Here is a 115,343-nt window from a genome sequence, read left to right on the forward strand (position 1 = left end):
ACGAGTTTCAATTAAGGTAAATTGAACGCTTTGTTTTATCAAACCTAACCATACCGGCATATTAAAACTCAATGGATTGCCACGCTTCATAATAATTTTAGCCACGTTACCACTTGCTGCTACTGAGTGGCTTATAAACAACATTTTTTCCAGACGAATATTTTGTTCTAATTCATCTAAATTTCTATCTAAATATAAACCAGGTGTCTCATACGGGTCACTTGTTTTTTTATGATACAATCTGTTTAACAATTCAATACTTCCCGGAACTGTGCTCATCGTTAAAAAATGCCTTAAATCGTATCCTTCTACATACATCCATCTTGCGATATCTGCAAAAGTACGGTCATTCTCTCCTAAACTGCCAAATTGTAACAATTGAGTAAAGCCCCAACCCGGTACAGGCAAACCCATTTTTGTACATGCATCTGATAGTAAATGACCTAGCCATAAAAGTGGAGCAAATATTTTATCGTTTAGAGAAGCTTTACCTAAGTGGCTCATATCTACTGAATGAATAATCCCTTTACTATCTATAAAAGTTAAACTGTCATTCCAAATATCTAAGGTACCAAACAAAAGACCAAAAAAAGGATCATGGCCTAAACTCATCATTCTATGAGTTTTAGGATAAAAGCCATTAACATCTCCTTGATAATTATTGAACCTTTTGCTTGTGCTGGCATCGTAATTTACTTTAAAGGTTTTTTCTAATTTAGTAATAATATTCTTGAAATCTCCACCTTCACCTCCTATCTTTTTTATTTCGCTTGTTAGTGCACTTCCTTTTTGATGATATTTACCTAGATAATTGATATCTTTCGGCAATTTAACTAAAAACATATCAACTAAAACTCCTACCAAACCAATAGCAAAGGCTACAAAGTAATCAGTTTTGGTCAAAGGAGATAACAAATTTGCATTTGTATTAATTTCCTTTTCAATTTCTCTATGCGTTTGTTCTGAAAAATTTAAAAAATATTGTTTATCATAATTAATATCGTTTTTTGGAAGTTGTGAAAAGCTAGAGCTTTCACTTTCTTGACCTGTTAGTGACTCTAACTCTTTTTGCAATTGTTGCAGTTCTAAACTATTAGTCTTCGACTTTATATTATTTTGTCTCAAACGATTTTGAGAATTTGCTAAGTCATTTTGGATTTCACCAAAGTCATTATCGAAATCAAAAATTTTCTTTTTTGTCATTTAATATACTCTCCCTTATTAAACAAATTCATCTAAATTATGTTCTGAACGTTTGAGAGTAGTTTTTAAATATTGAATTGATTTCGATAAATTTTTAATTTGTTTTTTATTTTCTTTTTCGTTCATTTCTAAATCTGTAAGCTCTTCATTTAATTTTTTAATGACTTTTTTCTGTTCGCCAATCATTTCTTGGGCAAATCTAACATCATGTTGTTCAGATAAAATAATTTCTTTCATAATAACTTCCAATTTTGCTCCTTCACGCAGAGCTAAGCTTGAAGAATCCTTTAACATTCCTCCTAAAGCCATACCGCTTAATGAACCAAAAATACTTCCTCCCCCGACTATAACTGTCATACCGCCAGCCATACCCATTCCGCCAGCAGCTACTGCACCACCACCAATTGCGGCCAACCCTGCATTTGTAGCCGCCGCCCCTGCCAAACCGGCTGGGGCGGCCAGCCCAGCAATAAAGGGGGTTGCAAGACCAGCGGTTAAAGCTATTAATAGTGCTCCTCCTCCAGCCCCTGCCAGCATTTTTGTACCCACTTTAGAAATAGAACGCACTGATTTTTTAAATGTTTTATTTGTATTTTCAATAAATTCTTCGTCGATGTCTAATAAGCGTGCATAACGCACAACATTGTAATTGAGTATTTTTTTATCGTATTTTACTCTTTCATGTGTTTTAAATTTTATTTCATCGACAGGAAAGTACGGAACAAACAAATTCAGTTCCAACAATATTAAATACAAAGGTGTTCGAAGATTCTCACAATTTTTAACAGCGATCTCGCATTCTTCTATTAATTGTTTTTCTTCCTCAACAAGGGTCCATTCATGATATTCCTCTCCATTTAATACATCTTCGACACCTTTAACCCAACTTTGCAGCCATTCTTCTTTTTTTTCTTTAATGGTATTATTTTTTTCAAATTCAATATCAGACATTACTAAAGACCTTTGTAAACTAAAAAGTAATCGGGTTTGCCTTTTATCTAAACCAAATTTTTCCAAGACACTCATAAAAATCCCCCTAGTATGTTTTTATAACTAACAATATTTTCTAATAATATAGTACTATATGCGAGACTATAAAACTATATTTTTTTAAAAATATGACAAATCCGATTCAGTTAATTTTTACTGAATCGGATTTGTCATTAACAGAGATGCAAATTAATAAAAAGTCCCTTCTCAAATAATTATGACTTAGTAGGTTCACTTCCCCGCACCCGCGGCGACCGGTACGCCATAAGCGCAATCGCCATGGCGACCACTACGAGGGCGCTTCCGGCCCAGGAGGTAGCCGCGACGACGGACTGTTCCACGACGATGCCGCCGAGAATAGAACCGATCGCAATGCCGACCTGGAGCGCCGAAGTGTTCACGCTCTGCTGGATATCCGACGTTTCCGGCGCGACGGCAATCAAATAGCTCTGCTGCGCCGGGGCGATCGACCAGCTGAGAATGCCCCAGATGATGACCGCTATGATAAAGAGGGCCATCGAGTTCGTTGCAAACGGCAGGATGAATAAGATGACCGCAAACGATGCGATGAACGTGAGTGACATTTTTTTGGAGCCGAACTGGTCGGTCAGCCAGCCGCCGACGCCCCCGCCGGAGACCGCAGCAGCACCAAATATGAAGAACATGGCGCTGATCCAGAACGAGTTCAGTCCCATCGTCTCCTGCATGAATGGGTTAAAGTAGCCGTACAGCGTATAGTGGCCCGCGAGTACGAGCAGCGTCACGCTGTGGATACCGACGATCTTGATATCCTTGAGCGAGCGGATCTGCTGGCCGACCGTGACCACCTGTTCCGGCTGCATGCGCGGCAGGAAGCGGACCATGAGTGCGCCGATGAATACGGTCAGCACCGCGATCATGACAAAAATGATGCGCCAGCCGAACGCGTCCCCGATAAGCACGCCGAGCGGCACCCCGAGCACGAGCGCCGAGCTCACGCCCATCGTGACGAGGCCGATGCTGCGGGAGCGGTACTTCGCTTCCACGAGCTTCGGCGCCATCGTGAGCGCGAGCACGATAATGAGCGCGGCGCTGGCCGCCGTGACGAACCGGGCGGCCATCAGCACCGCGAATGTCGGAGCAAAGCTTGCGCCGACATTCGCGATGGCAAACACCGCAAGCGCCCACATGTAGACGGTTTTGCGCTCCACGTTGGACGTAAACGAAAGCAATAGCGGTCCCGCCACCGCAAAAACGAGGGCAAAAATTGTAATCAGCTGCCCGGCAATCGCAATAGAAACCCCTAAATCCTCCGAAATGAGCGGCAGAATGCCGCTGATAATCAGTTCGACCATGCCGACGATAAACGCCGACACCGCCAATAAGTATACACGTGAATTCATAAAGCAATGACCTTCGAAAGACTGTTGTGTCTTCCGTCCCTTTCTATCCTAAAATCTTCTATTTCATTCTAACACGAACCTGACACCGGAAACGATATTCTGCCTGCACGAAAAAAGGCAGCACCCAAACGGGCCCTGCCTTCTCTCCTGTTATATCAGCTGCACATTTGGTGTCGTTTTTTCGTGATTCTGGTACTGCCTGGCCATAATGCCTTCCGGGGTAATCTCCCAATCGGTGATTGTAAGCACCAATTCGTGCCGAAAACCGGTCAAACGGCAGGAGGCCAGCTCCTCTATGTGTACCGGGCGCCCCTGCAGTTCTTCCAGCAGCTCATACGTTTCCGGTTTCCACATCATATATTCGTCGTAAAAGAAGGGAATGAGTAATCCTTCTTTTCGTTCCTTCGCCTGTTCGAAGTTTACAATTGCACTATCACGAAAAAGAGAGCCGATGTCTTCCCAGCGATCCGAGCGGACCTGGGCTGCAATGAATGTGTTTCTCATAATGACAACTCCTTTCCTCTCCCTATTCCCAAAAGAAAGGAAAGTTATACATGAATGGTGAATGTTTTCATGAGAAGCACCCAAATTCACTGCGGCTGAAACAGTTCCACGAGCAACACCGTGTCAGGATTAAAGTACTTAGTATTGAACATGGTGATTACCCACGCAAAAAGACAGCCTTCTGCATGGCTGCCTTTTCACTGGATAGAATGCGCATGTATTCTACTGTCCCTACAGGACGTCTTTAGAATATCTTACTACTCGCTTTGTATTCACAGCTCAAAACGTATTAATTCATTTCATTCCCCGCGCAGTCGCAGCTTAAAGTAAAAAGGTTCGGTGCGCAATTGGTACGACTCCGATACGTCCGGTCCGCAGCTCGCAGATCCAAGCCCGTGCTGCTGGTGATCTACCTGCACCGTCACATAGTCAGCTTTTACCAGTTCATAACGGTGACGGGCCTGTTCAATAGTTTCCCGGTTATACTCCTGAATGGTAAAGTCAAAACGCTCGCCTCGCGCTTCAGCCGTTAACGAAACGGCCCCACCTTTCATTGTCACTTCGCGCACATTGTGGCGGTTTCCGTTTTCCTGCGGGAAAATGTACGGGATCATCAATTCCGGCACCGGAAGCGACCACTGGCCGCGCCGCACGGACTGCCGGCTGTCGCGGTAGGCTTCTCCCGGCCCGAGACCTAGCCAGTCCACCTGCTGCATGGATTTTGGCACGGTCCATTCGATGCCGACCCGCGGCAGGGTTTCCGGATAGTGGCCATGCGGTACAACAGAAACATCTATGTCCACCGTTCCCGAGGGTGCAACCACATACGTCCACTCGACCTCCATCCCCCACGCAAGTCCCGGAGGCGCCACGCTTTCCTGAACGTTCACGTGCACCATTTCGCCGTGTTCAGCCACTTCGACTTTTTTCGTCCGGGTAAGCAGGTAATGGAGCCCGAAGGACTTCCACATTTCTTCCGACGGCACAGCTTTCCATTCCGGCTGTGCCCAGCGGTCGTTATCGATCGGTGCCCGCCACAGATTCAGCTTCGGCCCGTGCTCGATCAAAGGCTCCCCGTTATGGGTCCATGCGTTCATTCTGCCGGTCTGTCTGCAGAAAGCAAGGTGCGTTATTTCCCCGGAAATAATCCACTCGGCCGGGGTTTCGGTCACTGCAAGCAAAGCTCCGCCGCTTTCATCCGCTACGTCTCCCGGAAGCACCGCCTCCTGCAGGACATGCTCACTCCAGGCGACTTCGTGACCGGCCGGCGCCCAAAGCGCATCTTCCCTCAACGAGCAATCCACGGAGAGAACCACTTCTTCGTTAGCTTCTGCCTCCACCGTTTCATACGGAATGCTGATCGGCTGCGACGAACGTGCCGGCACCTCGATACCGCGCAGCTCGCCTGCCTGAACGGTCGTACCGTCGATTTTCACCTGCCAGTGGACCGCCAGATGGTCCGTGCCGAGAAAATCGTACTCGTTCACAATCCGGTACTCCCCGTCGCTATCCGCTTCCACCCAGATCGGCTGGATGATTTTTTTGTATTCCCGAAGCGCCGGGGACGGTGTCCGGTCTGGCATCAACAGACCGTCAATGACAAAGTTGCCATCGTGCGGATACTCCCCGAAGTCGCCGCCGTAAGCGAAGTACTTCCTGCCCTCGTCGGTGGTGCTTAAAATGCCCTGGTCAATCCATTCCCATACGAATCCGCCCTGCAGGCGGTCATGGCGGCGAATTGTTTCCCAGTATTCCTTCAGTCCGCCCGGGCCGTTGCCCATCGCGTGCGCGTATTCGCACAGAATATGCGGTTTCTCGTACTCCGTGTGTGCCCCGAGCCGGTCCATCACCTCGACGCTTGTATACATGGTCGTAAACATGTCGGACGCGGTCGGATCGTGGTCGGGCTGGTTCCGGACCTTCGCTTCGTCCATCAGCTGGCGTGTTTCGCCTTCATAGTGCACGAGCCGCCCCGGGTCGCGCTCCTTCGCCCAGTCGGCCATCGCCTGATGGTTCGGACCGAAGCCGGACTCGTTGCCGAGCGACCATATAATGATCGACGGGTGGTTTTTGTCGCGTTCGACCATCCGCACCATCCGGTCCATATACGCCTCTTTCCACTCCGGGTCCCGGCTGAGCTGACTCCAGTCGTTAATCACGTCAAAGCCGTGGCACTCCAGGTCTGCTTCGTCGATCACATACAAACCGTAGCGGTTACACAGATCATAAAAGGCCGGCGCGTTCGGGTAATGCGCGGTGCGCACAGCGTTAATATTGTTCTGCTTCATTAACAGCACGTCTTCCTCCATGCGCGCTCTGCTGACCGCACGTCCGGTTTCCGGATCGTGATCGTGACGGTTCACGCCCTTCAGCGTAATCGGTACGCCGTTGACGAGAAATACGCCGCCCTTCAGTTCGACAGACCGGAAGCCAACGTCGTGAACAACCCGGTCCACCTCTTCCCCGCTGTCGTTTCGCACCACCAGCACGAGCTGATACAGATAAGGCGATTCTGCCGACCACTTTTCCGGATTCGCTACGTGCATGTCCACGCTCGCTCCCGAGCTGTCCGCCGGCAGTTGGCCGGCCCCGATCTCCTCCGCTCCGTCATACAGATAGGCATCTACCGTGTAAGCCCCGTTTCCGCGATTTGTCTGCACGTCTACCCGGCAGACCGCATCCCGGTAATCGTCATCGAGCAACGTCTGCACAAAAAAGTCATTTACGTACACGGGCGGTTTGACCTGCACGGATACGTCGCGGAAAATACCGCTCATCCACCACATGTCCTGGTCTTCAATGTAGCTGCCGTCTGACCACTGGTACACACGCACCGCGATATGATTGGTACCGGCATGAACAAGCTCCGAAACATCAAATTCTCCAGGTACCCGGCTGCCCTGGCTGTAGCCAGCTAACTGGCCGTTCACCCAGACGTGAAATGCGCTGTCGACGCCTTCAAAGGCCAGCAGCACCGTGTGATCCCCCGGTACCTCCGCCAGCTCAAAGGTCCGACGGTAGCTTCCGGTTGGATTTTCGGACGGAATGTGTGGCGGATCCACCGGAAACGGATAAATCACGTTCGTGTAATGCGGACGACCGTAACCGTGCAGCTGCCAGTGCGACGGAACGGCAAGCGTATCCCAGGACGCGTCGGAGAAATCCGGCTCGTAAAACGCCTCCGGCGCCTCCTCCGGAGACGGCGCGTAATGAAATTTCCAGTCGCCGTTTAACAGCGTGACGCCGCGTGCGCCTCCAGTGTCGGTCTGTGATACGAACGATGCCCGTGCCGCCCGGCGGCTCCGCTGCAGGGTGGTTAAGTCTTTCCAATCTTTTTGCATAACAATGCCTCCTACTTGGACTGTTTAATAATTGTAATACCGCGCGGTGGGAGTGTGAGGGTTTCATGAACCGTTTCCCCGCTCACCAGGTTCGTTCCGGTCAGTTTCTTAGACGTCAGGCTCTCCTTTCGTTCGCTGAAATTGGAAACGAACAGGTATTGATGGCTGTTGTTTTCGCGTTTTTGTACGGTCATACCGTGCGGAAGCGGGGTGTCTGCCAATCGCTCCACCCCGCTTTCCCGAAGAACGGAGGCGTAAAAGTCGTCGTAAAACGATTCCCCGGCGCGGGCGGCTATATAATACGCCTGCCCGCTGCCGTAACGGTTGCGAGTGAGCGCCGGCCGGCATAAAAATCATCCCGGTACGAAGCCAGCACCTCCGCGCCTTCCGTATGAATCAGATCGCACAGCTCCGTAAGCGTATATTCACCCCCGAGCCCCGGCACGTCCACCCGTTTGACCATGGTGTTTTCTTCGCCGTCGCCGAGACTGTCGATTTCTTCGGACCAGATGCCGAGCACCTCGCGGAGGGGACCCGGGAATCCTCCCAGAAAGCACAGGTCGTGTTCATCCACAATTCCGGACCAGTACGTGGTAATCAGCGTACCGCCGTTTTTCACAAATTCGGTAATTTTCTCGCCAACACCCTCGCGCACCATATACAGCATCGGGGCAACAAGCACCTTGTACGGCGACAGATCCTTGTCCATATCAATCATATCCACCGGCACACCCTGCTTCCAGAACGCTTTGTAGTGGTCTTTAACAGTTGCTTCGTAATGAACGCCACTGTTTCGCGGCCCCTGGGCATCCTTGACCGCCCAGCGGTTTTCGGTGTCAAAAATGACCGCCACTTCCGGCTGCACCGTGGTGCCCGCGAGCTCTCCGGCAGCTTCGAGCGCCTGGCCAAGCGCGGCTACTTCCCGGAACACCCTCGTCTCTTCGTGTCCGGCGTGGTCCACAACGGCGCCGTGAAACTTTTCGCTCGATCCGCGGCTTTTCCGCCACTGAAAATACTGCACCGAGTTGGAGCCGTGTGCCACCGCCTGCAGGGACGACAGCATATGAACCCCCGGCTTTTTCAGCTTGCTGAGCGGCTGCCAGTTGGTGGTGCTCGGCGTACTTTCCATCAGGAAGAACGGCTGGCCGTCCTTCATGGACCGGAACCAGTCATGGTTCATGCCGACCCAGGCAGCCAGGTCCGTGTCATCTTCGCGATAGTGCCACGTCGGGTACGAATCCCAGGAAATAAAGTCGACGACCTTGGCAAACTTGGCATAATCCAGCTCGTCGAAGGCTTCCATGAAATTGGCTGTCGCCGGCAGCTTCGGGTTGGCTTCGCGGAACGGGCGGAGCTCGTGCTCGTAAAAATCAATCGTCTGGTCGTTGACAAACCGTTTCCAGTCCAGGTTCAGCCCGTGCACCATCGTTTCGCCGTGCGGAGCCGGGGATTCAATCTGTTCCCAAAAGGAATACGTGTGGCTCCAGAACGTCGTCCACCAGTCATGGTTCAGCTGCTGGAGCGTGCCGTATTTATTTTTCAGCCACTTACGGAATGCTGCCTGGCAGAGCGGACAGTGACACTCGCCGCCGTATTCGTTCGAAATATGTAGCCGATCACTGCGGGGTGATGGGCGTAGCGTTCGGCCAGGCGGGTGTTCATTTGCTCCGTCTTCTCCCGGTAAACCGGCGACGTATAGCAGTGGTTGTAACGCAACCCGTGCAGATTGCGCTGCCGGCGCTCGTTTACGCGGAGCACCTCCGGGTACTTTTCGGACATCCATGCCGGCCGGGCACCGCTTGGCGAGGCGAGAAAGGCGTAGATGCCGCTCGCCTGGAACTGATCCAGAATCCGGTCTAGCCATTCGAACGTAAATGTGCCCTCCTCCGGCTCCAGGCTCGACCAGGAAAAAATCCCGACGGACATAACGTTGCATTTGGCTTCCTTCATGAGCCGGATATCATCTTCAAGCTTGTCGGAATAATCGAGCCACTGCTCGGGGTTGTAGTCAGCCCCGTGCAGAAGCGTTCCCGGAGTCGGGAACATGGACTGATAGTCGCGTTCCAATATATATCTTCCTTTCACCGCTAGCGTGTATTTTGTGTTTTCCTGGAAAAGCTATCCTTTCACAGAAACACCCAGAATCCCGGCAATAAACTGGTTCTCCCGAACTTTTAGTGAAGGAAAATGTGAGCGTATGTAAGATAAAAGATTATTTTTTCGCTATACCTTCAGCCAAATATAGAGCACTTTTTGACGCAAAGGATCGACGTTGGCTCCATCACACATTTGGCGTTTAATCACCTTAATACGGTTCACACACCCTTCCACTATCCTATTACTTCAATGGAAACGATAGGCATTGGTGACGGCGTTTCAGTCCGAATAAAAGTAGATGTTGACGTTTTGAATTTCGGGAATAGAGCTTTGAAGCCTGCTGTACCCAGGCTTCAAAGGACGCCAAGTCGGTTCGATGCTGAAAGGTCTCCACCATAGATTCCACTTCCCGAAGGGAGGGTATTGATCCTCTAATACCTTGATGGCAACTGCTCCCTGCGATGAAAGGGCTGATGGGGCCAAAGATACGTATGGAGACGATTTCGCGACAAAGGTAACACATGTGGGAGGCGGGGAGGCGTTCTCTGTCGGATTAGCGTGTAAATGAGTGAGAACATCCTTTAAGGTCGAAAAGGATCTTCGGTAGCCTTGGGCTTGAATGACAGTGAAAATATAGGGGAAGATAGATACACCTTTCTTGACTAACGGAAGGACGATCGATCGATACGGTTCCACGCTATAGGAGCTTTGGTGTTCGTGGCCCATAGGCGTCCGGAGGGAACAGTATTTCCGGACCGTCTTTCGATCTAGGGAAAAATTCCGGCTGATGCGAGAGAGCGAAATGCCTTGTCAATGCTGAGCCTGAACTTATTGAATTACGTGCCATTTTTGCTCTTCCTTTTCGGTCCATGGGCGCGAGACTAGATCACTTGTTGTTGACGCTGAGGAAACGAACGAGACCGAAATTTTCCACCTTTCTCAGAAAAACTCGTTTCAACCAGTGATCGATCGGGTCAATGTTTGACCGGCCGATAGGACCATAGAGGGATGCGACTTCGCCGTAATTAAAAGAAAAACCCAACGCGGCCTCGATTTGGTGGACTAGGTGGTCCGCAGGCACTAACTAATCCAACTGAATGGTCACTTTCCATTAACGAGCTTCTTTCGTATTCCGCCTCATCATGCACCATAACCCCTTTCCAGGCTACTTCTTTTTATCATAGCATAAAAAAACTGTCGACACGCTCTCAAATTAGAGCCATTGTCGACAGCGGAGGAAGAAGCCCGTTTAGTGAGGCAAGATCGAAGCCGTTCGGTTTTCCGAGCATAAGGACAATACTAGGTCGGATGCCGTTCTATAAAAATAAGCTAGGTACAGGACAAAAGAATTTCCGACACCGAAGGTGAAGGAGATCCGCACGCTCACCAATCGGGGTATCGATTAACGTACTCCAATCATGACTGTTAATACGTTCCGGTACATGGCCACAAGACAGGCAAATACCGTAAGGAAACGGATTTTTGAGATAGAAATTCATCTGGATCGACGATATAACAGCTTGTAAACAGTCGCGCCCGGGATACAAACCGAACACGTTCATCAAACTGTCCCCTTCCCCCCTCGTGATACCATTCCTATTCCCTTAACTACCTTCACTAAAAGGTCGGGAGGACCCAAGATTGGCCAGTCTTGATACTTATCTCTCTTGTAGAAAAACAAATTATAAAGAGTTGTTAGTGTTAATTATTAAGAAGTTTTGCGCTCGCCCTCTCGCGTCTTGGCCCGAGATTGCTTTCCAGAAGTAGTTTTTGGTTGATTCAACTCTTTCTCTGACATCAACGGAACGACTCCAAGAATAGGTAATTGAAGTTCTTTTTCAATATCTTCTTCATTTTTAATTGTTTTATCTAAGAATTCAAGTAAAAATGCAATACCTATTCCTACTATGAACCCAATCACCAATGCTATAACTAAGTTTAAAGTAGGTTGTGGAAAAACCGGGTTTTCACTATCTTCAATTTGTGCTTCTGAGAGTATGCTAACATTATCTACATCCATAATATTTGAAATTTCTTGTTCAAAAATTTGGCTTAATGTGTTTACTACAGAAACAGCTTTTTGAGGATCTTCATCTTCTACAGTGACAGTAACTACTTGTGATTCTTCTTCGGCTGAGACATTAATTTGAGAACGAAGATCGCTTACCGTTCCTTGATAATTTGTTTCTTCCATTACAGAGTTTAATATAGCTGGGCTTACCATAATAACGTTATATGTATTAATGAGCTCTCGGCTTGACTGCAAATCGGTCGCTGATAACTCTTCGTTTTCTGTTTGTGATTGGTTAACTAAAATTTGAGAAGAAGCTTCATATTGGGGTGTTAAAATGAAAAATGTTACAAATGCACTGATAAGCAAAGCACCAATTGTTGTTCCAATAATGACATTAAATCTTTTTTTGATTGTTTGAAATACTTCTTTGAAATTTATTGTTTCTTCCATAGTTTCCTCCACTTAATTATTATTGATTGATACTAAGAAATTCATTCTTTGAAAATTTAGTTCTAAAGAGTAAAAGCTTTATATAGATATTTAAACTAATTTGTGAAGTGATAACAAAACCAATTGTACATACATCTTTTTCTATTTTCCTAACTTAACATTAAAATAAGTCTCATACCATATTTATATTTTTTCAACATTTATGTTTCAATTTCTAATTGCTCTTTATAGTTCTATATTTATTAACTTATTTTTTCATCTTCTCTTTTGGCTAAAACTATCGAATAAACAATCAAGTAAACACTTAATAATGCACCCACGACAGAAAAAAGCACTACAGCAATCATATCATTTTCAAAAATCACAAAACCAATTACTAAAGCTATTACTCTTAAAATCACAGAAGCAATCTCATGCAGTAAATGAAACCTCTGGGCTTTTAATGCTGGAAGTGATTTTACACTAGGTCTATTTATAAACGAAAAAAATGAAGCAATAGCTATCCAACGTGCGTATTCACCTGCTTTATACCAGTCGTTCCCAAAAATAAAATCAAATAGTGGTGGTCCAAAAGCAATTATAATACCAAAAGGGATAATACCTACTAATATTAGTGCCATAGTAGCTTTCAGCATTAATGGTGTTATTTTTTCATTGCTAAAGCTCGCTTTAGTGATTCTTGGATAAAAAACGTCCCCAACAGATTTAGCAATTAATTGTGAAGGCATTTTAAGTACAGTATTACCGATAGAATAAAAACCTGCGGCGGCAGGACCAAAGAAAGTGCTGAGCATTATTATCGGTAAACTTTTCGAAGCTGCATTTATAACTTCTTGAGGAGCACGATATTTTGGAAAATCATTATATTCTTTAGCGACCAAGAACAATTTTTCTTTTTTTATTTTAAATTCGTTCAGTGGGATAAATAATGATTTGTTCAACGAATAATAAGTCATCATTAAAGATTTAATTAAATTACCTAAAGCTGCTAAAGTCACTAAAACTGCAGAAACAGGTGTAATCAAACCAATCACTATCATAGATCCGTATAGTAGTATAGAATGGTTGAATTTTACTTTTGCAGACGTTTTGAAGTTATTGATTCTAATTAGCCATTGCTCAGACACTTGCAACATAGCTCCAAAAACTATTATTAAAGGTATAAAAAATAAATAAGGAGCTATTTGTCTTATATTAAATGTGTTAATTAAAAACTCTTGAAAGAAAGTTATTAACACAAAAGACAATCCACCCAAAAGAATTGACAAAATCAATGATAATTTTATAATCTCTTTAGCCTCAAATTTGTTTTTCGCTAAAACAATAGCTATAGGGTAAGTCAAGGCTGCAGCTGGAGTCACGATAGTGATCATTGCTAGAAAAACTCCAAGCAGGCCGAATGCTTCTGGACCGTAAATTCTAGTAATTAAAGGTGAAGAGGCTACTACTATAACCTGAGCTCCTGCAGTTCCTGAAGCTAATATAATTACATTTCTAACAAAAGAGCCGTTTGTAAGTACTTTAATTTTCTTTAACATGTCATACTCCTGAACTCATAAGTTATCATTTAGATGATTGTTTAATATAAGAAACAAGTTTCTCACTCATATTTTTATTAAATATATTGATTGTTAACAGATCAAATGAAGAGTTAAATTTTTGAGAGTTATTATTAAAAAAATGTAAATTCGGTTGTTCTTCCATAATTTTTAGATATTGCTTGTATTCCGCACTGCCATTAGCATAATTTCCCTCTTTAACAATTTGCGTATATTTGTAACTATCTTCTGGTAAAAATTTATAATGTAATATACCAGATATAATAGGTTTATTAAAATTATCATAATAGGGAATTGTATAGTGCACGCCAAACACTTCTTCTTTTTTTAGATAATACAAAGGATTTTTCGTTAATAATGGGGCAAAACTGTGTGATGAATCACTAAATAATCTAGCTCTAGACCCTCCATGAATTCTCTCACCTTTATAGCTAGGTAAAATATAGTAATTGTCTTTATCAAAAAAACAATTATATTTTTTTATATCATATTTAGTAATATCAATTTCTTTAGGCTTATTATTATTTAGTTGTTCTTTAGAATACATATCTATCATAAAAGACTGTAAAAAATTCATTTTTTCTCTCTCAGCAAACTTTATTAAATTATGAATTTTCCCTTCTTCCATACCTGGATAAACGAATAATTCATCCGAATCTAATATAATGTACCACCTATTGTAACCATATTTATCTGTAACTTGACGAAACCAAGCATTTTTAGCAGTAGCGCTAAACTTATCTTCAACCCTATAAACGTCTACTCCTTGGTTTATTAGCCATTCATAAGTTCCATCATCCGACATGTTATCTATATAAACAAAATTTACTATCCCCAATTCTCTATGATGGTCTAACTGCATTTTTATTCTTCTAATATCATTTTTAACAGCACAAATCAAAATTGGTTCATCATAAGGAAGATTAGATTTTATTCTTTGTTGTATACACTTCACATTTTGTCGTGCATAAGTGTCAAGATATTCTTTATGCTTTTTGGAATCTGTTTGTCTAAAACAATATCTCCATAATGCTTTCTTTGAATTTTTGTATAAAATAGGTTGTTCTTTTTTAATATAATTTAAGGTTTTTTTAGTTTTTCTAACATTTTTAATTACATTAGAAATATTTACTATAGAGAGATACATGATAATAATTTTTTCTCTTGTTCGTGGTGGTATTAATTTAAAAGTTTTAATAATTATTATTTTCAAATTGCTTTTCATTTTAAACCTCTTTTGCAAAATATTTGCATCATTTTTGATAATTAATGAAAATTCACCATTATTAATAAGCTATTGTGAATATATCAAGGTGTTAAACGCAACATTTCACCTATTATTCTGTTCCATTTTTTTGGATAAAAACTTCCGTAACCACTTTCTGGAAAAAATGTTAACTCTCCAAAAATTATTTCTCCTTTGATATAATAAAAATCCACTCTAACAAATATAAAAGGTGAGGATAATTTATTTGCTAAGTTGACCATTTCCTCAAATTTTTCAGGTTTATCATAATTTTTTTTAGCATTGGGTAAAGGTCTTAAGCCAGTAAACGGCATATGATTCCAATTAATATCATAAAAGTCAATACTCTCTTCATTCCCCCTGCCTCTAATCACTTGACAATATTTTGTATTTCCATTAAAACAAAAGAATTTGTAATCAGTAAGTGCTGCTTTTTCCTCTTCATCTTCGATATACTTTTCACATATTATTTTTGGTTTAATATCTTTATACACCCATTCGCGGTTCAACCAATAATAATTTGTTTTCAACCACTGCTTCATTTTTTTTTGTTCATTTTTCCAATTTAACTTATACTTATTTTTACAAACAATATTAAAGCCAGACCCATGGGTCCCTTTCAACACAAAAGACTTAGGTAATTCTTCAAAACTTATCTCTTCTACACTTTCATAAATAGCGTATACATCATTAAGATATTTTTTGCCTATCTTAGCTTCTACAAAACTTCTAACTTCAAGCTTATCTGCACATTTTACAGCCAAGGGCTCTCGTTTATATAACTTAAGCCATTGCAATTTATCATTAAACTCTACTGGATGATCTAAATTAACTTTCCTTCCCACTCTTTTTTTAAATTGTTTCTTAATAAATTTTTCATCTGAATAAAAATTACTGGAAATAAAATATTTATATTTTCTATAAATGAGTAATAATTTTTTATTTTTTTTAAAGATTTTTTTAAAAGACATTTTATTTGACTACTCCTACAATTTAATTAAATAACCATATTATAATACTGACTTAAAAAATTCTATATCCTTCTTTTAATAATTGAATAAATATATCGACGTTATTTAAAATTTAAATTGTTTTTGAATTTATAATTTTTGTTTTAAATATTATTAAAAATATTAGAAGGGACATGAAAGTAAAACTGCTGTTAATAAAAAATGTATCTTGAAAGAAAGAAATAACTATAGAAAACATAAACATACTATAAATTGCACTCCAAAAGCCTATTTTCTTTTCTAGTGTTGCCTTGTATTTTAAAAATGCCATTAAGAGCCCTATGAAAAACATAACAAAAGGAACAAACCAAACACCAAAGTCCAAAATTTGTTCATGAAAAAGAGTGTATACATTAGTACTAAAACCATTTTCAGCCTTTACAAATTCTTTTGTTACTTCATCTGCCCCACTAGTGTAATCAATACCAAATATTTTATTCAGTATATTATAGACTGGTGCTAATACTGCTTGGCCAAAGTACTCACTTGTATTGGAGTACAGGGGCCAAGTAATATCAAAAGCTGGTAAAGGGGAGGCTATATAAATTGCAATACTATTGAACGGATCGTTTTCATCAATTTTATCCACTCCATACTTACCATATAAATAAAAAATAGATATAAATAACAAAAAGATCCCAAACAAATTAAAAGAAAATTTCTTTTGGCTTTTGAATGTTAAAAACTTTCCATTTTTTCTTTCGTTAATTAAATAAATAATAGAGAATTGTACTAATATGGCTAAAAATCTCATTCTTCCTGTAGTTAACAGTTGTATACCAAAAGTTATTGTAAGTATGAGCAAATACATAAATAACCTAGTTTTACTTTTGTTTTTTTCTCGCAAAGAAAAGATGAGAACACTGACTCCAATTACTTCTAACGCTCGAAATAAAAATTGTTGAGTATTAGTTGAACTGGATTCGTCATATTGAAGAACTCTATAATCCATTAAAAAGCTTTCAGAAAAAAATGCTGTAATTCCTCCAATCAAAGTGGAAATATCATATAATAAATAACTTGACATTAATATAACTAAAGTAAAGAGAAGAAAAACACGATTTTTTTTGAGTTTTAATTGCTGTTCATCAGAAGAATTTACATTAAAATTGTTTAATGCTTTGAAATAATTTTTTCCTTTAAGAACTCGAAAGAACACAAATCCAAGATCAAAAGCTAGAAAGCCTGATAAAAATATACATATAGTTTCAAATGACAAAGATACTCCCCATCTGTTTTGATAAAAAAGTAAAACAGTAGCACTCATGAGCCACACAATTTTAAATATAATAGTAGGGTGAAAAAAATCTCTTGTTAGTTGCAAATTAATTAGTAATAGTGATAATAATACTAGTAAAAATATAGTTACCATTCTTAACCTCTTTTTCTATTTAAGAATACGTTAGAAAGTTATAAGGTTTGATTTTTAAGTTTTTGGAAAAATTCTTGTCTTCTCCTTTCAATAATTCCTTCTTCGTATTCTTTAGATGTATTAAAATTAATTTTTGCTTGTTCAATTAATTCGTTTTTTGAAGTTTTTAATAAAATTGAACATATTTCGTTTATATTTTTATTTGTATTGCTGAAAATAAAATTATTGTCTATCAGTTCTGGAATACCTGCGGTGTTCGCACCTAACGCAGGCAGGGCTCTACTCATCGCTTCAATTAAAGCTCTGGGTAAGCCTTCTTGTCGACTAGGTTGAGCGTAAATATCAATTTTATCTAACCATTCAAAAACTTCTTGATGTTTCATGGGACCTAAAAATACTACCTGGTTCAAAACATCGTTTTCCTTAGCAATTTTTTCTAAGTACTGTTGATCTCCTGCACCAACTAACTGATACTCATATTTAGTATATCCTTGCTTTTTCAGTTCTCCTAAAGCCTTTATAATATATTCTTGGCCTTTATATTTAACATCTACAGCTGCTGTAGTTCCTAATATCATTTTATCAGTCGTTCTTTCGATTTTTGAAATTCTTTCTTGTAGAACTTCATCACTAATACTATGTAATGCTACATTTGAACAACTTATATTATCCCCTTTCGTTGGGTAACGTTTTTGAAGGAAATTATTAGTTACATAAACCACAAGCTGAGCATTTTTCACATGTTTTTTTTGTTTCAAAAAATTTATCGGAGCTAATATTTTCCCTTTAATGTTATAGTTCCATAAACTATCCCATCCGCAAGCCACTACCTCTACTAAATACGGTTTATTATATTTTTTTGCATATTTTATTGCAGTGTAACCATACTCTGATGGCAGTCTGGCAATTAAGCAATCATGGCTTTGGACTGCTTTTTTTATTCTATAATTTTTTTGTATTCTTTTAATAGGATTAATAAAGCTTTTCAAGGAAGCCGTATGATCTGTCACTTCTATACTGTTTATTTTATCCTTATCAAAAATTTCGAAGTACTTTTGAGCTTCTGCTTTTGTGTATAAATTACGGTCCTTTCTAACTATTACACTTAATTCATCAGCAATTGAATGGTATCTATTCCATATCTTTTTATTGTAGCTACTGTGGGTATACGAATTGCCGACTTTATCACTTTTCAACCTTATATTATGCACGAATAAGAGTTTCAAAAGCAGCCCCTCTTTCTTTCATTGTTCGTCATATTTTAGTCGTTTAATTTAAAATACAACTTTTTCTTTAGGTAATTCAAATTCTCTACCCATAATAAAGTCGAATTCATCTGGTTCAAATACCGTGTACCCGCTGGCATTGTAAAAAGTTAGTTCTCCAAAAACGATCTTCCCCTGGATATTATAAAGATCCACTCTGACATGAGGAAAATCCTCAGACAATATTTCAGCTATTTTTATCATCTCGTCGAAATTTGTAGGTTTCTCTATAGAACTGGTAATTTCCTTGTATTCTGACCTTTTATAAGGAAGTTTTTCAAAATCAGGCGTAAAAAAACTGCATTCGCCCTGACTATGGTCGTCCACATAATTAATCATAGTATATAAATACTTTACTTCACCATTAAAACAGAAAAATTTATAATCCGGTATATCATTATTTTCGTCTCTTTCAAGTAGTTTCTCTATTATAATTCGTGAAGAAACATTATAATAGCACCACTCTCTTCCGTATTTTGGCGGTTTCGAATTCAACCAAGCATTTAATTTTTCTCTTACTTCGCTTATATTTAATTGGTCTTTATCTTCAACCAAAATATTTGCTCCAGATCCATTAGTATGTTTAATCACAAATGACTTAGGTAAAGTATCAAAGTTAATATCTTCTGCTTTTTCGTAAACCCCATAAAGAGGATTTAAAATTTCTTTTAAACCTTTACTTTCTACATATTTCCTAACCTCATATTTGTCAGAACACATGGTCATTAATGGATCTCTGTAATTTAATTTGTATTGTTGTAATTTTTCTGTATATCTTTCAGGGTTATTTAAATTCAATTTTCTTCCTGTTTTAATCCGGTATTGTAATTTTATCATTTGTTTATCTGGCAAGAAATCTAACATTTTTAGTATTTTCAACCTGAATTTTTGGTTTTTAAAAATTTTTTTGTAGTTCACTATTTCTCTCCTATTCTTCGTTAATCACATTAAGATATTCATTTACCACAATTTCTCTATCAAATTCCTGTTCTACTTTTTTTCTTCCAGCTAGCCCCATCTGTTGTTTAGAGGCATAGCTTAATTGTAAAAATAACTCGATTTTTTCAATAAGGTCTTTTACGTTTTGTTGTTCAACTATATAACCGGTCACTCCGTCCTCGACTATCTCTCTGCACCCGCTTCTATCTGTGGTAATAATTGGTCTGGCACATGCTGAGCTTTCAAGTAATACATTAGACATGCCCTCAGGATAAAAGGTAGGATGTATCGTACAATGGCTTTCTTTCAAAATTTCTTCTACATTATGAACCATTCCATGATATCTTATTATTTCTTTATCCTGAAGAGCATTCAGAGTATCTTCATAATTTTCTTCGCAAAAACCACAAACATGAAAATTGGTTTGAGGATATTTATTTTTAATGAACTCTGCTGCTTTTAAATATTCTTCTACTCCTTTTTCTTTCATAATTCTCGATATGAAAACAAATTGAATTTTTTCATCTTGAGGATACTTTAAAATAGAATAACGATTTAAATTTACTCCAGAGCCTGGGATTAATTTATGCCTGTCAACAGCAATATTATTTTTTATGAATAGTTGTTGGTTTTCAGTGTTTTGGAAAAAAACACGTTTAACCCTTTTAAAGGCTAATTTATACAAACTCATCGAAATTTTTTGTTTGAGTCCTTTTTTTTCTACCGCTGTTCCTAAGCCTGTAATATTAGCAATATAAGGTATCTTTAATATTCTACTTGCGATACCGCCATAAATGTTAGGCTTAATTGTAAAAGAAAGAACTGTATCTGGTTTTATTTCTTTTAATAATCTGAAGTAATACGTTAACAATTTTATTTCACTTACTATGTTCATTCCATGGCGGTCAATTTCAACATCTATATATTTACATCCTAAATCAATTAATTTATCTATTTTACTTCCATAGGGACAAGAGACATAAACTTCATGCCCCTCTTCTAAAAGTCTCTCTACTATCTCTAAACGGAAATTATAAATAACCACATCGTGATTAACTAGTATAAGAATTTTTTTCATTTTCATTACTTTCCATCTCCGTAGCCATTATAGTTTCCTTGAAATTTTTAACTCTATACTCATATTTATATTCACTCATTCTTTTATCATAAATTAAAGTACCAAAAACTTTATTAAAGATTTCTAACCTATGCACTAACATTTTAAATAAGGGATTAAAAAGCTTTGTGAATTTTATTTTCTTTTTATGTACTTCAGAAATGTTCTTAACCATCTCACTTGTTTTAGTGTATTCTTTATTTTGAGGGAAAAAGAATCCATTTTCTTCATTTAAAATTATAAGTCTTAAAAACTCACAAAGATTATCTATATGTAACATACTGCGTTTATTTTCAATATCAGGAAATAACGGAAACAATTTAGCAATTTTAGAAAGCTTGGGATAGTTCCCTTTAGAGCCTTTTCCATAAATCATTGGCGGACGAATAACCGCAACTTTAAATCTATCGTTTCCTAAGGGAATAATGCCTTGTTCAGCCTGTAACTTACTCTCTCCATAAAAATCTTTAGGCTGCGGAATAGTTTCACTATCAATTACTCCATCATTCAAAACACTGTTTCTATAAACAATAATACTACTCATAAATATAAACTGCCTCACGCCTTCTCTTTTGGCCTTTTTAGCAGTCTCAATAGTTAAGTCGCGATTCACTTTATAATATAATTCTTCTTGCTTCGGATCTGAAGATACATGAGCAATACCTGCTAGGTGCAAAATTGCATCGTACTTAGAGAAATCTGCATTTTTCCAGGAATCATCCCGCAAACTAATTGTTTCTACTATATACTCACTAGAATATTGTTTTAACCATTCAATTAAGCTATTTCCTATATAGCTATTACTCCCCGTAATTAACAGCTTTTTCATTTACACGTACTCCTTTTATGAATCAGCTTTTCCTTCTTTAATACCATCACTTTTAAGAACTCCAAGAAATGTTTTAATTAGTATTTTAAGATCAAAGGTTAAACTTCGCTTACTTGCGTATTCGCCGTCTAGTCGAGCCTTAACGCCTATGGGTAGTTCATCTCTTCCATTCACTTGGGCCCAGCCTGTAAGGCCGGGCTCTATAGCGTTTGCTTTATACTTGTCACGTTCTTCAATTAAATCGTATTGGTTCCAAAGAGCTGGCCTTGGACCAACCAGGCTCATATCACTCTTTAAAATATTAAACAACTGAGGAAGTTCATCCAGGCTGGTTTTTCTTAAAAATACACCCATATTCGTAATATAGCTTTCTGGATTTTCCAGCATATGTGTTGGTGTATCTCTAGGAGTATCAATTTTCATCGTTCTAAACTTTAAAATATAAAAAGGAACTTTGTCTTTACCAATACGCTTTTGCTTGAATAATATTGGTCCATTAGAATCCAATTTAATCAGTAAAGACAGCACTACAATTAAAGGCATTAATGCAATTGTAGCTATTAAGGTTAGATCAAAGTCTATTATCTTTTTTAGTATCGAATATTTTTTCATAATAACATCCTTTACTTTTTCTTCATAAAGTATTTCCAATCATTTTAGTTGTTTGCGTTTATTTTTTTATTGACTGCTGAAAAGTGCTCTCGTTCTTCACTCTCTCCTCTTGCAATTTCAAGCACATGCTTCGTTATTTCACTCTTCTCGAGAATTTCACATTTTTTAGTGAAATTAACTACTTCATCAATATTTATTTCACTCGATTTGCCTACGTAAATTTTTGGGTATATTTGGTCTTCATGAACTTCATCCTTACTAAGAAGCTCTTCATACATTTTTTCACCTGGTCGTATACCGCTAAATTTAATACCAATTTCGTCCACTGTATAACCAGAGAGTTTAATCAAATTTTTCGCAAGATCCACTATTTTCACTGGCTCTCCCATATCAAGCACAAAAATTTCTCCACCTTTTGCAAGTGCTCCAGCTTGGATAACCAATCTTGAAGCCTCAGGAATAGTCATGAAATAGCGAATCATCTCAGGGTCTGTAACTGTCACTGGCCCTCCATTTTGTATCTGTTTTTTAAATAAAGGAATAACACTTCCGCGACTACCAAGCACATTTCCAAAGCGTACGGCTACAAACTTTGTTCTGCTAACAGTATCCATATGCTGTACAATCATTTCGGCCAAACGTTTTGTGGCTCCCATTACACTTGTTGGATTCACTGCCTTATCAGAGGAAACCATTACAAATGTGTTGACACCAGCGCGATCAGAAGCTTCTGCTGTGTTTTTTGTTCCTATTGTATTATTTTTAACAGCTTCTTCAGGATTACGTTCCATAAGTGGCACGTGTTTATGAGCAGCTGCGTGAAAGACAACATGAGGTTTGCTGCTTTCAAAAATTTGTAACATTTTATTTTTATCTTGAATATCAGCGATTTCTGTTGAAATGCTCAATTCGGGCAAACTGTTTCTAAGTTCTATTTCAATCGAATAAATACTATTCTCTCCGTGTCCAAGCAGTATGATCTCTTCCGGGGAAAAGCGAGCTATCTGTCGACAGATTTCCGAACCGATAGAACCCCCGGCTCCTGTAACCAAAACTCGTTTGTTAGAAATAGAATCGGCTATACCTTCTACATCCAACTTAACCGGTTCACGCCCCAACAAATCCTCTACATCTACATCTTTAAACTGTGTAACCTCAACTTTACCTAGCATAATATCTTCCATACGAGGCAGCGTCTGAGTTCTTACTTTTGTTTCAGCACACACATTAACAATTTGGTTTAATTCTTCACTTTCTAGCGATGGAACAGCAATAATAATATGTTCGATTGAGAATTGCTCTACTGCTTTTTTTACATCTTTTATTCCTCCATAAACTGGGAGATCCATAATCTCCAATCCCTGTTTTGAAGGATTGTCATCTAAAAAAACGACTGGAAGAAGCCCTGAACTAGTTTCCTGCTTTAACTGTCTGGCCACCATAACCCCTGCTGCTCCAGCACCTACAATCAATGTTTTATTTCCATCTTTATTATTTGAAATGTAAGTATCCCGATATAAGCGCCAAGCCATTCTGGAACCGCCAATTAAAATTATATGTGCCATCCATGTCATAATTAATGTGCGTACATAAAACTCTTGAAAGACTAATACTTGCATTAATCCCGTAGTTAATACGGATATGGTTACAGCGTATACTATCGATTTAATCTCGTTCGCACTTGCATATTCCCAAGCTTTTTTGTACAACTTAAAGTAATAAGCGCAGATGTGATGCACTATTAATAAGAAGAGCGAACTTGTTACTAAGACATTATCCACCGGACGTATATCAGCCGCCAATATAAAATTGCAGATGAATATAGAAAAAATAACAATAGCTGAATCTAAAAATATTAAAGCCAGCAGCCTTTGTTTTAACCCCATGCTCTTCTCTACTCCTTCGTGTAAATAATAAATAATTTTATATGTATTAAATGAATAGATTCATTACAAGCCTTAACCTTTTCGAATTAACCTGCTAAATTATTATACATTAATTATTCCATTATGTAATTTAAGTACATAATTTATAAAAATCAAAAGTATATTTTAAACCTCAACACAAAGCTATTTTCCTCCTAACTGGCAGTGAATTCAACAGATAAATTCAATTTTTTAGGAAAAAATCCTAAACTATTGTTTTGTACTGCTTGTCTAAATTCGTGCTATCCTCATGGTTCGTAACATAATTTTCCTTTGTGCATTCCACATGTGCATTTCACAAACATATTCATTTGTTATATGATAGATATGTTTTCTTGACCATTGAAACAATGAAGGGCTAAGTACACTAATTAAAAATCAACAAACAGTAATGGGGGTATATAATATGATATTAGTTACAGGAAGTAACGGCTTTGTAGGCATGCATACAGCAAAACGTCTCTTGGAAGAAGGGTATGAAGTTGTCGGGGTCGATAACAATAACGATTACTATGACGTGAATTTAAAGTATAGCAGACAGGAGCGGCTGGAAAAACACGACGAATTTCACTTTCATGAATTGGACCTGGCCGATGCAACTGCTCTTCAGGAAATTTTTCATACATATACGATTACGGCCGTCATCAACCTGGCAGCGCAGGCAGGCGTCCGCTACAGCCTGGAACGTCCGGATAAGTACATTCAATCCAATATTGTCGGCTTCTCGAACATTTTAGAGATGTGCCGTCACCACCAGGTAGAACATCTGATTTACGCTTCTTCCAGTTCGGTGTACGGGGCAAACAAAAAAATGCCTTTCTCGCCGGAGGACGGCGTGAATCATCCAGTCAGCCTGTACGCGGCGACGAAAAAGTCCAACGAGCTGCTTGCACACACATACAGTCATCTGTATGACCTGCCGACGACGGGCCTGCGTTTCTTCACCGTGTACGGAACGTTCGGACGCCCGGATATGGCGTATTTCAAATTTGCCAATAAAATCGTGAATGACGAGCCAATCCAGGTGTACAACAACGGCGATATGATGCGGGACTTTACCTATATCGATGATATCGTGGAGGGCATTGTTCGCTTGATCCCGGCAGCACCGAAAGGCGATAGCGCATGGGACGCGGAGAATCCTGACCCGTCAACGAGCTATGCGCCTTACCAGGTATTTAATATAGGCAACAACCAGCCGGTTGCTTTGATGGAATTTATCGAAACGCTGGAAAAACATCTCGGCATGGAAGCCCGGAAGGAATACCTGCCGATGCAGCCAGGAGACGTGCAGGCGACCTACGCGAATATTGACAGTCTGCAAAAGGCTGTCGGATTTAAGCCGGTTACTTCGCTTGATCAGGGCATTGGAAAATTCGTGGAATGGTATAAGGAATATTATCCGGAATATTTCTCCGTCCAATCAACTTCTAAAAATAATTCCAAACATTAAACCCAAAAAACCAGCCTGCCGACGATTGTCAGCAGGCTGGTCTTTATATTCTATGTATTTCTTTAGGCGAAAAAAACCTATGACACCTGCGGCTTGACGTTAGTAGTTCCGAGACCAAAACGGTGAACCATAACCAGCGTCTGCTCCATCGTATGTTTAGTGTCCGGAGTCACGAAGGTGACTTTTATACTCTCGCCGAGCAGCACCTGCTTGCCCGCATCCTGGGAATCTTTTTTTACCTCGACAATATATTCCAGTCCATACGACGGCTGTTCTTCTGAAGCCATATACACGTTCTGCCATTCGATTTCTTCAAGCAACTCCTGCATTTGCTCCCACTGCACGTAATTGCGGATGAGCCGGTTCATGCCCTCGTACATATAATGGTCTTTATTCACATGGTAATAGCGGCGGTTCTGTACTGGGCGGCCGGTAATCAGATCCATCTCGCTCAGCCGTTTTAGTTCCACGCGTATGGCGTTGGCTGAATCGTTGAACTCGCGGACAATTCTTCGTAAATATGTTTCTTCCTCGTATAAAAAAACTTCACGAGTAACCGTAATCTTGTTTTCGATGTAACTAATTGATGCAGCAACAATTTTCCTCCTCCGGCGGTGATAATTTCAACAGGCATCTTCAAATGAGCGGAAAAATATTTGAATCCGGTTTTTAGTTCCTGTTTATTGCATCGGCTGTTTTGACAGGTTTCTGAAGGTATTTTGAAAAGTAATTTACCGGGAGCGCAAAAAACTGGCTGCTTTCCTTCTAAAGAACTTTTCATAAAAGCAGCCGGCACCTAATTTAGAAGTCGGCAGCCACGCTTTTCTGCTTCTGCCTGTATAACTGCATCAAAATAACTGTCATCGTGAGCGCCCGGGCCGCCATGCCCAGAATCAGCGCCCAGCCTGCTCCTTCTATGCCAAATCCCGGTACAAGATATAAGGAAAACCCTGCCGTTACGGCAAAAGAGACGGCGTAGATAATCACCTGGTGCTTAAACATGCGGGTCGCAATGAGCGCAATGTTTAAAAAACCGCCCGAATACCAGAAGAACGCTGCAAAGGAAGTCAGGATGAAAATATGATGGTAGGCTGCAAAGCTTTCCCCGTAAATGATCGACAGCAGAACGTCTCCCCCGATCACTACTACCAGCACAAAAGCTGCGCCCAAAAGTGCCGAAACAATCAGCAGGAGGCGGAGAAGCTTTACGTACTGCCCCGTGTCTGCACTCCAGTAAGTACGAAGACGCGGCAGACAGGCCTGCGACAATGCACCGATAAACATCTGGCCGGCCATAATAATATAAACAATCGAAGCGTAGTAGCCAAGCTGCTCGAGCCCGTTCACCTGCTCGATGATGACCCGCTGAATATTAATGTTCAGTACATCCAGCGCCCCGGCGATCCCAAGCGGAAAGCCGAGTAAAAGAAAATGACGGAACATGGACAGCTTTTCCCGGCTGATACGCAGAGCTGCCGGACGAAAGTGGTGGACTTTTTTTACATTTTTCATATCCACCAGCCATAGGGTTACTATGTTTGCCGCAGCCATGGTACATAAGGCAAGCAGCAGATTTTCCGTGCTCATTAAAACAATGAAAAAGCTGAGCACGTTCACGGTACCTCTGGCAATTTTAGAAAACGCGATATACTGCATGTTTTCTTTTTTCTGAAACAGCCCGTGGCAGATGTCACTCTGGGCTTCGAGGGCTTTCACTATACTCATGACGGCAATGATCCATACGAGACTGGCCTCGTAGTTCATCACCACCGCAGCTGCTGCCACAAACACAAATGCCGCTGTGGATGTGACCATGCGGAACAAATGATAATCTTCAAACGTGTATTCGCTCTCCTGGTCCGTCACCTGCACGGACCGTAGATTTAAATTAAAAAACAAAAAGAAAGGCGCAGCCAGGCCGAGGGCAAGCGTGTAAAGGCCGGCGAGCTCGACGCTGCTGAAATGAATGATTAATGCGATTAAAGCCCACTGCGAGATGCCGTAAAAGGCGTCGGCAAACACCACCCACGTAAAGTTTACCTTCAGGGACTTCGGCGCGGCTGTTGCTTTACCGGCCCTGGAATGATCTGCCTGCATCCTCTCTCTCCTTTCTACCCCGCGTCCGGATACTCGCCGCTCCGCGGGCTCATTTTCTCCTGGTCCGCCTGAATCGTCTGGATAAATTCCACGTAATCATTACCGGTTTCTTTGACTGCCGGCAGGGGACGACGGATGTCCGATTCCTGAATCTCCCGGAAGCTCTTCATCATGCTGCCGGTGCTCCGGGGGTCAAACAGTAACGTTTTCCCTTTATTGTGGTGTTCCCGGCCGTAAGGAAGATCGGCCAAAAGTACCGGCAGACCCGACTGCCTTGCTTCTACGATCGGCAGGCCGAACGTTTCCATTAGAGACGGAAACACCAGGGCGTCCATGGAGGTGTAAAGTGTATGCATCGCTTCGTAATTAACTTTTCCGAGGTAATGAATACCCGGCTCATCGCTGCCTTCTACTGTTAAAAACAGATCCACCGGATGCTCCGCCTGCTGGTTGTACTCCTGCACTGCTTCGATGAGCCGGGCGTTGTTTTTGTATTTTTCCTGATTGGTGACGTATACAAGCCTCGTCCCCCGGCTCTGGGCTATTGATTGGTCCTGGCGGGCACTCAGCGGTGCCTGATGCTTTGTCATATCGACTGGTTTAGGACGCATCACGTGAATCGGCGGATGCCCATCGTACCGTTTTTGCACCGCTTCCTTCATCCAATCAGTCTGCACGAAAATCCCGTTCATTCGCGGCATTGCTCTTTTGACGACCTGAGGCATGAGCAGCTTGTATTTGAGCAGGTTTTTCCACTCAAGCTCTCCCGGGCGCACGTCGGAAAAAGGGATCGGCTGATGCATTAAGCAGTACTGCGGCTTGTCAATGCCGCCGAGCGGTGTATTCTGCAGCGATAAAAAGACGTCGTGGTCTTTCATTTCCCTGCGAAGCACCCGGCGTTCAAACCACCACTGATGAGCCGGACTCTTTTTGGGCGTCTGAGTGACACGAACATCAATCCAGCTGCGCTCATATTCGAGCAGCTCCACGCGGGAGACATACGCCGTAATACGGATATCGTTTTTACTGAAATAATCCCCTGCGCCGGCCAAGTCCTCCAGACAGGCAGCAATGACGCTGAATCCCCCGCGGTCGCTTAACGCTGTGGCATTAATAAGAATTTTCATCATTTCAGCCCCTTATACTTTTTGTTTAACCTTTTCACCGGCATCTGACTTAACTTCTCCGCGAAGAGGAATGACAGGCACCGGCTGCGGGGTCATTTCATTATCCGCTTTCTCCATAAATTCTTTGTCGGCCGGAATATTAACCGCGCCCAGTATTGGCAGGCCGAGCACCGCTTCAAGATCCTCTTCAGTTTTGATTTTGTTATTCATCACTTCAAGCAGCAGCACAATCCCGAGGCCTCCGAGCACACCGCTTAGCAACGCAGCGCCCATATAAAGAAACGGCTGCGGCGAGACCGCCTCCCCGACGTCTTTCATTTCCGCTTCGGATAATACACTGACGTTATCCACGTTCATAATAGAAGGTACTTCCTGTTCAAACGTCTCTGTAACCGTATTTACAATTGCCACGGCAGCTTCAGGGTCCGCGTCCCGGACAGTCACTGTCGCAATCTGGGATTCATTTTCTGCAGCAACGGTCAGCTGGCTTTGAATGGCTTCTTCGGTACGTTCGACGCTTAAATTCTGTACGGCCTGTTCAATAATCGCCGGGCTTGTGATCAGCGTATTGTAAGTGTTCACCAGCTCCCGGCTGGACTGCCAGTCCTCGGAGGCCGGCGCCTCGCTCCCGCCCATGTCCGGGGTGACCAGTATCTGGGTGGATGCTTCGTATTCGGGTTCAGCGATGAACCATGTGTACACCGCCCCGGCAGTTAAAGCAGCAAGCACCACTAGCCCAAGCAGCTTTATTCGCTTTTGTACAATTTGAATCAAATCCTGAATGCCGAATGAATCCTTCATAGTGCCCCCCTTTTTTGGAGCCCGCTGCATGGTGCCTGCAGCCCGGGCAGTGGTTTCTTCCTGCGTCTGTATCCATTCCATCCGGGTCACTCTCCATGCCAGCAGAAACCACAGCAGTGGCTCTACAAGCAGGTAGGACGAGGATGAGTAGCTGTAGACGATCAGCGACAGCGCCAGCAAGTTCGCGAAAATAAGTGAATGATCGGCATGCTTTACAGTAGTCGTAACCAGGCGCCAGATCAGTCCTGCCACAACCGCTGCCCCGAACAGCCCGTACCGGAACAGAACCGCCCCGTGCAGAAAATGCACGTTATGCACCTCGGTCATGCCAAGCAGGGCCGCACTGGTGACCGACGGATCCAGCGACCCCGACATATCGATCGTGCCGCCCGCCCCGTAGCCGAACAGCCAGAACAGCGGATTGCTGCCGAGCGTTTCTACAATAACTTCCACTTCATACAGCCGCTGGCCGATGGTGACGTCTTCTCCGAGACTCATACCGGACGAGCCGCCCATCCCCAACATCACTTCAATCCGCCGGCCGAGAGCGGTAGCGTAAAAATCGATGCCGAGCATAGCCAGCACGCTTTCTCCGGCAAGCGCTGCCACCAGCCCAACCAGGCTGAACGCAAAGACGAAATGGAGTATCGGCTTCCAGCGGTTTTTGATCAAAAGCACCACTAAAAGCACCAGCACCATTACGATCACCGTCAGGAGAAGAGAACGATTGGAGCTGATCAGTAAAAACACGAGCGGCCCGATCTGCAGCAGGAGCGCCCCTGTATGCACGGTGTACAGCGCGTACAAAAATAAACCGACAAACACGATCAGAAGGGTCACCGGCACCCAGCTGCTTAAAAAATACAGCCCGAGCAGAAGAACAGCCAGTCCCGCAGAGGCTGGAACCAGGTACCGTTCATTCATGTGAAGATGAATACCGCCAAACCGCGTTAACAAATAGATGGCAAGACCCACCACTAAATATGCCGTATCAGACAGAATGTACGTCCACGTATTGGCGTTGGCAATGCCGATAATGGCACTGTAGCCGATCAACATGCTCCCGAGAACCACGACGGCCATATCCCCCTGCCTGACTTCCGCCTGCTGGTTCATCATATACAATGGCAGCCAGATGAATGTGATACCGAGGACGAGAAGCAGAATGAACATGCCGCGAATATAGGGAGTATGTGAAAATCCACCCATGCCGAGGACTTGTTTAAAAATAACGGCACCTGCAATATTTGTGATAAAGTAAACGCCCCACAAATAGTACAGCCACATTTTTCCCGTGCGATTATGAATGAACAAAGACTCCCGCCCTCCCCTATCTCCGGCTTTTTTACTTATGACGCGCCGGAAGCAGCACCAGCTATTCGCTACACCTGCTGAAACACCGCTTTGTACTTATCAATCGACTGCCGGCGCGTCAGGTGCTGTTCCAGGTAAAGCCTTCCCTTCCGGCCGATCGTCTCTCTTTCTTCCTGCGACAAATCGTAATAGCTGTAGATGGCATCGATGATTTCCTCGTACTGCCCGGGCTCTATCACTACCCCAGCCCCGGAACGCTCGATGATGACTGCCGCTTCGCTCCCGTTTTCGAGCACGCCGAGTACAGGTTTACCGACGGCAAGCACCCCGTAGATTTTACTCGGGACCGACACCCCTTTAATGCCCTTTTGGTTTACAACCAGATGCACATCCGCCGCATTCAAGGAATATTTGATGCGCTCTTTCGGCTCGTAGGGAAAGAAATATACGTTTTTTACGTGACTCGCTGCCACGTAGTCCTGCATCTCTTTCTTTTTCGCTCCCTCGCCGACAAACGCAAACACAATGTCCGGATGGTCGCGGAACGCTTCTGTGATGCGGATAATGTTTTCCAGATCGTAAAACAATCCCAGATTCCCGGAATACATCACCACAAATTTGCCCTCCAGCCGCTTTTCCTGCAAAAAGGCAGCCACGCCCGCATCCGTACGCGGTTTTGGAACCAGATCCTCTTCATCCACCCAGTTGTGGATCACTTCGTAGTCCGGCGTGCCTGCAGTGAACCGTTTCTGCAGAGTCGCTGCCATATCGCTTCCAACCACAATATTCAAATCGGCATAGCGGCAGTTTAATTTGTCCACGGCGGCAGCAATTTTCGTTACTACCGGACTCGGCGAATAGGAGACCGCCTCGGCCTGCTCCGGGTTAAAATCCTGGATATTGTATATATGCCTGGACCGTTTCATCCTTTTTCCAATCGTTCCGATTAATCCTCCGAGAATTGGCGGCTGGGAGACAGTATAAATAACGTCTACATCAGATTCCTTTGTTAATACGCGCAGCGCTTTAAAAAAATAAGCCGCCATATACTTGACCCGGCTGACTTTGGATTGCTTATTCATTTTAGGCAGCTTCATTCGGATCACTTTGACGGCACCGTTCCATTCAAGACGGTCCGGCAGAGCTTCCTGCAGCTCGTCTGCGTAATGCGGATGCGAGGTGATGACGGTAATATGGAAGTCCTTCTGCAGCTCAAAACAGAGGTCTCCCATCAGCTGGCCGAGTGATGCTACATCGGGCGAAAAGTAATTAACGACAAATACAATTTTTTTCATATACCTGCTCCCTGTGCCTGTTTTAGTGGTTTTTCTCCGGCGGTCCCAACGTCTGGAAAACGGCTTTTCAAAAATGCGGCCGGGTTCCCTCCGTGGATTTCATTGGCCGGTATATTTTTGGTTACGTTGCTGCGGGCAGCAGCCACCGCGTACTCTCCCAGGGTGACCCCCGGATGAATAAATGCTCCAGCCGCCGCCCAGGAGCCCGTCTCAAGCGTGATCGGTGCTGTGATTAAATCAAAGGAAACTTTTTGTAAATGGTGGGACCCTGTGCATAAATAGGTTTTTTGCGACACGACGCAGTGATCTCCGATCGTAATCTGATCGAGACTGTAAAACACTGCTTCGTCCCCCACCCAGGAATGCCCGCCAATCGTTACCTTCCACGGATACGTAAACCTGGCGCTCGGGCGGATTTTTGCCCCTTTTCCCACCTGCATGCCAAAAGCACGAAGGAGCCGTCTGCGAAAGCCATACATCGGATGGAGCGAAAAACGGAACAGGGTGCCCTGCACCAGCCACCAGAGCAGGATGAACCACCCCGGACGCCCACGGTCGTAATCTGATTGGTCATAACGGTCAAGCTGAACCTTCATGTGCTGCTCCCTCCTCTTTTAGCTCTCCGGGAAACACGTGCTTTAACTTTTGTTCCCAGCCCAGATGTTCTTCGGCATAGCTCCGGATGCGTGCCGGCGTGTTCCGGCTGCGGTACTGCCGGTATTCCAAAAACAGCTGCTCAATGTCCACCGGGCTGTCATCTGCCGGAGTTCGGAACACAAAAGGCAGATGCTCCGGAAAATCACTGTCCTCGGAGGAAATCATAAACGGAATTCCCCGGGCGCAGTATTCTCTGTTTTTCAAGGAAGAATCCCCGAAAAAATTACGCCGGTGGTTTCCGAGAATCCCTATTCCCACGTCCGTTTTTTCCATCATCTGATCGAGCCTGCTGCCGGTGAGCGTACCGTGAAAAATCACACGGTCTGCCACCCCCTGGTCGGCTGCCAGCCGTTCCAACTCTTCTTTCACCGGACCATCGCCAATAATATGAAATTCCGGGTTCACATACGCCGGGCACGCTTTCATTCCGCGGATGACCCGGTCATACGCATGCCACGGGGCTAAATTCGCGACACCGGCCAGTACGAAGGCGGACGAACGTCGGTTTTTATCTTTTTGCACAAGTGGAGAAGCGGCGAGATCAATTCCGTTTTTGATGCCTGCAACTTTCGGGTCCGTCACCGGGGCAATAGAAACAGCGACAATTTTTTGCACGAAAGGATAGACCCCGAAACGAAACGCCGCCTGATCCGCTATATACATACTATAGGCTTTCCAGTTCTGTTTGGATGGGATTTCCACCGGATAATCCGGAATTTCATAGTACGTCTTCCGGCTCCTGCGCCTGCATTTATACAGCCATATGGACAATTGCGGTGTCACTGGCTTCATTCTCCGGATATAGACCTCCTGCACATCGAGAGCCTCAGCCATCGATTCAGCAAACTGTAAATATTCCTTCATCCGAAAATAGCTGGAAGCTTTTCGTTTCCATGCCGGTGTTTCTACAAAAACAGCTTTTGGTGAATAACGTTTTTCCTGTACCAGCTCCTGCCCGTTCGCCGTATCATAGCAGACGACCCGGTCCTTCCGGGAAAGCAGCAGATATGCGTGCCGCCCCAGGTTGTTCATCGCCCTGCACTGGGCCTGGACTTTTTTTATAAATCCTACAGCGTCTGAATCTTCACGAAGAAAAGCAACGTATAATAATTTTCTTTCCACACCAGCGCCTCCTCCGCTTATCATATTGCTCCGGAATGCCTTTTTAATACGCTCCCTGTTTTCGTAAAACTGCTCCTGCCGTTTTGAACAGAATGAAGATATCAGTGGAGAGACGCTGACGGCGGATGTATTCAAGCTCCAGGTCCATTCGTTCCGGATACGTCAGGTCGCTTCTGCCGCTCACCTGCCACAGACCGGTCATGCCAGGTTTGACTGATAAAAACAGCTGCTTGTTTTCAGCATATTCTTCCAGCTCCTCTGCAATAATCGGCCGGGGACCGACCAGACTCATGTCCCCTTTTAACACATTCAGAAGCTGCGGCAGTTCGTCCAGACTCGTTTCACGTAAAAACCGGCCGGTCTTTGTAATCCTAGGATCCTGCTCCGACGGCAGCTTGTAGCCATTTTGTACAAATTCGGCATACAGCTTTTGGTCGCGCCGAAGCACCTCTTCAGCGTTGACCACCATGGTCCGGAATTTATAAATATAGAACGGCTTTCCCCCCGCCCCGATTCGTTTTTGTTTATATAAAATACTTCCTTTTTGTTTCTCCTGCATATTCATGAAACCGATTATTAAAAATAGTGGAGATAACAGGACAAGCAGCATTAAGGATAGTACCGCATCCATCACGCGTTTGGCCTGTGCCTGATCCACCGCCTTCTTCTCATCTTTAATCGGCATCGTTGATCTCTGCATTTTTTTCCCTCCTCTTATTTGTTTCAGAAGCACCCGAACCCGGCTGCTTCTGAACGAAAACTAAACAGTAGATCTTAAGAAGTTTCACGGTACAGGCCCGGCGTTTGCTGGCGGCTGCCGTAATGGTTCAAATCGCTCTCCACCATCATTTCCACCAGCTCCCGGAATCCGACTTCAAGCTCCCATCCGAGCTTTTCCTTCGCCTTCGTGCAGTCGCCGAGCAGAAGGTCCACCTCGGCCGGCCGCACAAATTTCGGGTCGGTCACGACGTAGTCTCGCCAGTCGAGGCCGACGTATTGAAAGGCAATGTCCACCAGCTCTTCGACCGTGTGCGTTTCGCCAGTGGAGATCACGTAGTCATCCGGCTCGTCGCTCTGCAGCATGAGCCACATTGCTTTCACGTAGTCGCCGGCATAGCCCCAGTCGCGCTTGGCGTCGAGATTGCCCATCCGGAGCTCGCTCTGCAGCCCGAGCTTGATGCGGGCAGCGGCGTCGGTCACCTTCCGGGTCACAAATTCCATGCCGCGCCGCGGGGACTCGTGGTTGAATAAAATACCAGCGCAGGCAAACATATCAAAGCTTTCCCGGTAGTTGACGGTAATCCAGTGGCCGTACGTTTTGGCCACCCCGTACGGGCTGCGCGGCCAGAACGGCGTCGTTTCCGTCTGCGGCGTTTCAAGCACCTTGCCGAACATCTCGGAGCTTGAAGCCTGGTAAAAACGGGCGTCCGGCTTGGCGATGCGGACCGCTTCAAGCATGTTAACCACGCCGACGGCGGTAATCTGGCTGGTCGCGATCGGCTGCGGCCACGAGGTGGCTACAAACGACTGGGCCGCCAGATTGTACACCTCGTCCGGCTGTGCCTGCTGCACAGCATTGATGAGAGACGACAAGTCGGTCAGGTCGCCGTCGATCCATTCAATCTGGTCCTTTACGTGTTCGATGTTTTCAAAGTTCGGGGTGCTCGTTCGGCGCCGGAGGCCATAGACCTTGTAGTCTTTGCCCAGCAGAAATTCCGCCAGGTATGAGCCGTCCTGGCCGGTCACGCCGGTAATAAGTGCTGATTTTGTCATAGAGAAGCAGCTCCTTTGTTTGGTTGTGCCGCGTGGCTGGTATACCAGTCGTACGTCGTCTGCAGTCCTTCATTAAGCGTTGTTTTCGCCTGCCAGCCAAGGCTGTGCAGCCTGGTGACGTCGGTGCGTTTCCGGAATGTGCCGTCGGGCTTACTTGTATTAAACACAAACTCGCCGTCGAAGCCGGTGACGGCTTTGAGTGCTTCGGCGAGCTCCCGGATCGAAAGGTCCCGGCCGGTGCCGATATTCACCATGTCCGTGCCGTCGTACTCGTTCATCAAAAAGACGCACGCGTCGGCGAGGTCGTCCGCGTACATAAACTCCCGGCGCGGCTCGCCCGTCCCCCAGATTTCAACGTTGGCATCACCGTTTACTTTCGCTTCGTGGCACTTTCGCATCAGAGCCGGGAGTACGTGCGACGTTTCCAGGTCGAAATTGTCGTTTTTCCCGTACAGGTTTGTCGGCATCGCGGCAATAAAGCGGGTGCCGTACTGGCGGTTATAGGACTCGCACATCTTCAGGCCGGCAATCTTTGCGATCGCGTACGGTTCGTTTGTCGCCTCAAGCGCCCCGGTCAGGAGCGCCTCCTCTTTAATCGGCTGCGGGGCGTGTTTTGGATAAATGCACGTACTGCCTAAAAACAACAGCTTTTTCACGTTGTACTTGTAGGCCGCATCGATCACATTTGTCTGAATAAATAAGTTATCCCGGATAAAATCCGCCGGATACTCATTATTCGCAGTAATCCCGCCAACTTTCGCGGCTGCTAAAAACACGTAATCTATCGAAGAGGATTGAAAAAAAGCGTCTACCTCGGTTTGGTTTCGTAAGTCGAGCTCGCTGCTCGTCCGGTACACCAGGTTCGTATAGCCCTCGCTCTGCAGCTTCCGCAGAATCGCGGAGCCTGCAAGCCCCCGGTGCCCGGCCACATATATACACGCATGTTTTTCCACTCAGGATCCTCTTTTCCAATAAGATTTTGGCGTTTTGTAATACCTGCATCTATTCAAAACAGATGACTGAAGTCTGAATGCCAATGGTCTGTCTTTCCATCTGCAGCAGCGTTGTATGCGCAGCTGCCGCAGTTAAACCGGAGGCATTGAACCTCTCCTCACGCAGCGCTGTTGACGATGAACGTCTAAGGCTTTAAAAAAGCCCTTAGCACTGCCGAGTGCCTCCGCGTGATACCGGTGCAGGAGACATGACCGAAAAATTTTAAAGAAAGCTATTTAATGAACTTGGCGGCGGAGCCGTTGTGGGCGCGGAGCACGTCCTCCCATGTGTCATGGACCCGGACGGTGTCTTCGTCGCTGATGTCCATGCCGGTCTGCACCTCCACAATTTCCAGGTCCACGGTGGCCCGGATCGCGTGCTTTGTTCCGGCCGGCAGGTGGACTACATCTCCCGCTTTGATGCGGTACATATGGTTATCGACCGCAATTTCGCCTTCCCCGCGTACGACTGTCCATACTTCATCGCGGTTATGGTGGTAGTGAAGCGTCGAGTTTTTACCGGACTCCAGCAGTATCCGCTTCGTAATCATCATCTGGCCGTCCGGATATTTGGCGTAGTCAAGCACCCGCGACCATCCCCACAGCCGCTCCTCGTACATCTGCGGATAGCGGAAATCCTTAATGAGCTCTTTAATCTGTGAGCTCGACTCTTTGTTAGCGACGATAATTCCGTCAGGACTCGACACAATCACCATATTGCTGGCATCGATGACTGCAACCGGGATGTCGAGTTCGTTGACGAGGTGCGTATTGACCGAGCTTTCGGAAATGATGCCTTTCCCGGTCTGGCTGGAGGCAATTTCCTCGGTGAGCGTATTCCACGTGCCAAGATCCTTCCAGTCGCCATCATATTTTAAAACGGTGATCTTTTCCGCCTTCTCCACGACCCGGTAGTCAAAGCTGATTTTGGGGATCGTATGGTACTGGCTTCTAAGCAGCTCGTACTCAAACGGCAGCTGCTCCTCCTTGAGAATCTGAAGCAGGTAACCCATCGTAAAGCTGAATACGCCGCAGTTCCACAGCGCCCGTCTGTCGATGAGCTGCTTTGCGGTTGCTTCGTCCGGCTTTTCCGTAAAGGCTTTGACGGTAAAGGCCTCGGTGCCCTTCTTCCGATCTTCTGGGACGATGTAGCCGTACTTGGTGGATGGATATACCGGCTGGACCCCCATCAGGGCCATGTCGCTCGTGCCCTCCTGGATCAGCCGCTCCAATAGTTCAAAATTTTCAAAAAAAGTTGTGTCTACGAAGGCGTCGACCGGCAGCATTACAATTACCTCCTCCGGAGACGCTTTTTCCACGGAAAACAGGTAGCTCGCCGCAAGTGCCACAGCGGCGAATGTATCCCGGCGCTCCGGCTCCATGACGAGCGGCACGTTTTCCCCGAGCTGGCGTTTAATCAGATCCTTCTGTGATTCCGAGGTGGCAATCACCGCCGAGGAGGCAAGACCGCATGCTTCAAGCTGCCTCCACACCCGCTGGACCATCGACTCCTTTTGGCCGTCCGGCCCGTCGAGCACCTTTAGAAACTGTTTGGATCTCGTATCGTTGGACAATGGCCACAGCCGTTTTCCCGAACCTCCGGATAACAGGACTAAGCGCATCTGCATTCCTCCTTGTTTCCTGAAATTTTGGACAGAATTTCCTTACATTCGTTTAAAAAAAGTGCGTTTCTTGTGCAGGGGCTCGGGCGGGTCGACAAACGCCGGCGAACCGACCAGCAGACGCTTGGTATTTTCCTGCAGCTCCCGGGCCTTTTTCAGGCCGAGGACTGCAGCGGTCTGCTCGTAGGCAGGCTTTAAACGGAAAGGCACGCTGTCTGCCTGCGAAGCGATAAAATGAGCCAGGTTTTTCCGTAAGAGTTTCAGGGCGAACCGCTGCTTTTTGCGGCCGTGCTGCCCGGCAACTGCCTCCGCACTCACCTGCGAAAGTGCCCCGTGGGAAACAAAATAATACAACGGATCGTCTGTTTCGGCAGACCCGTAAAGCCGTTCCGGATGCGTCATGATTGGAATATAGCCTTCGAGCTGCATGGAGTAAAACAGCGTTTTAATCTGTGCGAAGGTATCACCGGTCTGCATTTCCACGAGTACGTAATTGGTGTCTTCAAGCGGCAGCAGCTGCCCGGATAAAAGGTCACCTGTCACCTCCTTATGCAGCGTAATTTCATGTCCGCTTTTTACATGCAGCGGAATGCTTTCGGCCCGGAGCTGCATATTAAAGTCAAGCACGGCTTGTTTGACGGTCAGGCCGTCGTTTTCATAGACGCCGGGCCGGTAATGCGGCGTGGCAAAAACCGTCTGGATATTGTTTGCGACTGCTTCTTTCGCGATGGCAATGCTTTCGTTTACCGCCTCCGGCCCGTGATCAAGCCCCGGCAGAATGTGTGTGTGTATGTCGATCATCCGGCGTTCCCCCAGGTTGTTGTTTCGAGTCGTTCCTTGCGGGGATCGCCTTTACGCCCGGCCGGCGCGGTCCCTCTCGGTTCCCCATTGGTACAGGGCCTGCAGCCCTTTGGCAATTGACACTTCCGGGTACCAGCCGTACCGGTTGATTTTCGACGTATCGAGCGTTTTTCTCCGCAGGCCTCCGGAGCCGGAACCTGTGAAAAATACGGCGCCTCTGTAGCCGGTAATCCGCTTGATCAGCATGACGAGCTCCTTCGCGCTGACCTCCCGCTCGGTACCGATATTGACCGGCCCCTTTTCGTTGTAGTGATTCATCACAAACACGCATCCGGACGCCAGATCTTCGCCGTAGATGAGCTCCTGGAAGGCGGGTTCTTTTTCCGGAATCTCCACCTTCGCCTGCCACTGGTCGCGGGCCTGAATGCACCTCTGCATCGCATCGGCCACCATCCCGCTCCGTCTGTTCATATCCTCCACTGCGTACATCCGCGGCGCCACCGAGATGTGAAAATTCGTATTGGACGCCCGGTTGTAGGCCCGGCAGAGAGCGATGCCCTCCCGGGTCACCTGCGTCTGTTCCGCGTATACCTCGTCGATGATGCCCCGCTGCAGAAATGTCTCCTTCAGCGGCTGCGGGGTGTATTTGGGATACACATGAATATCGCCGAGATACAGCAGCTTTTTCACGTTGTAGCGGGCGGAGGCTTCGAGCACATTTGCCTGCTGCCAGCGCCTCGCCTGCAGCCCCACTGTTGTATTTGATTCCGCGTATTCATAGCCGTCGGTCATGAAAACATATTCAATATTTTCCTCCGCAAAAAATGTATTCACTGCCTGAATGCTTTCCATTCCCGTGTCGACGCCGGTGCGCACGACCACGTTTTCGTATCCCTGCTTTAATAGGTAGTGATAAATGGCGCTGCCTGCCCGCTCCTGATGATTAGTTACGTAAATCTTCGCCTGTTTATCCAACCTGGCGGCCTCCTTTTATGATACTTTTTCTTTTTGTCTGCCTACGCTGATCAGCACCTGCTCAATATGGTTCAGCATCGAAGTCGTCGCGAATGTCACCGTCGTTCCCTCTCCGAGATAAAACTGCTTGCCCCAGTGCGGAGAGTTTTCCTCCACTTCAATCACATATTCCACCGGCGAGCTTCGTTTTGGATCAGGCGTAATATAGATGGTCTTCCACTCGATGCCCTTCAGCTTCTCGTGCAGCTCGTCCCAGTATAAGTACTGTTTAATGAGCGACTCCATCTGTCTGTGCAGGTAGTAATTTTTATTGATTTTGTAGTAGCGGCGGTTTTTCACCCAGCGGTCGGTAATTAAATTCATGTCATACAGCCGGCGCAGCTCGAGGCGGATCGCATTTGTTGACTCCTTGCATTCGCGCACGAGTTCACGCAGGTACGTTTCTTCCTCTGTCAGATAAAACTTCATTACGAGCCGCAGCCTTGTTTTGGATGTTACTAATTGATGCAAAACCATCTCCCCCTTCAGTCCCCTCGTCAATACAGATTGTGTGTTTCGCCGGTACTGTTACAGCGTTAGTGCCGGCGGTGTAACCCTTCCCCCTTCCAGCAGCAGATGCGTATTTTTCTGCATCCGCTCCCATTCATCCAGCCGGTTCATCCTGATAAATTGCTGGGGCATTTGATCCAGGCAGAACGGCTGGTCATGTGCACTGCAGGCGTTCGATGCCACAAAATGCACGAGCCGCTTTTTCAGAAAATACTTGGCCCAGCGCCTGTCGCTTCTTCCGTCGCGGCCAAGAAGCGCTCCGGCACTGATCTGCACGGCTGCTCCTTCATTCACGAGCGTCTCGATCCCCCCATGCCTTTTCTGAAACATCTGCAGCCGCTCCGGCGATGAAAGAATGGGAATGAAACCGTGATTGTACAGTTTTTTGAGCATCTGCCGGACGTATAAAAAGCTGTGGGTCTCATTCATATGAACGAGTACATAATTGGTATGCTCCAGCGGAAGTACCCGCTTTTTTACCAAATCGGTTTCCATTCCGTCGTACAGGGTGATTTCCTGTCCAGAGCGGACGCGGACCGGAATCCGGACTTTCAGGAGCTGAAAATTCAGAAATTTCACCGCCTCTGTCACGAAAACGGCCCCAAAATCATACGACGGATACCGGTATCCCGGCGTTGCGTAAATAATGCTGACACCGGCCGCCGCTGCCTGCTTCGCCATCTCCAGGCTTTCTTTCATCGTTTTTGGTCCGTGATCAAAGCCGGGGAGGATATGGGCATGCATCTCAATCATGTACTCACCTCTTTCATTTCGAGTAAGTCAAATGGCCTACGTGATATTTTTTAGAATATTTTGCCTGTTGCCGTTTCTTTTATATTAATAGTCCAGTATAATTATTAATAGTAATTACCTAGTCATTAATAATCACACAAATGTTAATAGTCATATGACCTTTTCTAGGAAGATGGGACCCCGCACGGGATTGCCCCGGCGAAAGGGAGTGGACCTGAATGAACCGCCGCCAGCGAATCTTCATGTATACAATCCAATTCATAGCCATCATCGCAGCCGGACTGTTCGTGTACATGGAGTCGCCGGACGAGCGGTGGCTTGCCGCAGGCCTCTGCTGGGTATTTGGTATTATCCAGGTGACCCGGCTCGTGCTTCTATCCATACCGCTTGCCCGTTTTTCCTCTGTAATGGTCATCAGCCTTCAGTTCATCATTGCCTGGGTGGTCCAGGCAATTGCCGGAGGATTTGTGCCCCAGACGCTCTTTTTCGTCTTAATTGCCGAGCTCGGGTACAGGGCGCCTAGGCGCTTCAGCTTTCCGTTTATGCTTCTTTGTTTCGGAGGATTTGCAAGTGCCACGGCATTTCACGAAGGATTTCCGGCTCCTGCCGCTCTCACCTTTGTCCTGCCCCGCTTTATCGAATATGTGCTGTTCTGGGGATTCAGCTATCTGGCCCAACGCTCCACCCTGCAGCGCAATGAACTGCAGCGGGCCTACGACCGGCTCCGGCTGTACCACCGGGAAATGGAGGATAAATCCATCATGCAGGAGCGGCTGAAGCTCTCCCGCGACATTCATGACAGCGCCGGCCATTATTTAACCACCTCCATGATGGCGCTCGAAACAGCCAAACGGCTGCTTGAAAAAGGAGAAGTCGAAAAAGCCCGCGCCCAGCTTCAGACGTCCAAGCACCAGGTGCAGGAAACCATGAAAGAAATACGGAAAACGGCGCACTCCATGGCACATACCGACGGCTTCATCGACCTGTCGGCCGCGCTTGAGACACTTCTCGTCTCCACCCGCGACACCTCGGATGTGCGGATCGAGTGGCAGTTTGACGAGCCGCTGCCCCCGCTCCGGGCGGAGCAGGAAATGCTGTTGTACCGGATGCTCCAGGAGGGGCTTACCAACGGCCTCCGTCACGGTGGGTGCACGTTTTTTTCCTATACACTGTCCACCCAGGTACCAGGCCAGCTGATTGCCCGGCTCGAGGATAACGGCCGGACCGTCACGAAGAACGTCAGCTACGGATTCGGCCTGCGCGGGCTCTCCGCCCGGGCCGAGGAGCTTGGCGGCCTGCTCCGTTTCGAAGCACTTGCGGAAGACCGAAACGGCATGGCGCTCGAGCTGCGCCTGCCGGTGAAGGACCGGAGCCCTTACACCCCGTCATAATAAGGAACTGACTATTTATACGTGTAAATCTCAGCATAAGTATAAGAAGGAGGATCTGCAGATGGATACCGTTCGGATAGGGATTGTCGATGATCATGCCATTGTCCGGGACGGACTGGCGATGATCATGGAGCTTGAGGAGGATTTGGAAGTGGTCGGCATTGCGAGAAACGGGGCGGAAGCAGAAATGATGCTTACGAACGAGCTTCCGGACGTGGTGATGCTTGATGTGTACTTAGAAGGCAATAACGGCATTGAGTGGCTGCCGGACTTTCAGCTGACATCGCCGCAGACGAAGTTTATTATGCTCAGCTCCTATGTGGACGCTGAAAACGTCATCCAGGCGCTTGCGAACGGCGCGAAGGGGTTTCTCCTGAAGGACTGGGAAAGCGATGAGCTCGTCCGCTGCGTGCGCCAGGTGGCTCACGGCCAGATGGTGCTTCCGACATCGGTATCGGAGACGCTGAGCGACCAGCTCGCCGCCCGCAACCGCACGGACGGTGCCCCGCATTTTCAGGAAACCGAGGACACGACCGGGCTTTCCCTGCAGGACCGGCGGATTATGGACCTGCTGCTCGCCGGCTACTCCAACCAGGAAATCGCAGATACGCTGTTTTTAACGCTCGGCACCGTCAAAAATTACCTGACCGCCATCTACCGGAAAATCGGCGTCCGCAACCGCCGCGAAGCAATTGCCTATTTCCAGCGGCGGCACAAAGAAACCGGCTCCTGAATTGCAGGAGCCGGTTCGTTTTGTTTATCCATAATAGTAGTAATAGCTTTGATCCATGCCTTTTTTCTGGTTCAGAATACAGCCGAGGATCGGCACACCGCTCACTTCCAACAGTTCCTTGGCCTTTCGGGCGGCATCGTTTTCAGTGGATCCGGCTTTAACGACGAGAATGCTTCCGTCACAGTGGCGGGAAATAACCTGAACATCTGTCACCGCCAAAACCGGAGGCGCGTCAAACAAAATCACGTCGTATTGCTCGCGGGCGAGCTCCACCAGGTGCGCCATCGAACGGCTCCCGAGTATTTCAGACGGGTTCGGCGGAATCGGGCCGCTCGGCAGAATATCGAGATTCGGCACTTCCGTTTCCTGGACGTACGACGCGTATTCTCCATGATTTGTTAAAGCATTAATCATTCCGTGGGTGTTCATGCGGCGGAATGTGTAGTGCACGGTCGGCTTACGCAGGTCGGCATCGATAAGAAGCACTTTCTTTTCCTGCTGGGCCATCGTTACCGCCAGATTCGCCACCGTAGTGGATTTCCCCTCTCCCGGGCCTGCCGAGGTAACAACTATTGCCTGCATTTCTTTATCCACCGAGGAATATTGAATATTAGTACGAATCGTGCGGTATTGCTCGGAAACCGGTGATTTACTGTTCAGCCAGGTAATGAGTTTCCGCTGATTCGTGTTCGTCTCTTGCTTCTTTTTTCGTGCCAAACGCACACACTCCTTTTGATTTCTGTCCATTGCTCATTATATCGGCCGGGTGCTTCATTCATTATAGGCGTAGTATAGCATATTCAAACAGGCTCCGGCCCTTTTTCCCAAAAAGTAGGACCTTTTTATGACCCGTTTTCCGTCCAATGCTGCCAGATGCCGTCCGTCCAGGCGGTATGCCCCTGTTCGGTCGGCACCGGCGTATCTTCGCCGACGTAGTCAGTCAGTTCTTCATCATCCACTGCCGGCCAGGCACTCCAGTGGTTCAGGTAGGTGACCCCGGCCTCATCGGCATAGCCCTCCACGGCGTCGAGCTGTTCTAAGTAATACTGCGCTTCGTACCACGGCTGCGGCGCACTAATATAATACGCACTGTCGTTTTCCTGCACCGCTTCCGTAATTTCACGGGTGGCATAGATGGTATCGTCGCTGCTGACCGTTCCGTTATCACTCACCGCAAACGGCACAAAGATAAACAAATCGGCCCCGGCTCCGGCCATTTCCTCCGGCCCGCCATCGTTCAGCACTTCAAGTGACGTGCTGTCATCATATGTAATCGTTTCTACTTCCGTGCTAATTCCGTCCCAGTTCTCCTCTATCCGATCGGCCAGCTGCTGGGGAAAGCTGTTGTCGCCTTCTGAGGTCACCGCATCGGATCCGGCCACAACAAGCCGCAGTGGTTCCCCGGATTGCTCAGCTTCTTCAAGCTGATTCTGCAGGCCGGCATTGAGCCCTTCAGCATTGATGCCGCTCTCCGATCCACCGCCCCTGGAAGAATCATCACTGCCGCCGTTCTGCTGCCCGCTGCCACTGGCTGCTCCCCCGGCATTGTCGATGCGGTCCTGATAGTACAGCCATCCTACAATCAGTACCACAGCCGTGATCAGGACGAGAATAAATAACCCAATTGATCGTTTCATGAGATCTCCCCCTGCTCATTATTCCATTCTTAAGTATCACGAAAATCTTTCAGATTGTAAAGACGAAATCCGAAAATTCCCATTAAAAAGAACTGGTTCCGACCCGTTTTCCAGTTCTTTTTTGCTCCTCTGTTCAGCTCCATTTGTTTGTGTCTACGCCGTATTGCCGCTTCAGCTGTTCGTTCATCGGACGGAAATGCTCCTGCAGATAAATCCGGTCTTCCTCGCTCATTTTCTCTACCGGCTCTTTGCTTACAATGAACGTTTTCTTCAGCCGCTCCCGCAGTCTCTGCGGTATCCATTTGACATTGATGAAGCGGTATTTACGGAGAAGTCCATTCAATTTGGCTCCGAACCCGGTCGTATTGTAGCTTTTATTCATGTATACGTCCGTACTCATCTCAACATCGCTATCGAGTCCCAGAAACTCGAGGCACTCCCGGGCAGCCGCTTCCGGTTCTTCTTTCAGGTCTTCAAACAACAAGAGAAGCAGCGATTCCCTTGGAAACACCTCCAGCCAGCGGCTGATCTGTTTGTAGTAATCACTCGTAAAAATATGATGAAACTCCTTGTTGCGAATCAGGGCGCTGAAGCTCTGGGTTGTTCTGCCGTAACGTTTGCTGTGCAGGTACCCGGAATACGTCCGCTCCACCGGATCCCGCATAATATAGATCAGCTTTGCGTCCGGATTCAGCTCATACAGCCGCTCCGGTATGCTTTTATCCTCATATTCATACTTGGGGCTTGCAAGCGTATACGACGTCGAAGCGTCGAGCAGCACCTCTGCCTCCGGATCGATAAACCGCTCCTTATACCACTCCAGCCCCCGGCTGTATTGATTGGACAAATAATCCGGCTCTTTCGGTTCTGCAAGACTGAGGTCCGGATGCTGGCCGAGCAGATTCGCGAGTGTCGTCGTTCCTGCCTTCTGCGCACCAATTAAAAATGCGGATGGAGGAAATCCCATAATGTAAGCCTCCCTGGATGTGTTACATAAAGTGAGCATTTCACTTATGCACGCAAATAAATTGTTAGCATTTTCCCCTCATATTATTATACATGCCTTGTTCACCTAACTACAATCGATTACAGGAAATTCACCTTCAGTCTGGAATCGCAAAACAGCAAGGGAAGGCGGATTGATTTCTCCTTTCCTTTTAGTCTATACTTTTAATTTAAGCGGTTAAATCACTATTCATCACAGGAGATGAACTTACTTATGCCAAATATTATTATTACCGGGGCCCAGCTGTATAACAAAGGCTCGGAAGCGATGATCTATACGGTCACAAGCGAACTGAAAAACAAGTATCCCGACCACCATATTCTTCTTTTGACCAACATTGAACACGACGAAAAGGACGTCCGCGAATTTCCCTATGAGTTAATTACACTCTCGTTCTACGACCGCCTCGTGCTTTATTTTCACTTAACGCCGCTGTACGAGCTCATGTACCGTGTAACGAAAAAACGCTCGATCCGAAAGCGGATGGACAAGCTGCGCAGGGCTTTTCTTGAAGCCGATCAGCTGTATGACATCAGCGGCTTCGGGCTTTCCAATCAGTTTACATTGCGCCATCAGGGGAGCTACCTGCTGAACCTGCTGCTTGCCAAAAAGTATAATGTGCGCGCGGCACTTCTGCCGCAGTCATTCGGTCCGTTCACCTATTCAAAAACGCTGAAGCCCTTCATGCATTATCTGCTCCGAAAAGCACTCTCCTATCCGGAAAAAGTGTTTGCAAGAGAAAGCGAAAGCCTTCAGCATATTTCCGCCTTCCGTCCGGACGGTGTCACGCCGGCCATGGACCTGGTGCTCACCAATAAAGCGCCGGAAGCCAAACATGAGGTGAACCGGGAAGCGGTCGCCCTTGTTCCAAACAAGAAGCTGCTCAATTACCAGCCGAAAGAGGACGTCATTGCTTACTTTTCCAACATTATCGGCTTTCTCGAAAGCAAGCAGGAAAATATTTCTCTTTTGTACCATTCCCGGGAGGACAAAGAGCTGTGCGAGGAAATTCTCGAGTCTCTTTCCGACCAGAGCAGGGCCGAACAAATTCCGGTCGTGGAGGTCACGTCCGAAAACGCCGAGGAAGAGCTGCACAATAAGAAATTTATTGTCGCCTCCCGCTACCACTCCATTATTCACGCCTACCGCTCATCCACCCCGGCGCTTGTGATTGGCTGGGCAGCCAAATATAAGGCGCTGCTGGAATACTTTAATCAGGAACGCTACCACGTAGACATCTCCAGTCTGCAGGCTGAAAAGGTCATGCAGCAGCTGGACGTTTTATACAATCAGTGGGAACAGGAATCAGCCGCGATTGAGAAAAAACTAAAAACCCTCGACCAGCAGGACTACCTGCTCTAGAACGCAACAGGCTCCGGGGCCATGAGCTCCGGAGCCATTTCTCTGTTTAAAAATAAACCGTATGCACGATGCCGACAGTCATCACCATCGCAATGACCGTGAGCGGCAGGCCGACTTTAATATAGTCGGAGAATTTGTAGCCGCCGGGCCCGTACACAATCAGATTCGTCTGGTACCCGATTGGGGTGACAAAGCTTGCCGAAGCGGCGATCGCAATAGTGACGGCAAATCCCATCGGATCGGCATTCAGGCTTTCGGCAATGCTCAGGCCGATCGGAATCATCAGCACCGCCGCCGCGCTGTTTGTAATCAGCTCAGTAAACAGGTTGGTCAGGGCATAAATGAAAAACAGAATAACGATGATGCCAAGCGGCTCCCCGAAAGCAAGTAGCCCCTTCGCTATCCAGGCGGCAAGCCCTGTTTCGTTCATGGCCGATCCTACCCCGAAGGCACTCGCAATCAGCAGCAGCACCTGAAACTGCACGTAGCGTTTCGCTTCTTCGGGTGTAATAATACGTGCCACTAAAAAAATGAGTACCGCAAGCGCCATTGCCTGAAACATGCTGAGCCACCCGATCGTGACGATCGCAATCATTGCAAGCAGCACCCCGAGCGAGAACCAGCCCTTCGCGGGGCGCTCCCTGATGGACCCCGGGGTCTCTAGGGCCGAGACGACGTAAAAATCATTGGAGCGCTTGTATTTCTGCAGAAAATCCGAACCGGCGAGCAGCAGAAGCGAATCCCCGGGACGCAGGCGGATGTCCCCGATTTTGCTCTGGATCCGTTCGTTGTTACGGTGCACCGCGACTACGCCTGCATCGTAGGACGAACGAAACTGCGCCTGTTTAATTGTCTTGGCCTGAAGCGAGGACTGGTGGGAGACGACCGCCTCTACCAACTGGTTCGAACCATTCTGCAGGTCATCAAGCGTCAGCTCGGTACCGGTTTTCAGCGTAAGCCCCGCTGTCCGCTGCAGATCGGCCATTTTTTCCAGCACCCCGGTGAAAATCAGACGGTCACCCGCCTGTACAATGGTATTGGAGCTTACCGGTGATATCCGCTCATCCCGACGGATAATTTCGATCAAAAACATCCCCTGCAGATCCCGAAGCCCTGCCTCCTGAACGGTCTTCCGCACGTATGGAAACGCCGGCTCGACCTTCATTTCACACAAGTACTCCTTGGCCTCCTCCTCCATCCGTTTCTGCGTTCCTTCATAGGCAGGCAATATCCGGTAGCCGACTGTAAACAGATAAATCAGACCGACGATCGTCAGCGGCAGGCCGACAATCGCCAGCTGAAACATGCCAAACCCCGCCATATCGTAATCCAGAAGCATCCCGTGCACCACCAGGTTAGTCGATGTACCGATCAGCGTAATCGTTCCGCCCATAATCGTCGCATACGACAGGGGGATTAAAAATTTGGAGGGTGCGTAGCCCCGGTCTTCGCACCATTTTTTGATAATTGGGGTAAACGCTACTACAATCGGGGTGTTATTTAAAAACGCCGACATGCCGGATATTGGCACAAAGGTGCGTACCATTGATGATACCGGTCCGCGGCTCTTTTGCAGCCAGCCGGTCATAAACCTCTCCACCATCCCGCTCTTCTGCACTGCTCCGGCGACGATGAACAAAAGCGCAACCGTAAGCATCCCTTCGTTGGAAAACCCGACCAGGGCCTGTTCTGTCGTCAGGATACCACTGATCAGCAGAATAACCAGCACGGTAAACACGATCATATCCGGCCGCGCGACTTCAAAAAACAGCGCCAGAAGCATCCCTGCGATTAATATTAATACAACACCCATTTCGATGGTCATATGTACCCCTCTATTTCCCCCTATTCTTATAGGGGTGATTATACAGCAAAAGAGACCCGCTGCGGGCGTCTCTTTGTAGTTCTAGCTTTTTAAATTTCTGATAATGGATCTTACCCGGAACGGTGCTGTAAATGATTTGGTCATCATAAACGCAATCGGCCGGGTTTTTTTTGTGAAAAAACAGACCAGGTATGCAGAAATAAAGAAGGCACTAATGGTGGCGATAGCAGCACCAATTCCGGCATACAAAGGGATAAGAACAAAATTCAGGGCAATATTAATAATGGCTCCGCCGCCCTGACTGTATAATGAGAACTTCAAATAGTTTTCATTGATCAACCATTTACTCAATCCCTGTCTCATAAACGCAAAAATACCGGCCCATATATGAATAGATAGTATTGTTGCCGAAGCACTGTATTCGTCTCCAAAAGCAATGTTGATAAATGGCTCACTGATAAAGGTAACCACTAGAGCAAGCGAAAAAGCGAGCAGAAACAAAATATCAAAAACTGCCTGCAAACGACGGTAATACCTGACTGAATCTTTTTCACGCAGTTTAATTAAGGCTGGAAAAACCGATGTCACAACCGCTATCGGAATAAAATACCATATTTCAGACATGCGGGCTGCTACCGCATAGACCCCTACTGCCGCTTCATCGATGATAAAACGAAGCATCACCTGGTCCACTTTCATATATATTGCCGCAGCCATACTCGAAAAAATAAGCGGCAAAGAACGCGCAAGAAGAGGCCTAACCAATGAAGGCTTGAACCGCCAACTTAATAAAGACATATCATTTTTTCTCAGAAAAATAATTTTAGCAAAGCTCATCATAGCTACTTCGCCGGCATACACAAGAACAAAATAAAGCAGCTCTGCCTGCATTAACACTAATACAACCTTCAGTGTAGCAAATACAATAATGACCATGCTTTCCGAGAGTGCTACGTATTTAGACTTAACAATTGATTCATAATAAAGCTTGACGTTTTCAAAAGGCTTAAACAAAAGTGAAAGTGAAAATACTACTGTAAACCAAATTAAAAGCGGATCTGTTTCATAAAAAATAGAAAAAACGACTAAAGCAAGGCTGCAGATAAGTGCAGCAACGAATTTTAAAACAAAGCTGGTGCCCAGCATCTCATTTTGCTGTTCAGGATTTTTCACCAAATCTCTTACTAAAACCCCAACCATTCCAAGAGCGGTGATAGGTCCCAAAATGTTCACAACAGCTAAGAGATAGTTAATTACACCAAATTGATCTGGTCCTAAAAAGCGGGCAACCATGATAACTACGAAAAAATTAGCTGCCATACGGAAAAATCTTTCAAACATTATCCAACTGGCATTAAAAAACATATTTTTAAAACGTGATAAACTACCACCCAATGTCATACACTCATTTCCGCTTTTATGTTAAAAAAGAAAACCTTAAAATGATTTCACCACAAACCAGCCGTTGGTCTGGTCTTTTCTATTATAATAGAACCTCTTATTGTCTTCGTATCTGACGACAGTGCCCCCTGCTGCTTCTACAATTGCCTGGCCGGCGCCGGTGTCCCACTCCATCGTCGGCGCGTAGCGCGGATAAAAATCAGCTTTTCCTTCTGCGATCAGACAGAACTTCAGCGAGCTTCCGGCAGACACTACGTCTACCCCGCTGTAGGTCTCTTTCAGTTCGTTAATAAACGCTTCGGTCTCTGCTGACATGTGTGAGCGGCTGGCGACGACGTGCACTTCTCCTTCAGGCTCGGAAGCCGCCAACTTTTCGCCATACTGCTCGAGCAGCTCTTCACTGAGCGGCAGCCTGGAGCTGACATCGGTGACCTTATAGGCTCCGAAGGATTTCCCGCCAATGTACAGCACGTCCTGAGCCGGCACGTAAATGACACCCATAACCGGATATTGGCCTTCAATTTTTGCGATATTAACCGTGAATTCGTCGTTTTTCTTCACAAATTCCTTGGTGCCGTCCAGCGGATCCACTAGCCAAAACGATTCCCAGTCTTTACGCTGCTCGTAATCCACCGTATTTCCTTCTTCACTGATGACCGGCGTCTCCGGGTCTGCTTCGTGGAGGCCTTTGGCTATTACATTGTGGGCGCGCTTGTCCGCTTCTGTGAGCGGGGAGTCGTCCTCTTTGTGCTCGACCGTAAAATCACGCTTGTACACTTCCATGATTTCCTGTCCTGCTTCTACTGCAATCGAAATGACTGCGCTCGTAATAATCGCCTGCATAAGTATGCTCCTTTTTTCGCTTTATTATTCGTATTTCAAATTGGCGCTGCAGTTATTTAGTTTCTGTGCACAGCGCTGATGATGTAATCAATTTTCTCCGCCCAGCCGTGCTGTTCGGCGAGCTGCTTCCGCTGCTGAATGAGTTCAGGACTCTTAGCCTGGGCGAGCATTGCTTCTATCTGTTCAAAAAACATTTCATACGACTCGCAGTGAACGTACACACCAGGATGCTGATGCCCTTCCGTAGTAGGTACGCCGTGACCAACCGTGCCAACCCCGGCTGCCAGGTATTCAAAAAGCTTTAACGGGCTCACTGCTTTGTTATAATCAATATCTTTGTATGGCATTAAACCGACATCCATATACTGCAGATAATCCGGAATCGACGCCGACGATTTTTCCCCTAGAAAGTGTACATTGTTCATCGCACGCAGCGCCGCAACGTCGCTGTCCCGCTCATCTGCAACCGGACCGATCATTACAACGCTTGCAGTTGGAAAACGTTCTGCCGTCCCCCGTACCAGCTTCAGATCAATCTTCTTTTTAATGCCCCCGGAAAATACAAGCCGCGGCTCCGGGATGTCCGCTGCTTCTCTGACAGACTGCCCCGGGGCGTTGTAACCTTCGAGGTCCACCCCGTTTTCAATCACTTCTGCCGGCCTTCCAGCAAGCGCTGCAAGATGACTGCCAAGCGTTTCCGAGGTCGCAAATAAGTGATCGCTGCGCTGGGCAATTTTTTGCTCAGCAAACCGGATCAGCTTCAAGTACGCATTCTTTTTCCAGAGTGGCTCTTCTCCTTCCGCCGACCAGTTGGAGCTGCCCCACAGATCACTGCAGTCGTACACTACTTCATCCTGCGACGGAGCTGCCAGCTTCCAAAACGCCGGGTACGTATACCATATGCAGTTGTTGGTTTCTGCCGTAAAAAAACGCTGCATCAGCTTCCGGATAGGCAGAATCCCGGCCTGTCCGATCATTCCTTTATATTCCGGCAGTTCTAATTGAATAATGCCGTTATCAAGCTTCCGGACAATGATATGACGGTGAAAATTCAACGCTTTTTTCCAGGTTGTCTGATACGGCGCGATCCAGTACACCTGATTTGTTTCCGGAAGGTCCGCCAGACGTTCAGCAATGCGGTGCCTGCGGTATTTGATTGCCGCGTAGTCCCAACGCTCCTGGCCGATAATAAAATAATTATTTTTTTTGCCTTTCAGCATTTTCAGCACCTGCTTTAATAGTTTTTTAAATTCTTCTCTTTGTCTTTCGTCCGTTATGTATGAATCACTCGCTCTATTGTACACTTCTTCCAATTAAGTGAAAAGATGCTTTCCTCTTCTATAAGACGGGCAGCAGTTTTTCCTTCCTATAAAGAAAAAGAGCCGCCCAGACGGGCAACTCTTCACTCTTAATTTTTGCTGAAGTACGAATTCGTACCTTGATAAATTCCTTCAGCAAGCTTTTCTCTGTAGGAGCTTTGCTTCAGGTAGGAAGCTTCGGTGGAATTATCGATGAAACCAAGCTCTACCAATACAGATGGTACTTGTGTTTCACGGATCACGTGGAAATTTCCTTGCTTTTCTCCACGATCCCGTCCGGAGGTTGCCCGGAGCATTCCTGCCTGAATTTCTTCGGCCAGCTCTTTGCTTTCCTCGCGTTCGTACTTGCTGTACCAGTAAGTTTCGAGACCATTACCGCCACCCGCGTTTGTGTGAATACTGATAAAGGCATCCGCATCAGCGTTATTGCCAATAGAAGAACGCTGGGAGAGTGTTAGGTACTTATCAGTTTCCCGTGTCATTACAACATTTGCACCGGCTGCACGCAATTTGCTTGCCGCGTATTTTGCCGTTTCAAGGTTAATGTCTTTTTCTCTTAATCCATTCGCAACCGCTCCTGGATCACTTCCGCCATGCCCGGCGTCCAAAACAATTGTTTTACCGTCTACAGCGGACTCAGATGGATACGTTTCATCTACGTTTAATGCTGCACGCAGAGCTTTCATCGTGTTCGGACCGGCTACACCGTCGACTGCTAGATTTTCAGAACGCTGAAAATCTTTTACTGCCTGATCGGTGGCGGAATCGAATTCATTGGATGGATTGCTTACACTCATGAAACCGAGCGCTTCAAGGTCGAGCTTCAGTTGGGCAACAGCCTCATGAGTTGTGCCTACCTTCATGATCGAGATCGATCCGTAGTTGCCTGGATCACCGACGTCGCTTGCACTATCGTCATTCGATTCATCGTCGCTCTCTTTAGTGCTGAGAACTTCGCTGATCTTCGCTAGTGTCTTCGGACCGGCTACACCGTCTACGTACAAATCATGATCGCGCTGAAATTCTTTAACAGCTGCTTCGGTCTGCGGACCGAATTTGCCATTTGGATTTGAGATATCCAGGTACCCGAGCGTATACAGATCTTTTTTCATCGCCTGTGCTGCCGGGCTGTCCACGCCGTCCTTCAGAAGGCCGCTATCATTCGAACTGCTGTCATCACTGCTATCGTCATTGGAGCTGTCATCATTGGAGCTGTCATCATTGGAGCTGTCATCATTGGAGCTGTCGCTCAGCACCTCAGCCAGCTTTGCGAGCGTCTTTGGACCAGCTACACCGTCAATAGTGAGAGTGTACTGCTCCTGAAAGTCCCGCACAGCTTGCTCTGTTTTCGGACCGAAGTAGGTGGTCGGGTTATCGGTAACGTGGAAGCCTGCTTCGTTCAAATCCTTCTGAAGCTGCTGCACGTTCGATCCGCTCACGCCTTCCTTCATGACGTCACTGCTCGGACTGCTGTCATTCGAGCTGCTGTCGTCGCTGCTGTCGTCATTGGAGCTCTCGTTCAGCACCTCAGCCAGCTTCGCGAGCGTGTTCGGACCAGCGACGCCGTCAACGTAAAGGCCGTTCGCCTTTTGGAAGTCACGTACCGCCTGATCCGTTTTCGGACCGAAGTAGGTGGTCGGGTTATCGGTAACGTGGAAGCCTGCTTCGTTCAAATCCTTCTGAAGCTGCTGCACGTTCGACCCGCTCACGCCTTCCTTCATGACGTCACTGCTCGGACTGCTGTCATTCGAGCTGCTGTCGTCTGAATCAGCATTCAGGGCTTCTTTCATTTTCGCAAGTGTCTTGTCATCTGCGATCCCGTTTGCCGTCAAGCCGTGATCCTTCTGGAAGGCAATAACCGCCGCTTCGGTCTGCGGCCCGAATTTGCCATTCGGACTTGAGATGTCCAGGTACCCGAGCGTATACAGGTCTTCTTTCATTGCCTGTGCCGCCGGGCTGTCCACACCGTCCTGCAGAAGGCCGCTGTCGCTCGAGCTGCTGTCGTCATTGGAGCTCTCGTTCAGCACCTCAGCAAGCTTCGCGAGCGTGTTCGGACCGGCGACGCCGTCAACGTAAAGGCCGTTCGCCTTTTGGAAGTCACGTACCGCCTGATCCGTTTTCGGTCCAAAGTGAACGGTTGGCGCGTTCACAACGTGAAAACCCGCTTCGTTCAAGTCCTTCTGAAGCTGCTGAACGTTCGACCCGCTCACACCCTCCTTCATCACGCCGCTGCTCGGACTGCTGTCATTCGAGCTGCTGTTTTTAGCATTCAGCACCTTTTCAAGCTCTGATAGGGTGTTAGGGCCGGCAATGCCGTCAACAACCAGGTTCTGATCCTTTTGGAAAGCCTTTACTGCGCTGTCCGTTTGTGGACCGAAGTAGGTCGTCGGATTGTCGGTAACGTGGAAGCCCGCTTCATTCAAGTCTTTTTGGAGTTCTTGAACCGCACTTCCACTATCCCCCTCTCTTAGCGATGAAGCAGCATCTGCCTGCTGGGTTTGAAATATTAAGGACGTTATAAGTACGAAGGCAGCTGCGAGTAGTATGTAGTTTTTGAGGTGAAAAATGATTTATTCTCTCCTTTCGTTATAATTACTGATAAATTTGGGGTACATGTATATTTTATATGCCAATACTTACGTCCTACAATGGGACTAACTTATATATTGCATATTATTACAATTTTTCATTTAAATAAACCCTCGTTAAACAACATTCTTTCTAAAAAATTACGTTTTAATTACAAATATTACAGTATAAAAACCCCTTAAAATCAGTATTTAATAACCATTAAAGTTTTATATTGTGCTTTTTAACGGTAGTTATTTGTTACTTTTTTATGCATAATTATTTTCTTTATTAAAATTAGCTTGTAATTTCACTAGCCATTTCATACACTTTCATTGTAGATAAAAAGTACTACTTCTTTATAAAATCGAAAGGGCGTCTGATGAATGAATAAATCGACAATGTTTCTCATTTTCGGGACTTTAGTTGGAACTACTTCCCTCAGCTTTACATTAGCTCCGCCAATTGTCGCTGAAGCGAATTCCGATGAAGAAACACAGAAGGAAGAAGAAACGTCCTTTATCCCCCTTGAAGAAGGAGCAGAAAATGACACTGTTTTAGAGGTCGAAGAATACCTCGAAACATTGGATTACATAGCAGTCGCTCCGGACTATATTTATGATGAAGAAACAACTGAGGCGGTGGAAACATTTCAGGCGGAAAACAGCCTCGGGATTACCGGTGTGGTTGATGAAGAAACCTTCGATACATTGAAACTGCTGGCTGAAGATACGGTGCCTGTCGAAGAGGAACCGGAAGCTGATTCAGCAGAAGAAGCTGCAGACGATGAGCAGGATACTGAAGCAGTTACTGAAGAAAAATCAGATGATTCGGCATCCAGGGAGCAGTCCGAAGATACCGAAGCAGAAGCCGAAGCTGCAGAAACAGAAGAAGCTGACCAGTCAGATGAAAAGCAGAACATCGAAGTTCTCGATTCCTCCGGGGAGACAGAACCTGCTAAAGAAGCTGAATCTGAAAATAATGAAGAAAACATTGCCACAGAAGAGCCTGAAAAGGAGATCCAAAAAGAGACAGAACCGCCATCGGAAGAAGATACGGAGGAAGAAAGCTCTAAAGATGAAGAGCCGGCAGACGAAGAAATTACTGACGATGAACAGCAGTCAGCTGTGGCTTCCTTCAGCACCTTTTCCATGCAGCCGGCATCAATCAGCACCAGTCTGTTGAAAATCGGGGTATCAGGCAGTGAAGTCCAACAGCTGCAGGAAAACCTAAACGCGGCGGGCTTTCATGTGACGGACAATCCGACCACCTACTTCGGCCCGAAAACCGAAGCGGCCGTTAAAGACTTCCAGCGCGCCAATAAACTGGTCGTTGACGGCGTTGCAGGATCAAATACACTTTCTGTATTAGAAGAAGTACTGAGCAGTAGTTCTACTAATGAAAAAAATACTGAAAATAACAAAAGCGACAACGTCAGCAGCCCTAGCTTTATGAAAGAGGGTGTAAGCGGATCGAACGTGCAGCAGCTTCAGAAGGACTTGAACGAAGCGGGTTTTCACGTTGTGAACGCGCCAACCGTTCACTTTGGACCGAAAACGGACCAGGCGGTGCGGGATTTCCAAAAGGCGAACCGCCTGGTTGTTGACGGCGTCGCCGGCCCGAACACGCTCACGAAACTGCAAGAGGTGCTGAATGGCAGTGCAAACGACTACAAGTCACTTAAACAAGGAGCGAGTGGTGCTGCTGTAAAACAATTGCAAACTGATTTGAATAAAGCCGGTTTTTTTGTGACAGAAAATCCGATCACCTATTTCGGACCAAAAACAGAAAGAGCTGTTAAAGACCTACAGCGTACATACCATCTTCCAGTGACCGGTGTGGCAAATACCGCTACTTTAGAAACTTTAACCAAAACCTTAAACACCTACTCTAAAGGGGATCGCAACGAAAAAATTCGTAAATATCAACAGTTACTTAATGAAGCCGGATTTTTTGTAACAGAAAACCCGATCACCTACTTCGGGCCGAAAACAGAAAGTACTGTGAGAGGATTTCAACGGGCTTACAACCTCCCGGTCACCGGCATGCTCGACAGCCAATCCATTCAAAAACTCGAAGATGTCACTCAGTCGATTAACCGTCTCGAACGAGGAGTTCGTCATGCCAGTGTTATAAATTTGCAACAGCTGTTGAATAAAGCAGGTTTCCATGTCACGGCTACCCCCATCAATTACTTTGGCCCAAAGACAGAAGACGCTTTGATAGACTTTCAGCAGACGTACAAACTGAAAGCAGACGGCGTTGCCACAGACGAGGTTTTGGATGCTTTAAATAAAGCTGTTTCTGAGCGGAACAATGCACTGAAACGCTATGATTCCAACTCCGAGGTCAAAAAACTGCAGCAGACCCTGAACGCTCTCGGGTACACGGTGACAAGCAATCCGACCAACTACTTCGGACCAAAAACGGAGTCCGCTTTAAAGGTTTTCCAGCGTGCGGAAGGGCTGCCGGTGACCGGAATGCTCGACAGCAGAACGGCAGAAGCTCTGGAGGCTGAAATGAACGAATCTATTCCATCTCCATTCACCTCCGTACTGAGCCAGGGCGACAGCGGAGACAGTGTTATCATGCTGAAGCAGTACCTTGAAGCTGCCGGCTACAGCACTAACACATCAAGCACGTATGACCAGCTGACCGCTGATCAGGTGAAAGCCTATCAGTCCGCCAACGGGCTTTCTGCAAGCGGCTCGGCGAACGGCCAGACCTTGAGTTCCCTCGTTGAAAAGCGGGGCACCACGTACGTCTTCTCCGGCAAACAGCGCTTCGGCCACGGTGTCGGCATGACTCAGTGGGGTGCTTACGGCATGGCCCAGCAGGGATACAGCTACGATCAAATCTTAAAGCATTACTATACCGGCATCGACGTAGTGAGCAGCGACAGCTATAAAAATAAAACGATGCGTGTACTTCTTGGAGACACCAAGAAAAATTCTGCTGACATTGAAAGTTCCTCCGCTTACAGTATCGTGACAACGGATGGAGATACGCTATTCGAAAACGTCTCCGGCTCCACCACCGTCACATACGGTTCAGGCGGAAACGGAACGTATACCGTAACAAATAACGGGACTGAAAAAACCACCACTGATCCGATTTATGCCGTAAATGCAAACAACGGCACCATCGAATACGACAACGTTACCTACAAGGGTGAAATTCATTTTTCCAAAAGCATCGTGGACGGCAAGTACACAAGCAGCTGGGTGATGGACGTCGTTAACCACGTGAGTATCGATACGTACCTTGAAGGCGTCGTTCCATATGAAATGTACACCAGCTGGAATGAACCGGATGCATACAAAGCCCAGGCGGTTGCCGCCCGCTCGTATGCGATGACAAAAATCAAAACCTCCGGCACCTTCGATGTATATAACGATACTCGTTCACAGGTGTATCACGGTGTTCCTACCGGCTCTCATAACAGCCCGACCATTCTAAACGCCATTCAGTCCACGAGCGGACAGGCCATTCACTATAACGGCCGGCTGGTGGAAGGTGTCTACTCCGCCTCTGCAAGTGGCCACACCGTGGATGCTGCGGACGTGTGGGGAAATAATGTCGGCTACCTGATCGGTGTCCCGGATCCTTACGATCCATCCCAGTACAACCAGGTGAGCTGGACCGAATCCTTTTCGTTAAAAGACCTCTCAGCTGTTGATTATTTTAAAAATGAAAACAAAGGCGAGGTGCTCGCCCTGCAGCCAACGATGAAAAACGAACGTCTTCAAAGCATCGAGGTGATCATGGAAAAAGGAACAATCACTCTCACCGGTGACCAGTTCCGGAGCGCTGTCGACTCAAACGCCATGAAATCGAACATTTTAAGCATCGAGGAAATTAACTAAAGACGGCAAAAAGGGAGCTTCTCTTCATAGAGATGCTCCCTTTTATTACTTTTCTTCAAAAAATTGGTCCACGCCGCCGGTGAGTCCTTCAGATGTATCATCCAGGTAGTCCTCTTCTCTTAAATTGGCTGCGTCTGTCGAGCTGTCAATAAACCCGATTTCCGCCAAAATAGCTGGAATATTCGTATCCCGGATCACCTGAAAGTTGCCTTCCTTCACTCCACGGTCCGTGGCGCCTGTCGCCTCAATCAACTGCTCCTGCACATCTTCAGCCAGTCGTTCGCTTCTTTCAGCCTCGTGCTCTCCGTACCAGTAGCTTTCGTCGCCGACACCGCCGCCGGCGTTTACATGGACACTCACGAACGCATCGGCGTTTGCATTATTCGCCACTTCTGTTCGTTCATTCAGCGATAAATACCGGTCCGTCTCCCGGGTCATCACCACGGTGGCCCCCATTGCCTCCAGGTCGCTCTTCAGCTTCAGTCCGGTGTCGAGCACGATATCTTTTTCCTCCAGCCCGTTCGCTGCCGCTCCACCATCATAGCCGCCGTGGCCCGGGTCAACAACTACCGTTTTGCCCCGAAGCGTGCCAGGGGCGCTTTGGTTCAATTCCCCGTCGATCGCATCGAGCGTATTGGGACCGGCAATGCCATCAATTGCAAGGCCATGCTCCCGTTGAAAGGCTGCTACAGCGTCCGATGTTTCGCTATTGTATTCCTCGGTATATGTTCCCTGGAAATATTCCAGCTGATGCAAATCCTCCTGAAGATCAACCACTGCCTGACCGGTGCTTTCTGCTTTCAGCACCCCGGGATCCGTATTTTCCTCTTCTTCCTGCACTTCATCCAGCTTAGCCAGCGTTTCTGGACCAGCCACCCCATCGATGGCCAATTCATATTCCTGCTGGAACTCTTCAACCGCCGTTTCAGTGTCTTCATCAAAATAAGCATTAGGATCGTCCATGACATGGAAGCCAGCCTCGTTCAGTTTTTCCTGAAGCTCCTGGACCTCCTCTCCCTCATCGTTAATACTGAGAAGATCATTTGAAGTGCTTGCTTCTTCGGATTCTTCCTCAGACTCTTTTTTCTCTGCTTCCTGTTTAGTTTTCAGAACTCCTTCTAAAGCAGATAATGTTTTCGTGCCAGCAGCGCCATCGGCAGTCAGGTCGTTATCCTCCTGAAACTCTTTTACCGCTTCTTTTGTTTTTGGCCCAAAATAGGTCGTTGGCTCATCTGTCACATGAAAACCAGCTTCGTTTAAATCCTCCTGCAGAGCCTGAATACGGTCACTGCTCATTCCTTCGGAAAGAGAATCAGTATCCTCGCTTTCATTTGTTTCTTCCGGTTCACTTTCCGGCTCTGCCTCGTTTACTTCTTCGAGCGCTTCGAGCGTATTGGCGCCCGCAACGCCGTCCACCGAAAGCCCCTCTGCTTTCTGGAAGTTTTCTACCGAGGTTTCGGTGCGGGGTCCGAAATAAGTCGTCGGCTCATCGGTCACATGGAAGCCGGCTTCATTTAAATCCCGCTGCAGCTCTTTTATGTATTCACTATCGTCTCCTGCTTTATACACGCCCGAAGCAGAAGCACTGCCGGTATTATTAAGGACCATATCGAGCTCGGAGATAGTGTTCTCATCCGCTATGCCATTATCCTCGAGCTGATAGGAACGCTGAAATTCCCGGACGGCTTCTCTTGTTTTTGGCCCGAAGTAGGTGGTCGGATTATCCGTCACTGGAAAACCAGCTTCATTTAAATCCCGCTGCAGTTCGATAACACGATCGCCGCTGTCACCTTCCTCCAGTCCTGATAAAGCATCCGGGGCGCTTGCTGTTGATGTGTCCAGCGCCTCCCACGTATTGGGTCCTGCAATGCCGTCGACAATCAAACCATTAGCCTGTTGAAATTCTTCTACTGCTCCGCTTGTTTTTGGGCCGAAATATATAGTGGGTGTTTCTGTGACCTCAAAACCAGCATCGTTAAGTGTTTTCTGCAGCTCCTTTACGTCTCCTCCAGAATCTCCCTCCTCCAACGTTTCCCCTGCTCCTTCTGCTGTCTGGGCATACAGCGGGAAAGTCGATGCGAGAGCCAAAGCTGTGCCTATTGGCAGCAAATGCCTGCGTGTTGAAATATCTCATACCTCCTGATTAGTGTAATAAACTGCACTTCCTGTCCATTCTATCGACACTGTACAGGGGGTCACAATAGTTCCAAATTGTATTCTTTAATGATGATATACCCAGCAATATTACAAATATTACACCAACTTTTTCATCTTTTTATCCCTGAATGAATGGAAATTCATAGGATTCCTTGAAAATTATACTTTGTTTGCATAGACTCTCTGGTATACATAAGGATCTAATTATATATACCTAAAAGGGGTTTTTATTTGTTTAAACCAGGTAAATTTTTGTTATACAGCACGGTAGCCGGGTCTGCTTCTCTTTACCTTTGGTCCGCTGCACCGTCGGAGGTTCAGGCTTATGCCTACGACAACCTGCCGTTAAGCGAAACCTCCTCCGGCGAAGACGTGCTTCAGCTGCAGCAAGACTTAAATGAAGCAGGATTTCATGTGACGGATAATCCCACCGACTATTTCGGGCCGCTTACAGAAAGTGCAGTGGAGGACTTCCAGCGCTCCAACGGGCTAACTGTAACCGGCGAAGCAGGAAGGCAGACCATTGATGCCTTGAGCAACGAATTAACAGATGGATTTCGGCGGGGCGACAGTGATCCAGCCATTCAGGACTACCAGGAAGATCTAAATACGGCCGGCTTTCACGTAACAAACAATCCAATCGCTTACTTCGGTCCAAAGACACAAAGAGCCGTAGAAAATTTCCAGCGGGCATATAACCTTCCAAGCACTGGCATACTCAACGAAGAAACGGTTGATGCTCTGCAATATGCGATCTCATCCCCTAATAGCTTTCAAAGAGGGGATCGCCATAAAGAAGTCCAACGCATTCAAGAGCTATTAAATAAAGTAGGCTTCTATGTAACAGATAATCCAATTACATATTTTGGGCCAAAAACAGAGGGCGCTTTAAAAGATTTTCAGGAATCATTCGGGCTTCCTGCAGATGGCGTTGCCGAAGAAAGCACATTGCAGTTGTTGGAACAGGAGGAACCAGGCTACGTCAAAGGCATGAAGCACGAAAATATTCAAACGTACCAGCAGATGCTGAACGATGCTGGATTTCATGTAACTGACGAGCCCTCCGCCTACTTCGGACCGCTGACCGAACAGGCTGTGGAGGACTTTCAACGCTCGTACAGTCTTCCGGTCACTGGCATTCTTGATGATGAAACAATAGAGGTTTTGGAAACAGCCAGCGAACCCCCGGAGGTTCTTAAAAACGGTGTGCGCCACGCTTCGGTCCAGGAGCTACAGCGGCTGTTAAATGACGCTGGCTTCCACGTAACGGATAATCCGATTAATTATTTTGGTCCAAAAACCGAAGAAGCGCTCCGGGAATTTCAGCAATTTTATGGCCTCGAAGAAACCGGGACAGCTGACAGCGAAACAAAAGAAACACTGGAAACTTACATTGAACAATCAGAAGAAGCGTTGCAGCGCGGAGACACAAATGACAGCGTGGAGGAGCTGCAGACCAGCCTGAACGCTCTTGGCTTCTACGTAACAGATGCACCGGACACTTATTTTGATGCTTCCACGGAGGAAGCACTGCAGGAATTCCAGGAAGATCAGGGGCTCCCTGCCACCGGCATGTATGATGTTGTGACAAAAGAAACGCTGGAGGAACTGGCAGCGGAATCGTTTCCTTCTCCTTTCGAGCATGAATTACAGGAAGGATACGCAGGAGAAAACGTCCAGCTTTTAAAACAGCACTTAACAGCGGCAGGATTTGAAACGAGCGCAGGGGACAGCTTCGATCCCGACACCACAGCCCGGGTGGAGGAATACCAGCAGGAGCGGGGTCTTTCCGTCACTGGGAGAGCTGATGCTGCCACGTTAACCTCTCTGCTTGAAATGGATAGCAAAACCTATGATTTCTACGGCAAAGACCAGAACGGCCACGGCGTCGGCATGACCCAGTGGGGTGCTTACGGTATGGCCCAGGAAGGTAATAGCTATGAAGAGATTCTCGAGTATTATTATACTGACATTGACGTTACGACGAGCAGCGACTACCAGGACCGCGATATCCGTGTGCTGCTCGGCGAAACCGAGCAACATTCCGCCACGATCGAAAGCAGTGACAGCTACGACATTGTAGACGCTGACGGCGAGCCTGTCCTTGAAGACCTGGAAGGCACTACAGGGATTTCCTACGGAGACGATGGCAGCGGGGAGTTCGTTATTACTAATGGAGATACCAGTGCAACGACTGAAAGCAGTATATCAACTGAAAGTGATGGGACAGTCCAGCACGAAGACACCGAATATCGAGGAAGCCTTCAATTTAAGAAATCAGACATCGACGGTACCCAGAGCAACTGGGTAATGGATGTGGTCAACCATGTCGACATCGATGATTATCTTGAAGGTGTGGTTCCTTACGAAATGTACAGCAGCTGGGACGAGCCGGAGGCGTTTAAAGTTCAGGCCGTTGCTGCCAGGGCATATGCCCTCACCCAGGCTTCACCGGAAAGTAATTTCGATGTGTATGACGACACTCGTTCCCAGGTATACCACGGCATACCTACAGGTCCACAGGATAAACCGATGATTCTGGATGCCATCCATGATACAAGCGGGACTGTACTCACTTATGACGGACAGCTCGTGGAAGGAATTTATTCCGCATCCGCAAGCGGCCATACAGAGGATGCCGAAAACGTATGGGGCAGTGAGTTTGATTACCTGACTGGCGTGGAGGATCCGTATGACGGTTCTTCTTATGCGCAGGTCAGCTGGGAAGAATCCTTCTCCACCGGAGACATTTCCAGCATGGAATATTTCCAGGAGGAGGATAAAGGGGATGTCCTCGCTCTCCGGCCGGTAATGGAAAATGAACGACTGCAGGAAATGGAAGTTGTTATGGAAGAAGAAACTATTACTTTATCCGGAGACCAGTTCCGGAGCGCCGTGGACTCCAATGAAATGGAATCCAACATTATGCGTATTGAAGAAAAAGAATAGCTAAATCTCTTTTGAAATTCAATTTGCTTCCTTCTAAGCAGACAGACGAAATACAAAATCTGTTTACTTAAAGGAAGTATTTTTATATTTTGTGGAGAGAATATTATTGAGATTGCAACAACTAGTCCTGGTCATCTATTCATAAAATATTCGCCCAGCACTGCAAAGTAACCGGAGAATACTAATTTTCCAAAGAATCTAACCTAAAGAAAGCTAAAGTACCCACAAACTAAAGCCAGAGAAATTTCTCCGACTTCAGTTGAATAATATTTATGAAGTTTCAGGGCCATCTTTCTCAAAACCAATGCATCCTAGCTTTTTAATATTTTCTGGTATACTTTATCAATTTTTGCTGCTTGGACTTCGACATCAAACTGTTCACGTACTTTCCGCATATTATTTTTCCCCATAAGTTCCCGAAGCTCCGGACGTTCAAGCAGCAACTGCATGCGTGTTGTCAGAGCCTCCACGTCGCCGGGATCGATAATAAAACCGTTAGTGTTTTCTGAAATCATCTCCGGAATACCTCCAACCCGTGTCGAAATAACTGCTGCCCCGTAGTTCATCGCTTCTAAAATCGCCATCGGAAAACCTTCATTATAGGAAGGAAGCACCATTATGTTTGCTTTTTTTAAATACTCACTCCGTTCTTTTTCTTCAATCCAACCAGTGACATTTACATGGTTTTCTAATTTTTTTTGCCTCACTCGCTCTTTCACTTTTTCCACTTCGCCATCTCCGGCAATGTGGATAAGAAAGTCAGAGTTTTTTGTTACCAATTGTTCACATGATTCTAATAAATCATACACACCTTTTCTGTCTCCAAGTCGTCCCATGAATAAAATTTCTGCAAAAGCTTCATCTTTGTCGTAATTGTAATTTTCGAGCTCTATTCCATTTTCTACTACTGTTATTTTTTCCGCAGGAATAATTTCTTGAAAAAACTCTTTCCAGTAATCCGATAAAACTATCACCCGTTTATTTAATCCAAGGACGTAACGGACGAACTTCTTTTTCAAGGGACCCATATTATTATAAAAGCTTTCAAACCTCGAACCATGAATATGAAGAACGGTCGGGATGCCTTTCTTCTTCAAGTATAAAATGAACAGAGCTTTGCGGTAAAAACTTCCTGCCACCGACGCGTGCAGGTGAACAATATCCGGCCGGTTATGCTTTACTTCTTTGACCAAAAGAGAAAAAGCACTGATAAACATTTTCACCCGGACAGCTTTGGATTTATTGATATAAGAAGGAATCAGTTTAAAATCATATTTTTCCACCAGCGAAGAGGAAAGGACATTTTTCAGCACGGACACGATGCCGCCTTTGTCCTGTAAGTGTGAGCTAATGATAACTACTTTAGGCAATCAAAAACCCCGTTTCTTTTCATATTTAAATTAAAAGAGGCCAAGAAATTTTTTCTTATTTTTAATCTTTAACGGTTCGTCGAGCAGCGGATCTCTATTTTCAATAATGCGCTCGGCGTTTTCCAAAAAGGTATCCACGCATTCCGAGCCCAGTTGATGATCAATGTAATCATAGGATTCCCGCAGGTCAAACGGGCGCATGTCAATGTTGTGGGCATCCGTTGACACGACATGCGTCAGATTATGGATCACCATGTCTTCAGCAAACTGCTTGATGCTTTTATGGACTTTACCGGTAAAGCAGTGGGCGGTAACCTGCGTAAGTGCCCCGTTTTTCACGAACTCATGCAAGAGATCCGGCTCCTCGCGGAACGCCTTCGTCCGCTCAGGGTGCACGATGACCGGCACATAGCCCTCCACCTGCAGCTCAAACAGCAGCTGCTTGGCGTACCGCGGCACCTGCGCGCTCGAAAATTCGACAAACACGTAGCGGCTGTGATTGAGGCCGATCGAGATGCCTTTTTTTAAATCATTGACCAGCTCCCCGTTGATCCGGTTCTCCTGGCCCGGGAGCACCTTCACGTCAATACGGGCGCTTTTCAGTGACTCGTTCACGTAATCCACCAGGTGCGGGATGTCCTGGCCGCTGTTGTCCCAGGCACCGTTTTTATGGTGCGGTGTAGCCACTACGGTATGTATGCCGTTCACCTGCGCGGCTCTTGCCATTTCGATGCTGTCCTGAATGGTTCCGGCCCCGTCATCAATGCCGGGGAGTATATGTGAATGCAAATCAATCATAATTATTTGCTCCTTTACATTTTTTCCATATCAACAGCTTATCATATTTTCATTTTTTTCTGCATGATTATTCTCTATACTAAGGCTTATATGATTGGAGTGATTACATGGACTACCGTCAGCTCGTATATTTTATGGAAGCTGCCCGGCTCGAAAGCATCACACGCGCCGCTGAACATTTGTACGTTACCCAGCCGACGATCAGCAAGATGCTGAGGCAGCTCGAAGAGGAATGGGGCGTAACGCTGTTTGACCGGTCGCGTAAAAAACTGACCCTTACCGATGCCGGCGCAGTCATGCTCGAGCAGGCAAAAAAAATACGTCACTCCTACCACGGGCTTGAGCACGAGCTCGATGCCCTCCGCGGCTTAAAGCGCGGGCAGCTCCGCATCGGACTACCGCCGATCTTAAGCTCTTCCTTTTTCACGCAGGTAATCGCTCCTTTTCACGAAAAGTATCCGGAGATCACCCTGCATCTTGAAGAAAATGGCTCGAAAAAAATTGAAGAGGCTCTTTTGCACGGCGACCTCGATGTCGGCGCTGTGGTACTCCCGACCGAGGAATCACTTTTTCATACGCACCCGTTTGTCGACGAACCGCTCCAGGTTGTGCTTCCTGCCCGTCATGAGCTCGCGGGCCAGCCGTCTGTCAGCCTTGCCGAACTTAGCAGGGAGCGTTTTCTGCTGTTTAACCAGGATTTCTCTTTGCGCCAACAGATTATTACCGCCTGCCGAGACATTGGATTTATGCCCAATATTCTCTCGGAAAGCTCGCAGTGGGATTTTATTGAGAAAATGGTTGCGAGCGGCCTTGGCATTACCCTTCTTCCCGAAAGTATCTGCCGCGAGCTTGGCGGCGAGGTCGTTATCCGACCGCTTGCCGGAGAGGCACTCCGTTGGAAGCTCGGTCTCATCTGGCACCGCGAGCATTACCTTTCGTTTATCGCTAAAGAGTGGCTCGATTTTTCCATCCCGGTGCTTTCCCAAATGAAGCAGGATAATTAATGCATTTAACATAGACACAAGTTATGATAATTATATTAACCATTCATTTTTATTATGAGTTTATGTGAAGTATCCTTATAAATGAAAGGAGACTTCACTATGCAGGCACGGAAAATGCGTGAAAGCCGTATCGTCAACACTGACCAGGTACTGCTGAACGATTTAAATAACTACAACTCCCTTTTTGGCGGCGTTCTAATGAAAAAACTCGACAGCTGCGCCACGCTGTCGGCCCGCCGGCATTCCCGCGCAAAGGAATGCGTCACCGCTTCGACCGATTCCATCGATTTTCTCTGTTCGATTTTCCAGACGGATTCGGTCTGCATTGAATCATTTGTATCCTATACCGGCACAAGCTCGATGGAAATCTTCTGCAAGGTGATCGCTGAAGACATGATGAGCGGAGAACGCCGGATTGCAGCTACTGCATTTTTAACCTTTGTCGCTCTCGGCGACCACGGCAAACCAGTACCGGTGCCGGGCATCATACCAGAAACCGATGAAGAAAAAACGCTGTTTGAGACCGGCCAGGACCGTGAAATTGACCGTAAGCACCACCGGCAGAAAAGCAAGGAGCTCGCTAAATTCATTACCCTGGAAAAACCTTGGGACGAACACGAGGAGGGCATGCATTATGATCACATTAACTAGTATTCAGACGCTCCGGAGCATTGATGAAGAACGCAGCGCATTAAGGCACAATAACGAAGAGCTGTATACGCTGTGGACCCATGCGGTTCAGCTGACCCGGAAGCTTCAGCTCCGCTACCAAAGCCTATGCGCGCTGCTTCAGCCTGCAGGAGAACTGCCGGCTGACGTCCAGGCGCTGCCGGATTCTGTACGCCGCCTTTATATCGAGGAGGTGCAGAAGCTGCGCAGGCAGGCGGATGAAGAGCAGCTGCAGCAGTTTATCCCGGCGCTTTCCTCTGAAGAGCAGGAAGCCTTCTGCGCGATGACCGCCGGTGCCACGCCGGAATCCATTAAAGGGCTGAATAACTAACAAAACGAATCCAGGCAAAGTGATTGTCTGGATTTTTTTGTAACTTTTTTGTTTTTTAGGCGACTACTATTTGTAGCAGAGATCAAATAATTAGAGCCTATTGAACTATTGCTGAATTAACTATAAAATAAAGCAATACTACACAACCAGGCAGACAGGAGAAATGAACACATATGAAAAAAGCATTACTTATTATTGGCGGGCTGTTTCTGGCGCTCCTTATAGCAGTCGGCATTTACGCCTGGTATCTCTATGACTCAGTGGCAGATACCGCAGAAAATATCAATGAAGGCGAAGACCGCCAGAGCAACCTCCGCGAAGCGGACGTGGACCTCGATACGAGCGAGCCGATTTCCATTCTGCTTATGGGCGTTGACTCTGAAGAAAGCACTTCGGGCCGAACCGACACGATGATCGTCGCTACCGTCAACCCGGAAACAGAGTCGACCAAAATGGTCAGCATCCCGCGTGACACGTACACGGAAATTATCGGACGGGGCGAGCAGGATAAAATTACGCACGCTTACGCGTTTGGCGGGCCCGATATGGCTATGGATACGGCGGAAAATTTTTTAAATGTGCCGATTGACTACTATGCCACTATTAACTTTAAAGGATTTGAAGACATAGTTAACGCTGTCGGCGGCGTCACAGTGGAAAACGATTTCGCTTTCAGCGTCCACGAGCATGACTTCCCAGAAGGTGAAATCGAACTGAACGGTGAAGAAGCACTTACCTACGTTCGTATGAGAAAAGAAGATCCGAGCGGGGATCTCGGACGCAACGAACGTCAGCGCCAGGTTCTTGAAGCTGTCGCGAACAAGGGACAGAGCGTGACGTCCATTACGCGTATCGGTGACTATCTCGACGTCGTGGAAGAAAACGTGCGCACAAATATGACCTTCGATGACATGAAGGATCTGCGTTCGAATTACTACGGTGCCCGGGATGATATTGAAAATATCAACTTTGAAAACGGGCAGGACCGGACCATTGACGGTGTTTACTACATGGAACAGGATCCGGCGGAGGTAGATGAGATCTCCAATGAACTCCGAGACCACTTGGAGCTCGAAGACGGAGAAGAAGCGCCCGCAGAATAACAAAAAACGGTACCCTCGACAGAGGGCACCGTTTTTATTTGGCTTTGAAAAGGTTCGGCATAAACCATCTCCGCTTTTCTTTTAAGGAAAACGGTTCTTCGGTACTGACGTAACGGTTACCCAGCACGCACGCCGCATTATCTTTCAGCATTTGGGCATAATCTCTGCCGGCTAGCTTTTCAATACTGGTGAAAGCCGTTTCCATGGAAAGATCTTCTTCAAAGGAATCAATGGTGAAGTTGGCTGCAATATTTGCCCACCGGTACTGAACCATTTTTTCAGCCAGATGTCTCTGCGGCTTCGGCGCGGATTTGCTGAAGCTCCCCGCATTCACCTGCGCAAGCGATCCATCTTTAATCAACCGGTACAGCTCTTCGGGATGCTGCTGGAAGCCAGGTTCTTTCTCCGGTTCTGCCAGAATCGGCATGTATCCTTCCATACGCAGCTCATGTAAATACGCATGCATCTGGTGATAGGAAAGTTCTTCGCTCCAGTCTACAAGCACGTACCGGCTGCCGTTCAGCGTTAATGCTTCTTCCGTTTTTAATTCATTTACCAGTGTATCCGTCAGCCGCACACACTGTCCTGGGTGAATATGGACAGCGCCTAATTCACCGCTCCACTGCTTTTGAAACTGTTCAATTAAAAATGGAATCGTGTCTCCCGGATGTTTGTCGTTACCTTGCCATTGCTTTGGAGCAGCAATAATATCTGTCATCCCTGCCTCCTGGTACTGCGCAAGTAATTGCCTGACATTGTTCTCTTTCTCCGCTGTTCCATCTTCATCATTTAAGATGTAGCTGTTAATGTCAATCAATTCTTCCACTCCTTTGGTTTGGCCCATTGCCCGTATTATTCCTTCGGCATGGAAAACGACTAAGTCACCTAAGTATAGCACACAGCCTCTCAAACGAAGTGAAAATATCTTAGTTGCATCTCCTCTGCCAACTACGACTTTCATCACAAAAAAGAGGCTGAAAGCAACTACTCTGCTTTTCAGCCTCACGTTTATTTAGAAGCGGCCTGCGCCAATATAACGGGATTTCCAATAGGAGCTGTTCATGTCGGAAATAGTGACGCCAGTCGAGGCACCGGCATGGAGAAATTTGCCGTTTCCAACGTAGAAGCCCATATGGGAAGGGCCGGTTCTTGTTTCATAAAACACTACATCGCCTACGCTCGGACTCGATACCTTCGATACCTGGGTCCACATCTGCGCTACTGTCCGTTTCGTTGTTACGCCGTGCTGCTTCATGACATACTGGATAAAACCGCTGCAGTCAAAGCCGCTCGTAGAGGTGCCGCCCCACACGTATGGAGTGCCGATGTACTGTTTGCCTGTTTCCACTACTGCTGAGGAAGAACCTGTTGATACTCCGGCTACCTTACTGTCCGAAGTTGAGGAAGAGTTGGAGCTTCCCGATGAAGCTGTTACATTGCTGTTCAATGCCTTCTGTGTAACCGGTCCGACAACTCCGTCCACGCCGATACCGGCTGCACGCTGGAAGTCTTTAACGGCAGCTGCCGTCACCGGACCGAATACCCCGTCCACAGAGCTGTTATAAAATCCTTTGCTTTTCAGCGTACTCTGCAGGCTGCTTACTTCACTGCCGCGGTCGCCCTGGCGGAGTCTTGAAGAAACGCTGGAGCTGGAAGAGCCTGAGGAATTTGAAGAAACGGTCGAAGAGGAGCTGCCGCCGCCGAGGTTCATTTTACTGAACGTGATTGGTCCGGCCACGCCGTCCATTCCGATGCTCTTGGCACGCTGGAATGATTTCAGGGATCCTGCTGTTACCGGCCCGAACACTCCGTCAATTGACCCGGTGTGAAAGCCTTCGCTTTTCAGATACTCCTGCAGTTCTTTTACATCTGAATTCCGGTGGCCCTGTTTTAGCGTCTGGTCTCCAAGCGCTGCATCTGCAACAGTCGGTGTGGCGAGAAGTCCTGCTGCAAGCGCAGCGCTGAATAAGAATTTTTTCATTATGTTTTCGTCTGTAAGGTCTCTTAATATCCGGAGTGTGTATGTTATGATTTTAAAGTTTCAGCATTAAGCTTTTATAGAAATATATGTAATAAAAGGGATATTTTTTATTATTAAGAGTTTAAGACGATTACACCTCCTATTATTTTGTTTTTAAAATACTTAATATGTTTTTTTCCGTTTTTATAAGCTATTCGTATTATATGTTGGCGATTTAACTAATTCAATAGAACGAGCACTTTTGTTACACAACTGTAATTTTGCACACAAATCCGTAACTTTATTGATGATTTTAGACCCACTAAAAACTTTATGCCCATTATAATAGACTCAGTAAAATATAAAAAGCTTCTTCCGCCTGCAGTCCGGCGGAAGAAGCTCTGCTTTATCTTTATATTACATTTGCAGTATTCTATGTTCTTTAATATAGTCGATGATCTCTTCAACGCTGATATTGTCTGCCAGAATATACCTGCTGCGCTGATGCACTTCCGGCTTTTCAAGAATATCAAGCTTTACACAATAGCGGAACAGAAGTGTTATAAACTGGCGCAGCGTTGAGGCCTGGTAAGTGGACTTCTCTTTCAGTGAATCCCCGAAGGCTTCAAAGTAATCCTTGGAGGAAAATGGAGATTTATTTTCCCAGGAGACCAGGTTCTGCAGGAACGTTCTGAAAAAATCAACACTTACGGCATACGTCTGCGGTGCTTTTTTAAATTTCAGCAGCCCTTCTTCTTCTATATAGTATAAAAGAAGCGTCTCCCGGCCCCGGCCCGCAGGAATGTTATTTCCATTTACCCGGGGCTGCTCCCTGAAGGAGACCGTCGGCGCGGACAAGTCGACCAATCCGTTTTCTCCAGGAACTACAGCCTCTGCGCCGTTTCGCTCCGGATAGCTGATATCCTCCCCGGCAATAAAAGCTTCCATCCGCTCAAGGTTACGCATATGGTGAACGGCCTGTTCGGCGCGGTCGTAGTTATGCTCCTGGATCGCCTCGTGCAGAATTTCCTGTAACTGTTCTTCATACTTTGCTGGCATTAAAGGTAAATCTCCTTTCTTCAGTGACGGGCTCCGTAATATTAATCGTTTTTGCACCTGTATAGAAATTGAGTCATTCAGCTGCACACAAACAAAAATAATGAAACATTTGAATTATACTTAATACATTTTTTCATATTGGCGCCACGGCGTCTATACTTTCCTATTGTATAATTATAACTTTCACACAGATCCTCTTATATCGTACGTTATTCTTCTACTATTTTCATCGGTCTTCATTCTCGATATTTACAGCTGCCGTTATTAATTATTTTTATACGAACGCAAAAAAGCCGGAAAAAAGCGTAAATCCGCTCTTTTCCGGCTCACTGTTTCTCTATACCGCCTGCAGTACTACCACGGTAGAGGCATAATCTCCTAAAGGTTTTTCCACCCCTGCTATATTCACCGGAATCCCTGCATGCATTAATTCAGCACCATACAGCTGCCAGTCTGTTCCTTCCACTGCATACAACTGCTCTTCAGCGAGCCCGCGCCCGTAAATCCGGCTGAATCCGTCATTTGGTTCTTCGAGCACCTGGTACCTGCCGATGGCTGCCGTTTGCTTATCCTTCGAAACTACACTCCAGGAAGTCACGTTTCCATCACCCTCAAACGGGCTCGTAATCCGGTAAAAATCACCTTCCTGGAGAAGCTCCCGATGGTTTTTGTAAAACTCCACCTGCTTTTGCAACAGCGACAGATCCGGCTCCTTCGTAATATCAAGCTCGTAGCCAAAATTCCCAAAATAGGAAACGTCTGCCCGTGTCTGAAGACTCGTAGTCCGGTGCACCTGATGGTTTGGCACATCAGATACGTGGGCACCCATTGTTTTCAGCGGATACACCATCGACGTACCGTACTGAATACGGAGCCTTTCCACGGCGTCGGTGTTGTCGCTTGTCCACGTCTGCGGCGCATAGTACAGCATGCCGGGATCAAACCGGCACCCTCCGCTTGCACAGGACTCAAACAATACGTGCGGAAATTCTGTGGTCAGCCGTTCATACAAATCGTAGACACCCAGCACATAACGGTGCATAATTTCCTGCTGCCGGTCCGGCGGATATACCTTAGAGTAAACTTCTGTGAGCGGCCTGTTCATGTCCCACTTCACATATGTGATGGCAGCATCCTCCAGCAGCCGGGCCATCTGCCGGTGGAGCTCATCCACTACCTCCGGTCTTGAAAAGTCGAGTACAAACTGATTTCTGCCCTGAGACGGCTTTCTTCCCGGCGTTTCAAGCATCCAATCCGGGTGCTTTTGAAACAGTTCACTTTGTTTTGATACCATTTCCGGCTCAAACCATAGGCCGAAACGCATATCCATGCCTGTGATTTTTTCCGCCAGCCCCCGGATGCCGTTCGGAAGCTTGCTTTCATCTACAAACCAATCCCCGAGCGATGTCGTGTCATCGTTCCTGCGACCGAACCATCCGTCATCCAGAACGAACAATTCTATACCGCACTGGCTGGCCGTCTCCGCCATAGAAACAATTTTTTCTTCATTAAAATCAAAATAAGTGCCTTCCCAGTTGTTCAAAAGCACCGGCCGTGCTTCATCCCTCCAGGGGCCGCGTACAAGGCGGCTGCGATACAGATCGTGAAACTTGTGACTCATGCCGTTTAAACCTTCTGTAGAATGCACCATCACGACTTCAGGTGCCTGGAATGTTTCCCCGGGCTCTGTTTTCCAGGAGAAATCAAAATCCGGCAGCCCCATCGACACTCTCGAGACCCCGAAATGATCCACCTCTACCCGGCCCTCGAAATTCCCGCTGTAAACAAAGCTGAAGCCAAATACTTCGCCTCGGCTTTCATCTGTTTCCGGCCGCTTCAGCGCCAGAAACGGATTGTGCTGGGCACTGCTGATGCCGCGGGTGCTTGCAATCCGCTGCACTCCTTCTTCAAGCTTTCGTGTTTTCACGTGGCGCTCTCTCGCCCAGGCGCCGGATAAATGCAGCATCTCAAACTCCGCATCCGAAAAATCAACATTCATGCTTTTAATGCCTAGCAGACGAAACGGTTCGGCCCCGCCATTATAAACAGCCGCACTCCGTGCAATGACCCCGGGGGCTTCGAAAAGCGTATAAAGCAGCGTTAATTCCGCATTCAGATGGTAGTCTTTCAAGGTCAGGGCGAGCGTCGTGGCTTCACCCCCGTGCTCTGTGTATGTGGCCGGCAGCCCCGGAAGCTCCGGTTTGTTGTCAAGAAAGGCATGGCTTTCGTATTGGAAATTAGTAATACGGCTGCCATCCTGCTGCTGAATATGCAGTGCCGGCTCACGGAAATCAGTTGTTCCATAGACCGGATATTCCTGTTGCACGCTCTCAAGCGAAAGTGAAGGGTTTTCTTCACTTACAGATGTCGTATTCGCCCGTTCTTCAAACCGGCGCAGATGAGAAAAATCCTCGCGGTGCGGCAGGCGTTTTCCGTAATAAATATGCCCCAGTTGATTGTTTGGAAGCACATCGAACACATAGCTCGTGTCCGCTGCCTGCAGATGAAATGTTTTAGTGGAACTGCTGTAATGAATAGGCATTCCGGTTTCTCCCCACTTTTTTTATTTTATTTGATTGATCCCTGTGCAAGACCTTCAATAAAGAAACGCTGCAGGAATAGAAACAACAGGGTCATCGGCAGCAGCGCCACAAGAGAGGCGGCAGCCACCAGGTTCAGATTGGCGGAGTTTTCCCCGAAGAAGCTGTTTACTGCTACCGGCAGTGTCTGCACGCTCGCTTCCTGCAGGAAGAAAATCGCGAACTGGAAGTCATTCCAAATGTAGACGCAGGCAATGATTAATACCGTAGCTGTAATAGGCTTGAGCAGTGGAAACACGATACGGAAAAAGATGGTCAGTGTATTTGCCCCGTCAATTTTCGCCGCTTCTTCAAGTTCTTTTGGTACGGTGGAGCGAATAAACCCGGCATACAGAAAGATCGTCATCGAAAGAAAGGCCGCAACGTTGTTGAATATGGCCACAGCCCGTGTGTTTAAAAGTCCCCAGTCCACGACCATCTGGTAGAGTGGCACGAGGACCGTGAGCGGCGGCACAATCATAATACCGATAAAAAACAAGTATACAAATTTGTTCAGCTTCGTCTGCCTTCTTGCGAGCGGATAAGCAGCCAGCGAACCGGCAATGATCAAGAACGCTGCGGAAAAGAACGTAATGAAGCCGGAGTTAAACATAGCTGTTCCAAGCTGCGCCTGTTCCCAGGCAACTATAAAGTTTTCAAAGCTCCATTCCTGCGGCAGCACCCACATCGAGCTAAAGTCGCCCAATGCTTTCAGCGAGGTAGTAATCAGAATATAAAAGGGGACAATATGCAAAAGGCATATGAGCAGACACAATAGGTTAAGTCCTAAGCGCTGTTTTCCTGTAAAGCGATTCATTATGCTTCTACCTCCTTGCGGCGCAGGTAAATGACCGAGGCCAGCGTAATAACGAGAATAATGATAACCATCAGCACGCCCTGAGTAGCTGCATAGCCGGCGTCCTGGCGGTCAAAGTACAGTGAATACATGAATGTCGACATGGACTGCGAGGCATCTCCCGGCCCACCGCCGGTTAAGGAAACAATCACGTCAAACAGCTTTAATCCCCCAATAATATTAAGCACAACGTTAATGGTAATTGCCGGCATTAAGAGCGGAATGGTGATATTTTTAAACTGCTGGAACAGTGAAGCCCCGTCGATGCGTGCTGCTTCGTAATATTCTTTGGATACGCTTTGCAGTCCGGCAATAAACACAATCATGGAAATCCCGACAAACTGATACGTGTTTACAAGAACGATTAAAAACGGGTTCAGGCCGGGGTTGTTCAGCCAGTTAATACGGTCGAGCCCGAAAAGCATGACGATATCGTTCAATGCCCCGTTGCTGTAAGCAAACATAAAGTACCAGATATACCCCATAATAAGCGGGCTGATAATAACCGGCATATACACGATTGTTCTGGTAACGGCCCGCATCTTCAGGCTCTGCATGAGCAGCAGCGCATACAGCAGGCCCACCGTCATCTGCAGAAATGTACTCCCGATACCGTAAAGGAGCGTATTACGCACTACCAGCCAGGTAGTGGGATCAGTGAGCATCCGGGTATACTGTTCGAAGCCTACAAAATTTCTTGTCTGCGAGAAACCGTCCCAGTCTGTAAATGAAATGCGCACACCATTAATAAACGGATAAACGATGAAAATAATAACAAAGGCAAGCGCCGGAACGTACATAATCCAGAGCGAGGACGTTTTCGATCTTTTAATTTTGTTTTTCTTGGCATTTGAGTCTGCTGATTCATATTTTTCGGTATTTTCCATTTTTTCACTCCTATAAAAGGAAAAGGACCTGCCCGTAAGTAAGCCCTTTCCATTCTATCCTCCTGGTTACTCTTCCGCTTCCTCTTCATCTACTTCCGGTTCTTCCGCTTCTTCAATATCTTCGCCTTCTTCGACCCCAACTTCCTCACGGAGACGCTCGAATTCTGTAGCCATTTCATTCGAGACCTGCTCCGGCGTCATTGACCCGGCCAAGAGCTCTTCCCCGGTACTTCCAATCACGTCCCACATGCCACTCGGCAGATATTCCCGGTCAAAGTACGGCTCAATTTCGATATCTTCATACTTGGCGTAGGAATCTTCATAATAGTTCTCCGAGTCTACGTTTTCGAGCGGTGATGGCAGAGAGGTTGCTTCAGCCATTGTTTTCGCATTTTCTTCTTCGGCCATAAAGGAGATAAATTCTTTAGCTTCTTCTTTCATGTCAGATTCATTCCAGACGGCCAGCGTATGGCGTTCTCCGCCGATCCAGCTAGGATCGTCTCCTTCGTGAATCGAAGGCACCGGCACCATTCCCACTTCCACGTCCGGGTTCAATTCTGTTACGTCAGCTCCGAATGAACCGCCGGCAAAAATGAAAGCAATCTGGTTTTGGGCCATGAGGTTTACTGCCTGGGCGCCGTTTGCGTTAACTGCATCTTCATTTACTAAACCTTCATCCTGCATCGTCTGCAGCTGTTCTGGCAGGAAAGTATAATTACTCCAGTCAAACGTCCCTTCTTTCAATTCTTCTTCGTAGTTGTTTTCCCCTTCAGCAGAGGTCAGAAGCGGTGTCGCCATCTGATCGAAATACTGCGCGATCGCTCCCGCGCCTTCCTGTGCCATAAACATCGGCGTTACTTCATCTCCTGCTTCTTCTTCGAGCTGCCTCATGGCTGCCAGCAGTTCATCGTATGTTTCTGGTGCTTCAATGCCGTGCTCATCAAGAAGCGTTTTGTTGTAGCTGATCCCATCCAGCGCTTCGTTGATTGGGTATGCATATAGCTTTTCTTCTTCATCCGATAACAGCGAGCTCATGTTGTCGTTTAAGTCGCCGGCCCAGTCTTCCCCGGAAAGGTCTTCAGTGTAATCACCGTACCGATTCTGTGACCATCCGTGGGTATCGAAAACGTCCGGCATTTCATTGGACGCCATCTGCACGCGAAGCTGGCTTTCATAATCCGCTCCCGGGAGGTTCACGTTCACCTGAATGCCGCTCTCTTCTTCAAAGTCGGCAACGAGCTCTTCGAACGTTTCTTTTTCCGATTCATTCGTTACCGAAGAATATAATGTTAACGTTTCGCCGGAACCTTCACCTGAAGAGTCTCCCCCTCCGCCCCCGCATCCGCTTAATACCACCGCTGTAACGACAGGCATCGAAAGCAACAATCTTTTTTTCATGAAATAACATCCTTCCCCAAAGGTTTATTTAGTAAATTTTTATCTGTTTTTATTAAGTTAACACATTAAGCAAGCGCTTTCAATAAAAAGTTTGAAAATTATCTTAATTATGTACCAGCTAGTCTGTTTTATTCAAAAACAGCTTTGTTTACTGGAATAACAAAGTTATATCAATCTTTTCCTCCCTTTTTATCTGTTGGCAATGTAATTATTTTTCACTTACTCCTCAGTTATATTTTAGTAAATTTATTGATAAAAAACTGCATTACTCTTTTATAGGAGCAATACAGCTTGTACACTTATAAATACACATCCACCGGACGGCGTTTCCGGAAAAACCTCCAGGACCGGTAGCCGATCTGCTTCAGACGCTGCCGTACTTCTTCCAGATCCTCCCCGATTCTCTCGGGTACGTGCGCATCGGAACCAAACGTCACCGGAACGTTGTAGTACAGGGCGCGTTCGAGCATTTCATCCGAGGGGTACCAGCCTCCGCAGTATTTGGTTTTACCGGAGGTGTTAATTTCAATGGCTGTGCCTTCTTCCCCGATTACCCGCAGCGTTTTCTCCACTTCCGGGGTATCAATTTCTGCTGCATAGGGAAAATATCCCTTCAGGGCATCTATATGGCCTAAAATATCAAACATGCCGCTTTTGGCGGACAGTGCAATCTGGCGGTAATATTCTTCCTTTACCTGGCGGATATCCGCATCATCCATACCTTCCCATCTTGACGTATCGAAAATATTGACCTCATTTACAAAATGAACTGAACCGATCACATAGTCCATTGGATATTTATCGTACTGCTTCCGGTAGGGTGCTTCCTGGTCCGGAAAATAGTCGGATTCCACGCCGATCAGCACTTCAATGTCGTTTATGTATTTTTGTTTCAGCTGCCGAATTTCTTCAATATAAAACTGAAATTCTCCTTTAGCCATTGTAATGCGGGGGTACGGCCGCTCTTCCGCGCTTGCAAAAAACGGGGAATGATCAGCAATACCAATCACGTCGAGATTTTTCCGGATTGCTGCCTGAATGTAATCCTCGATTGTTCCTTCTGCATGTCCGCAGCGGTCGTGATGGTTATGAAGGTCAAATTTCACTTTTATCACCTTTTCTTTTTCTTTTTATCGTATCATGCCTGCGTTAAAAATCTATTGAAAAAATGGTATAGACATCTATATATAATGTGTTACTATATTTGTAAGCGTTACCTTATGGATGTCGTCAGATTCTTTGACAGAGTTTTTAAATTTTTAATAAAATTGGTATAGACATCTATAACTAAAATGAGGTACATTTTCTTCATACATTTTATTAAAGGGGGATCTACTTATGCTTGGAAACATTCAAATAATGGGCAAGTTCCAAAAGCTCGGGCGTTCGCTGATGCTTCCGATCGCAGCCCTCCCGGCAGCCGCTCTTATTCTTCGTTTTGGGCAGGAGGATATGCTCGATATCGCCTTTATCGCAAGCGCCGGGCAGTTTATTTTCGACAACCTGGCACTGCTGTTTGCAGTTGGTCTGGCGATTGGTTTTTCGAGAGACGGCAGCGGCGCCGCTGCACTTGCAGGCGTTGTCGGCTATCTGATTCTGGACGGAGGACTTACAGGCATTGACGAAGATATCGAAATGGGGGTGCTCGGCGGCATTATCACAGGTATTACGGCCGGACTTTTATATAACCGCTTTTATAACATTCAGCTGCCGCAGTTCCTCGGCTTCTTCGGAGGCAGGCGGTTCGTACCTATTATCACCGCCGTTACAATGCTTATATTTGCCTTTTTATTCGGCTATGTGTGGCCGCCGGTACAGGCTGGTATTGACCAGGTCACCAGCGTAATTACAGGAACTGGGGCCGCCGGAGCCGGACTGTATGGATTTTTGAACCGACTTTTGATTCCAACCGGTCTCCATCATATTATCAACGTGTATATATGGTTTGATTTTGGTTCTTTCCAGGGCTATAACGGCGAATTGACCCGTTTCTTTAATGGGGATCCGGACGCCGGTGCATATACAGCCGGGTTCTTCCCGATTATGATGTTTGGCCTTCCGGGCGCCTGTCTGGCAATGATCCTGGCAGCAAAGCCGGAGCGCCGCAAAGAAGTAGCTGGTATGCTCGGCAGCCTGGCACTCACTTCTTTCCTGACCGGTATTACCGAACCCATTGAATTTACATTCATGTTTCTTTCCCCGCTGCTTTATGTAGTGCATGCACTGATGACGGGGCTTGCGATGATGATTACATTCGAGCTGGGTATATTAAACGGCTTCGGATTCTCTGCCGGTTTTATTGACTACCTGATCAACTTCGGTATTGCGACCCAGCCTGTGCTGCTGCTTGGGATAGGGCTGATATTCGGTGTTCTTTACTTCATTGTTTTCTCAGCGCTTATCCGTCTCCTGAATATTAAAACGCCGGGCCGCGAGGAAGAAGAAACGATCGCAGCAGTGAGCGCAAACAGCGGCGATGACAAATATGAATCGCTCGCCAAAAATTACGTAGCTGCCCTCGGAGGGTATACCAATATTCAATCGATCGATAACTGCGTGACAAGGCTTCGGCTTCAGATGAATGACATGGACGAGGTCGATGAAAACAAGCTGAAGCAAAACGGGGCGCGCGGCGTCGTAAAAGTAGATAAAACCAACTTACAGGTCATTATTGGCACTGAGGTGGAGTTTGTCGCAGACGCTATGCGTACCCAGCATCCAGATTCCAAGGCAGAGTAACTATTGTCCCCGTTTCAAAGACGGGGGCTTTTTCTCTGCCAAAAAACAGGTATACTTTTACCGTGAAGAAAGGATGGTATGTATTATGATAGAAAACTATTTTTCCAAACTCCGCCAGCAGCTGAGCATTGTGGAAGAACAGGAACACAGTCAGATGGAGGCATGTGCCGGAGCGATCGCGAATACGATCGGACAGGACGGGGTCATTCATTTATTCGGATGCGGACATTCGCATCTTCTTTCGCTTGAAGTCTACTACCGGGCCGGCGGCCTCGTACCGATCCACCCCATTCTTCATGAACCGGTGATGCTTCACGAAGGAGCTCTGCGCTCTTCCGAGCTTGAGCGGACAAACGATTACGCCGCCACGTTTTTAGCAGACGAACAGATTCAGCCGGAGGACACTGTGATCGTTATTTCCACCTCCGGAAGAAATCCTGTACCGATCGATGTTGCCCTCCACGCCAAAAAAACCGGCGCTGCAGTCGCCGGCCTGACATCAGTTGCTTATTCTTCAGGTCAGCCCTCCCGTCATAAAGACGGCTTCAGGCTGATGGATGTAGTCGATATCGTCCTCGATAATCATGCGCCGCCCGGCGATGCCCTGCTGGGGCATCCGGATCTAACGACTCCTTTTGCCTCAAGCTCTACAGCAGTAGGAACCGCTATGCTTCAGGCTGCTATTGCCCGGGCGATTGAAATAACGGCGGACCGCGGAAAAACCCCGCCTATTTTTGCGAGCGGCAATGCTGACGGCGGGGATGCCCAAAACGAAGAATGGCTGCAGAAATACCGGGACCGGCTTGGGTTTTAACAGCGTGGCAGATCAAACAGAGCAGGAAGGTGCAGCTGTAAATTCTTCTGTGAGTTCTTCCCTCAGCTTTTGTACTGTGTCTGTATTGTTGGACGTGCTTTCTATACGGTACGTTTTGACCCCGGCTGCTTCCAGATGTGTCCGTAAATATTCACTTGACCTCCGCGAGCGTTCGAGCTGAGCGAGAGCTTCTTCTTTCGTTTTTGATTCATAGGATAAGGGCAGCCCCTGTTTCCTTTTCTCCATTCGTTCATATGCTTCCTGCGCGGAGATATCAAGGTGTATGACTGTATCCGGCCAGCCAAGTAAATCAAAATAACGCTTAAGATCATTTTCATAGTCTTTTTCATCGCTGTATTTAAAAATGCGCCCTATCCTGTGGGTAAAATGTTCATCACAGATAACCGCCGCTCTCTCCTGCATGCCGAAACGCGAGACAATGTACCACTTGAACATATCTTCATTTAAAACCTTTACGGTATAATAGCGGTCGTTTTTATCCATCTTCGTTAAAAATCCAATCATTTCTTCCATGCTTCTCCCGTAATCCGTAAAGCAGGTGGTCATAAATTCCTGATACTCTTTGGCAATAAAATGGTGGTGATACCTTCGCACGAATTTTTTCGGCATTGTTTTGAAAAGCCTTTTTCCCCGGATTAATTCCTTGATATACAGTTCATTCAGCGAAACGATATTGTTATTATCTTTGTCTGTTATGCCCGCAATATTTTTTACCAGCGTTGTTTTTCCGCTCCCCGGCGGGCCGATGAGTTCAATTTTTTTCAATTTATGTTTCCCCCTGGTACTGCATTAAAATAAGTGAACGAAGTTGGTCTGTACTGGCTTTTACACAAAATTAATATTTAATTAATATTATCTTAACATTGATTACTGATTATAATAACATTAAATACCTTATATCCATGCACATTTAACTGAATCTTTATTCCTGGCACATCCTATAAAAAATTGCTCCCTCATCCGCATATATGCAGTCTGGAGAAGCAATTCGTTTTATGGTTTATACAGTGCTCCCTAATCGTTCATGTCTTTTTACCACAATCTTCAGCCGGATGAAAAATCCGATTGCCGCGCTCGTGAGCCCAACGGTGATACCGAGCCAGAGGCCAAACGGCCCGAGCGGCGTCGTAACCGCAAGCAGGTACCCGGCCGGCAGTCCTAGCGCCCAGTAGGACACGAGCGCAGTGAAAAACGGCACGGTCACGTCTTTATAACCCCGAAGCACGCCCTGAAGCGAGGCCTGCGCGGCGTCTGAAATCTGATAGACGATCGCAAACAGGAAAAACTGGGCAGCCAGCTGTACTACCTCTTCATTGGTCGTATAAATGTAGGCAATCGGCTCTCGCAGGAGAAATATTCCTATGGACGCTACGCCCAGTATGCCCATGGCAGCCGTCACCCCGAGGCGCGTGTATGCTTTGGCCCCTTCGAGGTAGCCACCGCCGACTTCAAAAGCGACCACGATCGTCAGCGCGATGGAAATGCTCAACGGCACCATAAATATCAGGGACGTGAAGCTGAGAGCCACCTGGTGGGCAGCGACCGTAACGGTGCTGAACAACGACGCCATCAGAAGACTCACTGCCGAAAAAATGCTCGATTCAAAAAACAGCGACATTCCCATCGGCACCCCGATCCGCAGCTGTTCCTTCCACGCCTGCCAGGAAGGCCGGTACCAATCCAAAAAGATACGGAACCGCCTCATTGCCGGGATCCGGAACGTCATCATGATACTGAACGCAAAAATGATCCAATAGGAAATTGCCGTAGCGTAGCCCGCTCCGATACCACCAAGCTCCGGAAAGCCAAATCTGCCAAAAATTAATACGTAATTAAAAAACGCATTAAACGGAAGTGTACCGAGCATGATCACCATCGTAATCCGTGTATGGCCCTGGGCATCAAAAAAGTTCCGGAGCACAATCGATAAAAAGAACGGAATAATTCCAAAAGCGAGACCGATTAAATAATGGGCCGCAATCCGTTCAACTCCCGGTTCGAGCGACATAAAGGAAAGAGCCGGACTTAAAGCCGCCGCTCCGAGGGCAATGACAACCACCCCGAAAAGTACGCCCAGGTACAGCCCCTGCGTAATCGTGCCGGCAATCTTTCTTCCTTCTCCGGCACCGAGCTGCTGGGAGACGATCGGTGTGATGGCGAGCAGAATGCCATTCACCGCTGTAAATACCGGCATCCACAGGTTCGCCCCGATCGCCACACCCGCCAGATCATCCGTTCCGGCCCGTCCGGACATGATTGTGTCTATTAAATTCATGCCAAAATAACTCAGCTGCGTAATCAAAATGGGTAGTAAAATAACCATAAACAGCCGCAGCTTCTCTTTAATCGTTTCTGCGTGATACATAGTCTGCCTCCTGCTGACATCCCCGTCCGTTCTGTTCATCTGTATAGAATAACATTGATCAGCCGGAAAGGGCACCGTACTCACACAGGCGGCTTAGTTGCTGTCCATGTTTCCATAGGTGACTTCGGTGCTGTGCGAATACAGCTCGATTATATTGCCGAACGGGTCCTCCATGTACACAAGCCGGTACGGCTTTCCCTCTCTCGGCGTCCATATCCGACTCCGCTGTTTTCCGCCCTCCGCTTCTATACGAGCAGCGGTTTCCCCGATATCAGACACGAGCAGACACAGATGAAAAAAGCGCTGCTGCCACGGCGGGCTCTCCTGCGGGCCAGGACCGGGATCAACAAACTCAAACAGCTCAAGACCTACCTGATTGCCCGTAGTCAAATGCGCGTTACGCATTTCTTTCACCTCTTCGCCGAGAAGGTCCATCGTCATATTTGTGGAAGCGTCGTCCGACTCATCAGCTTTCGCCGTATATGGACCGGCCAGAAGCTCAAAATCCAGCACCCGTGTATACCATTCGACAGCTGCGTCAATATCCGGCACGGTTAAACCGATGTGGGTGATTCCAGTCATGTTTTTCCTCCTCTGTATTCCGCGAATCATTACTCTTTTCCCTTACGGCTCTCTCTGTATGTCATGGAATATGCTTTCTTCCTTATGCATTAAAGAAGACGCCCCTTTTAGGCGTCTCAACTGTAATTTTTTTATTTTATTCCTGCCGGCTGAAAAGAGAGGGCTGATTGATTAGCCAATTCGTAGCCACGGCGGTCAGCCGGAAATGAATTACCATTGGATGATATTTTTTTCGCCGGTGCCCCTGCGACGGTAATATTACTTTCTGCTACGTCTTTCGTCACAACCGAATTAGCACCGATGACTACACCATCTGCGATATTAATCTTCCCTACAATTTTTGCGCCCATGGCAATGTAAACATTGTCTCCGAGTACCGCTACTGCATCAGCACGGCCGTCCATACCGATATTAGTCAGTGCATGCAGGCGACAGTTAACACCAACCTTTGCTTTGGCGTTAATAATGATAGTTCCAAGGTGAGCAATGGAAAGTCCTGGACCAAATACGTTTGGCGGTACCTTCATCCCCGTGTGTACCTGCATGCGGAATAATTTATGCTTTAAATATTTTTTGTGTATTTTATTTGGAATCGACGTTTTACAATTCATATAGTACTCAAGCTTTCTCAAGAGCCGCTGGTACTTCCAGATAATATGTCTTTCATTACTACAGATGAACGGCACTTTTTCATTTTTTAACCCTAAAGAAATCTGGTCTGCTTTTAAATACATTTTGTAATCAGCTTTGCTCTTGATCATATACTGCTCCTCAATAAAAATATTTTATATGATCATCATACTTCAGAAACCCGTTTCCGGGAGATTTAAATACAAATTCCCACATTAATACAAATACAAGGGCTGGAGCAGGAGTAAACTCTCCTTCCAGCCCTTGTATTATTAGTGTTAGAAAAACAACCGGTGCGGATTTTCCAAAATACCGGTAAGCTCTGCGAGAAACCTTCCGGCCGGTTCCCCGTCGAGAGCCCGGTGGTCAAATGTCAGGCTGAGAGGGAGCAGCTTTCGTTCCATTGGTATGCCTTCATGAAACTGTACGCCATCCTGCACGGCTCCGACGCCTAAAATAGCCGCTTCCGGTGTATTTAAAATCGGCGTAAAATACTCCACACCTGTACCACCGACATTCGTAATCGTAAACGTGGACCCATGCATATCCTCAGACGCCAGCTGGTTCTCCCTGGCCCCGTGCCCGAGCACGCGGATACTCTCCCCAATCTCCCGCACCGATTTGGCTTCGGCATGGAAGATGACCGGTACAACGAGCCCCTCTGTTAACGCTGCCGCTACCCCCAGGTGCACATGATCATAGCGGTAAAGCATGCCTTCCTGAAACGAAGCATTTGCCGCCGGATGCTTTTGGAGAGCCAGTACCGCTGCTTTGGCAATGAATGCCGTCAGTGTCATCGTTTTTGCTTCCCCGTTCTGCTCAAGCTCGGCGTTTGCCTGCTTCTGCATCTGCAGCAGCCCGGTCACATCTGCCTTTCTCATCAGCGTAAGCTGGGCGCTTTCCTGCAGGCTCTCCTGCATACGGTCCGCAATGACTTTACGCATACCTTTAACAGCCGTCACCTGGGTCGTGTCGAGCGATGGATTGGCTGAGGCCGGCTCATTTTGCGGCCGGGAAGCGCCGTCTTCTGTTTCATCCGTTTCTATTAAAGCTTCCACATCTTTCTTTGTAATCCGCCCTTTCGGCCCGGTCCCTTCGATCGTTTCCACCGAAATCCCGTGCGCCGAGGCCAGTTTTTTGGCTGCCGGGGAGACCCGCACGCGTGATTCAGCCTGAGGCGCATGATTTATTTCCCGGGAAATAGCCGGTTCTTCTGCGGCGGCTTCTGCCGGTTCCGGGGCGGCCGATGCTGTTTCTTCTGCGGCGGCCGGGCTTTCTGTTATTTGTTCACCGGGCTCTCCCATATAAGCAATCACCTGGCCGACCGCCAGCGTCTCGTCTTCTGCGGCGGTAATTTTCAGCATCTGGCCGTCTGCAGGCGCCTCCACCTCGTTTGTAATTTTATCCGAGCTGACGGTAACAACCGGCTCCCCTTTTTTAATGTCATCGCCTTCTTTTTTCAGCCATTCAGCTATGGTTCCTTCGTTCATGCTCATCCCAAACTTCGGCATTACGATCTCTGTGGCCATACTGTCCCTCCTTTCGTTTACGTAGTCATCGCCGTATCTTCACCGGTAAGCTCCATGGCAGTCCGTACGATCGTGTCCGCTGACGGAAGGTACAGATCCTCGAGGACCGGCGAGAACGGTACTGGCGAATGCGGGGCGGTAATCCGTTTGATCGGTGCATCGAGCGAATCAAATCCCTTATCCGCCACCATCGCTGCAATATCGGTCGCTACGTTGCAGCGCGGAGTTGCTTCGTCCACGACAATCAAGTGGTTGGTTTTATCCACCGAAGCTAAAATCGTATCCTCATCCAACGGGGACAGACTGCGAGGATCGACAATTTCTGCCTGAACACCCTTAGCGGCCAGCTGCTCTGCCGCTTCAAGCGCGGTATGCACCTGCTTGCCGATGGCAACGATCGTGACGTCACTTCCTTCGCGCTTAATGTCCGCTTTGCCGAGATCGGTCGTGTAGTAGCCTTCCGGCACTTCGCCTTTCATATTGTAGAGGGTTTTATCTTCAAAAAAGACGACCAGGTCATCATCTTCAATGGCTGCGATCAGGAGTCCTTTGGCTTCTGCCGGCGTGGAGGGAACGACCGTTTTGAGCCCCGGTATTGCGGTGAACATCCCGTACAGGCTCTGCGAATGCTGGGCCGCTGCCCGAAAACCCGCTCCGTGCATCGTCCGGATGGTCAGCGGCACTTTCGCTTTACCACCGAACATGTAGCGCAGCTTGGCCCCCTGGTTCATGACTTCGTCGAGGCAGCTGCCAATAAAGTCGTTAAACATCAGCTCCGCCACCGGGCGCATGCCGGTTGCTGCTGCACTGACGGCCGCTCCGACATAGCCCGCCTCGGCAATTGGTGTATCGAGAATCCGGTCTCTCCCGAATTCCTGCACCAGCCCCTGTGTTACACCCATGACCCCGCCCCAGGCTTCCTCGTCCTGCAGATGATCGACGGCCGCGCCACCGGCCACGTCTTCACCCATTAATATAACGTTTTTATCCCTGCGCATCGTTTCGGCAAGTGCTTCATTGATCGCCTCAGAAAAGCTGATTGTCCGTCCCATTACGACTCCCTCCCTGTGTTCGTGTAATCCACATACACGTCAGTTATTAAGCTGCCGGCATCCGGGTAATCACTGCTTTCGGCAAATTCGACAGCGGCCTGGATGGAAGCTTTCACCTGTTCATCCAGCTTGTTCAGTCCTTCTTCGTTGGAAAGGTTGTGCTCGAGCATATACTGACGGAACTGTAAAATCGCATCTTTGTCTTTCAGATGCTCTTCCCGCTCCTCCGAGCCTTTGTATTTCTGTGCATCGCCTTCAAAGTGACCGTAGTTCCGGTACGTTTTGCATTCAATCAAGGAAGGCCCTTCACCGTTTCTCGCCCTTTTGATCGCCCGTGCTGCTGCTTCGTATACAGCCATTGCATCCTTTCCGTCAACAATTTCCCCAGGAATGCCGTAGGAGGCTGCCCGGTCGGCGATATTTTCACAGCTCGAGGCGTAGGAAAACGGAGTTGCTTCAGCGTAGCCGTTGTTTTCGGCAACAAAGACGACTGGCAGGTTCCAGATAGCAGCCATATTAATGCCCTCATGGAACGTGCCGTGGTTATTGGCCCCGTCTCCAAAAAAGCAGACCGCCACGCCGCCGGTGTTCTGCAGCTTCGCTGTCAGGCCGGCGCCTGTAGCGAGCGGAAAGCCGCCTCCAACGATGCCATTTGCCCCGAGCATGCCTTTACTGATATCAGCAATGTGCATCGAGCCTCCTTTACCGTTGCAAAGCCCGGTTTCTTTGCCATAAATCTCCGCCATCATGCCGTTCAGGTCACAGCCCTTCGCGATACAGTGGCCGTGCCCGCGGTGAGTACTTGTGATGCTGTCTTTGTCGTTCAAATGCGCGCATACGCCGACGGCCACCGCTTCTTCTCCTGCATACAAATGAACAAATCCCGGCAGCACTCCTTTGCTGAATGTTTCATGAACAGTATCTTCAAAATACCGGATTTCAGACATTTTCTGATACATCCACATGGCCTGATGGGAATCCATCGTCTGCGTTCTTGTATTGGACGCTTCCATACTGATCCTCCTTTAATATTGATTTATTGCAGGCAAAAGAAGCCTGCGGACGTTCTTGCTCTACATACATGCAAGTTTTGTGCCAACCGTACCAGCGTTATTGTTAGGCATTCGCTTGAGATTTCAGGCTTTTGCTCCACAAAAAATGGGACAATCTGGAGCATTATGCTCCGATTTGTCCCATTTTGTCGCAATTATTCCAGACCGTATTTTTTCAGCTTCCGGTAAAGCGTGCTTCTTGCAATCCCAAGCTGTTTGGCCGAAGCAGAAACACGGCCATTGCAGGCTTCAAGTGCCTGCTCAATCCGCCCGTATTCCATCTGTTCCCGGTAAGTAAACCGACTTGTCGTGAGCTGCCGGGCTTCCGGGGCGGAAAGAAAAGGATCAAGGAGCACGTCCATCGGCACACTTCCTTCATAATACGTATACATACGCTCCAGTACATTGAAGAGCTCCCGGATGTTGCCCGGCCATTCGTAGCCGGCCATCTGGGCAAGCAGCTGTTTCGGCCAGTTGGCCCTCCATCCCTGCTTCTCTGAAATGTAGCGGATCAGCTCCGGCAGGTCCTCCATCCTCCGCCTGAGCGGAGGCAGCGTGAGCGGGTACACATAAATGCGGTAATACAAATCTTCCCGAAAACTTCCTTGCTGAACGAGTTCGGTAATATTTTTGTTGCTTGCAGTAATAAGCCGGAAGTTAACCGGGAGGGAGTCTCTGCTCCCAACGGGCGTGACCCGTTTCTCCTGCAGCACACGCAAAAGTGCCACCTGGGCTGCCGGGGAAATTTCAGAGATTTCGTCTAAAAAGAGGGTGCCGTTTTTCGCTTCCCGGATTTTCCCCTCGGTGCCTCCCCTCTTCGCCCCGGTAAAAGCGCCGCCATCGTAGCCAAAGAGTTCGCTTTCAAGCAGGTTTTCCGGAATAGCTCCGCAGTTGACTGCGATAAACGGACCATTTCGGTATTCACTATTGTCATGCACGAGTCTTGCCATAACTTCCTTGCCAGTGCCGGTCTCACCGAAAAGATGAACGGACACTGACTGCTTGGCCGCCTTTTTCACTTCTGCGATCGTTTGTTCAAAGGCCGGGCTTGCTCCTACGGCTTCCCCCCGGGAAAAAGGCCGGGCCGGTGGAACCTTCTTTTTTTCCACCTCCGTACGCACAGGCTGATACCGGTAACCGAGCAGCCGGCGGGTGGCTGCAGAATAGATTGGGACTGCCAGCCGGCTGATGGCCGGATCATTTCCCTGCTCGTCTTCCTTCCATTCCGGATGCCGGTACACTTCGGTTCCGTAAGCATTCGTCAGTAAATACGGCGTGAACGTATGGTCGCCTGCCAGAGCGTATTGAAGCAGCTCGACTTCCTGCTGACGGAGCTTTTCCTGCCAGGAGCGCTCAATCGCAAATGCCGCTGAAACGACCGTGCCCATGATCTGTTCTTTCTGCGTAAACCCAAAGGGACTCGACATATCAAGTACGCCGAGGATGCCCCCTTTGCCGTCGTATACAGGCACAGCAACGCATTCCCAGCTTTTGGAGGCTTTTGCGTAATGTTCTTCTTTTACCACCACAATCGGTTCCCCTGTAGAAAGACTGGTGCCGATGGCATTCGTCCCCACCGCACGGTCGGTCCAGGTAACGCCCTCTCCAAAATGAATGCTCGAGGCATGAGCAAGGGAGCCTTGATGCCCGTTGATGTACAGTACTTTGCCTTGTTCATCCGTAAGCAGAAGCAAAAGCTTCATGTCCTCACAAAATCCCTGGAGCTGCCGGAGCATTGGTTCTGCCGCTTCCAGATACATTTCCCGTTCTTTTTTGTAAACCAGCCACTCTTTTTGTTCCGGCAGCTGGCCGACGCCTCCAGCTGGATCGACTCCTTCCCGTGCGCATGTATGCCATGACTCAGCGATCCGCTTTTCCATCCGTGTCCGGTCCATTATTCCCGTCTCCGACCAACGGCTCCATTCCGCTTTATTCACGACCCGCACCCCTTTTTTTGAAAGCGTTTTCTTACATATAATGTAACACGCCCTGCCTGGAGAAAAAAGAGCCGGAACATAAAAAAACATCCGGCCGAAAGCCGGATGAGTTATTCCATGTAGCGGTATTTGCCTTCAAAATAAACGAGCGGTGCTTCATCCTGGACGGTCACGTTTTCCACGGACCCGATAAAGAGCGTGTGGTCTCCGGCATCGACTTCGTTATATTTCGTGCAGGCAAGCTGCGTGATGGCTCCTTCAATGACCGGACGGTCTTCAAACCGCTCAAAGCTTACTTCTGAGTCGTCTTCTGTCTGACGGGCAAAGTAGCGCGACACTGCCTCCTGGCCGTTGCCGAGAACACTGATGGCAAACTGGTCCGCTTCCTGCATATATTCGTGCATCGATGCCGTTTTCGCGACGGAAATGAGGATCAGCTTCGGCTCAAGTGAAACAGACATGAACGCGTTTGCCGTCATGCCGTGGACTGTCCCTTCAAGCTCCGTCGTAAGCACCGTAACACCGGTCGTAAATTTGCCCATAGCTGCTTTAAACAATCGATCATCCATTTGTGCGGCCTCCCTCATTATCAGCTAAACGTTATCCTGCGAGCATTTTAACGTAAATCAGCCCAGAAAACCAGAAAAGCCGCTTCGGCCACTCTTACCGCGGCATGTGGATACGGAATTTGTACCGGTCTCCGCGGTAGGAGGAAATAACATGTTCAAACGGTTCTCCGTCCGCGGTATAGGTCGTCCGGGAAATTAACAGAACCGGGGCTCCCGGAACGATGCCGAGAAGCTCTGCTTCGCGCTCCGACGCAAGGGAGGCCTCGAGGGACTGGTCCGCAGAACCGATTGTGATGCCGTAATCCTGCTCGAGCCGTTTATAAATTGAGCCTGACGCCGCTTCTTCGCCAAGACCCGGGAACATCTCTGCATGCAGATAGGAATTTTCAAGCGCCATCGGCTTATTATCCGCAAGCCTAAGCCGCTCCATCCGGTAGACCGACCCGCCTTTCAGCTGAAGCAGCCTGGCTGTAGCCACGTCCGCTTCTTCCATTTGAAACAGCTGCAGCTCGCTGCTTGCTTTCATGCCGCGTGCTTTCATATCTTCGGTAAAGCTCGTGAGGCCCTGAAGCATCTGTTCAATCTTAGGTTCAGCAACAAACGTTCCTTTACCTTTTTCCCTCGTCAGCAGCTGTTCGCTTACAAGCTCCGTCACTGCCTGGCGGACAGTCATACGGCTCACATCAAATTCTTCAGCAAAAATACGCTCGGACGGAAGCATATAGCCCGGAGGCCATTCACCGCTCTCAAGCTTTCCGCGGATCATTTCCTGTATTTGATAATAAATTGGCAGCGGGGATTTTTTGTTGATTTTCATATACGGCATCCTCCCGTTTTCACGTTTTCACCCGGTAAAGCGCCGCAGCACTTCTGCGGGGACATCCGCCAGCGCTTCTTCATCAGCAATCACCGTTACGCTGGAGTGCTTTTTCAGTACGGAAGCCGGGAAGTCTTCCTGCACCTCTCCTTCAAGCAGACGAAGAAGCGCTTCTTTTTTACGTCTGCCAAATACGAGCAAAAGAATCTCACGGCTTTCCATAATGGTTTCAATTCCCATGGTTACCGCCTGCTCCGGCACGTCTTCGATAGTCGCAAAATATCTGGCGTTGGCTTCTCTGGTTGACGGTTTCAATTGTATCACATGCGTCCGGCTTGAAAAGGAGGTGCCGGGTTCATTAAACCCGATGTGGCCGTTTTCGCCAATGCCGAGCAGCTGCATATCGATGCCGCCAGCTGCCGCAATGTGCTTTTCGTAGCGCCTGCATTCCTGCTCCAGATCATCGGCTGTTCCGTTCGGAAGATGCGTCTGTTCCGGCCGCAGCTGCAGCGGCCGAAAGACTTTGTGCTGCATGTACGCGTGATAGCTTTGCGGATGTTCTTTCGGCATGCCGGCATATTCATCAAGGTTAAATGTTGTAACGCGGGAAAGGTCGATGCCCCCCCGGTCATAGATTTTCTTCAGCTGCTGATACGTCCCCTCCGGCGTCCCACCGGTAGCCAGGCCGAGCACACTGTCCGGCTTCTCCTGCACCTTACCGGCAATCATTTCTGCCGCATGCACGCTCAATGCTTCTCTGTCAGTTACACGGATAAGCTTCACGGCTTCACTTCTCCTTTCTGTTCGAACGCAGCAACTCGCCCTCGGCACCAGACCTTCTGTATATGCATACTGTCGTCCATCCAGACAATATCGGCATCTTTACCAGCCTGAATGCTTCCTTTCCGCTCCGAGAGTCCTATTTCATGCGCGGCGTTCCAGGAGGTCATGCGCACCGCTTCCTCGCGGCTGCAGCCTGTAAATGCCTGAATGTTGCGGAAGCCCTTATCCATAGCTAGCATGCTCCCGGCAATCGTGCCGTCCGCCAGATACGGCTTGTCTCCGGCCACCGTTACCTGCTGGCCTCCGAGATCGTATGAACCGTCCGGCAGATTTTTGGCCCTCAGGGAATCAGTAATAACGCAGATCCGGCCGGCCCCGGCTGCCTGATAGGCAAGCTTGACCATGTCCGGATGGCTGTGGACGCCGTCTGCGATAATTTCAACGGTAAGACCAGGGTTTAAAAGCGCTGCGGCAGCAACACCTGGCTCCCGGTGATGCAGCCCGCTCATGCCGTTGTACAGATGGGTAATGTGTGAAAGACCCTTTTTTGCAGCTTCATCTACGAGCGCTTTGGAAGCATTCGAATGCGCAGCAGAAGCGATGACGCCCATGCTTTGCAGGTGAGCAGTCAGCGCAAAGTCCGGGTCATGCTCCGGAGCCAGTGAGACAATCCGGATCGCATTTCCGGAAGCACGACGCCACGTTTCAAACAAATCCACCGAGGCCGGGACCATAAATTCAGCCGGCTGGGCGCCGGCTTTGGAAGGTTCAAAAAACGGGCCTTCAACGTGGGCTCCTGCAATTTCCGCCTGGCCCTCTCCCGGCATGGTTTTACGGTGTTCAGCCACTGCTTTCAGGGCTCTTGTAATATCCTCGCTCTTCTGGGTAATCGTAGTTGGAAGAAACGCCGTTGTACCTTCAGCCGGCAGTACCCGGGCCATTGTTTCCAGTGCCTCCGTGGTACCGTCCATCGCGTCTGCTCCCTGGACGCCGTGAATATGCATATCAATCATTCCCGGTATAAAGAAGCCCCTGGAACCGTCCACCATAATTGCCCTGCGGCGTGTTTCCTCCGGCACTTCCTGCAGGCGGTCCATGCTTCCTGTCCGGTGGACTGCCTGCCCGCGGATCCAGATGAACTGACCGGTTGAGGTACGGTCTGCGTTTACAATAGTCGCTGAGTATATAATAGTATCTTCCACTACGAGTCCCCCTTTGTCTATATCGTACCAGTATAAAATATAGTTGTCTATACCAATTATGCCAAAAAACCAGGAACCTACTCCTGGTTTACAGCTGATCCTGAGGCACCTGGCCATTTAATACCTGCAGCACGTTTTCCGCCGCCCGCAGCGACATATTGTTTTCATTTTCCTCCGTAAAGGACCCGATATGCGGAAGCGTCACCACGTGTGGAAATGCGAGCAGCGGATGGTCGGAAGGGACCGGTTCCTCCGAAAATACGTCCAGACCGGCACTCCGTATCCACCGGTTCTGCAGCGCTTTGATCAGCGCCTCTTCATCCACGACGCCTCCCCGCGACCCGTTAATAAATACAGCAGACGATTTCATCCGGCGAAAAGCTGCTTCGTCCATTAAATGGTACGTCTCTTTTGTGAGCGGCGTCATTGTACAGACAAAATCCGACCGTTCTAGCAGCGGCTCAAGTGCTGTCCGCGACGCACCGTATTTTTCCTCCGCTTCGCGCTTTTGGGAGCGGTTATAATATAAAATGTCCATGTCAAAGCCAAAGCGGGCCCGTTTGGCAATCGCTTCCCCGATCCGCCCCATGCCGATAATGCCGAGCGTCCGGTGGTGCACATCCACACCGAAATAATCATCCGGAAGCGTATTCTGCCACCTTCCGTCTTTCACGTAGCGGTCGGTTTCCGGAATGCGTCTGGCCGTCGCCAGCAGCAGGCCAAAAATAGCGTCTGCGGTCGTATCGTTTAACACTCCCGGCGTATTGGAAGCATAGACGCCCCGGGCTTTCAAAGCTTCCAGATCCAGATTATCGTAGCCAACAGAAACGTTGGCGGCAATACGGAGGTGAGGAGCCTGTTTCAGAAAAGCTTCATCGATTTCATATTCGATACCGATAATGGCTTCAGCCTCCGCCATCGTTTCGCGAAAAGCCGGATCTTCGAGCGTTTCGCTTCGTTCAAAATACCGGACCTCACACGTTTCTGCCAATTTTTCACGGGCCTCCCTGCTGACCCGGTTGTAGGCAGCGACTAATGGTTTTTCCATACATAGTCTCCTTTCGTCCCATTTTCAGTGATTTTCACCGTTTGTTCACTGATAGCTCCTTTATAAGCTCATTTTCTTTAAAAACGATGTTTTATCTTCGTTTCATCCTGGGAATAGTCCCCTTACAATATTCAAAAGAAAGGGGCATTTTCATGTTATTTATTGAAGCCCGCAAACGCATGCAGGAAGACGCTGTCAAAAACGGAGAACAGCAGGTCAAGCAACCAAAGCAGGCCGCAAAGCGGAAATTCCGTAAACAAAAAAGCAGCTGAAACCGAACTTCATGATTACAACGTCCTTCAACAGGGTATCCGGTAAATAAGAATTTGAAGATGGAGGACGTTAACTACTATGAGAAAATTAATTAAAATGGCTGTCAAAGTCGGACCTTTTGTTTATCCGTATGTACGAAAATGGTGGAAAAACCGCAAACAAAAGCGCTGAAATCATAAAGCGCTCATATAAAAGCTGAAAAAGACAGCCGTTCTCGCATACAGAGGGCGGTTCTTCTTATGTCCAAAACCGCCTCCTGTCTGCCCCCCCCGGACGCCTACTTTCTGCCTTTGTCCCACACCTTTTCATTGACGAGGGCTTCCGGTTTTTCTCCTTTTAGGGCCTTTATGCACTGCCCGGCTGCCTCCATATACATCGCTTCCCGGGTTTCTACCGTACCGGTGCCGATATGAGGAAGCAGCGTCACTTCAGGCATAGTGAAAAATGGATGGTCCGATGGCAGCGGTTCCTCTTCAAACACGTCGAGTCCTGCCGCGAAAATCTCTTTTTCCTGAAGGGCCGTAATCAGCGCCTGTTCATCTACGACAGACCCGCGGCCGCCATTCAGAAATACTGCTGTTGATTTCATCTTCCGGAAGGCCTCTGCACCGAGCATATGCTTTGTCTCATCGGTCAGCGGCAGCAGCACCATTACCACATCCGATGAAGCGAGCAGATCATCGAGCTGTTCATAGACGGCGCCGGTTTCTTTTTCTGCCTGTTCATGCCGGGAACGGTTGTAGTAGCTGACTTCCATCCGGAAGCCTTCCTTTGCCCGGCGGGCGATTTCTTTTCCTATGCCGCCCATGCCAATGATGCCGAGCTTTTTATGATGAACATTCAGACCGAACCATTCCTTCGGCGCGTTCCGGTCCCATTCTCCGTTTTTAACAAGCTCATGCATCTCCATCAGACGCCGGGAGGCACCGATCATCAGCCCAAACATCGTGTCTGCCATCGTATCAACGACCGCCGCCGGAGTGTTTGTGACTACAACGCCGTGGTCCGTCAGCAGATCAACGTCAAGATTATCCACCCCGGCTGAAGCATTACTTACTACCCGAAGCTCCGGTGCTTTATCCAACAGGTCCTGATTCACTGGGAGTCCCGCTCCAATAAGTGCCTCCGCGTTCGGCAGCACCTCCATGAATTTCTCCCGTTCTTTATTCGGACGGATCACATGAAGCTCTGCTTCTGCTTCCAGGTACTCCCGGACGTGCTCCGGTGGATTCGTATAGGCAATAATAACAGACATACAGGCATGCTCCTTTTTGTACGTATTTTTAATTGAATCATTTGTTTTATCCCGAACGTCAAAGGGAATATTCCCCGTACGGACTTAATACAGGAGGTATTCATTTATGGCAGATAAAAAAGGATTCAGCGATAAAGTAAAAGGCGCTGTCAATAAAATAAAGGGCGAAGCAAAAGACCAGGCAGGCAATGCCAAGGACGATCCGAAAATGCAGCGCGATGCCAAGAAAGATAAAGTAAAAGGCGAAGTGCAAAACAAAGCCGGTGACGCCAAGAAGCAGGACGAGGAAAAATAAGAAGCACTCGTAAAGCCGGAATCCTTAGTATTCCGGCTTTTTACGATATTCCGAGTTCCTGCAGCATTTCTTTCACCGTAGCTGCGGTCCGCAGATAGGAAAGCGAAATGTTCTGCGACGTGAAAGCCATTGAAAGCTCCGGCCTGATCCCGGTCACAATCAGCTCCGACCCCAGCAGGCGGAGCAGATGATGCAGATTCATAATGCCGTCAGCCACCTGCTCGTCGTATTCGTCCATGCCGGAAAGATCAAGAATCAGTTTTTCATAATGGATATTTCCATACGTCTCGGAAATTTTATGAAAAATCATTTCAAACCGTTCATAGGACAAATCCCCGACCACCGGAAGTACAGATATTTTCTCTGTGATCGGCACAATTGGCGTTGAGAGCCGGTCCACCTGACGTTCGCTTTTGTCCAGGTCATCTTCGTATTTTTTCTGCCGGGTAATGTCGCGCTGGACGCCGAGAAAATACAGACGATCCTCCATATAAATGGGCTCAATATAAATTTCATTCCAAAACGGTGTGCCGTCTTTCTTAAAATTCTCGAGCTCGAGGACGTATTCCTCCCGGGCAGCCACCGCACGTTTCATATTTTCTATTTCCTGCTCGTCCCGGTCTTTCCCCTGGAGAAAACGGCAGTTGTACCCTACGCTTTCTTCATACGTATAGCCGGTGACATCGGTAAAACCCCGGTTTACATAAACGATGGGGTTATCCTCCTTGTTCGGGTCTGTGATAACCAGCCCGACCTTCGAATGATCGATCGCTTTTAAAATTAACGAGTCTGTCAAAATATCATCGTTAAACTCATCCATGACGCGTGCAATCCTTTCCCAATCCAAGTATTTATTATGTACCTCATATCTGCTATTCCTTTTTTCTGCCGCGCTGTAAACTTCCAATTTTACTTTCCTGGGTACATTCCTTTTCCATTATAATAAATACACGATTTTAAAGAAATTGTCCCCGTTGTAAGTTTTAAAAAAACGGGTATGCTGTGCGTAAGCAGTCTCTGTTAAAAAATTGTCGTTTAAAGGAGCTTCGATATGTACGATTATATCATTATCGGCGGCGGAATCGTCGGACTTGCTGCAGCTTATGCGCTGCTTGAAGAAGAACCCGGCGCCGGAGTAGTCGTTTTAGAAAAAGAATCCCATCTGGCCTCGCATCAGACAGGCAGAAACAGCGGCGTTATTCATTCCGGCATCTATTACCGCCCCGGCAGCCTAAAGGCGTTTCTTACAGAAAAAGGGCGGAAATCGCTCGCTGCTTTCTGCGATCAGCACGGGGTAGACTATACTATTTGCGGAAAAATCATTGCCGCCAGGGACGAAGACGAATTACTGCAGCTGCGGAAGCTTTACGAACGCGGCAGACAAAACGGACTGCAGCCGCGCTACCTGTCGCTTGAAGAGCTTGCAGAAAGAGAGCCGTATGTAAGCGCCCGGCACGCACTGCTTGTCCCCGAAACCGGCATCGTCGATTACGGCGAGGTGGCCCAGGCTCTCGCTGCCGAAATCCGCCGACGGGGCGGTGATATCCTGATCGGCCAGCAGGCCGAACAAATTCAGGAAGCCGAACAGAGCGTGAGCGTCACGACCCCGGACCAGACGTTTACCGGCCGGAAGCTCATCAACTGCGGCGGGCTGCAAAGTGATAAAATCGCCCGCATGGCCGGCTACCATACAGATATCCGTATTGTCCCGTTCCGCGGGGAATATTATACGCTCGCTCCGGAGGCTGAACACAAAGTCTCCTGGCTCATCTACCCGGTACCAGACCCGGCCTTTCCATTTCTCGGCGTTCATTTTACCCGGATGAGCCGGGGAGGCGTAGAGGCCGGCCCGAATGCCGTATTAAGCTTTGAGCGGGAAGGATACGAAAAAATGGCCGTGAAACCGGCGGATGCCTGGGAGCATCTCCGTTCCCCCGGGTTAATGAAGCTTGCTTCCCGGTACTGGAAGGAAGGAGCGCGGGAATACGTGCGTTCGTTTTCCAGGCAGGCATTTACCGCAGAACTGCAGCAGCTGATCCCTTCTCTTTCAGCCGATGAACTTGTACCCGGCGAATCAGGGATCCGCGCCCAGGCCCTTCAGGAAGACGGGACGCTGATGGACGATTTCTTTTTCATTACGGGCTCCCGCAGCCTCCACGTATTAAATGCACCATCGCCCGCAGCAACAGCTTCTCTTGAAATTGGAAAAACGATAGCCCGAAAAGTGAAAGGATGACCCTCTCATGACATTATTTACTGGAATTGATCACGTACAGCTTGCTGCACCGCCGGAGAGCGAAGAAAAGGCCCGCCATTTTTTTCACACCATTCTCGGTATGCCCGAGATACCAAAGCCCGAGGATTTGGCCAAACGCGGCGGTGTGTGGTTTGACTGCGGCGGTCTCGAGGTCCATATTGGCGTTGAAGAGCCGTTTTCCCCGGCCCGCAAGGCACACCCGGCGCTCCGCGTGCACAATCTCGAGCTTGCCAGAGAGCGCCTGCAGGAGTTTAACTGGCCCGTAAAGCCCGAACAGCCATTGAACGGCTCTCCCCGCTTTTATACGGAGGACCCGTTTGGCAACCGCATCGAACTGATTGAAAGATAGTAAGAAGCCCCCGGCACAGGTGCCGGGGGCTTCTGATATTTGTTTTACAGGCTGAGCATTTTCACCGAGTTCGGATGCAGCTCTTCCTTTAACTGCTCATACATCGTCGTTGCGCAGTCTTTTCCTTCTAAAATTAATTCCTCTTTCGCCTCACGGCCCTTATAGTTCTTTAATGAAATTTCATGGCCGTCCTGGTCCACTGCGATCAGCATATACTTTTGTTTCATGGATGCCCCCCCTTTTTTTCTCTTCCCTCTCTTTATTCAGCCGTTGTGTGTTTCATCTGCCCAGATATGCCTTCACTGTTACATTTCTGCTGCTGGTTTAGATTACTGGTTATTTGTTTAAGATTGAATGGGCTGTCAGAATCATTATTTTCCCGCATACCGCCCGGCGTAAACTCCCCCGCTTAATACTATCTGCTTACAACCCCTGGTTTTCTTTCACGCCGTTCCGGGTACATAGTCTTTAAGTAAATTAATATATACCGCTCTTATTTATGCTATTTATTATACGCCGAAGGAGTGAAATACGATGGATTACTCCATGTCGCGTCAGATTATTTACTGCTCGATCACGAAACAGAAGGTGCTCCATGAATTATCCTACGTTTATAAAGACGGCGTGTTTGACTCTGTTGCTACGTGCACCGGAGTGTCAGAGGCATGCACTGATTGTCCTCTGCTGGAGTTCAACCGTGCATACGAAGCAGCGCCCACGCCCCTGAAACAGCTCGTCAGCGGATAATATACTCGTTCATAAAAAATCTTCCCCCCACTTACGCGTGGTCAGGAAGATTTCTTTTGTTTATTTTTATAATAGCGCAGGGTTTTCTGGGTGTCATTCAAATCCCGCATCAGCCGGTAGGGCTTGCTTGCCATCCGGAACGGCAGCCGTACTACAAACGGCGTTCTGCTTTCCTTGTATTCCTCTGTTAAACGAGTGGGCTTGGTAGTCACGCGGTCATACACTTCGCTGTACCATTCTTTCATAATATCGCGGTTTAATGTCAGCTCCCGGCCGCACGTCCGGCATGCCATACTGTACACGTCCCCATTAATATATTCCACGTTGTGGGGCGTCTCTTCCTTACAATGAGCGCACTGTAAGTAAATGAGCTCTTTACGTTTTTTCATCGATTCAGCCCCTCCTTTACTTATTACTCTTTTATTATACCACGATTTGAAGACGGAAAAAGAAGCGGCCGCTAATTTCGGCAGCGCTTCCTTCTCATTTTATTTCCATTCGTGGTCCTGCATTTTCCGCAGACGCCAGATGGTGGATTCCATTGTCTGCTCCACGTCCTGATACGTAATGACTTCCCCTTTCTTTACAGCCCGGGTCATTTTCACATTTTTGTCTGCGAGGCCAATCGGAAGTGCTCCCTTGTCTTTTGCTTCCCCGGCTTCCATTACAGTGCCGTAAATGGTAAAGCCGCCAATCGAATCCAAATGCTCGTCCACTTCCAGGTCGCGCTTGGCCACGGCCACTGTTTCAGCAATATGGCCGGCGTCCGGAGCAATTGTCGCCTGGCCGTCCAGGTACGCCCGCGCCACGGAAAGCGGTGTTTCCAGGCTTGTTAGGTGATACGGCCGGTACAGTACGTAGTTTGGCCCGTCTCCCATTTTTAAATATTTCATTTCCGCGTTCACTTCTTCCATGTCAGAAGCAACGATGGCAAACACGCCCGGGGCAATACCGTTAATGTATTCCACCACGTGCTGTTTGTCGACTTTTCCTCCCTGCTCCCGCAGCTGGAAAAGCTCCGGCAGATCTGCGACCCCGGCTTCGAATCCGTTCATGCCCGACTTCTCCGGTACAAATCCGGTGGCATTCGCCACGGCATTCATCTCGACCATTGTTTTCGTGCCGTCCTGGAAGGAGGCAAGCATTTTTGGACTCGAGCCCTTCTCTTCAGCTTCCGCCGCTGCAGTGTCCGGGTTGGCTTCCACATTTAACGGATTGTTTTTGCCTTTACCAAGCGCCACTACCTCAAAGCCAATCGCATCGGCAAAATCGTACAGCTCCATAATCGCTCCCGGCTCATCCCCTGCCGACCCGGTGTACACGACGCCGCTCGCATCTGCCATCCGCTTCAGCAGCGGCCCGACGGTGACGTCCGCCTCTACGTTCAGCATGACGATATGCTTCCGGCTTAAAATGGCGTTCCAGGCAATTTCTGCTCCAATATTCGGCACCCCGGTCGCATCCACGACAACATCCACTTCGTCGAGAGCGCATACGAGCAGCGCCTTGGTGGATGCCACTACCTTATTCATACGGATAGCCTGCGAGGCTTCTTCTTTATTGTTAGTAGAAACAATATTTCCCCGCTCAATGCCGGCGTGCCCGTATGCATTGATGACGTTATCCTCATTTATGTCCGCGGTAATGACCACCCGCATGCCCTTCATATTTTCAATCTGCGCGATCATGCCGCGCCCCATCTGGCCAGCGCCGACAAGACCTACTTTAATGTAGCGGCCCTCTCTTTCTAGCGCCTGCAGCTTTCGGTTAATTCCTATCATTGCTCTCCACTCCTATCCAGCTTTATTTTTTACGAAATACGATGGTGCTTCCCACCTGTATCGCAGGCAGCGGTTTGGCTTCTATACAGACTGTTCCCGGAAGATCTGAATTTGTCTCTCCGTTAAATTGAAAGGTGGCATGCCCGAGATCCCGCAGCGTTTCATTAGCTTTACCTCCAACGAACGTCAGGGAAAATACTTCTCCGTCAATAATCAGCTCATCTCCGGCTTCCAGGTCTTCGTTTAACCCTTCGGCGTTATGAACAAAGCTGATGTCGTACAAATCCTTCGGTGCTGTTTCGTTGAATAAAATCATCATGCCGTCATCCATCAGCATCTGGGCATCCTCTCCAATGCCGACCACGGTGGCTGTAAATACTTCTGTTTTCATCTGCACGGTCACTCCTCCTAAGAAATACATGGCGGGCAGCACGTGCCCGCCGTTTTATTTTTATGAATACAGGCCAAAGCTGAAAAGATAAGCAATCACAACGGCAAGCGGTCCGGTAATAACCCTCGAAAAAAGGACGGCCGGCACGCCGACGGAAATGGTCTCCGGTTCCGCTTCCCCAAGCGTCAGGCCAACCGGCACGAAGTCTGCCCCCACCTGCGGGTTAATGGCGAAAAGTGCTGGAAGCGCCATTGCCGGCGGAATGTTTCCCATACCAATCTGGGTACCGATAAGCACCCCGACCACCTGGGCAATAACAGCGCCCGGACCGAGCAGCGGGGAAAGAATCGGAATCGCACATATAAAGGATAAAAGCAGCAGCCCGAAAATGTTGCTCGCGAGCGGAGATACAAAGTTTGCGATCAAATCCCCGATACCGGTGAAAGTGATAATCCCGATAATCGTACTGACAAAAGCCATAAATGGGAGAATGTTTCGGATGACTGTATCAATAGTTTCCCGCCCGGCCTGGAAGAATACGCTTACGATGTTGCCGACGGCACGGCCGATACGTTCGATAATATTTGCCTTTTTCGGTTCCGATCCCTTTGCTTTCATTTTCGCTTCGTCTTTAACCTGTTTGGCCACGTCCCGGTCCATCAGGGAGTTGTACGGGGAGGCTTTGTCCTCTGCTTCCGCTTCGGCCGCCGGCACCTCGTCCCTGCTGATCGCCTTCATGTCTCTTTCAGCTACACCCGAGACAAAATTCTCTTCGTTAATATACTGCGCAAGCGGCCCCGCCGGTGACGTGCCGTGGATATTGACCGTAAGCACTCCCATTTTTGGATAAACACCGCAGCGCGCGGTGCCACCGCAGTCAATAACTGCTGCGGCAATAGTTTCTTTATCATAGGAGGCCTTGAACCCATCCACCGCTTCGCCGCCTGTGAGTTCTGCCAAACGCTCGGCGACCGGATGAATGCCTCCGCCGGTTACTGACATAATGTATCTTTTCTGGTCATTTGGGTGAATGACGAGTGGGCCTCCCCAGCCGCCTCTCCCTTTTGTTACCTCTACCGGTTTATACTCAGCCATTGTTCTCCCCCCGCTTTTTCTTTTTAATTTTCATCTATGCGCTGGCGCTTTTTTCCGATGAATCGCCTTCTGTACTAGATGCCTGACGTCTGAGCATAATAGCAGTAATCCATTCTGTTACCATGCCGCGGATCAAAATAACGATCAGACCGACGATAAAGAAGCGGATAGCAAGCGGTCCTGCAGACAAGCCAAGCGTGGTAATGCCAGCCGATACTCCTGTGTAGACAAAGAGCTCAGCCGGGTTTGCGTGAGGAAACAATCCAGTAATCGGATGCACAAACGATACGGCGGAATCGTAAAAGGCTGGCTTCTGCCGCTCCGGAAGGAAACGTCCAAACGTGTAGCACATTGGATTGGTTAAGAAAAACACGGCCAAAACCGGAAACAGCGTATAACGGAGAAAGAAATATTTAGTGCTTTTCTGGGCCAGCGTGTAAATCCGTTCTTCTCCAATAAATTTAATCATGGCATTTACAGCAAGAATTAAACATATGAGCGTAGGGATAATACCTGTAACGAGTCCGACGAACGTTTCGCCGCCTGCCTCGAACATTCCGATAAAGCCTTCTGCGAGCGTTACTAAGAAATCCATTTGTTATCCCCCTTTTTGTTTTTTCGCTTCTGTTCTGCAAGAATCTGCTGGGCTGCCATCAGATGAGCCCGCTTCGGATGCTTCTTTTTCTGGGCAGTGCCTTCTGCTTCCCACTGCTTTTTTAATTCATGGATATTTTCTCCCATCAGCTCCGGAGCTTCTGCGAATTTGGCGAACACGGTCACTCCTCTCATCACCTTGGCATCGATCACCGTCCCTGCTTCATTGGTTACGAGCAGAATGACCGTGCCGATACCAAGCAGGCGTTTATCAATGCCTGTTCCAAGGTACCCCGAAGGACGTCTGCCCATTGAAGCAATCATGCCGTTATAGTATTTCATCTGACGGAAGGTCAGATAAAATTGGATCAGCCATATTACGACAAATGCAGCGATAAAATAACCCCACATATTCACCCCTCCTTTACATTTGTAACAACTTGTAACCTTTGTAACCATATTAAAGCGTTTTCACAAAACCGTCAATCTATTTTTCAGATATTTTAAAATTTATTTTTGCGAGGATTTTTCATAATAATTGTCAATTATTTCTTTTATTTTACATATGTTTTAAATTACACATTTGTTTATCTATATATTTAAAAAATATGCCTGGAGCTTCTTTTTTCATAAAAAAACGGCCCCCTTCAAAGGGAGCCGGCAAACGTTATTCGGTTAAGGCTTCTGCAATTTGATTATCCACGATCAGCACGTCCAGATAGCCGCCCTTCAGCGCGGCCTCGATGCCGAGCACCTTATGGGACCCCTGGGCTACGCCGACTACCTCAGGGATACTCTTGATCTCCTCGAGAGTCAGGCCGATGACCCGGTTGTTGATTGGGTGATCCACGCCGTGGCCGAGCGCATCGAAAAACTTGGAGCTGATGTCTCCGACTGCCCCGGCTTTTCGGAGCGTGACGATATCGTCTTCCTGAAGGTACCCCATCGTTTCCATTGTGGAATGCTGCAGCGGGTTGCCGAGGCCTACGAGGGCAAGCTCGACGTTCCGTCCTTCTTCAAGCACCTGGGCGATATCCCTGGACTGCACGAGCCGCTCCTTCAGGTCGTCGGTTTCGACCATCGCCGGAGCGTATAAATACGAACAGGATGCATTCATTTTCTGGGCAAAATGAAACGCCAGCTGATTGGAATGCAGATGCACGTATTTGTTCCCCATTCCCCCGATCAGCGGCGTAATATGAATATCTTTATGCTCGACATACGGATACTCTTCAATAAGCGAACGAAGCGTCGTTCCCCACGAAATGCCGATCCGCTTTACCTGCTCGGCTCTCTTCGCCACGTAGGAAGCGGCCGCTTTTCCGATCAGGCGTTTACCAAGGTCAGGCGTGAACCCTGTCGTCGAAACGACGACCGCTTCTTTCAGCCCGTACTTTTTTTCAAGCTTCTGCTCAAGATCAACAGTATGAACACTTTCATCTTTAATATATATTTCAACGATGCCTTCATCCCGGGCCCGCTGCAGCATTTTGGAGATGACCGGACGGGAAACGCCCTGTTTTTTGGCAATCTGTGCCTGAGTCCATCCATCAAAATGATACAGTTTCGCTACTTTTACGGTTTCTCTTTTTTCTTCCCAGTTGAGCATAATTCTTCCCTCTATTCCATAAGTTCATCTGATGCCAGTATATCACTCCCTGCCAAAAAACTATATACGCTTACATCGGTTTTTATTGATGGACCGGACGTCCAAAGAGAGCAGAGGCCCCTTCAAACAACGCCTCCGACAGCGACGGATGCGCGTGAATCTGGCTGCTCCATTCTTCGGTCGTGCCTTCCAGATGAATATAGGCGGCCGACTCTCCGATCATTTCCGTGACATGCGGCCCGGCCATCACAACGCCGAGAATTTCGCCGAACATTTCCCGGGAAATGATTTTAACAAAACCCAGGTGCTCTCCCATCGTCATTGCTTTCGCGTTGCCCCGCAGCGGCACGGTTTTTACTTTGATGTCGCTGTATGTTTCCCGGGCTTCCTGCTCGGAAAGGCCGACAGAGGCTATTTCCGGAAAGGTGTAAATGCAGCGCGGCACGAGTGATAGATCCATGGAAGGAGCAGCTCCGGCAGCGTGCTCTGCTGCAATAATGCCCTCAGCACTTGCCGCATGGGCGAGCTGCCATCCGCCGGCAATGTCTCCTGCAGCATAAATACCCGCCACCGACGTCTGCATCGAACCGTCCACCGCTACAAAACGGCCTTCCATGCGTAAATGAAGGTCTTCAGCAGCGGCGATGACAGGCGCGCGCCCGGTGGAAATAAGCAGCAGGTCTGTGGTGAGCTGCCGGCCGTTTCCAGATCCGTCCTGCACGTGGACGACCGCCTGCTCTCCCTGCTGTTTGACAGAAACAACCGAGGTGCCGGCAAGAATACTCACCCCTGCCTCTTCAAGCGCCTCAGTAAGCATTTTCGCAGCGTCTTCGTCCTCCTGGGGAATCAGGCGCCCAGCCGCTTCAACAACTGTCACCTGCACGCCGAGCGACTGGTACAAACAGGCATATTCAGTACCAATGAATCCTCCGCCGACGATCGTCATCGACGCCGGAAGTGAGCGGCGCTCATAGATGGTATCACTCGTATAATACTCAGTCTCTTCAAGTCCCGGGATAGGGGGAACAGCCGGCACGGAGCCGGAAGCAATGATCACAGCTCTGCCGGCCACTACTGTTTCCTGTCCGTCTTTACCAGTGACCGTGACCTGTTTGTTTGCATGTACTCTTCCCCGTCCCGACAACACCTGGATGCGCCCTTTTTTCATCAGCGACTGAACGCCCTGGCGAAGCTGCTGGATCACCTGATCCTTCCGCTCAAGCATCTCTTCGTAGCGCAGATGAAAGCCTTCAACCTGAATCCCATATTTTGAAGCATGTCGTACATAATTCACTGCTTCTGCGTTCTGGAGAAGCGTTTTAGACGGTATGCACCCGCGGTTCAAGCACGTGCCACCGAGTTCGCGATCCTCAACGAGGGCGGTGGACTGGCCGAGGCCTGAAGCCCGGAGAGCAGCCACATAGCCTGCCGGCCCGCCGCCGACGATCACCTGGTCAAACGTTTCCATCGGTCCACCTCTTTCTAGACAAACAGCTGGTACGGCTGTTCAAGCATTTGTTTGAAGTCTGTTAAAAATGCAGCCGCTGGAGCTCCGTCAATAATACGGTGATCAAAGGACAGGCTCACACCCATCATCCGGCGCACCACGATTTCTCCGTTTATTACTACCGGCTTCTCCTGCATGCGCCCAACACCGAGAATAGCCGCTTCCGGCTGGTTAATAATCGGAGTAAAGTGGTCGACTGCATACATTCCTAAATTACTAATCGTAAACGTGCTTCCTGAAAGCTCTTTGCCGGGAAGGCTCCCATTCCGGGCAGCGGCCGCTGTCTGCTTGGTTTCAGTGACTAATTCCGCGAGCCCTTTTGCTTCTGTATGACGGATAACCGGCACCAGAAGCCCCCGATCTGTAGCTACAGCAACTCCCATATGCACAGAAGACTGCTTTGTGACCCGGTTGTCTGCCATAGAGGCATGCACGTCCGGATGCTTTTTCAGCGCCCGGCTGCCCACAAATATCAACAGCTCCGTCACTGACAGCCGCTGGCCGGTCTGTTTTTCAATAACCGGAAGCAGCTGGGTTCGTAATTCCATGGCAGCTTCCATGTCAATTTCGGTATGAAGCGTCACGTGCGGCACTTCGCCCGCGCTCTGCTGCATGCGCTCTGCAACCACTTTACGGACGCCCTGGAGCGGTTCAGACTGAAGCTCTTTTTCCACCGGCGGGGAAGTGACATCTGCCCGTGTAATTTTGCCGTAGCTGCCGCTTCCTTTCACGGCAGACAGGTCTACGTTGTTTGCTTCCGCTTCTTTTTTCGCAAGCGGCGTACTGCGCGTCTGCTGCTTGTCTGCAGCAGCGTGAACATCAGCAGCGTGAATACGCCCTCGCGCTCCGCTCCCCTCTACCAGGGACAGCTCTACACCGCTATCACGCGAAAGTCTCCGTGCCGCCGGGGTGGCGCGCACGCCTCCATCTTTTTCAGTTCCCGCTGTCTGCTCTTCCGCTTTTGGAGCCGGTGTTTCCGGGACGCTTTCCGGCTCTGATTTGCTTTCGGCCCCCGGTCTTTCCTCCGGCACCTCTTCTCCCTCTTCTCCAATGTAGCCGACAATGCCGTTTACCGGCACTTCTTCGTCTTCATCGTAGTAGCGCTTCAGGAGGACGCCTTCTTCATATGCTTCTACTTCAATATTTATTTTATCGGTCATTACCTCAAGCAGCGGTTCTCCAACCTCTACCGGATCTCCCTCCTGCTTAAACCACTGCAGAAGGGTTCCGGTTTCCATCGTACTGCTTAATTTGGGCATAAATACTTCCTTAGCCATGCATGCCGCCCTCCCTTACCGGCGGTGGACGCTGTCGCGCGCCACCTGCATAATGTCATCCACCTGCGGAACCATTGCTCTTTCAAGTGCCGGATTGTACGGCACAGGAATCGGCAGCGCCCCGAGCCGGCGGACCGGAGCATCCAAATAATCAAAGGCTTCGCTTTCTGCAATCATGCTGGCGATTTCGCCGCCGTATCCGCCTCTTTTGACAGCTTCATGCACGACGATTACTTTTCCGGTTTTTTTAACGGAGTCCACGATCGTCTGCTCATCGAGTGGCACGAGCGTGCGCGGGTCGATCACTTCCACATCAATGCCTTCTTCTGCCAGCTTTTCTGCCGCTTCGAGCGCTTTATGCACCATCACAGCAGTCGCAACGATCGTTACATCTGTCCCTTCACGTTTCACGTCTGCCTCTCCCAGAGGAATCGTATACGCTGCCTCCGGTACATGCTCTTCAGTTTTGTACAATAATTTGTGTTCGTAAAAAATAACCGGATTCGGATCGGCAATCGCTGCCTTTAACAGCCCTTTCGCATCTGAAGCCGTAGACGGCTGCACTACCTTTAAGCCGGGAACGTGGGCTACCCAGGCTTCCAGACTCTGCGAATGCTGAGCCGCAGCACCGGTTCCCGAGCCTGAAGGCGTCCGCAGCACCATCGGCACATTGCCTTTGCCGCCGTACATATACCGAAGCTTAGCTGCCTGGTTGGCCAGCTGGTCCATCGCAATCGTAATAAAATCCGAAAACTGAAGCTCGACGACCGGCTTCATGCCTGTGAGCGCCGAGCCAATGGCAGCGCCTGTAATCGCCGCTTCGGAAATCGGGGTGTTGCGAATCCGCTCCGGGCCGAACTCTTCAATCATCCCCCGGGTAACCCCAAAGGCACCGCCGTATACCCCAATATCCTCCCCGAGAATGAAAACATCCTGGTCCTCCCGCATTTCCTGCGATAGCGCTTCACGGACGGCTTCAGCAAAGGTAATGCTGCGTGTAGTTTCCTTATTGTTTGAAGAATTTACTGCGCTCGACTGCATCGTCATGCACTCCTTTCTGTATTAAGCATATACATCCTCAAGCAGCGTATCCTTCGAAGGTTCGGGGCTCTGTTCCGCAAACTCCACTGACCGTTCGATACGGGCTTTCGTATCTTTTTTCACTGTTTCTGCTTCTTCCGCGGTAATGATGCCGCGCTCAATTAAGGCATCCTGGAAGAAACGGATCGGGTCTTTATCCTTCCATTCTTTTTCTTCTTCTCTCGTCCGGTATTTTTTCGCATCGCTTTTGGAATGGCCCTTCCACCGGTAAGTCTTCGCTTCTATAAGAACCGGACCGCTTCCGTTTCTTGTATACTCCACGGCTTCTTTCATAACCGTCATTACCTCCGGAAGGTTATTTCCGTCAACTACATGCCCCGGAATGCCGTAGCCCGCAGCACGGTCGGCAATATTTTCGATTTTCACCATATCCTTTACCGGCCCGGACATACCGTACTGATTGTTTTCACAGACAAAGATGACCGGAAGATCCCAAATAGCGGCCAGGTTCACTGCTTCGTGAAAACTGCCTTCATTTGCCGCTCCGTCCCCGAAGAAACAGACGGTAATATATCCTTCCTGGCGCATCTTCGACGTGAGTGCTGCTCCTACAGCTAAAGGGATGCCGCCTCCGACAATGCCATTCGCGCCCAGGTTTCCTTTTTCGACATCCGCAATATGCATGGATCCGCCTTTGCCCTTACAGTAGCCGGTTTCCCGGCCAAACAGCTCTGCCATCATCCGGTCCGGATCTGCACCCTTGGCAATGCAGTGCCCGTGGCCCCGGTGAGTACTCGTAATTTTGTCTTTATCTTCAAGCATCGCACATACGCCCACGGCCGAAGCTTCCTGTCCCACGCATAGGTGTGTCGTGCCGTGAATCATGCCTTTGGCGAAAAACTCATCCACTTTTTCATCGAACCAGCGGACGGTCCACATCTGCCCGAGCCAGTCGACCAGCTTTTCTTTCGGTTCTGCCCACATCCAGTCTGCCTGCGTCACAATAACGCCTCCCTTACATTTGTTCTATATTATAACCTTTGTAAACATAATAGCTTTATTTCATTCGTTCGTCAACTAAACATTTGTAAATTATCATTGATTTCAAGATATTGTTTCCGCTTTTATAAATGCAGCTGGTTTGTGCAATTTTATTTTTGAAAGACATTTGTTTACTGCAAATAAAAAAAAGAGACGCCGCTACGCCTCTTTTCCCTGCCGTTCTTTAATTTCTGCCTGGTGGCTGACGACGAGCTCCACCACCTGCCTGACGTGTTCATCATCAAGGGAATAGTACACCGTTCTTCCTTCCTTCCGGAACTTCGTCAGCCCCAGCTTATGCATGTACCGGAGATGATGGGACGCCGTTGCAATGGAGGAGTCGATGACTTCGGCGATACTATGTACGCTCAATTCCGGCGTCAGAGCCAGCGCCTGGGCGATCTGCATCCGCTTGCCGTCAGCGAGTCCCTTCAGCATGTCTGTCATAATATCAAGCGATCGTTCCTGAATCTGCTGCTGGATCCATCCTACACTTGCCTGCGTTTCCTCGTCTTCGTTTGGCATTTCTGTTCACCTGCCTGATCGTAATCATTCTTATTTCAATTGTACGCTTTCTTCATCTGCTTTCAACCGATCTGCTTTATTTTTTCATATACCGGCTGCGCGTTTCCTATGCTTTGACAGCCTGGTTCTTTTCTATAATGCAACGCATTACTTTAGGTTTATCCTTACATAGCGCTCCGGCAGCATTTCCAGTCTTTATATATGCTGAGGCTACCATGGAATAAATAAGAACCGCGCGCGGCTTCGCAGGAGAGACCATTGACTGATACGATCCCAGCTTCATTTGAAGAAGCCTATGAAAAATATACTCCGCTCGTCAAACGGATGATCACACGCCTCCGTATTTATCAGGAACAGGAGGAGTATATGCAGGCCGGATATGTAGGATTATGGAAGGCCTACTCTACCTTTTCTCCGGAAAAGGGAGCTTTTCCTGGATACGCGTTTATGCTTGTACGCGGGGAGATGCTGATGATGCTCCGCAAAGAAGTCCGGTTTTCCGAGCGGCACCAGCTGTTTGATGACCACCGGCCCTTTGAGCAGTCGTCGGAAATGGAGGACCGCTTTGAGCTTGAAGCTTATTTTCCCCTTCTTTCAGAACGGGAACGAACCTGGCTCACCGATTTTGCCGTCCATTCTCTTCCTATACGTGACATTGCCGCGAAGCATGGGGTAGCGGCTTCTACGGTCAAATCATGGCGGAAAACCGCGTTGCGTAAGCTGCGTGCATACGCTGGTGAAGAGCAGCTGGATTAATTCGTCTTATTCTTTACCACCGGCTCGGGTTTGTTGCTGTCCAGCTTTCTCCACCACCGGCTCGGGGTTACATTGCATCCTTTCAAAAATAAAAGAGCTATTTTTTCCAAGGCTGCAATGTACCTGTCGCCGGTGTTCAGGTGGAGAAAGCTTTTCTATCTATGATACAATTTATATGCTGTTACCAGTAGAGAAATAAATGGAACGATAAATACATAGGAGTGATGTTATTGTGGCTGAGTCATTGACCATTGAACGTACAAAATCTCCGAAAACGAAGCCGGATTTCTCTCAGCTCGCTTTCGGAAAAAACTTTACCGACCATATGTTTGTTGTGGATTACGTAGAGGGGGAGGGCTGGATCGATCCGAGAATCGTGCCATACCAGCCGCTTACCATGGACCCTTCCAGTCTTGTATTTCATTACGGCCAGGCTGTATTTGAAGGAATGAAGGCCTATTATTCCGACGGCAATATTATGCTGTTCCGCCCGGAAAAAAACTTCGAACGGTTGAACCAGTCCAACCGCCGGATGAGTATTCCCGAGATCGACGAGCAGTTATTGATAGATTCTTTAAAGGAACTCGTTTCGCTTGAACGTGACTGGATCCCCCGCGGAGAGGGGCAGTCGTTGTACATCCGCCCGTTTGTGATTGCGACGGAAGCAAGTCTCAGCGTAAAACCGTCCTCCTCTTATAAACTGCTGATTATTTTAACTCCTGTCGGCTCTTACTACGGTGGCGATGATGCCATGAATCCGGTCAGCATCTACGTGGAAAACGAATTCGTCCGCAGCGTCCGCGGCGGCGTCGGTTTTACTAAAACAGCCGGCAACTATGCAGCCAGCCTGAAGGCGCAGGAGCAGGCCGGAAGCGCCGGGTACGACCAGGTGCTGTGGCTAGACGGCGTAGAGCAGCGCTACATTGAAGAGGTCGGCAGCATGAATATTTTCTTTAAAATCAGCGGAAAAGTCGTAACTCCTGCACTGAATGGAAGTATTCTTGAAGGAATTACCCGCGACTCCGTCATTGAACTGCTGCATTACTGGGATATTCCCGTGGAGGAGCGCCGAATTGATATGGAAGAAATACGTACTGCGTATGAAGCAGGCACACTGGAGGAAATTTTCGGCACTGGTACAGCAGCGGTCATTTCTCCCGTAGGCGAGCTGCGCTGGGACGCCCAGACCTATAAAATCAATAACGCAGAAACCGGTCCTCTCGCCAAACAGCTTTACGATACGATTACCGGCATTCAGACCGGGGACAAGGAAGACGTGCTGCACTGGACCCGCACAGTATAAAATTAATAAACAACGGCTCTCCATCCCGGAGGGCCGTTTTGTTCTGAATGAAATTCTTTCGTTTTTCTTATTGTATGCTAGAATATACCTACGCATCATTTACAAGTGATACCCGCACGGAAAGAGGAGGAGGGATCGATTGAAACAATTAGCGCTTTCTTTACGCGATGGCCGTATGCTTAGCATCTCCATGTTCGGTGATCCGGACGGAACACCTGTCCTTTATGCACACGGAGTCGGAAGCTCCCGGCTTGAAGCCGCAATTGGAGAAGAAGCTGCAGCTTCCAGCTCTCTTCGTATTATTTCTGTTGACCGCCCCGGCTACGGTCTGTCCACTCCCGATCCTCATGGCACTTTTCTGCAGTTTTCCAAGGACATCGATGAGGTCATGAATCATTTTGAAATTCAGCGCTGTTCCTTAATCGGTGTCGGCTGCGGAGGTCCTTACGCAGCAACCAGTACCAGTCTTCTGAAAGGACGCATCAGCGAGCTCCATTTAGTTGGTTCTCTCGGGCCCACAGAGGATCCTGAATTGTTTCGTCTGCTCGATACCTCCTTAAAAGCACCACTGCAAACGATTCAGGAAGCACCGGAGCTTCTTCGCACCCGGTGGGAACAGATGAATATGGAGGATAAAATCTTTCAGACAGAATTCGAACAGCTTTCCAAAGAAGAACAGCAGTACGTGACTCCGTTTATCCTGGATAAATGGAGGTTTGCGGTCCAGGAATCCGCCCATTCTGCTGAAGGATTCCTTCGGGACCTCCAGACGCTGATGACGCCCTGGGCCTATCATTTGGAAAACATCGACACGCCGGCTTACATCTGGGCGGGAGAGGAAGACGAGATTATCCCCCTCCGGCACGCGGTCTACCTTGCCAACCATATCGCCCGGTCCACACTCGAAACGTTTCCCGGCATGGGCCATATCGCGACAGAGGTGCTCGGCATCAATACAGCTCTACAGCAGATCAGCAAGAACCGCGCCCTGTCATAAAACGAAGCCGCCCTGATAAAAGGACGGCTTCGTTTATTGTTTAGCGGATCGCTTTTAAAATAAAGCTTAGAATTACGACGAAAATAATCGCCCCGATCAGCGCCGGGAAAATCGCAATACTGCCGATGACCGGTCCCCAGGCACCAAAGATGGCCCCGCCGATCCACGCGCCGATAATACCTGCAATAATGTTACCCAGAATACCGCCTGGAATGTCTTTACCCAGTATTAAACCGGCAAGCCAGCCAATCAGACCGCCGACGATAAGCATAAAAAAACACAGATTGCAGGAACAAAACTGTGTTTAAACGGAATCAATGTAATTTTTAATCGTTCTCAGCATCTGATCATTTCCAGTCTGAAAAGGGGTCGGCTGAAATAATACCAGTTCCTCCATGGCCTGCTTAAGCGTTTTTTCTCCAGTCATCGAGATAACATGGCCTTTGCTTGTAAACGATTCGGTTAACTGAAGCTGATGATCATCGTTATGCTCCCCGTGCTTTTTCAGCCTTGGAACGACGATGGTTTTTTTATGGTATTTCAGGGCTGTAGTCACCGATCCGGTGCCTGCATGACTGATAACAAGCTCTGCTTCCTGAAATAGTTTTTCCATCTCTTCTGAAGGGATAAAACGGCGAATCGTCATATGTTCACTTTCGAATTTTGTGTTGCCATTCTGTACAATGACGTTGTCCTTAATGTACCCTTCCTTTATCAATGCTTCCACTTCATGCAGAAGGCGCTGAAAAGGAAGTTCGTGGGTGCCAAGCACTACTAGTATCAATAGATACTCCCTCCATTTACTGCTTTCGGATAGAATTTTTTCATCGATTCCCACTGGACAATAAACAAA

Annotated in this window: 100 protein-coding genes and 1 pseudogene (2 of these 101 cut by a window edge); 19 read left to right on the forward strand and 82 right to left on the reverse strand. The window is 47.9% G+C overall.

The window, feature by feature from the left end; genetic code table 11:
* The 17 genes and pseudogenes from BLV22_RS06545 to BLV22_RS06625 all read right to left on the reverse strand — a co-directional run.
* Positions 1-1,203, reverse strand: partial view of a hypothetical protein gene (locus BLV22_RS06545; RefSeq protein WP_091612862.1) — the 5' portion only. Its footprint begins 66 nt before the window's first position; 1,203 of the gene's 1,269 nt are visible here — the first part of the coding sequence; the start codon lies at positions 1,201-1,203; its stop codon lies beyond the left edge, outside the window.
* Between the two features lie 18 nt (positions 1,204-1,221).
* A complete protein-coding gene (locus BLV22_RS06550) occupies positions 1,222-2,229 on the reverse strand; it encodes a DUF726 domain-containing protein (RefSeq protein ID WP_245724035.1) in 1,008 nt (335 codons plus the stop codon).
* Between the two features lie 179 nt (positions 2,230-2,408).
* Positions 2,409-3,575, reverse strand: coding sequence for an MFS transporter (locus BLV22_RS06555; protein WP_091612868.1), 1,167 nt, complete (start codon positions 3,573-3,575; stop codon positions 2,409-2,411).
* Positions 3,576-3,725: 150 nt separating this feature from the next.
* A complete protein-coding gene (locus BLV22_RS06560; RefSeq protein WP_091612871.1) occupies positions 3,726-4,079 on the reverse strand; it encodes a hypothetical protein in 354 nt (117 codons plus the stop codon).
* A 299-nt stretch (positions 4,080-4,378) separates the two neighbouring features.
* Positions 4,379-7,420 carry a glycoside hydrolase family 2 TIM barrel-domain containing protein gene (locus BLV22_RS06565; RefSeq protein ID WP_091612874.1) on the reverse strand — a complete coding sequence of 1,014 codons (3,042 nt, stop codon included), beginning with the start codon at positions 7,418-7,420 and terminating at the stop codon, positions 4,379-4,381.
* Positions 7,421-7,431: 11 nt separating this feature from the next.
* Positions 7,432-9,466, reverse strand: a pseudogene (locus BLV22_RS06570) (beta-galactosidase).
* A 1,759-nt stretch (positions 9,467-11,225) separates the two neighbouring features.
* Positions 11,226-11,981, reverse strand: a complete 756-nt coding sequence (locus tag BLV22_RS06575) for a YveK family protein (RefSeq protein WP_091612876.1) — start codon at positions 11,979-11,981, stop codon at positions 11,226-11,228.
* A gap of 242 nt (positions 11,982-12,223) precedes the next feature.
* Positions 12,224-13,519, reverse strand: coding sequence for a lipopolysaccharide biosynthesis protein (locus BLV22_RS06580; RefSeq protein WP_091612878.1), 1,296 nt, complete (start codon positions 13,517-13,519; stop codon positions 12,224-12,226).
* A 25-nt stretch (positions 13,520-13,544) separates the two neighbouring features.
* Positions 13,545-14,765 (reverse strand): glycosyltransferase family 2 protein, encoded by a 1,221-nt coding sequence (locus tag BLV22_RS06585; RefSeq protein WP_091612880.1) that lies wholly within the window; start codon positions 14,763-14,765, stop codon positions 13,545-13,547.
* A gap of 83 nt (positions 14,766-14,848) precedes the next feature.
* On the reverse strand, positions 14,849-15,757 hold the full coding sequence (locus BLV22_RS06590) for an ATP-grasp fold amidoligase family protein (RefSeq protein ID WP_091612882.1): 909 nt from the start codon (positions 15,755-15,757) through the stop codon (positions 14,849-14,851).
* A gap of 112 nt (positions 15,758-15,869) precedes the next feature.
* On the reverse strand, positions 15,870-17,168 hold the full coding sequence (locus BLV22_RS06595; protein ID WP_091612885.1) for an O-antigen polymerase: 1,299 nt from the start codon (positions 17,166-17,168) through the stop codon (positions 15,870-15,872).
* 38 nt (positions 17,169-17,206) lie between these two features.
* Entirely contained in the window at positions 17,207-18,394 is a 1,188-nt protein-coding gene (locus BLV22_RS06600) for a glycosyltransferase family 4 protein (protein WP_091612887.1), read from the reverse strand.
* Between the two features lie 48 nt (positions 18,395-18,442).
* A complete protein-coding gene (locus BLV22_RS06605; protein ID WP_091612890.1) occupies positions 18,443-19,351 on the reverse strand; it encodes an ATP-grasp fold amidoligase family protein in 909 nt (302 codons plus the stop codon).
* A 10-nt stretch (positions 19,352-19,361) separates the two neighbouring features.
* A complete protein-coding gene (locus BLV22_RS06610; RefSeq protein WP_342706670.1) occupies positions 19,362-20,456 on the reverse strand; it encodes a glycosyltransferase family 4 protein in 1,095 nt (364 codons plus the stop codon).
* A complete protein-coding gene (locus BLV22_RS06615) occupies positions 20,425-21,318 on the reverse strand; it encodes an NAD-dependent epimerase/dehydratase family protein (RefSeq protein ID WP_091612893.1) in 894 nt (297 codons plus the stop codon). The genes BLV22_RS06610 and BLV22_RS06615 overlap by 32 nt, the downstream gene beginning before the upstream one ends.
* A gap of 15 nt (positions 21,319-21,333) precedes the next feature.
* Positions 21,334-21,930, reverse strand: coding sequence for a sugar transferase (locus BLV22_RS06620; RefSeq protein WP_091612896.1), 597 nt, complete (start codon positions 21,928-21,930; stop codon positions 21,334-21,336).
* Positions 21,931-21,974: 44 nt separating this feature from the next.
* Positions 21,975-23,816, reverse strand: a complete 1,842-nt coding sequence (locus BLV22_RS06625) for a polysaccharide biosynthesis protein (protein ID WP_091612899.1) — start codon at positions 23,814-23,816, stop codon at positions 21,975-21,977.
* A gap of 445 nt (positions 23,817-24,261) precedes the next feature.
* Here BLV22_RS06625 and BLV22_RS06630 point away from each other — a divergent pair, with 445 nt between their 5' ends.
* Positions 24,262-25,308, forward strand: a complete 1,047-nt coding sequence (locus tag BLV22_RS06630; protein WP_091612902.1) for an NAD-dependent epimerase — start codon at positions 24,262-24,264, stop codon at positions 25,306-25,308.
* A gap of 77 nt (positions 25,309-25,385) precedes the next feature.
* Here the strand turns inward: BLV22_RS06630 and BLV22_RS06635 are convergent, their stop codons facing one another.
* From BLV22_RS06635 to BLV22_RS06705, 15 genes are all read right to left on the reverse strand, one after another.
* Positions 25,386-25,754, reverse strand: coding sequence for a hypothetical protein (locus BLV22_RS06635; RefSeq protein ID WP_091612904.1), 369 nt, complete (start codon positions 25,752-25,754; stop codon positions 25,386-25,388).
* Between the two features lie 355 nt (positions 25,755-26,109).
* The gene (locus BLV22_RS06640) at positions 26,110-27,405 is read right to left on the reverse strand and encodes a lipopolysaccharide biosynthesis protein (protein ID WP_091612907.1); all 1,296 of its coding nucleotides are present in this window, start codon (positions 27,403-27,405) and stop codon (positions 26,110-26,112) included.
* Positions 27,406-27,419: 14 nt separating this feature from the next.
* Complete coding sequence (locus tag BLV22_RS06645; RefSeq protein ID WP_176967687.1) at positions 27,420-28,532, reverse strand: glycosyltransferase; 1,113 nt, start codon at positions 28,530-28,532, stop codon at positions 27,420-27,422.
* A 12-nt stretch (positions 28,533-28,544) separates the two neighbouring features.
* Positions 28,545-30,647 carry a YveK family protein gene (locus BLV22_RS06650; RefSeq protein WP_091612913.1) on the reverse strand — a complete coding sequence of 701 codons (2,103 nt, stop codon included), beginning with the start codon at positions 30,645-30,647 and terminating at the stop codon, positions 28,545-28,547.
* Between the two features lie 68 nt (positions 30,648-30,715).
* Positions 30,716-31,942 (reverse strand): glycosyltransferase family 4 protein, encoded by a 1,227-nt coding sequence (locus BLV22_RS06655; protein ID WP_091612916.1) that lies wholly within the window; start codon positions 31,940-31,942, stop codon positions 30,716-30,718.
* Positions 31,939-32,538, reverse strand: coding sequence for a putative colanic acid biosynthesis acetyltransferase (locus tag BLV22_RS06660; RefSeq protein WP_091612918.1), 600 nt, complete (start codon positions 32,536-32,538; stop codon positions 31,939-31,941). The genes BLV22_RS06655 and BLV22_RS06660 overlap by 4 nt, the downstream gene beginning before the upstream one ends.
* Positions 32,522-33,721, reverse strand: a complete 1,200-nt coding sequence (locus BLV22_RS06665) for a glycosyltransferase (protein WP_091612921.1) — start codon at positions 33,719-33,721, stop codon at positions 32,522-32,524. Before BLV22_RS06665 ends, BLV22_RS06660 begins: the two co-directional genes overlap by 17 nt.
* Before the next feature lie 43 nt (positions 33,722-33,764).
* On the reverse strand, positions 33,765-34,421 hold the full coding sequence (locus BLV22_RS06670; protein WP_218130597.1) for a sugar transferase: 657 nt from the start codon (positions 34,419-34,421) through the stop codon (positions 33,765-33,767).
* Between the two features lie 74 nt (positions 34,422-34,495).
* Positions 34,496-35,494, reverse strand: coding sequence for a GDP-mannose 4,6-dehydratase (gmd, locus tag BLV22_RS06675; RefSeq protein ID WP_091612923.1), 999 nt, complete (start codon positions 35,492-35,494; stop codon positions 34,496-34,498).
* Positions 35,491-36,447 carry a GDP-L-fucose synthase family protein gene (locus BLV22_RS06680; RefSeq protein WP_091612926.1) on the reverse strand — a complete coding sequence of 319 codons (957 nt, stop codon included), beginning with the start codon at positions 36,445-36,447 and terminating at the stop codon, positions 35,491-35,493. Before BLV22_RS06680 ends, gmd begins: the two co-directional genes overlap by 4 nt.
* Positions 36,448-36,719: 272 nt before the next feature.
* Complete coding sequence (locus tag BLV22_RS06685) at positions 36,720-38,108, reverse strand: sugar phosphate nucleotidyltransferase (protein WP_091612929.1); 1,389 nt, start codon at positions 38,106-38,108, stop codon at positions 36,720-36,722.
* A gap of 42 nt (positions 38,109-38,150) precedes the next feature.
* A complete protein-coding gene (locus tag BLV22_RS06690) occupies positions 38,151-38,909 on the reverse strand; it encodes a tyrosine-protein phosphatase (RefSeq protein WP_091612931.1) in 759 nt (252 codons plus the stop codon).
* A gap of 51 nt (positions 38,910-38,960) precedes the next feature.
* The gene (locus BLV22_RS06695; protein ID WP_091612934.1) at positions 38,961-39,884 is read right to left on the reverse strand and encodes an NAD-dependent epimerase/dehydratase family protein; all 924 of its coding nucleotides are present in this window, start codon (positions 39,882-39,884) and stop codon (positions 38,961-38,963) included.
* A 15-nt stretch (positions 39,885-39,899) separates the two neighbouring features.
* Positions 39,900-40,394, reverse strand: coding sequence for a winged helix-turn-helix domain-containing protein (locus BLV22_RS06700; protein WP_091612937.1), 495 nt, complete (start codon positions 40,392-40,394; stop codon positions 39,900-39,902).
* Positions 40,395-40,451: 57 nt separating this feature from the next.
* The gene (locus BLV22_RS06705) at positions 40,452-41,186 is read right to left on the reverse strand and encodes a tyrosine-protein phosphatase (RefSeq protein WP_091612940.1); all 735 of its coding nucleotides are present in this window, start codon (positions 41,184-41,186) and stop codon (positions 40,452-40,454) included.
* Positions 41,187-41,404: 218 nt separating this feature from the next.
* Between BLV22_RS06705 and BLV22_RS06710 the strand changes: the two genes are divergently transcribed.
* The gene (locus BLV22_RS06710; protein WP_091612943.1) at positions 41,405-42,577 is read left to right on the forward strand and encodes a sensor histidine kinase; all 1,173 of its coding nucleotides are present in this window, start codon (positions 41,405-41,407) and stop codon (positions 42,575-42,577) included.
* A gap of 61 nt (positions 42,578-42,638) precedes the next feature.
* A complete protein-coding gene (locus tag BLV22_RS06715; protein ID WP_091612946.1) occupies positions 42,639-43,310 on the forward strand; it encodes a response regulator in 672 nt (223 codons plus the stop codon).
* 24 nt (positions 43,311-43,334) lie between these two features.
* On the opposite strand, the gene BLV22_RS06720 is transcribed toward BLV22_RS06715, so the two are convergent.
* From BLV22_RS06720 to BLV22_RS06730, 3 genes are all read right to left on the reverse strand, one after another.
* Positions 43,335-44,027: a CpsD/CapB family tyrosine-protein kinase gene (locus BLV22_RS06720; protein WP_091612949.1), complete on the reverse strand. Its 693-nt coding sequence runs from the start codon at positions 44,025-44,027 to the stop codon at positions 43,335-43,337.
* A 125-nt stretch (positions 44,028-44,152) separates the two neighbouring features.
* Positions 44,153-44,947, reverse strand: coding sequence for an SGNH/GDSL hydrolase family protein (locus BLV22_RS06725; protein ID WP_091612951.1), 795 nt, complete (start codon positions 44,945-44,947; stop codon positions 44,153-44,155).
* A 133-nt stretch (positions 44,948-45,080) separates the two neighbouring features.
* Complete coding sequence (locus tag BLV22_RS06730) at positions 45,081-45,914, reverse strand: sulfotransferase family protein (RefSeq protein WP_176967689.1); 834 nt, start codon at positions 45,912-45,914, stop codon at positions 45,081-45,083.
* Positions 45,915-46,166: 252 nt separating this feature from the next.
* Between BLV22_RS06730 and BLV22_RS06735 the strand changes: the two genes are divergently transcribed.
* Positions 46,167-47,315 carry a polysaccharide pyruvyl transferase family protein gene (locus tag BLV22_RS06735; RefSeq protein ID WP_176967690.1) on the forward strand — a complete coding sequence of 383 codons (1,149 nt, stop codon included), beginning with the start codon at positions 46,167-46,169 and terminating at the stop codon, positions 47,313-47,315.
* Between the two features lie 46 nt (positions 47,316-47,361).
* Here BLV22_RS06735 and BLV22_RS06740 read toward each other — a convergent pair whose 3' ends face one another.
* The 5 genes from BLV22_RS06740 to BLV22_RS06760 all read right to left on the reverse strand — a co-directional run bounded on the left by BLV22_RS06740 (position 47,362) and on the right by BLV22_RS06760 (position 55,273).
* Positions 47,362-49,140: an SLC13 family permease gene (locus BLV22_RS06740; protein ID WP_091612959.1), complete on the reverse strand. Its 1,779-nt coding sequence runs from the start codon at positions 49,138-49,140 to the stop codon at positions 47,362-47,364.
* An 81-nt stretch (positions 49,141-49,221) separates the two neighbouring features.
* On the reverse strand, positions 49,222-50,535 hold the full coding sequence (locus BLV22_RS06745) for a flippase (RefSeq protein ID WP_176967691.1): 1,314 nt from the start codon (positions 50,533-50,535) through the stop codon (positions 49,222-49,224).
* A 42-nt stretch (positions 50,536-50,577) separates the two neighbouring features.
* Positions 50,578-51,384: a 3'(2'),5'-bisphosphate nucleotidase CysQ gene (gene cysQ / locus BLV22_RS06750; protein WP_091612965.1), complete on the reverse strand. Its 807-nt coding sequence runs from the start codon at positions 51,382-51,384 to the stop codon at positions 50,578-50,580.
* A gap of 56 nt (positions 51,385-51,440) precedes the next feature.
* Positions 51,441-52,604, reverse strand: a complete 1,164-nt coding sequence (locus BLV22_RS06755; RefSeq protein ID WP_143030958.1) for a glycosyltransferase — start codon at positions 52,602-52,604, stop codon at positions 51,441-51,443.
* Between the two features lie 188 nt (positions 52,605-52,792).
* Complete coding sequence (locus BLV22_RS06760) at positions 52,793-55,273, reverse strand: N-acetylmuramoyl-L-alanine amidase (RefSeq protein ID WP_342706672.1); 2,481 nt, start codon at positions 55,271-55,273, stop codon at positions 52,793-52,795.
* 384 nt (positions 55,274-55,657) lie between these two features.
* On the opposite strand from BLV22_RS06760, the gene BLV22_RS06765 reads away from it, so the two are divergent.
* Positions 55,658-59,137 (forward strand): peptidoglycan-binding protein, encoded by a 3,480-nt coding sequence (locus BLV22_RS06765; protein ID WP_091612973.1) that lies wholly within the window; start codon positions 55,658-55,660, stop codon positions 59,135-59,137.
* A 45-nt stretch (positions 59,138-59,182) separates the two neighbouring features.
* Here the strand turns inward: BLV22_RS06765 and BLV22_RS06770 are convergent, their stop codons facing one another.
* A complete protein-coding gene (locus BLV22_RS06770) occupies positions 59,183-61,225 on the reverse strand; it encodes an N-acetylmuramoyl-L-alanine amidase (protein ID WP_143030959.1) in 2,043 nt (680 codons plus the stop codon).
* Between the two features lie 300 nt (positions 61,226-61,525).
* Between BLV22_RS06770 and BLV22_RS06775 the strand changes: the two genes are divergently transcribed.
* Positions 61,526-64,243: a peptidoglycan-binding protein gene (locus BLV22_RS06775; protein WP_091612979.1), complete on the forward strand. Its 2,718-nt coding sequence runs from the start codon at positions 61,526-61,528 to the stop codon at positions 64,241-64,243.
* 311 nt (positions 64,244-64,554) lie between these two features.
* Here BLV22_RS06775 and BLV22_RS06780 read toward each other — a convergent pair whose 3' ends face one another.
* Both BLV22_RS06780 and BLV22_RS06785 read right to left on the reverse strand, forming a co-directional pair.
* A complete protein-coding gene (locus tag BLV22_RS06780) occupies positions 64,555-65,613 on the reverse strand; it encodes a glycosyltransferase family 4 protein (protein ID WP_091612981.1) in 1,059 nt (352 codons plus the stop codon).
* 30 nt (positions 65,614-65,643) lie between these two features.
* Positions 65,644-66,411 (reverse strand): tyrosine-protein phosphatase, encoded by a 768-nt coding sequence (locus BLV22_RS06785; protein ID WP_091612984.1) that lies wholly within the window; start codon positions 66,409-66,411, stop codon positions 65,644-65,646.
* A 107-nt stretch (positions 66,412-66,518) separates the two neighbouring features.
* Here BLV22_RS06785 and BLV22_RS06790 point away from each other — a divergent pair, with 107 nt between their 5' ends.
* The 4 genes from BLV22_RS06790 to BLV22_RS06805 all read left to right on the forward strand — a co-directional run bounded on the left by BLV22_RS06790 (position 66,519) and on the right by BLV22_RS06805 (position 69,518).
* Entirely contained in the window at positions 66,519-67,415 is an 897-nt protein-coding gene (locus BLV22_RS06790) for a LysR family transcriptional regulator (protein ID WP_091612987.1), read from the forward strand.
* Positions 67,416-67,514: 99 nt separating this feature from the next.
* Complete coding sequence (locus BLV22_RS06795) at positions 67,515-68,066, forward strand: acyl-CoA thioesterase (protein WP_091612990.1); 552 nt, start codon at positions 67,515-67,517, stop codon at positions 68,064-68,066.
* On the forward strand, positions 68,050-68,415 hold the full coding sequence (locus BLV22_RS06800; RefSeq protein WP_091612992.1) for a hypothetical protein: 366 nt from the start codon (positions 68,050-68,052) through the stop codon (positions 68,413-68,415). The genes BLV22_RS06795 and BLV22_RS06800 overlap by 17 nt, the downstream gene beginning before the upstream one ends.
* 173 nt (positions 68,416-68,588) lie before the next feature.
* A complete protein-coding gene (locus BLV22_RS06805) occupies positions 68,589-69,518 on the forward strand; it encodes an LCP family glycopolymer transferase (RefSeq protein WP_091612995.1) in 930 nt (309 codons plus the stop codon).
* Between the two features lie 34 nt (positions 69,519-69,552).
* On the opposite strand, the gene BLV22_RS06810 is transcribed toward BLV22_RS06805, so the two are convergent.
* From BLV22_RS06810 to BLV22_RS06845, 8 genes are all read right to left on the reverse strand, one after another.
* Positions 69,553-70,362, reverse strand: a complete 810-nt coding sequence (locus tag BLV22_RS06810; RefSeq protein WP_091612997.1) for a CpsB/CapC family capsule biosynthesis tyrosine phosphatase — start codon at positions 70,360-70,362, stop codon at positions 69,553-69,555.
* A 168-nt stretch (positions 70,363-70,530) separates the two neighbouring features.
* The gene (locus tag BLV22_RS06815) at positions 70,531-71,499 is read right to left on the reverse strand and encodes a C40 family peptidase (RefSeq protein ID WP_091612998.1); all 969 of its coding nucleotides are present in this window, start codon (positions 71,497-71,499) and stop codon (positions 70,531-70,533) included.
* 396 nt (positions 71,500-71,895) lie between these two features.
* Positions 71,896-72,537, reverse strand: a complete 642-nt coding sequence (locus tag BLV22_RS06820) for a hypothetical protein (protein WP_091613000.1) — start codon at positions 72,535-72,537, stop codon at positions 71,896-71,898.
* Between the two features lie 337 nt (positions 72,538-72,874).
* Positions 72,875-75,079 (reverse strand): alpha-galactosidase, encoded by a 2,205-nt coding sequence (locus BLV22_RS06825; RefSeq protein WP_091613002.1) that lies wholly within the window; start codon positions 75,077-75,079, stop codon positions 72,875-72,877.
* A gap of 26 nt (positions 75,080-75,105) precedes the next feature.
* Positions 75,106-75,933, reverse strand: coding sequence for a carbohydrate ABC transporter permease (locus BLV22_RS06830; protein WP_091613004.1), 828 nt, complete (start codon positions 75,931-75,933; stop codon positions 75,106-75,108).
* On the reverse strand, positions 75,933-76,772 hold the full coding sequence (locus BLV22_RS06835) for a carbohydrate ABC transporter permease (RefSeq protein ID WP_245724045.1): 840 nt from the start codon (positions 76,770-76,772) through the stop codon (positions 75,933-75,935). Before BLV22_RS06835 ends, BLV22_RS06830 begins: the two co-directional genes overlap by 1 nt.
* A gap of 153 nt (positions 76,773-76,925) precedes the next feature.
* Positions 76,926-78,257 carry an ABC transporter substrate-binding protein gene (locus BLV22_RS06840; RefSeq protein WP_091613009.1) on the reverse strand — a complete coding sequence of 444 codons (1,332 nt, stop codon included), beginning with the start codon at positions 78,255-78,257 and terminating at the stop codon, positions 76,926-76,928.
* Between the two features lie 299 nt (positions 78,258-78,556).
* A complete protein-coding gene (locus tag BLV22_RS06845) occupies positions 78,557-79,363 on the reverse strand; it encodes a histidinol-phosphatase (RefSeq protein WP_091613012.1) in 807 nt (268 codons plus the stop codon).
* A 250-nt stretch (positions 79,364-79,613) separates the two neighbouring features.
* Between BLV22_RS06845 and nagE the strand changes: the two genes are divergently transcribed.
* Both nagE and BLV22_RS06855 read left to right on the forward strand, forming a co-directional pair.
* Positions 79,614-80,996, forward strand: a complete 1,383-nt coding sequence (gene nagE, locus BLV22_RS06850; RefSeq protein ID WP_091613387.1) for an N-acetylglucosamine-specific PTS transporter subunit IIBC — start codon at positions 79,614-79,616, stop codon at positions 80,994-80,996.
* Positions 80,997-81,081: 85 nt separating this feature from the next.
* Positions 81,082-81,810, forward strand: a complete 729-nt coding sequence (locus BLV22_RS06855; RefSeq protein WP_091613014.1) for an SIS domain-containing protein — start codon at positions 81,082-81,084, stop codon at positions 81,808-81,810.
* A 12-nt stretch (positions 81,811-81,822) separates the two neighbouring features.
* Here the strand turns inward: BLV22_RS06855 and BLV22_RS06860 are convergent, their stop codons facing one another.
* The 14 genes from BLV22_RS06860 to BLV22_RS06925 all read right to left on the reverse strand — a co-directional run bounded on the left by BLV22_RS06860 (position 81,823) and on the right by BLV22_RS06925 (position 96,925).
* The gene (locus BLV22_RS06860; protein WP_091613019.1) at positions 81,823-82,596 is read right to left on the reverse strand and encodes an ATP-binding cassette domain-containing protein; all 774 of its coding nucleotides are present in this window, start codon (positions 82,594-82,596) and stop codon (positions 81,823-81,825) included.
* A gap of 235 nt (positions 82,597-82,831) precedes the next feature.
* A complete protein-coding gene (locus BLV22_RS06865) occupies positions 82,832-84,196 on the reverse strand; it encodes an MATE family efflux transporter (protein WP_091613021.1) in 1,365 nt (454 codons plus the stop codon).
* A 93-nt stretch (positions 84,197-84,289) separates the two neighbouring features.
* The gene (locus BLV22_RS06870) at positions 84,290-84,778 is read right to left on the reverse strand and encodes a VOC family protein (RefSeq protein WP_091613024.1); all 489 of its coding nucleotides are present in this window, start codon (positions 84,776-84,778) and stop codon (positions 84,290-84,292) included.
* Between the two features lie 131 nt (positions 84,779-84,909).
* Entirely contained in the window at positions 84,910-85,539 is a 630-nt protein-coding gene (locus BLV22_RS06875) for an LbetaH domain-containing protein (RefSeq protein WP_091613027.1), read from the reverse strand.
* 147 nt (positions 85,540-85,686) lie between these two features.
* Complete coding sequence (locus BLV22_RS06880) at positions 85,687-86,937, reverse strand: dihydrolipoamide acetyltransferase family protein (RefSeq protein WP_091613030.1); 1,251 nt, start codon at positions 86,935-86,937, stop codon at positions 85,687-85,689.
* 17 nt (positions 86,938-86,954) lie between these two features.
* Entirely contained in the window at positions 86,955-87,989 is a 1,035-nt protein-coding gene (locus BLV22_RS06885) for an alpha-ketoacid dehydrogenase subunit beta (RefSeq protein ID WP_091613034.1), read from the reverse strand.
* Positions 87,989-89,002, reverse strand: coding sequence for a thiamine pyrophosphate-dependent dehydrogenase E1 component subunit alpha (locus BLV22_RS06890; protein WP_091613037.1), 1,014 nt, complete (start codon positions 89,000-89,002; stop codon positions 87,989-87,991). The genes BLV22_RS06885 and BLV22_RS06890 overlap by 1 nt, the downstream gene beginning before the upstream one ends.
* A 194-nt stretch (positions 89,003-89,196) precedes the next feature.
* The gene (locus tag BLV22_RS06895; protein ID WP_176967692.1) at positions 89,197-90,978 is read right to left on the reverse strand and encodes a sigma-54-dependent Fis family transcriptional regulator; all 1,782 of its coding nucleotides are present in this window, start codon (positions 90,976-90,978) and stop codon (positions 89,197-89,199) included.
* Positions 90,979-91,088: 110 nt separating this feature from the next.
* The gene (locus tag BLV22_RS06900; protein WP_091613042.1) at positions 91,089-91,547 is read right to left on the reverse strand and encodes a flavin reductase family protein; all 459 of its coding nucleotides are present in this window, start codon (positions 91,545-91,547) and stop codon (positions 91,089-91,091) included.
* Positions 91,548-91,641: 94 nt separating this feature from the next.
* Positions 91,642-92,364 carry a GntR family transcriptional regulator gene (locus BLV22_RS06905; RefSeq protein ID WP_091613045.1) on the reverse strand — a complete coding sequence of 241 codons (723 nt, stop codon included), beginning with the start codon at positions 92,362-92,364 and terminating at the stop codon, positions 91,642-91,644.
* A 27-nt stretch (positions 92,365-92,391) separates the two neighbouring features.
* Positions 92,392-93,147, reverse strand: coding sequence for a glucosamine-6-phosphate deaminase (gene nagB / locus BLV22_RS06910; RefSeq protein WP_091613047.1), 756 nt, complete (start codon positions 93,145-93,147; stop codon positions 92,392-92,394).
* Entirely contained in the window at positions 93,144-94,349 is a 1,206-nt protein-coding gene (gene nagA, locus BLV22_RS06915) for an N-acetylglucosamine-6-phosphate deacetylase (protein WP_176967693.1), read from the reverse strand. The genes nagB and nagA overlap by 4 nt, the downstream gene beginning before the upstream one ends.
* An 88-nt stretch (positions 94,350-94,437) precedes the next feature.
* Positions 94,438-95,397, reverse strand: a complete 960-nt coding sequence (locus BLV22_RS06920; RefSeq protein WP_091613053.1) for a 2-hydroxyacid dehydrogenase — start codon at positions 95,395-95,397, stop codon at positions 94,438-94,440.
* Positions 95,398-95,947: 550 nt separating this feature from the next.
* Positions 95,948-96,925 (reverse strand): 2-hydroxyacid dehydrogenase, encoded by a 978-nt coding sequence (locus BLV22_RS06925; protein ID WP_091613055.1) that lies wholly within the window; start codon positions 96,923-96,925, stop codon positions 95,948-95,950.
* Between the two features lie 106 nt (positions 96,926-97,031).
* Here BLV22_RS06925 and BLV22_RS06930 point away from each other — a divergent pair, with 106 nt between their 5' ends.
* The gene (locus tag BLV22_RS06930; protein ID WP_091613058.1) at positions 97,032-97,220 is read left to right on the forward strand and encodes a CsbD family protein; all 189 of its coding nucleotides are present in this window, start codon (positions 97,032-97,034) and stop codon (positions 97,218-97,220) included.
* 40 nt (positions 97,221-97,260) lie between these two features.
* Here the strand turns inward: BLV22_RS06930 and ytvA are convergent, their stop codons facing one another.
* Entirely contained in the window at positions 97,261-98,040 is a 780-nt protein-coding gene (gene ytvA / locus BLV22_RS06935) for a YtvA family blue-light photoreceptor (protein ID WP_091613390.1), read from the reverse strand.
* A gap of 231 nt (positions 98,041-98,271) precedes the next feature.
* Here ytvA and lhgO point away from each other — a divergent pair, with 231 nt between their 5' ends.
* Together lhgO and BLV22_RS06945 are read left to right on the forward strand one after the other, a co-directional pair.
* The gene (gene lhgO / locus BLV22_RS06940; protein WP_091613060.1) at positions 98,272-99,456 is read left to right on the forward strand and encodes an L-2-hydroxyglutarate oxidase; all 1,185 of its coding nucleotides are present in this window, start codon (positions 98,272-98,274) and stop codon (positions 99,454-99,456) included.
* A gap of 7 nt (positions 99,457-99,463) precedes the next feature.
* Positions 99,464-99,826 carry a VOC family protein gene (locus BLV22_RS06945; RefSeq protein ID WP_091613064.1) on the forward strand — a complete coding sequence of 121 codons (363 nt, stop codon included), beginning with the start codon at positions 99,464-99,466 and terminating at the stop codon, positions 99,824-99,826.
* Positions 99,827-99,870: 44 nt separating this feature from the next.
* Here the strand turns inward: BLV22_RS06945 and BLV22_RS06950 are convergent, their stop codons facing one another.
* A complete protein-coding gene (locus BLV22_RS06950) occupies positions 99,871-100,053 on the reverse strand; it encodes a hypothetical protein (RefSeq protein ID WP_091613066.1) in 183 nt (60 codons plus the stop codon).
* A gap of 307 nt (positions 100,054-100,360) precedes the next feature.
* On the opposite strand from BLV22_RS06950, the gene BLV22_RS06955 reads away from it, so the two are divergent.
* Complete coding sequence (locus tag BLV22_RS06955) at positions 100,361-100,573, forward strand: hypothetical protein (protein WP_091613069.1); 213 nt, start codon at positions 100,361-100,363, stop codon at positions 100,571-100,573.
* A 41-nt stretch (positions 100,574-100,614) separates the two neighbouring features.
* Here the strand turns inward: BLV22_RS06955 and BLV22_RS06960 are convergent, their stop codons facing one another.
* The 12 genes from BLV22_RS06960 to BLV22_RS07015 all read right to left on the reverse strand — a co-directional run bounded on the left by BLV22_RS06960 (position 100,615) and on the right by BLV22_RS07015 (position 111,434).
* Complete coding sequence (locus BLV22_RS06960) at positions 100,615-100,962, reverse strand: hypothetical protein (RefSeq protein ID WP_091613072.1); 348 nt, start codon at positions 100,960-100,962, stop codon at positions 100,615-100,617.
* A gap of 99 nt (positions 100,963-101,061) precedes the next feature.
* Positions 101,062-102,354 (reverse strand): NAD(P)H-dependent oxidoreductase, encoded by a 1,293-nt coding sequence (locus BLV22_RS06965; protein WP_091613075.1) that lies wholly within the window; start codon positions 102,352-102,354, stop codon positions 101,062-101,064.
* Positions 102,355-102,376: 22 nt separating this feature from the next.
* On the reverse strand, positions 102,377-102,745 hold the full coding sequence (locus tag BLV22_RS06970; protein ID WP_091613393.1) for a PTS glucitol/sorbitol transporter subunit IIA: 369 nt from the start codon (positions 102,743-102,745) through the stop codon (positions 102,377-102,379).
* 60 nt (positions 102,746-102,805) lie between these two features.
* Complete coding sequence (gene srlE, locus BLV22_RS06975; RefSeq protein ID WP_091613077.1) at positions 102,806-103,840, reverse strand: PTS glucitol/sorbitol transporter subunit IIB; 1,035 nt, start codon at positions 103,838-103,840, stop codon at positions 102,806-102,808.
* Between the two features lie 34 nt (positions 103,841-103,874).
* Positions 103,875-104,435 carry a PTS glucitol/sorbitol transporter subunit IIC gene (srlA, locus tag BLV22_RS06980; protein ID WP_091613080.1) on the reverse strand — a complete coding sequence of 187 codons (561 nt, stop codon included), beginning with the start codon at positions 104,433-104,435 and terminating at the stop codon, positions 103,875-103,877.
* Positions 104,423-104,845 (reverse strand): transcriptional regulator GutM, encoded by a 423-nt coding sequence (locus tag BLV22_RS06985; RefSeq protein WP_176967694.1) that lies wholly within the window; start codon positions 104,843-104,845, stop codon positions 104,423-104,425. Before BLV22_RS06985 ends, srlA begins: the two co-directional genes overlap by 13 nt.
* Before the next feature lie 256 nt (positions 104,846-105,101).
* Positions 105,102-106,043 (reverse strand): sugar-binding transcriptional regulator, encoded by a 942-nt coding sequence (locus BLV22_RS06990; protein WP_091613085.1) that lies wholly within the window; start codon positions 106,041-106,043, stop codon positions 105,102-105,104.
* A gap of 82 nt (positions 106,044-106,125) precedes the next feature.
* Positions 106,126-107,511: a dihydrolipoyl dehydrogenase gene (lpdA, locus tag BLV22_RS06995; protein ID WP_091613087.1), complete on the reverse strand. Its 1,386-nt coding sequence runs from the start codon at positions 107,509-107,511 to the stop codon at positions 106,126-106,128.
* Positions 107,512-107,525: 14 nt separating this feature from the next.
* Complete coding sequence (locus BLV22_RS07000) at positions 107,526-108,827, reverse strand: dihydrolipoamide acetyltransferase family protein (RefSeq protein WP_091613090.1); 1,302 nt, start codon at positions 108,825-108,827, stop codon at positions 107,526-107,528.
* 15 nt (positions 108,828-108,842) lie between these two features.
* Positions 108,843-109,868: an alpha-ketoacid dehydrogenase subunit beta gene (locus BLV22_RS07005; RefSeq protein WP_091613093.1), complete on the reverse strand. Its 1,026-nt coding sequence runs from the start codon at positions 109,866-109,868 to the stop codon at positions 108,843-108,845.
* Positions 109,869-109,889: 21 nt separating this feature from the next.
* Entirely contained in the window at positions 109,890-110,852 is a 963-nt protein-coding gene (locus BLV22_RS07010) for a thiamine pyrophosphate-dependent dehydrogenase E1 component subunit alpha (RefSeq protein ID WP_091613395.1), read from the reverse strand.
* 216 nt (positions 110,853-111,068) lie between these two features.
* The gene (locus tag BLV22_RS07015; protein ID WP_091613096.1) at positions 111,069-111,434 is read right to left on the reverse strand and encodes an ArsR/SmtB family transcription factor; all 366 of its coding nucleotides are present in this window, start codon (positions 111,432-111,434) and stop codon (positions 111,069-111,071) included.
* Between the two features lie 258 nt (positions 111,435-111,692).
* Here BLV22_RS07015 and BLV22_RS07020 point away from each other — a divergent pair, with 258 nt between their 5' ends.
* The 3 genes from BLV22_RS07020 (at position 111,693) to BLV22_RS07030 (ending at position 114,490) form a co-directional block, all read left to right on the forward strand.
* Complete coding sequence (locus tag BLV22_RS07020) at positions 111,693-112,190, forward strand: sigma-70 family RNA polymerase sigma factor (protein WP_091613099.1); 498 nt, start codon at positions 111,693-111,695, stop codon at positions 112,188-112,190.
* Positions 112,191-112,419: 229 nt separating this feature from the next.
* Positions 112,420-113,493, forward strand: coding sequence for a branched-chain amino acid aminotransferase (locus tag BLV22_RS07025; protein ID WP_091613101.1), 1,074 nt, complete (start codon positions 112,420-112,422; stop codon positions 113,491-113,493).
* 139 nt (positions 113,494-113,632) lie between these two features.
* The gene (locus BLV22_RS07030) at positions 113,633-114,490 is read left to right on the forward strand and encodes an alpha/beta fold hydrolase (RefSeq protein WP_091613104.1); all 858 of its coding nucleotides are present in this window, start codon (positions 113,633-113,635) and stop codon (positions 114,488-114,490) included.
* A 40-nt stretch (positions 114,491-114,530) separates the two neighbouring features.
* Here the strand turns inward: BLV22_RS07030 and BLV22_RS07035 are convergent, their stop codons facing one another.
* The 3 genes in view from BLV22_RS07035 to pssD are tightly spaced (at most 33 nt apart) and all read right to left on the reverse strand, a layout consistent with a single transcriptional unit that may run on beyond the window.
* Complete coding sequence (locus BLV22_RS07035) at positions 114,531-114,761, reverse strand: GlsB/YeaQ/YmgE family stress response membrane protein (protein WP_425433794.1); 231 nt, start codon at positions 114,759-114,761, stop codon at positions 114,531-114,533.
* A gap of 33 nt (positions 114,762-114,794) precedes the next feature.
* Positions 114,795-115,274, reverse strand: coding sequence for a PssE/Cps14G family polysaccharide biosynthesis glycosyltransferase (gene pssE / locus BLV22_RS07040; RefSeq protein WP_091613109.1), 480 nt, complete (start codon positions 115,272-115,274; stop codon positions 114,795-114,797).
* Positions 115,271-115,343, reverse strand: partial view of a PssD/Cps14F family polysaccharide biosynthesis glycosyltransferase gene (gene pssD / locus BLV22_RS07045; protein WP_091613112.1) — the 3' portion only. Its footprint extends 392 nt past the window's final position; only the last 73 of its 465 coding nucleotides appear in the window; its start codon lies beyond the right edge, outside the window — the gene reads right to left on this strand; the stop codon is at positions 115,271-115,273. The genes pssE and pssD overlap by 4 nt, the downstream gene beginning before the upstream one ends.

Source organism: Marinococcus luteus (genome assembly GCF_900106595.1).
GTDB classification, from domain to species: Bacteria; Bacillota; Bacilli; order Bacillales; family Marinococcaceae; genus Marinococcus; species Marinococcus luteus.

What these genes read in the sequence shown, in the direction of transcription:
- BLV22_RS06550 (WP_245724035.1), bottom strand. Translation starts at nt 2,229, where the DNA reads ATGAGTGTCTTGGAAAAATTTGGTTTAGATAAAAGGCAAACCCGATTA.
- BLV22_RS06555 (WP_091612868.1), bottom strand. Translation starts at nt 3,575, where the DNA reads ATGAATTCACGTGTATACTTATTGGCGGTGTCGGCGTTTATCGTCGGC.
- BLV22_RS06560 (WP_091612871.1), bottom strand. Translation starts at nt 4,079, where the DNA reads ATGAGAAACACATTCATTGCAGCCCAGGTCCGCTCGGATCGCTGGGAA.
- BLV22_RS06565 (WP_091612874.1), bottom strand. Translation starts at nt 7,420, where the DNA reads ATGCAAAAAGATTGGAAAGACTTAACCACCCTGCAGCGGAGCCGCCGG.
- BLV22_RS06575 (WP_091612876.1), bottom strand. Translation starts at nt 11,981, where the DNA reads ATGGAAGAAACAATAAATTTCAAAGAAGTATTTCAAACAATCAAAAAA.
- BLV22_RS06580 (WP_091612878.1), bottom strand. Translation starts at nt 13,519, where the DNA reads ATGTTAAAGAAAATTAAAGTACTTACAAACGGCTCTTTTGTTAGAAAT.
- BLV22_RS06585 (WP_091612880.1), bottom strand. Translation starts at nt 14,765, where the DNA reads ATGAAAAGCAATTTGAAAATAATAATTATTAAAACTTTTAAATTAATA.
- BLV22_RS06590 (WP_091612882.1), bottom strand. Translation starts at nt 15,757, where the DNA reads ATGTCTTTTAAAAAAATCTTTAAAAAAAATAAAAAATTATTACTCATT.
- BLV22_RS06595 (WP_091612885.1), bottom strand. Translation starts at nt 17,168, where the DNA reads ATGGTAACTATATTTTTACTAGTATTATTATCACTATTACTAATTAAT.
- BLV22_RS06610 (WP_342706670.1), bottom strand. Translation starts at nt 20,456, where the DNA reads ATGAAAATGAAAAAAATTCTTATACTAGTTAATCACGATGTGGTTATT.
- BLV22_RS06615 (WP_091612893.1), bottom strand. Translation starts at nt 21,318, where the DNA reads ATGAAAAAGCTGTTAATTACGGGGAGTAATAGCTATATAGGAAATAGC.
- BLV22_RS06620 (WP_091612896.1), bottom strand. Translation starts at nt 21,930, where the DNA reads ATGAAAAAATATTCGATACTAAAAAAGATAATAGACTTTGATCTAACC.
- BLV22_RS06625 (WP_091612899.1), bottom strand. Translation starts at nt 23,816, where the DNA reads ATGGGGTTAAAACAAAGGCTGCTGGCTTTAATATTTTTAGATTCAGCT.
- BLV22_RS06630 (WP_091612902.1), top strand. Translation starts at nt 24,262, where the DNA reads ATGATATTAGTTACAGGAAGTAACGGCTTTGTAGGCATGCATACAGCA.
- BLV22_RS06635 (WP_091612904.1), bottom strand. Translation starts at nt 25,754, where the DNA reads ATGGATCTGATTACCGGCCGCCCAGTACAGAACCGCCGCTATTACCAT.
- BLV22_RS06640 (WP_091612907.1), bottom strand. Translation starts at nt 27,405, where the DNA reads ATGCAGGCAGATCATTCCAGGGCCGGTAAAGCAACAGCCGCGCCGAAG.
- BLV22_RS06645 (WP_176967687.1), bottom strand. Translation starts at nt 28,532, where the DNA reads ATGAAAATTCTTATTAATGCCACAGCGTTAAGCGACCGCGGGGGATTC.
- BLV22_RS06655 (WP_091612916.1), bottom strand. Translation starts at nt 31,942, where the DNA reads ATGAAAAAAATTGTATTTGTCGTTAATTACTTTTCGCCCGATGTAGCA.
- BLV22_RS06660 (WP_091612918.1), bottom strand. Translation starts at nt 32,538, where the DNA reads ATGAAGGTTCAGCTTGACCGTTATGACCAATCAGATTACGACCGTGGG.
- BLV22_RS06670 (WP_218130597.1), bottom strand. Translation starts at nt 34,421, where the DNA reads ATGCAGAGATCAACGATGCCGATTAAAGATGAGAAGAAGGCGGTGGAT.
- gmd (WP_091612923.1), bottom strand. Translation starts at nt 35,494, where the DNA reads ATGACAAAATCAGCACTTATTACCGGCGTGACCGGCCAGGACGGCTCA.
- BLV22_RS06685 (WP_091612929.1), bottom strand. Translation starts at nt 38,108, where the DNA reads ATGCGCTTAGTCCTGTTATCCGGAGGTTCGGGAAAACGGCTGTGGCCA.
- BLV22_RS06690 (WP_091612931.1), bottom strand. Translation starts at nt 38,909, where the DNA reads ATGATCGACATACACACACACATTCTGCCGGGGCTTGATCACGGGCCG.
- BLV22_RS06705 (WP_091612940.1), bottom strand. Translation starts at nt 41,186, where the DNA reads ATGATTGAGATGCATGCCCATATCCTCCCCGGCTTTGATCACGGACCA.
- BLV22_RS06710 (WP_091612943.1), top strand. Translation starts at nt 41,405, where the DNA reads ATGAACCGCCGCCAGCGAATCTTCATGTATACAATCCAATTCATAGCC.
- BLV22_RS06715 (WP_091612946.1), top strand. Translation starts at nt 42,639, where the DNA reads ATGGATACCGTTCGGATAGGGATTGTCGATGATCATGCCATTGTCCGG.
- BLV22_RS06725 (WP_091612951.1), bottom strand. Translation starts at nt 44,947, where the DNA reads ATGAAACGATCAATTGGGTTATTTATTCTCGTCCTGATCACGGCTGTG.
- BLV22_RS06730 (WP_176967689.1), bottom strand. Translation starts at nt 45,914, where the DNA reads ATGGGATTTCCTCCATCCGCATTTTTAATTGGTGCGCAGAAGGCAGGA.
- BLV22_RS06735 (WP_176967690.1), top strand. Translation starts at nt 46,167, where the DNA reads ATGCCAAATATTATTATTACCGGGGCCCAGCTGTATAACAAAGGCTCG.
- BLV22_RS06740 (WP_091612959.1), bottom strand. Translation starts at nt 49,140, where the DNA reads ATGACCATCGAAATGGGTGTTGTATTAATATTAATCGCAGGGATGCTT.
- cysQ (WP_091612965.1), bottom strand. Translation starts at nt 51,384, where the DNA reads ATGCAGGCGATTATTACGAGCGCAGTCATTTCGATTGCAGTAGAAGCA.
- BLV22_RS06755 (WP_143030958.1), bottom strand. Translation starts at nt 52,604, where the DNA reads ATGCTGAAAGGCAAAAAAAATAATTATTTTATTATCGGCCAGGAGCGT.
- BLV22_RS06765 (WP_091612973.1), top strand. Translation starts at nt 55,658, where the DNA reads ATGAATAAATCGACAATGTTTCTCATTTTCGGGACTTTAGTTGGAACT.
- BLV22_RS06785 (WP_091612984.1), bottom strand. Translation starts at nt 66,411, where the DNA reads ATGATTGATTTGCATTCACATATACTCCCCGGCATTGATGACGGGGCC.
- BLV22_RS06790 (WP_091612987.1), top strand. Translation starts at nt 66,519, where the DNA reads ATGGACTACCGTCAGCTCGTATATTTTATGGAAGCTGCCCGGCTCGAA.
- BLV22_RS06795 (WP_091612990.1), top strand. Translation starts at nt 67,515, where the DNA reads ATGCAGGCACGGAAAATGCGTGAAAGCCGTATCGTCAACACTGACCAG.
- BLV22_RS06800 (WP_091612992.1), top strand. Translation starts at nt 68,050, where the DNA reads ATGATCACATTAACTAGTATTCAGACGCTCCGGAGCATTGATGAAGAA.
- BLV22_RS06805 (WP_091612995.1), top strand. Translation starts at nt 68,589, where the DNA reads ATGAAAAAAGCATTACTTATTATTGGCGGGCTGTTTCTGGCGCTCCTT.
- BLV22_RS06810 (WP_091612997.1), bottom strand. Translation starts at nt 70,362, where the DNA reads ATGGGCCAAACCAAAGGAGTGGAAGAATTGATTGACATTAACAGCTAC.
- BLV22_RS06815 (WP_091612998.1), bottom strand. Translation starts at nt 71,499, where the DNA reads ATGAAAAAATTCTTATTCAGCGCTGCGCTTGCAGCAGGACTTCTCGCC.
- BLV22_RS06820 (WP_091613000.1), bottom strand. Translation starts at nt 72,537, where the DNA reads ATGCCAGCAAAGTATGAAGAACAGTTACAGGAAATTCTGCACGAGGCG.
- BLV22_RS06825 (WP_091613002.1), bottom strand. Translation starts at nt 75,079, where the DNA reads ATGCCTATTCATTACAGCAGTTCCACTAAAACATTTCATCTGCAGGCA.
- BLV22_RS06830 (WP_091613004.1), bottom strand. Translation starts at nt 75,933, where the DNA reads ATGAATCGCTTTACAGGAAAACAGCGCTTAGGACTTAACCTATTGTGT.
- BLV22_RS06835 (WP_245724045.1), bottom strand. Translation starts at nt 76,772, where the DNA reads ATGTACGTTCCGGCGCTTGCCTTTGTTATTATTTTCATCGTTTATCCG.
- BLV22_RS06840 (WP_091613009.1), bottom strand. Translation starts at nt 78,257, where the DNA reads ATGAAAAAAAGATTGTTGCTTTCGATGCCTGTCGTTACAGCGGTGGTA.
- BLV22_RS06855 (WP_091613014.1), top strand. Translation starts at nt 81,082, where the DNA reads ATGATAGAAAACTATTTTTCCAAACTCCGCCAGCAGCTGAGCATTGTG.
- BLV22_RS06865 (WP_091613021.1), bottom strand. Translation starts at nt 84,196, where the DNA reads ATGTATCACGCAGAAACGATTAAAGAGAAGCTGCGGCTGTTTATGGTT.
- BLV22_RS06870 (WP_091613024.1), bottom strand. Translation starts at nt 84,778, where the DNA reads ATGACTGGAATCACCCACATCGGTTTAACCGTGCCGGATATTGACGCA.
- BLV22_RS06875 (WP_091613027.1), bottom strand. Translation starts at nt 85,539, where the DNA reads ATGATCAAGAGCAAAGCTGATTACAAAATGTATTTAAAAGCAGACCAG.
- BLV22_RS06880 (WP_091613030.1), bottom strand. Translation starts at nt 86,937, where the DNA reads ATGGCCACAGAGATCGTAATGCCGAAGTTTGGGATGAGCATGAACGAA.
- BLV22_RS06885 (WP_091613034.1), bottom strand. Translation starts at nt 87,989, where the DNA reads ATGGGACGGACAATCAGCTTTTCTGAGGCGATCAATGAAGCACTTGCC.
- BLV22_RS06890 (WP_091613037.1), bottom strand. Translation starts at nt 89,002, where the DNA reads ATGGAAGCGTCCAATACAAGAACGCAGACGATGGATTCCCATCAGGCC.
- BLV22_RS06900 (WP_091613042.1), bottom strand. Translation starts at nt 91,547, where the DNA reads ATGGATGATCGATTGTTTAAAGCAGCTATGGGCAAATTTACGACCGGT.
- BLV22_RS06905 (WP_091613045.1), bottom strand. Translation starts at nt 92,364, where the DNA reads ATGAAAATCAACAAAAAATCCCCGCTGCCAATTTATTATCAAATACAG.
- BLV22_RS06920 (WP_091613053.1), bottom strand. Translation starts at nt 95,397, where the DNA reads ATGGAAAAACCATTAGTCGCTGCCTACAACCGGGTCAGCAGGGAGGCC.
- BLV22_RS06925 (WP_091613055.1), bottom strand. Translation starts at nt 96,925, where the DNA reads ATGTCTGTTATTATTGCCTATACGAATCCACCGGAGCACGTCCGGGAG.
- BLV22_RS06930 (WP_091613058.1), top strand. Translation starts at nt 97,032, where the DNA reads ATGGCAGATAAAAAAGGATTCAGCGATAAAGTAAAAGGCGCTGTCAAT.
- ytvA (WP_091613390.1), bottom strand. Translation starts at nt 98,040, where the DNA reads ATGGATGAGTTTAACGATGATATTTTGACAGACTCGTTAATTTTAAAA.
- lhgO (WP_091613060.1), top strand. Translation starts at nt 98,272, where the DNA reads ATGTACGATTATATCATTATCGGCGGCGGAATCGTCGGACTTGCTGCA.
- BLV22_RS06945 (WP_091613064.1), top strand. Translation starts at nt 99,464, where the DNA reads ATGACATTATTTACTGGAATTGATCACGTACAGCTTGCTGCACCGCCG.
- BLV22_RS06950 (WP_091613066.1), bottom strand. Translation starts at nt 100,053, where the DNA reads ATGAAACAAAAGTATATGCTGATCGCAGTGGACCAGGACGGCCATGAA.
- BLV22_RS06955 (WP_091613069.1), top strand. Translation starts at nt 100,361, where the DNA reads ATGGATTACTCCATGTCGCGTCAGATTATTTACTGCTCGATCACGAAA.
- BLV22_RS06960 (WP_091613072.1), bottom strand. Translation starts at nt 100,962, where the DNA reads ATGAAAAAACGTAAAGAGCTCATTTACTTACAGTGCGCTCATTGTAAG.
- BLV22_RS06965 (WP_091613075.1), bottom strand. Translation starts at nt 102,354, where the DNA reads ATGATAGGAATTAACCGAAAGCTGCAGGCGCTAGAAAGAGAGGGCCGC.
- BLV22_RS06970 (WP_091613393.1), bottom strand. Translation starts at nt 102,745, where the DNA reads ATGAAAACAGAAGTATTTACAGCCACCGTGGTCGGCATTGGAGAGGAT.
- srlE (WP_091613077.1), bottom strand. Translation starts at nt 103,840, where the DNA reads ATGGCTGAGTATAAACCGGTAGAGGTAACAAAAGGGAGAGGCGGCTGG.
- srlA (WP_091613080.1), bottom strand. Translation starts at nt 104,435, where the DNA reads ATGGATTTCTTAGTAACGCTCGCAGAAGGCTTTATCGGAATGTTCGAG.
- BLV22_RS06985 (WP_176967694.1), bottom strand. Translation starts at nt 104,845, where the DNA reads ATGTGGGGTTATTTTATCGCTGCATTTGTCGTAATATGGCTGATCCAA.
- BLV22_RS06990 (WP_091613085.1), bottom strand. Translation starts at nt 106,043, where the DNA reads ATGCTCAACTGGGAAGAAAAAAGAGAAACCGTAAAAGTAGCGAAACTG.
- lpdA (WP_091613087.1), bottom strand. Translation starts at nt 107,511, where the DNA reads ATGGAAACGTTTGACCAGGTGATCGTCGGCGGCGGGCCGGCAGGCTAT.
- BLV22_RS07000 (WP_091613090.1), bottom strand. Translation starts at nt 108,827, where the DNA reads ATGGCTAAGGAAGTATTTATGCCCAAATTAAGCAGTACGATGGAAACC.
- BLV22_RS07005 (WP_091613093.1), bottom strand. Translation starts at nt 109,868, where the DNA reads ATGCAGTCGAGCGCAGTAAATTCTTCAAACAATAAGGAAACTACACGC.
- BLV22_RS07010 (WP_091613395.1), bottom strand. Translation starts at nt 110,852, where the DNA reads ATGTGGGCAGAACCGAAAGAAAAGCTGGTCGACTGGCTCGGGCAGATG.
- BLV22_RS07015 (WP_091613096.1), bottom strand. Translation starts at nt 111,434, where the DNA reads ATGCCAAACGAAGACGAGGAAACGCAGGCAAGTGTAGGATGGATCCAG.
- BLV22_RS07035 (WP_425433794.1), bottom strand. Translation starts at nt 114,761, where the DNA reads ATGCTTATCGTCGGCGGTCTGATTGGCTGGCTTGCCGGTTTAATACTG.